The following is a 113,974-nucleotide window of genomic DNA, read 5'->3' as shown; positions in this document are numbered from 1 at the left end:
ATGGATAGTTCATTGTTCCATGGAATTTGTCAAAGAGCCATAAGCGAGCGTCGTCCATAACTTCTCCTAAAAGATATGCATCATCCGGGATATCTTTCTTAATCTCTCGCCAGACATCAGGCGGAATACCGTGAGCAACATCTAACCTCCATCCATCTGCTCCTCTCTCAAGCCAGTATTTCATCACGGTGCGTATAAACTTTCTAACCTCTGAATTTTCGTGATTTAAACGAGGCATTAACCAGACTGAGAAGAAGCTCTCATAGTTCCATTTAAATTTCCTAAGTTTTTGGTATTTTTCGACCCAAGATTTATTGGAGTGCAAAACTTTTAGAAATTTTTTTGAAACTACAGGGAAGTCAATGATGCGATAGAAGTTTCTGTACTTGCTCTCTTTCCCTTTTTCAAGAATATCTTGGAAGTAGGGATGGAAGAAGCTCGTGTGATGAAAGACACCATCGAGAATTAGCTTGATGTCTCTCTTTTTCAACTCATCAACCAGCTGCTCAAATGTCTTGTCCCCTCCAAACTTCTTGGCAACGTGGAAATAATCAATGATATCATAGCCATGATATGTCATGGACTCAAAGATTGGGGTTAAGTAAAGAGCATTAACTCCAAGTTCCTCAATGTAGTCAAGCCTCTCTATAATGCCCTCAAGATCGCCGCCGTGATGAGTGATATTTTTAAACTCTATACAATTGCGTGGGTCATTCTCTGGATTCCCATTGGCAAAGCGGTCAGGCATTATTTGATAAAAGACTCTCTCAAAAATCCAGATGGGTGGTTTAAACATCTCTTTTTGCTCGTTAAAATCTACCTTAAAATCTCCATAATCAATAATTTCATCTGCTGTATGGATCTCGAAATAGTACTCAAGTCTTTCTTTTCTGGGCAAGACTGCTTCGAAATACTCAAAGAGGTCATCTTGTGCTTTTCTTCTCATTTCATATTTTTGATCTGAAATTAAAAACACTCTTTTGACTGTTCCTTTTATGGCTCTAAATCGAATATAAGCTAAGTCTCCCAAAGAATAAGCGTAAATCAAAGATGGATAATGGTAAAATTTCTCTCCCGAGAAGATTTTAGCAACATTGACAGTCCGCTTAAATTTATATGAAAGCCTTTTATACACAGTTTTTTCATTATTTTCAAAATCTAACGTTAAGTTTCCATCAATGGAAAAGGCATAGTACCAAACTCCCTCTGGAAGCTCGATTTCTATACTCCACCTCTCGTCTTTTTCTCTCATGCGAAAGCTTCCCTCATTGAATGCATTGAAGTTCCCGAGGAGATAGGCATAGCTTCCTCTCTTGGGTATGCTGAACTCCACTTCTGCAACTTTGCCGAGATATTCATCATTTTTAAAGCCGAAAATCTTATACATATAGAACACCCTATTAGGGTTATATCACTGATGATGATTAAACTTTATTCAGTGAAAGCTTAAAAAAGTTGGGGGTTTGAAAAATGAAGGAGGAAGAAATAATTGAAAAACTTCAGAAGTTTGGTTTGACAAAGTATGAAAGCTTAGCATACATAACTCTTCTCAAACTCGGCCCAAGCAAAGCTACGGATATAACAAAGGAAAGCGGTATTCCGCACACGAGAGTTTACGATGTTTTAAGCTCTCTTCACAGAAAGGGCTTCGTTGATATAATGCACGGAACTCCCCGTTTGTACAAACCAGTGAATCCCGAGGTGATCCTTGAAAAAATCAAAGAGGATTTAATAGCAGACATTGAAGATCTTAAGAAGGCTTTTCTGGAACTTTACAAGTCTGTTCATGGAGAAGAGCTACCTGAGATTTGGACAATTCATGGCTTTGACAACACCCTTGAGAGGGCTGAGTACATAATAAGGACTGCGAAGTATGAGGTTTTAATAAACACACCCTTTGAGTTCCTCTCCCTCCTCAGAGAAGAGATCAAGAAGAGGAAAGATGTTATCTTTGTGATAATTAGTAACTTCGAGGAGGTTCCAGAGTGGCTCAAGCGGGATAATGTTATCCTGGCAAAAAGCGGTGGTGCGCCTTGGCTTATGGCGAGCTGGATCATAGGGGACATTGACTATGCACTGTTCTTTGGAGCTCTTCCAAGGGATAGGAGAAAGGAGAAGTTTTACTCCTTCTGGGCAAAGTCAGCGAAGCTTATTCAAAACTACATGCACTGGTTCTACACGATTTACCTCGACAATAGCACAATAATCAAGCCGATAAACTATGATAAGCTGAAAAAGCCGCTCCAGCTTGTGAACATTAGAACACTGATAACTCTCCTTAAACAGATAAGTCTCCCGAGAGAAATTGAGGTCATTGGAAAGCTTGTGGAAAACAAGGAAGCAATAACTGTCAGAGGAAAGCTTGCGGAGTTTGAGTACACACCATTAACAGCAAGCATAATCGTTGATGATGGAGAGAAAAAGTGGAAAGTTGGTGGACTCGGTAGCTACTTCGAGGACATTGAAGGGGAGAAGTTCATACTCTTGGACTGAGGTGCTAAAAATGAAAATCTTAATGCTTGGATTTGAGTATCTACCAGTGAAAGTCGGTGGGTTAGCTGAGGCAATAACCAGCATAGCTGAAACCTTAGCGGAGCTTGGCAATGAGGTTATCGTTTTCACACCATCACACGGCTTCAAAGAAGGAAAAGAATATACAAGCTTTAAAATAGACGTTTCGGGTCATGTTTGGGAGGTTAAGGTTTATGAGAGAAAGCAGAATGGAGTCAGAGTTTTTTCAATTAGCGACCCTCTATTAGACAATCCTGATGTTTATGGCCCTGGATGGGAGGGTATGCTAAGCAAAGCAGTTCATTTTGGAAAAGCAAGCGTTGGATTGTTGAACAAAATTATAGAAAGGGAAGGAAAGCCCGAGGTGATACATGCTCACGACTGGCACACTGTCTTTGCTGCTGGGCTTTTAAGGAAATACTTCCAAATCCCTATCGTTGCAACCATTCACCGCTTGAACAAATCCAAAGTTCCAGCGTATTACTTCCACATATCTAACTTAGGGGAATTAGCTCCTTATCCAGACATAGATCCAGAACATACCCTCTGCTACATAGCTGATCTCGTTACAACAGTTAGCAGAAGCTACCTCTGGGAGGAATGGGCATTCTTCGGAATGTTTGAGGGCAAAGTAACTCACGTCTTCAACGGCATAGCTTGCGACTTCTGGAATGAGGAGCTCTTGGAGAACAGAAATTTATCGAGAGAGGAGAGGAGGAAAAAGATACTTGAAAGCTTAGGCTTAAGCGATGGGATTGCTTTTATGTTCATAGGTAGATTTGACAGAGCACAGAAGGGAGTAGATACCCTTTTGAGGGCTATCGAAATTTTAGCGGAGAGCTATCCTCAAGAGTTCTCTAGGATGAGGTTCATCATCATTGGGAAAGGCGACCCAGAGCTTGAGAACTGGGCACATGCAGTGGAGAGCAAATATCCAAGCAACGTGAAGGTCATCACCAAGATGCTCAAAAGAGAATTTACGAGAGAGTTCTACGGTAGTGTGGATTTTGTTGTAGTGCCTTCATACTTTGAGCCTTTTGGTCTTGTGCAGATGGAGGCAATGTGCTTAGGAGCAATTCCAATTGGTTCAGCGGTTGGGGGCATTAAAGATACTATAGTGAGCTTGGATGAAGATGAAGAAAATGCCACAGGACTTTTAGTTCCTCCAAGGGATGCCTTCGCTTTAGCCCAAGCAATGCTTAGGATGGCGAAGCTTAGGGAGGAAAATCCAGAGCTGCTGAAGAAAATGAGGGCTAATGGGAAGAGGAAAGCAAAGGAAGTCTTTACATGGGAGAACGCATGTAGGAGATATCTCAGAGCTTACAAAAATGACATAGACAAGGCAATAAGCTTCATAAAATGAGGCATCAGGACCGAGGTTTGTCCTCATCACTCAGGAGCGGCCAAGCTCATCATCTGCCATAGCTTTTTATTTTCTTCCTCTTTATAATTTTGGAGGTGGTTAAATGAAATGCCCCTTCTGCAATGCAAATCCTGAAGTGCTGCTTTATGAAGATGACTTAATTAGGATCCTTATTGACTCTTATCCAGCCAATAAAGGTCATCTATTGGTTGTCCCAAAGAGGCATGTGGAAAAATGGGAGGAGCTGAGCTTTGAGGAGAAAGTTGCCTTGCTTAGAGGAATTGAACTTGCAATGGAGAAGTTGAAGCTGACTTTAAATCCAGACGGCTTTAATGTTGGTATAAATTTAGGAAAAGCCGCTGGGCAGACTGTTCCTCATCTTCACATTCATGTAATTCCGAGGTATGAAGGAGATACGAACTTTCCGAGAGGGGGTGTCAGAAAGGCTGTCCTTGACATTGAAGACGAGAACTTAGAGCTAAAAGAACGATGGATTAGGAACAGGATGAGTGAAGAGGAAACTGAAAAGCTTAGAACTGCATTTAAGAGTTGATTTTTACCTTTTTTGTCTAAAATCTCTTTGCAAATCGTCGAATGAAAAAGCTTTTAAAGAGCAGGAACAAAGGAGTATGTAGCAAATTGTGGCTGTATGCTCTTCTAGTTGGTGGTTAGCCATGATTAGTATGAGAAAGTTTGAATATTATGAAATGGAGCTTGACATTCTCAAAGAGCCGCTGGTTCTTTTTCCCACTGATGAGCAGCCTTCTGAAGACGAATATAATGACTCTCAAAAGGCAACTTATTACGTTGTATTCAAAGATGATTATGTTGAGATTTATGGATTTGGAATTGACGTGAGGATTAAGCTCACTAAAAATAACATTGCAACTCTTTATTTTCTCCTAACAAAGATGGCAGAAAAAGTGATGGAAGCTGAAGACTATAAAAAGCTTGCTGAGGAGCTTAAGGCCTATGGTGCTTTCTGATTTCTTTTTATTCCGCAATGTCTAGAACTTCGGCCTTTTGGAACTCAACTGTCTTCTCTGGCTTTATCTTTATCAGGCGGTCAATTCTTCCACCGCCGGCTATTACGATTTCTTTTTCAAGGACTTTCTTGTCAATCACCGTTCTAATTGAAACCCCAACTGGTGGAACTTCTCCGACTTTATATCCTGTAATTTTCTCAACTTCCTCTTTGCTTGCCATTCTAACTTTCCTAAAGTATTTTGCGAGCTTTTCTAAGCTAGCTTTAGACTTTCCATCAACTATGACTAAAATTGGCTCCTTTTCAGTGATGAAGACTAGGGATTTAACAACTTGCTCTGGCTTGACTCCTAGGAGCTTTGTAACCTGTTTGACGCTCCTAACTTCTTTTCCAACTTCAATTATTTCCCCTCCAAGCTCTTCAACGATTTCTTGAAGTCTTATTTCCTTTGCTGGATACTTTTCCTCATTTTTCTTCAGCTTCCTTTCAACAGCTTCATCTAAGTCAATGCCAAGCTCATGGGCCAAAAGCGTGAGGTAGATTATTATATCAGCAATTTCATCTCCAATCTCTTCTTTAATCTTTGGATTCTTAACTTTCTCAAGAATTTCTTCGTTTGTGTCCCACTGGAAATGCTCTAAAAGCTCTCCCACCTCTACAGCTATTGAAATAGTGAGGTTTTTCGGAGTGTGGTATTTCTTCCACAGTCTTTCATCTCGAAACTTAACCGCTCTTTCCTCAAGCTCTTTAAAATTCATGCTCCTTCATCTCCCTTATTGTTGCTAGGTATTTCAAAAGTTCCTCAAACTCTTCCTTTGAGAACATCTTCTTGACATCCTCCTCCGGATCAAATTTTAAGAGATAGTCTTTTATCCTATTCAGCTTATCGAGTTCATCTTGCAACTCTAAAGAGCGCTGAGTAAACTCCCAGCTTGTATGAGGGCTTTCAAAAATTCTTTGATTGCTCACAACTACTGCAACTTTGACGTTTGCTATTGCTTCTTCAACAAGCTCTAAAAGCTCTTTAACCTTCATTTTTGGCACCATTGATTAATTGCTGTGAAGATATTTAAGATGCTCGGCAACTACAATAAATGAAAAACTTTTAAACTTTAATGGAGAATTTACCATGGTGGTGTTTATGGATTTTGCCCTCTTCATGGAGAGGTATGGATATAAGCTACTTCTTGGATTGATGGCTCTCGTAATAGTAGTGGTTGTTGGAATACCAATACTCGGCTACCTATACTTCCTCCGGAGATACAGCTGGGAAATTGGGGGGCTGATGCTAATAATAGTGGTGGTTTACGCTTTCTCAGTTAGGAGAAAGGTCATGGATGCCTATGCCCAAGCACATGGAAAGTACTTCTATGATGATAAGTGGTATAAGAGGAGGTGATTTATTTTGGATTTTGCGCTTTTCATGGAGCGCTATGGATACAAAATTCTCCTTGCTCTGATGGTTCTCATGATAACAGCATTTATAGGATGGGAAGTGGTTTTTAAGGTTTCTATAATTATCAAGGGACTTGGTTTAGAAACTGGAGGTGCATTTTTAGTTATAATTGTGCTTCTGATCATTGTTTTTAGATTAGGAGAACAAGAAAGCTAAGTGAAAATATACCTTTGAAATTTAATTTGGATTCTCCTCTCTCTTTTGAATCTTTTTCATTCTGCCTGCTATCTTTCCGAAATACGGGTTTTTAACATGAAGCTCGATTAATTTTTGGTGGTGAGGATGAGGAAACTTTTGATGGGTAATGAAGCTATTGCTTATGGAGCTTTAGAGAGCGGAATTTCTTTTGCAACTGGTTATCCTGGAACCCCATCAACCGAGGTCATTGAAACGATAGCACGTCTTAATCCTGAGATTTTTGCTGAATGGGCGCCAAATGAGAAAGTAGCTTTAGAAGAAGCAGCTGGCGTTTCTTATGCTGGGCTTAGAAGTTTGGTAACTATGAAATGTGTTGGCTTAAACGTTGCCGCTGATCCTCTCATGAGCTTGGCTTATTCTGGTGTTGAAGGTGGATTGGTGATTCTTGTTGCAGATGACCCTGGGCCTCATACTTCTCAAACAGAGCAAGATGACAGATATTATGGAAAGCTCTCCCTTTTACCGGTCCTTGAGCCTTATGACCCCCAAGAAGCTCATGACTTAATCAAATATGCCTATGAGCTTAGTGAGAAATACAAAGTTCCTGTGATATTCAGAACTACGACTAGGGTAAATCACACAACTGCTGACGTTGAAGTTGGCGAGTTTGTTAAGCTTGAGAGAAAGCCGGAGTTCAAGAAGGACATACAGAGGTATGTGAGAGCCTCAATGAAAGGCAACTTGGAGAGGCATAAATGGCTGAACAAGACGCTTAGAGAAATTGAAAAAGAATTCGAAACTTTAAGCTTCAACTGGGTTGAAGGTGACGGAAGAATAGGAATTATTGCTGAAGGAGCTCCATACAACTATGTAAAAGAAGTTGTTCCAAAGATTGGTGAAAGCTTTAAAATCTTAAAGCTCTCAACCCCGCATCCTCTTCCAAGGAAACTGGTAGTTGATTTTCTTAAGAGCGTTGACATGGCGATAGTTGTTGAGGATGGGGCACCTTTCTTAGAGGAAGAGGTTAAAATTGCAGCGTATGAGGAAGGGCTTAGCGTTCCAATATATGGGAAGAGAACCGGCCATTTGCCTCTTGAAGGAGAGTTAACGCCAAGCTTGGTTAGAAACGCCCTTTTGAGACTTCTTGGAAAGGAAGCCCAAAGCTACGAGAAGCCTAAGGAAGTGGAAGAAGCAGAAAAACTAGCACCCTCAAGACCTCCAACCATGTGTCCAGGCTGCCCTCACCGCGGCTCTTATAGAGCTCTGCTCGATGCTCTTAGAGAACTTAAATTCAAAAGAGATGAGCTTCCAGTTCATGGGGATATTGGGTGCTATGCCCTCTCATTGCTACCCCCTCTTGAGGCTATTTGGACGGAATACGTCATGGGAGCAAGCATAAGCTTAGCAAACGGCCAGAGCATAGCTTTTGGCAAGAAAATTGTTGCCACAATTGGAGACTCGACATTCTTCCACAACGGAATACAGCCTCTGGTGGATGCTGTTTACAAGAATCTTGATGTTCTTGTGATGATTCTTGACAACAGAACAACGGCAATGACTGGACATCAGCCTCACCCCGGAACTGGTGGAAGTGAAACAGGGAGAAAATTCAATGAGATTGACATTGAGGCATTAGTCAAAGCTTTAGGAGTCAAATACGTCAAAACAGTTGATCCGTATGATTTGAAGGCAACGAGAGAAGCAATAAAAGAAGCGATGCAGATTAAGGGACCAGCAGTTATCATAGCTAAGAGGGAGTGCATAATTCCAGTGATAAGAAGAGGTGAGATAGAAGAACTGCCGACAGTAATTGGGGACAAATGTGTTGGCTGTAAGGCGTGCATTCTTCTGACAGGTTGTCCTGCACTGGTTTATGATCCAGAGATCAACAAAGTCAAGATTGACCCGTTAATATGTACAGGTTGTGGAATCTGCAACCAGCTTTGTCCGTTTGATGCAATTAAGTTTCCAAGTGAAATAGAGAAGAAAGAGTAAGCTTCCTTTTTATTCTTTCCACACCTCCAGCACCATGAAAGTCCTAGCTACTGGATTGGGATAAAGCTCCCACCCGATTCCTTCATTATTCGACTCTATTTCTCCATACAATCCACCTTCTCTGGGATCTAAGCTTTCACCGTAAATTCTGCTTTCATGGATTTCAACTCTCATGTACCTCGGGAGACCTATCCTTATGTTACCCTCTTTCTTTGCATGCTCAACTGCCCATTTTGCTGAATAAATTCCAGCGTAAATTTCTGCAATCCTAACAGCTACGCTGTCCTTTCCAATTGCCAAAATCTCTATCCCAGTGTCTTCCCAAAAGCGCTTTGCCAAAGGCTGCAGATCTTTGCTCAGCTCATGCCATATCGCTTTGCCTCTATCTGAGATTCTTAATGCATCTATTGTTGGATCATCAAGTTTTCTGAGTTCTATTCCACCTAAGCTTGAATCTAGGTGAATTACATCTGGTTTAACTTTCTTAGCGAGCTTTATGGCTAAAAACACTTCATCTTTAATTGCCTCTCTTCCACTTAAATCGTAGTTAAATGGATCAGCATATTTCACTATGCTCATTGTCGCTGTTTTGTATGGCTTTTCAACGAGGACAGCGGCGGTTGCTATCAGTCCTATTGGTTCATAGTTCTCATCTAGCACAGCCCCTCCAGTGTCAGCTGAAACTATCCTCATGTTTTCACCCCGTTAATTTCTCATTACCTAAGAAGGATTAGGGGGTATTATATTTAAGGGAAGTGATTGTATGGAGAAAGGTAGTGAAATTTTGGGATTTTATTTGGATATGCTTTCGGGTGGGCTTTATCTTGGTAGTGTAAAAGGTAGTATCACCGCAGTTACAGAAGAAGGAGAATTTCCCATAATTTCTCGGACCCCCCAACCTATGCTGGATGTATTCTGCAATGAAGATAGTTTAATTTTCTTCGGATTTTGGAGGCATGGGAAGGAAGCAGAGTATGGATACATAAAAATCCCACTTAATCATATAGAGGTTATAGAGGAAACTGATGAGGAGCTTGTACTTTATGTATTTTCTGAAAAAAGAACTCAAGATGTTAAGGGGTTTGTCAGAGTTAATTTGCATGCTGAACCTGCAACTAAGGAGAAAATTCTTGAAGCAATTGAATTTGGGAGAACTTAAAATGGCTAGGAAATATCTCACGATACTAGATAATTTGGAAGGTTTGGGAAATTTTCTCAAATCTTGTGTGTTTATAAATCGGGAGGTAATACAAGTGAAATGCATCCAGATAAGTGAAGTCTGCACTTATTACTTATTTTTGTTCTTCTCATACAATCAGTTCATATCTGGGAATAAATTGTGTCAAATTATGTATCATACACGGTGGTGATTATGATGGATATGTTACATTCTAATGTAGAAAGGGCACTAGGTGTGTATATTGACAACTTATGTAGCTCACTTCACATAGGTACCGCAAGGGGCACAATGTTTTTGGTTCACAAGGACAAAAGGTATCCAATTATCTCCGCTAAGACAGCTTTACCGCTCATTGATATCTTCTACAAATCTCACTCACTTGAGTTTATATCCTTCTGGAGAGACAATGGAAAGAATATGTATGGATACGCAAAGTTTGCAGTGTCGAGAATTAAAATTCTGGGGGAGAAAGGGGATTATTTAGTTCTTGCAGTGGAGCCTCATGGCCACATGATAAACGCCAATGTGTACATAATAATCATTCTGTGGACAGTCCCAGGTTTCAAGAAAACTCTATTTACACTGCTTGAAGAAGAAAAAGATTGGGAAAGTGAAGAGGAGGATGGTATCATAGATTCCTCATATTTGCGGTCCTAATTCTATTTTGTGCTATCTTATTAATTGAGTAATCGGACTCTAAATGCTCTCGTGTATCTTTACTAAATCTTCTCTAATGTTTTTTACAACAGCCTCATCAACACTTGTTATTCTGGCTTCATATGGAATGTACTTTTCTATCACCTCGTATATATCTGGGTATCTAATTTTAATCATTCCTAAAGCACCGCCTGGGGGCAATAGAATTCCTATATCCCTGTAGATTAGGTAAACGCTTATGCTGTACATAGCTTCAAGATAAGACCTAAACGCCAGTCTGTAGTTTCCCTCTTTAAAGTACTCATCTCCTGATTCGATGTATTCATTAATCCTCTTGAGCATCTCTTCTTCCATAGCTATCCCTCATTTAATGAATATGTGCCGGGAATATAATTATTATCTCAGAGAAGCCAAAAGTTAAAAAGCTTCAAGACAATAATAATTTTACTGGTGAGCTTTATGAAAGCAGAATTCCTTGTTTGGGGAGGTATTGTTATAGGAATTCTTTACCTAGCGTGGAACACGGTTTCACAGTTGTTATCCCCAATTTTCTTTGCTGCAATTCTCACGTATGCCGTTTATCCTATCCATAAACGCCTTTCAAGTAGAATCAATGTCAAGAAGTCAGCCCTTGTACTTACTGCCCTATTAATACTTATTGTAGCGGGTGTAACAATTGAACTGATTCTAATATTCAAAAGCGTTTTAATGTCGTTCTATGAGAATGTTATTGCTTTCATATCTTGGAGCCAAACCCTCGCTCTTCCTTTTGGGCTAAGCAATGTGGTCCAAAAGTTCTATGCACAGTTCACTCCCAAGTTCTCTGAATATGTACTCTCATATACATTTTCAATCCCAAGATACCTTCTCCAGCTTGTTATATTTGTTGTCATGTTCTACTACTTTCTTTTAAACTCTGATGCCATTAAGAAGCAGATTTCTCTGCTTTTACCTCAGGAAAACAAAGAATTAGCAGAAAAATTATTGAAGAGGGCGGATTTAACCCTTCAGGCTTTAATTAGGGCTTGGCTTTTCCTCAACATAGCCAAGGGTATTTTAATGACAATCGGATTCATAATATTCAGAGTTTCAGACCTTCCAACAGCAGTAATTGCAGGATTTTTAACCATACTCTTTAGTTTCGTTCCACTTTTTGAAGGCTGGATGATATGGTTAGCTGGCGCTGTATATCTCTTTAAGAGCGGAAATATGCTAACAGCAGTGCTCTTGGCAGTTTACGGCTTCATATTTGTATCTCCACTTCCAGATTTTACAATAAGACCAAAGCTCGTTGCAAAAGGGGCACAGCTCGATGAAGTCATGGTTCTCGTGGGAATGATTGGTGGTGCGTGGAGCTTTGGAGTTAAAGGCTTGATAATAGGCCCAATAGTGTTAAACTTGGTAGTGGCGCTATTAAAAGAATGGAGGAAGCTTACAGCATAACTATTTTTGCTCCTTTTTCTTCAAGCTCTTTGAGGGCTTTTTCTTCGTCTTCTGGATTTATCCCCCTAATTGCATCCTTTAGTATGTAAACATCAAATCCATGCTTTAAAGCATCTAATGCAGTTGCTTTAACACAATATTCTGTCGCAACTCCGCAGATGTAAACTTTCTTAATGCCTTTCTCCTTTAAAATTTCTGCCAAATTCGTGCCTTCGAAACCTGAATATGCTTCTTTGTCGGGTTTATCTGCTTTTGAAATTATTATCGCATCTTCTGGGAGCTTCACTACAAATTTAGCCCCTTCTGTATTCTGAACGCAGTGCTTTGGCCAAGGACCTCCTTGCTCCTTAAAGCTTATGTGATTTGGAGGATGCCAATCTCTTGTAGCAACAACCAGCGCTCCTTTCTCTTTGAATCTTCTAATGTACTCCTCAACCTTTGGAATTATTTTATCTCCGTCAGGAACTGGCAAAGCTCCGCCGGGCATGAAGTCCTTTTGCATATCTACAACTATCAAGGCCTCCACTTCTTACACCTCCAGTTTGTCTTTAAATTCTGACATGTCAATTCCCTTGTCAATTCCATAAAGATAAGCTACAATCCTTTTATCCAAACTCCCATATCTCTCGGAGAACTTCTTTATATCCTCGAGGACCTCAAATTCAGTCCAGCCTAGTTTTCGTGCAATGTACGCTACCATTTTTGTAAATAAATCCTCTTCACTCTCTTCTTTTTCAAGGATTTCCTCGTTAATTATGAGCTTTCCATCTTTTTCTTCGATAATGCCTTTCTCAAGTGCTTCTTCTATAAGCCCTTTAGCCTCTTTAACGCCCATCAGCCTTAGCTTGACAACTAGAATTCCAATTAACTCTTGCTTTGTAAATTCGTTTGAACCCTTATAGAGGATAGCATTTTTTAGCTCTTTCACACACTCCACCAGGGGAAAATTAGGTAAAAGAAGTAGAAAAGCTTTACTAAGCTCCAACTCCTCCTCCACTACCCCAGAAGAACATTTCAAACGGAAAGTCAAATATTTCGGATAATTTTCCTCCTGGATAATGTGGGAAAAATATGTATGCTGTCTTTAGTGATTTCACTTTGCTCCCCTCTACTTCATAGATATAGAGCTTCACCACTGGAATGAGAGGATATCCTTGAAGAATCACAACTTGGTTGACTCTCTTTATTATCAATCCCTCTCTCGTGGAATCCTGAAGCTTATATGCTTTTAATACTCCATAGTGGGGCATTCCGAGTTTTTGAATTCCCTCAACATCAAATCTGTATCTTTCGTTGCTTTTCATGTCCTCAACCAATGCTGAGGCTGTAAAGTGAGTTCCTGTTAATTCAAATGAGTAAGTTGAGAGATAGTAATCAGTGAGCTTGAAGGTTGAGAAAGACCACAACAAAAGGCCAATTAGGAGCCAAGGAGCCCATTTTTTAAGAAATACCTTTTTTCCGTGAGGAATATCTTCAAACTTGGGGTTCTTGATTAATGCTCCTCTGTTAATGTAAGCTCCAAGGAGTATTATTGCCCATGAGAAAATGAAGTAGCAGAGGATTATGAAAATATAAGCTCCATACTCGGGAGCATGCTGGTAATATGCCACTTTCCAACCACCTGTAATAATAAGGCTAACATTGAATATTTAAAGTTTTTCATGCATGTAAAAGTTTATATTTTCATGCATATTATGTTACACTGGTGAGCATCATGCAGAGAACCCATAATTTGACCTCTAAACGATTGGTTGGGGAGCCTATAAAAATTGAAGATGGGTATGCAGAAGTTAAGCTGAAGACTATTGATGAGATGAAAGTTGATGAATATGGATTAGTTCATGGTGGCTTTACCTTTGGATTGGCTGATTACGCTGCTATGCTTGCTGTAAATGAGCCAACAGTTGTTTTGGGAAAAGCTGAAGTAAAGTTCACAAAGCCCGTAAAAGTTGGAGATGAACTTTTAGCTAAAGCAAAAGTTGTGGAAGATTTGGGCAGAAAGAAAGTAGTTCATGTTGAGGTTTTCAACCAGAGCAACGAGAAAGTGCTGGAAGGGAAATTTTACTGCTACGTTTTGGAAAAGCATGTGCTGGAGCAAAAATAAGAAAACCCCGCCGCACGATACTGGACAATTTAAGTTTCTTTGTTTCTTTTTTAAGATCATCACACTAGTTAGCCCCTCTCATTGATCTTTCGATTAAGTACAGAACCACTATTCTTTGGAACAGCGGGATGAACGGAATTCTTACAATTAATCCTTTATTATTCCTTTCTCTTCATACACCAAAATAGACTCTTTCCCATCCTCAACAAAGATTCTCTTTACCTTGTTTCATCTTTTCAATAATATCCTCACTAACTATTGCCATTTTACTCATCTTTAATTTTGTAACTCAATTAGTTACAACAATTTTATATACATCTTTCCCTGAAACCCTACCAGGTGGTGTGAGTGGGAAATTTAGGAGAGAAGAAACATCCAGAAGGTCTGAAAGTAAAGATTGCAAGGAAATTTGTTTCTTTTATCCTCCCAGACGTTAGAAAACTCGTGCCAGAGGGAACTCCACTCATAGAACCCTCTCCAAATTCTCCCATAGGCATGAGAGTTCCAGAAGTCATCGCCGTTAGTGGAAACATTGGTTGGCATGCCCTAAAGCTCTTCGCAGTTCTCCCATACCTTCTAAAAACAGTTTTTTATGCCCGGAAATCTGTGATGAGCATAAAGAAGAATCCTCCCAATGCTAAGAAAAAGGCAGATGAAAAGTTTTTCAGGGAATTAGAATCCTATGCGAGAAAGCTTGGAATTTCCGCCATTGGCTATACAGAAGTTCCAAGAGAGTATATTTTCAGAAACAGGGTGCTTCTCTTCAAGAATGCGATTGTTCTGATAATGGACATGGATAAAGAGAAGATAAACAAAGCCCCAAGCATAGCGGCGGGCAAAGAAGTGTGGAGAACCTATGCTGAGCTCAGCAAGGCCGTTTACAAGCTGGCGGAGTTCATGAGGAAGAGGGGATACAACGCACAGCCTGACCCTCCTATCGGTGGCAGCACAAATTTTGTTTTACTGGCTCAAAAAGCTGGACTCGGCTATATCGGGAAACATGGGCTTCTAATCTCCGAGAAAAACGGTCCATCTCAAAGAATCGCGGCTATATACACAGATTTAGAGCTCCCATTTACCGATTCCAACGTGGACAAGTACTCATGGATCCCGGAGTTCTGTGAAGTCTGCAACCGTTGTGTCTTCGCATGTCCGGCTAAAGCCATATATTCGGAACCTAAAATCCTGCCAAACGGACGTAGACAGTACATAGACTATGAAAAGTGCGCGGTAGTCTTCTCCAGAACTCTTGGGTGCGGCGTCTGTATTAAGGAATGCACCTTCTTTAAGGGTGACTTTGAAAAGATAAGAACAGCTTACGAAAGGCTGTCGAGCAGATCTGCCAGAAAAACGCAGGGACAACCATAAATACGGCTTTCCTTTTTGTCGGCTGGGTGCATAAACTTTTTAACCCTAATATCGAAATTCGATATCGGTGTTCGATATGATACGACGCATTTTGCTTGGCTTCATGGGATTGCACATACTGCATCATGCAAGTAAAGAACCGATAACTGGCGTGTTCATGATTGAAGAGCTGAGAAGGCATGGCTATGAAGTTAGCCCTGGAACGATATATCCGCTTTTGCATAAGATGGAAATTTCTGGGCTTTTAAAAAGTAGATGGGAAGTTAGGAATGGAAAGAGGATTCGGCTTTATGAAATAACCCCAAAAGGCTTGGAGGTTTTGGAAGAGGGCAAGAAGAAAGTTAAAGAGCTTTGCAATGAAATCTTGGGTGATTGCGATGAATAAAGAAAAGAAAATCTTTGGAATAAGCTGGAACGTATTTCTGTTAGGTATTGTCAGCTTTCTCAATGATATGAGCAGCGAGATGATTGCACCGATTGTTCCGGCATATTTAACTGAAGTTTTGAAGATTGGGAAGCTTGCGAGTGGTTCTATAATGGGTCTCATTGAGAGCTTGAGCTCTCTCTTTAAGGTTATTTTTGGGTATATCAGTGATAAATTCAGGCAGAGGAAGGTTTTTGTAACCCTCGGCTATGCTCTCTCGACGATATCCAAAGGCGCTCTGGCATTCACTCACTCATGGTGGGATTTTTTAAGCTTAAGAATTATTGATAGGGTTGGAAAAGGTGTTAGGACAGCTCCAAGAGATGCTTTGATAGCAGAGTCAACTGAAAAGGGAAAGACGGGTAAATCCTTCGGCTTTCACAGGATGATGGACACCATGGGAGCCTTTGCTGGGCCGTTAGTTGCCATTGGACTTTTGGCTTTATTCTCTAAGTATCCAATTGACGTTGCCTACAGAAGGATTTTCCTCCTATCAGCTCTCCCTGGTGCATTGAGCATCTTAATAATAATCTTCTTTGTAAAGGACACTGGGGGAGAAGTTAAGAAGAAAATCAAAGGAATTTCAGCATTGAAGAGCAGAAATTTGGAGCTGTTTTTGCTCGTGATAGCTATTGGAGCTCTTGGAAGATACAGCTACGCTTTTACAATGTGGAAAGCTCAGGAGCTTGGCTATTCGGTTGTTCAGAGCTTGGGCTTTTATGCGCTCTTTAATGCTATCTATGCGCTATCAGCTTATCCAATAGGTGTTTACTCGGACAAAGTTAGCAAAAAAGCCGTTATTGCTGCTGGATTTGGAGTTGCAACATTGGCAGCTCTGACATTTGCTTATGCAAAAACTCTGTGGATGCTCTTAGTTGGATTTGTTCTTTACGGTGTCTATCTGGCAATTGAGGACACTATTCCAAGGGCTTACATGGCAGATTTAGCTAAGGACTTTGAGAAAGGAACTATAATTGGAGCATATCACACAGTCTTTGGAGTATTTGTCTTTCCAGCGTCAGTAATTGCAGGCTGGCTGTGGCAGAGCTATTCGCTGAAATACAGCTTTCTTTATGCAGCAGCAATGAGTGCATTGGCTATGATGTTGATGATGTTAGTTAGGGAGGAGTAATGTTTTTCTGTGTAATGTTTACTCTTCTATCTTCTTACTGAACCTACAGAAGAAGTACGGAGATGATAGAGAGCAAAAAGATGAGGGCACTAAAACTTCGCTAAGCTTTTTCGAGCTTCTCCACCATTTCCTTCGTTATTGTAAGGGGCTTGTCAACTTCATAAATATCGTTCAGCTCCCACTTAACTTCTCCCTTGTTTATTGCCTTTACATATCTCTCTGCCAGCTCCTTCGCTTCTTCAAGAGTTTCAGCCTCAACAATCCTTCTGACGTACCATTTCATAGAACCGTATCTAAGCTTGAACTCCGCCATGAACATCGTCATCACCAGATGGAAATTATGATTGGAGGTATAAAAGAGTTAAGGAGGTTAAGCATTTTTCTTCAATTTAACAACCTGCTTTGCAAACTCCTCAAGAACTTCTTTTCTCTTGCCTTCAAAGAACTTTATTGAACCAGCGTAGCTATGTCCTCCACCTTCTACTCCCGCATCTGGGAGCTTCTCCTGAAGAACCTTGATAATTTCGTTGAGGTCGAATCCATAAGCTGCCATCCCATCGCTCGCTCTAATCACCGCAAAGTCTGGACCATAAGCTAGAGTTAATATCGGCGAATCTTCACCATATTTCTCCTTGAAGTAGTCGTGAATTAAACCGCTCAGTTTTCCTGGTGATGGATACTCGAACTTTGGAGCATAAAGCTCAATATCAATTGTGTTGAACCTTATCCCGTTTGGCAAAACAATGCTCTTTACATGAGGCAGAGAAGCTTTGAGTGCTTTCTCTTGTTTTGCCTTAACCTCCGGATAGATTGCATCAATAAGCTTTCTATGCCTCTGGAGATTGCCAGTTAAGAGCAGAATCTCCTCAATTATTCCCCTTCCATCCATGAACTTCCAATAATATGCCTCATGGTCAATGACTTCGGCAATTTTCTTTAAGTCCTCCTCTTCCAGTCCTTTCGCTTCCTTTGCGATTTTCTTATACTGCTCAAATTCTGGAGCCTTGCTCCTATCTCCAGTTCCAGCTATGGCTGGGAGGTGCTTTATCTTGTCTTCTACTTTCGGGTTTATGAACCTCGCAAGCTCAGTTGCTAGCATTCCAGCTGTCAGCTCATAGTAGCCTCTCTTGACAAGATGGGGATTGACATGAACGTCAACCCACTCATCAACTGCCGCTTTGTCTTCACTTATGAAATCTCTCGGGTCGTGGTGATCAACGACAACGATTGGAACCCCATATGCCTTTAACCTCCTGTATGCTGGAATGTCTTCTGTTGTTCCGCCATTGTCAACTATCACAACTAACGGCAAAGGCTCACCGAACTTCATCGAATCCTCGACAGCAAAAATTATGTCCTTTAGGACGTCTTCAAGCTCATAGAACGGTGCTCTTGATGGTCTTCTCTTGAAGAGGTGCCACTCCGCCTCTGGGTCTGGTGAGACTTCCTTTAAGAGGGGAACTATGGCACTCTCCAAAGCCAATCCAGAGACATAACCATCTGTATCTGCGTGGTGCCTGAGCAAAATGGGCCTCCCCTCATAGATTGCTCTCCTAATCATGAAGGCCGCCTTCATTATTTTTGGTTTAAGCTTTTCAAGAACTTCGCTCTCAACCAAGAAGCCCACATCTTCCGGCTGTGCTTTTTTGTCAAGCTCCTCCTCAATTCTCTTTTTGACTTCAGCGGCCTCTGGTCCCCACAGTCTTGACATGTCGCTTATCTCTATTTGGATTTCACCAGCGTGGAATGACACTTTTCCTATTATTTCAACTATATCTCCAACGTTTATGTTCGGATAAGCTCTCACACCTGGGGCTTCAAAGGCAGCTGCCCATGTTATGCCAGTTCCATCAGTTATTGTGAAAACTGTTGGACCACCCGTGACTTGAACCTGTATTATCTTGCCCCTTATTCTCACTGTCTTCCCGGCTAATTCTTCGCTGAGCTCTTCAATTGGCGTAACAGGGAGCTCTTTCCTTACGACTACTTCCTTGTACTGTCTTAATGCTGATTCTATGAAGTCTATTTCCCTTTTCTCAGGCCTAACATCTAAAACTTGGACTAGAATTTCCATTCCAGGCTTGTATTCCTTGCCTCCAAGCAGATCCTTACGCTTGATTAAACCCACAACATGAGGATTGAGCTTAACAAAAACACCAAAGCGCTCAACTCTGTCAATAACACCCTTGTAAATCTTTCCGATTTCAACATCTTCGTAATCGCATGTCTTATCGAGTATGTAGACAACCTTATACTTTCTTTCACACTCTGGACAGACCCAAGTTGTCTCCATGCCAGGCTCCCAAGGTTCTTTTACTTTTCCGCAGATATCGCAGACTAAAACCCTCCCAGTTCCTCCGCAAGTTGGGCATGTGTCATAAACAGGCACGACGCCTTTTCCATGACACTCTGGGCATGGGATCTCGTCAACCTCCTCATCAACGCCGAAATAATCGAGATTTTTGTAGCCTTTTAAATGCTCACCGAGCTTGAAATCAGCCGGAACATAGCCCCATCCATTGCAGACCTCACACTCCTTCTCGCCTACTTTTACTTTCCCAGTTCCATGGCACTCTGGGCAATCTTTAACTGCCATCTCGCTCACCCCTTAGAATAGTCATTTAAAAAGATGTGCTGTTGCTTATAACTCTTTCTTCATATCCAGCAAAGAACATCCAGAATACAGCTATAGATGCCGCATATAGAAAGCCGGTTATGAGAAACGGGAGCACTAAAGATTTATCGAAGATAACTCCACCTAGATACTGGCCAATTCCAAAGGTTGACGTCCATGCAAAGCTCCTCAATGCTATTGAAGCTGCCCTTTCTTCCTTAGAGAAAAACCTCATCATAAAGGCATCCCATATTGGGTTGACGATATTCATAAGAATTGTCCTAACTATGTAAATGACTGAAGCTATCAGAAAGCTTGGGGCAAAGGGGAGAGCAATTATCAGAGCTGTGGCGCTTCCGTTAAAGCTCACTATCGTTTTCACACTTCCGACTTTATCAGCTAGGATTGGCATGGAGAACATTCCAACAGCCATGAGAAGCTGCTGAAGAGCGAACAGCCCGCCTATACTTTCTAAACTCGTCTCAAACTTCAAGTTGAAATAAAGGCCCATATATGGGATTGTTACTCCAGCACCTAAACCAATTAAAGCTGAAGGAATTGAAAATTTTGCTATCTTCACTAATAGCTCTCTCCTAAGCTTAAGTTTCTTTTCTTCTTTTCCGAGCACCGGGGAAACAAAGGATATTAAAGCTATTTGAATCAAAATCAAAAGAGCTGCAAAGAGCAGAGTTCTTCTATATGGGTTTGACCCATCAAGGACTTTTGGCAGTATTCCACCTAAAAGCATTCCAAAAGCTGCTCCAGCTGTTCCGAGAGCGCTGTTTAGAGTGAACAGATAGTGCCTCTTCTCTTCACTTACCTCCCCGCTAAGCAAAGCCATCAAAGAAGGCCACTCAAGTGCCATAGCTATTCCAACAATTACAGAAGATAATAACAAGGTCCAAAAGATGGGTACGAAAACTTGAATCAAGCGGGCGGTGAAGAATAGAGACAATGCAAGCAGAATTGTTCTTTTGTAGCCAAGTTTAACACTGATTTGCCCGGAAATCAATAAAAGAGTAGCTTGGACTATCGTTGAGATCGAGAATAGTGTTCCAATCTTTGTGAAATCCATTCCAAGGGATTTGAGGTAAAATGGGAAGATAAACCATACTATATTTCCACCTAGCCAGCCGAAGAACGAATAAGCTACAATCAGCTTTGCATCTCTACTGAATCCTTTGTATTTTTCAAGGCTCATGGTTGAGAGTTGGAGCATCCATTTATAAGCATGTCGAAGCGCTTAAACAATGTTAGTAAGGCAGTTAAGCTTCGTTGTATTTAGCAAAGAAGAAGTAAAATGTAAGAGTGGCAATTATGTATAAAGTCGCGGTTGTATAGAAGGGATAGCTGAGGGATATTCCAAAGAGGAATCCACCTATATAGTTCCCTATTCCACGCATGAAGGTTGAAAATGCTCTTCTGATCCCAACAGCTGTGGCTTTCTCTTCAGTTGAGAAAAATCCCAGCATGAAGGAATCATTAATTGGCCAGACGATGTTCATTAATATGCTCCTTACGATGTAGAAGAAAGCGGCTAATGTGAATATATTGATTGATGGAAAGACAGCAAATAGCAAAGCTGCAGAGCTTTGAAAGAGTGTTATTGTTTTTACTGGACCTATTCTGTCTACAAGCTTTGGAAGTGTAAAGGAGCCAAGACCCATAACTAGTTGCTGGAAGAAGAAAACACCGCTTATAGCTGCTAAAGTGACTCCAAAGCGCATATCAAAGTAGAGCTGCATGTAGGGGATTGTTATGCCTGCACCAAGACCTATTATTGCTGAGGGGACTGAGAACTTGAGGATCTTCACTATTAACTCTCTTCTCCATTGTATTTTTGGGTTCTCTACTGGGACGTCTTTGATTATTAAAAGTGCGGGGATAGTGATTAAAAACTGCAAAAATGAGAATGCTAACACTAATCTGTATGCCAATTGGGGAGTCAATCCAAAAGTATCTTCTAAGAAATTTGGCATAAAGCCAGCTAACAGAACTCCCACGGCATTGAACATTGTTCCTAGACCGAAGCTTATTGAGAATGCATGATGCCTAAGCTCGTCTCCTACTTCTTCACTAAGGAGAGCAGAGAAGTTCGGCTGTCTTATTCCCATATTTGCCCCAACGAGGAGAAATCCAAGCAGGAGGGCATAATAGTTCAGAGCTGTAACTTGAAGTATTCTACCAATAAAACCTAAAATTGCCCCGAGGAGAAGAGATTTTTTGTAACCTATTTTCAGCGAAATCTGGCCAGCGAATAAGAAGAACAGAGCACCAACAAATGTTCTTAGTGAGAAAAATATTCCCATGTCTGTCATGGAGTATCCAAGCGCTCTCAAATAGAAGGGCATTATGAAGAAAGAGAACTGGAGAAATAGCTGGCCTATAGCATTCAGTGCTATCAATATCTTAGCATCTCTATTGAATTTTTTGAGCATAATTAAACTTAGCATCTTAGCGTTTATAAATTTGTCGAAACGTAACTAATAGGAACGTAACCAATAGTTATATACACGAAGCATAAAGTTTATTAATGGAGGTAAAAAACATTACTAAGTGTTAAAATCAGACGAAACTCCGCTAATTAGGTTAAATCAGAGGGGCTTGAATAAGCCCTCTTTTTTCAAAAATTTTAAAAAGATTCACATCTTAGATGTTGCATAGCCATGAAATCTAACAAAATTTTCAGAATTGGGGCTGTTTCAGGCATTGCATTGTCAGTGCTATTTGTTATTGTGCTAACAATTGCAATCAGCTTAAACCCGTGGTTCTCCTTTTACAAGAATGCTCTGAGTGATTTAGGTTCTCTTAAAGTTCCAACAAAGTACATTTTCAATTGTGGGTTAATCCTCATGGGACTTTCTGGCATCGTTTTTTCACTAGTTGCTGTTAAATATTTTGACTCTGCTGTGATGCATATCCTTACAATTGCAATGATATTTTTGATTGCAGTTGGGGTATTCCCTGAGGAATACGGCAAAATACACTCAATTCCAGCGATTTTATTTTACCTATTATCCTTGGCAGGAATATTCTATGCTGGTATTCTGTTTAAAGAGAGAAAAGAGAAAATGCTCTCTCTATTCAGTATGGCAGGCAGCGTTGTTACGTTCATTCTTGTGATTTCAACTCTTGGAAAAGTTGGATTGGCAGTTCCAGAAATGATAGGCGCGGTTTTTATACTCTCTTGGATCGTTGCAATCAGTTATAAAATGCTAAAAGAAGTAAAGGAAGAGATTAAAGCTCATCCATGAATTCTTCAACGGCTTTTCTCGTTAGTGTGTAGTCTTTGCCTGCGAGTATTATGACTTTGTATTCTGGATTGCGTGGATTGTCGAGTATCTTGATAACGTATCCTTTACTCATTATTTCGTCTTTTATGCTCTGGATTGTGCTTGAGCCATAAACTTGCTCTAGTAGCTCCCATGCCTTGTTGCTGACCCATCCACCTACAATTATCACATGCTTGTCAGTGGGTAACTCTGTGAGCTGTGTGTCTTCGATTATGAGTTTATTTACATCGTTTGTAACTTCTGCTTTTGTTGTTGGCACCGTTACTTTCTTCTTTATTGTGTCTATTCTGATAAATTTGTAACCTTCAATTCCTGTTATCTCCCCGTTCTCGTCTTTTGCAAACACGGGCTGTATGTTGAGTCCACCAATTGGAAGCTTTAGCATTTCTCCCTCTCCAAGTGTAACTTTTGGGAAGTTGTTTTCTGGATCAACATGTAGGTAGAGAGTGAAGAGGTTGTTTTCTGGGTCAATGTCCCAAACCCACTGTCCTTCATAAATTTCTCCATCTTGGTACATTCTGATCTTTTCGTAGTACTCGTACTTGTACGTTACTTGCCTTGTTCCGCCAATTCCAATGAAGAAATCTGTTGGTGAAAACACGAAGATTTTCTTAACTCCGTTCTGCAGGAGTTCTTGGATCCTTGCTGATGGGTATGTATCGAATGGCTCAAAGTCTTCATCACCGTTTGCGTCAACATAGAGGATGTAGTACTTGTTCTTGTAAAGCGTATCGGTCTTTGGAAATCCGCTCGGGAATGTTATATCAACAAGAGTTTTTTCTTGCTCTGTGTCAATGTCCCTGAACTTAATCTTCCATCCACCTACTGTAAGTGTCTCACCTAGTGCCTTTGAACCAGAGTTCTCTTCATAGGAATAGATGTAGAGTGTGTCTTTTCCATCAACTACAGTAGAAACCATTTTGTTTGTTTCTTCTCCAAGGTTCAGTGGAGTTGTGTTTTCGTTGAATATAATCTCAATGCTCCTATCGTTGAACTGTGCTTTTTTGATAGTGTCATTGTACAACACTCTTGAAAAGTTAACAGCAATTACAATTGCATCTCCCACTGGCGTATCGCTAACGTTGATCCCTACATCTGGCATGTCGATGCTGTTTAATTTGTAACATTGGTCGTTGTCCTCAATTAGAATGCTGTGGTACTCAATTGGCACATCAACGTATGTGGAGTATGTCATTTGCCTAATCCCTTTCAGCACAAGCAATGCTCCGAGTCTTGATCCAGTTATTGCGTCTTCTCCTATATGGAGTGGTTGTCCGTTAACTATCTTTGTTGTTGGTAGAACGATCACTGCATTTGCTGAGTTCATCGTGAAGTTAAAACCTTGCACAGCCCCAGCAATAGATACTAAAAACAAAAAAGACATCATTACGCTTAGAACTTTTCTCATACTTACTCACCTTAATTTTGTTGTCCTCAAAGTTTATAACTTTGTCCCAAGATTTTTAAATGTGCGATGATGAGTGAATCCAATGCTGAACTGATGATTGACCCCAGAGTGGCTGAGCAAAATGAGTGAGGAGTTAAAGCAACTTAATGAGCGGTTTAAAAGGCTTTCAGAACAAATTGATGGGTTAGAGAAGAAATTAGAGAAAAGACCTGACAAGCTTGGATGGGATGACATAGCTCAAGAGATCATTGGTGCTTTAACCTTTGCCCTGCCTTTCCTCTTTACCGAAGAAATTTGGAATATAGCAAAGTCTCTAACCACGGAACGAGCAGTTGGAATTCTAATTCTGACCCTCTCAATTGCTTATCTCTTCATAGCAAAGGCAAGAGTTTCGAATATTGAAAGGGAAGAGCTGTTCCATATACCAAAACGCCTTTTAACAGTGGTTTTAATTTCATACCTGACCTCAGCTGGTTTGATTTACCTATACGGCATAAACAGACTTGCTGAGTTTTCTTTGGCTCAGTATATAAGCGCGACCATCATAATAAGCACTTTTGCTGTAATTGGAGCGATAGCTGTTGACATGGTGAAGTGAATGAGAATTGTGACGGGAAAGCATTATGAGAATTTTGAAGATGCAATACTTTTCCCAGAGTATGGAAAGAACAGCGAAGAGCTAAAGAAGTTTGTGGGCTCACTTGAAGGAGAAGAAACAGTGGTTACAGCGAGTTTGGAGTTAATTGACCTTATCTTAGAGCGGTTTAAGAGAACAGAAAGTGGAGAGCTCCTGTATTCTGATACAATGAAAAGCTTAACTTTGAAAGAAGCCTATGAGCTCAGAAAATACCTCGATTTTGACCTAAGAGGTGCAGCATTTGGTGAATTTTCCAAAGTCAGTGTCATCTTCTGTGAGGGAAAGACTGACTCAAAATTTTTCAAAGCAGTTTACAAAAAGCTATTCGAGTTTAAGGAAAGCAGAACAACACCAGAAAATTTGAAACTAATTGAAAAGATCTTTGAGAGGGATAACTTTGAACTTTTGAGAAAGGATGATAAGTTTCTAGCAATAATCCCAAGTGAAGGCAACGCTGGAGTCATAAGGAACTTAGGAAACTTTTTGAAAGCTATGGACGTTTTTGAGTTTAAAGTTGACAAGATAGGATTAGCCATTGATATTGATGAGAGTGCCGAGAGGGTAATGGAATCAATAATGGGTAAGCTTTCCTCATTCAAATTCACAAGAGAGGGAGGGAATTTTAGAGTTGGAGATGTTGTTATAATCCCGCTTTTAATTGGTTATCACTTTAGGCACCCATGCGTGGAATGGAAAAAACCAACTGTTGAGGATTTGATGCTTAAGCTTCTGGAAAAGCAAGGAGTGCTGAGGAAAATTGAAAGGGCAATAAACATTCTGCGCATTGATTTAAAGAGAAAGCTGAAGCCCAAAGAGGTAATTTATTTAGCCTTGGCTTCCTATGGCTTCTGGGGAAACCTTGAGGGATTCTATGAAATGTTTGTGATGCGTTCGAGGAAGGATAACCTTGAAGAAATCCTCCGTAGTGCTGGACTTTTGGATAAGCTGGCGGAGGTGATTGAATGAAGCTTGTGAGTTTTGATGTCTGGAACACCCTCTTGGATATCAACGTTATGCTGGAGGAACTGACAAAAGCCTTGGCTGAGCTGACAAAGAAAGAGTATAAAGAGGTTTTTGAAAAAATCATGGAAGCAAGAGGGAAAATCAAGGAGCTGAGGAAGAGCAAAAGAGGCAACCCAGAGAAAGCCCTTGAGGAAAGCCAGGAAATCCTTGCGAAAAAGCTTGGCTGTGATGTTGAAATCATCAAGAGGGCGGCTGCTAAAGCAACGCTCAGAGTTGATGAGAGGATTGTCATTAAAAGAGCAGTTGAAGGCTTGAAAGCAGCAAAAGAGAGAGGTTTAATCATAATCACAACGGGCAATGTCATGTTCTGGCCTTCCGCCTATACGCGTTTAATTCTTGAGAGGTTTGGATTGGCGGACTTTATTGATAAGCAGTTTTATTCTGACGAGCTCAAAGCGTACAAGCCTATGAGAGAAGTTTTTCTGAAGCCGTTAGAGTATTTTGGAGTTAAGCCGGAAGAAGCACTTCACATAGGCGACACCTATGCGGAGGACTTTGAAGGGGCTTTAAATGCTGGGTTGTGGGCAGTCTGGATTAATCCAGATGCTGAGAAGGTCGAAAGGATAGCAGAGAGTGGCTTTGTGGTGAGGAATGCTGGAGAGTTAGGGGAGGTTTTGGAGAAAATCAAGATCTAGTTAGAGAACTTATGTAAAAAAGAGTAGAAAGAATATTTCTTTCTCCCTGCCCTCACTTTCTCATATTCAACCAAGCTCCTAATCCAAGTTGCTTGGTCTTCTGATATCTTAAATCCTCCTTCCTATATCCGAAAGCTTCCAAAATCCTCAAAACTGCTGGCAGAACTTGGTGCTCGATGTAATAATCTGGGTCGTACTTGTGCTTCTTTGGGTCATATTCACTCAACAGAATTGCCCTTTCGCTGATTTTCTTGTCCCCCTTGAGGATTATATAGCTGATTATCATTCCCGGTCTCACTTTAATGCCCTTAGCTTTGAGCCTCTTTGCAACTGCCACATGAGGTCCAGTGGCTTTATACTCATCTAAACTTTTTGTTATCTGTTCGTGAATCACGAGCTTTTCAAGTGGAACTTTGTAGTTTGCCAAGTCCTCGACTACTTTCTTGACTATTTCAACGGCTTTTTCGATGCTACCGTCTTTCAGAATTGCCTCCAAGACTTTTGCTTGAGTTTCCTTTGCTATCTCGCTCCAGTCTCTTCTCACAACCTCAAGTCCCCTTGTGATTATCTTACCCTCTTCGTCTATCAGTGCATACCTCTTCTTTGTAACGAAGAACCCTCTCACGTAAAATCCTTCATACTCAAGCTCCAGCAATCCAGGGAGTTTAGAGTTGATGTATTTTAAGAATTCTTTGGCCTTCTTCTTGATAGTTTCGGCATTGGTGCCGGGTATTGTGGCATATAGACCATCTGTGTCTGCATATAGAACTTTAAATCCGAATTTTTCCTCTATTTCTTTAATCGTCATTTCTATGTATGTTCTTCCCCATGCTGTTACGCTCTCAGCGCATTCTTTTGAGTACCATCTTGCCTTTGGATAGCCCATATAGCCGTAGAAGCTGTTGTGAGCATAGAGCCAGCCAAAACCTGCTAAAAAGTTTTCATCGTTTTCAACACTTAGGTCATAAACGTATCCATCATACCTGAACTCTTCAACCTTCTCTACCCTATCTAACACTAAATCACCCTCAACGAGCCACTCTATAAGCCTTGCTTTCTCCCAATCAAGCTCTCCTTTTTCAACGAGCTCTTTGAATTTTGCAAAGCTCATGTTCTTCTGGAACCTCTTTCCAAACACTATTTCTAAAACTTCTTTTGGAATCAGGTTTGAGTAATAATTGTTTTTCTGTCTCCCAGTTCTCAGGAATGGCAAGTCTTCATTGATGTAAATTCTGTAAACTCCGCTGTCAAAACCAAGCTTTATTGATGAGATTCCAAGACTGTTGAGCAGAAACACAAGCTGATTTGCTAAGAGCTCGCTCTTTGTGGACAGCCTTAGTCTTTTGCTTGGATGAACATCTCCATCGCCGAGGAAATATGCATTCAAAAACTCCCATCTTATCTCTTCGGGTGCAAGGAAGATTGGCTCTGGTATTCTTTTATTTTCTGCACCAATTCCACACATAGCTTTGACGATTAGATATGCCACTTTCTTTGAAATCTCCACGTATTTCTCGGTCTTCTTAACTTCACTAAAGAGAACTTTGGAGACATGTTCCATGTCCTTCAGGATTTCTTCATTTTCGTTGTAGAGTCTCACAGTATAGCTGGATCCACCTGTCTGATTTCTCTGCTTCCTTGCTGAGCCTTCGCTCACGTAGTATCCCAAAAATCTGGCAAAGTCCTTGTCAAGCTTGACTATACTATTCATGCGGAAGCCGTTTAAAGTTCCAATCTTCCATTCAGCAAGCTCTTCGGGCGGAAACGCTTCAATGACATCCCTCAAATCGTTGAACTTTATGAAGTACTCTCCTTTATTGCCATTGTATTTGACATTTTGACTCAGTATTTCATAGAGCTTTTTGTAATTCTTTAACTTCTCCCAGTCAATTACCTCAAATCCTCTTGGCTTAACTCTTACGAAGCCGAGTTCTTCAAGATGGGACAGATAGCGATTGAACGTTCTAATCCTTTTTTCTTCTTCACCAAAAATCCACTTCAAGGCTCTGAGCATTCCTCTGAAGAAGTTCTTTTTGCCCCTAGTGGAAATTGTTAGGATTATGTCTTCTGTCTCTTCGGGTGGGAGTAAAGCAAAGAGACGGGGCAGAATTATGAACATCTCTCTCCCATCGAGCTTGAACCTCTTGGGAACAATGATTACGTCTCCTTCTTTAAGTTCATCTCCCGTTATCTCCTTGATTTCACTTCCTTTAACTGTGAACAGGCTGTGTCCTTGGGTTATCTTAATACTCCTTCCTGAGCTGAGCTTTATCCTATATGCCTTCCCTCTGTATCTGTGTCTTATTACCGCTTTAATCTTTGAGAGGTGGGCTTTTTTGGAACTTTTATCAAATGAGATCGTCCAGAGGTCTGAGACTTCAAGAACTTCACTTCCGTCAACTATTTTTACTTTTTCAGGATTGGCGTCTATCATCTTATCGACAAGCTCTCCAATTCCGAGGAATCTTGGGTGATTGTTTTCAAGTACAAATACCCATTCATCTGGAAGTATGCTGTTTGCTAAAAGCTTAATTGCCTTCTGTCTGTAATCGAGCATCTTCTTTTTCACTGGGTCAATTGTAGCCTTCATTTCCTTCTTTATCTTTGTTCTTGTTTCGATGAGTTCTTCAAGTATAGATGGTATGAAGCCCTTGAAGTCTTTACAAAAGCGATAACCAACAATTGGGGCAACATCGTAGTTTTTACAGCCTTCCTTTTCGAGAGTATCGGGTGAAACGTTGTGCGTAACTATGATTGAGGGGTATAGAGCTTTGAAATCCAAATACACGATGTTTCCCCATAATCCTCTTTCCGGCTCTTTAACGTAGCCACCAATATATGTTGTCTTTAATCTTCTCTGGTATTCTTCATCGCTCGGCTTATTTGGAGCGAGTTCGTTTCTCTGATAAGCAATCCTGAGTAAAAACCACTCAACCAAGTTTCCAGTTGATGAGCGAGAAACATCCCAGACACTTTGCCCTATTAACCTTGCTAACTCTGCTTCCATAGGGAAGAACTCTTTACCCAGTTCATAAGTTGCTTTGGCGTCTTCCATTGAGTATTTTGCAAGCTCTTTCATTCCTTCCTCGCTTTCCCAGATTGCAGTTATCTCTGCAGCCTCAAGTTTGCTCTTCTTCTTACCTAAAACTGCCTCATACACTGCCTCAAGGGTGTATGTTGGCAGGTTTATTGCTCTCCTTACAACGGGGAATAGATCAAAATGAATCCTTCCTTTTATCTCAACAGCGAATCTGTCACCCATTCTTTGTATTTTTGGCTCTGGATGCTCCTTATCCCTTGAAATAAAAAGCCGTAATCCTAATTTCTGGGCTCTTTTGAGAAGGTATGGTAAGTCAAAATTATCTCCGTTGTATGTTATGAGAACATCGGGGTCTTTCTCTCTGACAATTTGAATGAAGCGCTTTATCATCTCCCTCTCGCTGGAAACAACCTCAACATATGGCAGGTCAATCTTTTTCCACGTTATTACTTTTGCCTCGTTCTCATCAGCGTAGCTTATCATTATTATCTCGCCTTCTCCAAACTGGTCTCCTTCATGGTAGAATGTCTCTATATCAAAGGCAAGAAGCTTGAGCTCTTCCTCTCCTTCCATCGGGATTAAGCCCTTATCAATGAGGTAGCGCTTTGCAAAAGGAATGTCGTACTCAAAAATGTCAATTACTTTTGGGTGCTCCCTTATCTTGTCTCTGATTGCTGGGACATCTTGTGGATGTTCAAAAATCAGCTTCCACACTTCTATTGGTCTTCCCAAGAACTTTTTCTGAACTTTTTCAGCTTTCAAAACTCTGACAGTTTTATTTCCTCTCTTTGCTGTTATCTTTTTAACCTCTTCAATTGCCTCATCATTTTCAAGAAGAGCATAAATGTAAGGCTGGAAGTTCCTATCAAGCTCTATCTTGAACTCACCATTTTCCTTCTTGAAAATCCTGATTATTGGCTTTCCATCTTTCGTGATGTAGTCAGTGTCAAGGATCATAATTCCACCCTTTTAAAGATACATGCCCATTTTAGATAAAATTTTCCACCAAATTTTTAAACTCTCCATCGAAGCTAAGAGCATGGAGCTGTTTTATCGCATAACTCTTCACGAGCTCATAGCTGACATACTAACATTAATTGATGAGCGTGAACTCTCTTCAAAAAATGCCCTTGAGAGGGTTTTTAAGCGAGTTAGTGGGAAGGACAGAGAGAAAGCTCGTGGATTAGCTCATGCTTATGTATTTGAAATTGAAAAATGGAGGAAAAAAATTGACTTCATAGTGAACTCTGTTCTCAAGGGCTCAAAAATTGAGGATTTGGATCTTTATTTGGCTAATTTAATTAGAATCGGCGTTTTTGAAATGAAATTTAAAGGAGTAAGCCCAGCAATTGCCACGGATTCCGTTGTTAGGGTTGTTAAGGAGAAGTATGATTTGTCAAAGGCTAAGTTTGTGAATGCTTTGCTTAGAGAAGTGGAGAATTTTAATCTCGAAAAAGCTTTGAAAAAGTTGAAAGAGAAGGACAGAATTGAGTATTTGAGTGTTAAGTTCTCCCATCCAAGATGGTACGTTGAATATGCAATCGAGCTGCTCGGTTATGAGGATGCAGTGAGACTGATGCTGAGCAATAACAGGGCTCAGCGCTACTATGTAAGGGTGAATCCTCTCAAGACTGACATTGACAGCTTAGCTGATTATTTGGAGGAGCACGATGTTAGAGTTGCTAGAACCCCAGTTGATGACGTTCTCAAGATTTTAGAATACGAGACCCCAATTACGAGGCTTGAATGGTACAAGCAGGGTTACTTTGTCATTCAAGACTTAGCCTCAGCTTATGTTGCTCATGTTTTAAGCCCAGAAAAAGGCGAGAGAATTCTTGATTTGGCAGCGGCTCCTGGAAGTAAAACGTTCCACGTTGCTCATTTAATGGAAAATACTGGTGAGATAATAGCTGTTGATTACTCTTTGGAGAGACTCAACAAGATGCGTGAGAAGATGAAGATTCTGGGAGTTAAGAACGTTAAGCTCGTTCATGCTGATGGAATGAAGTTCAAGGATAAAGAGGAGTTTGATAGAATTATCCTTGATGCTCCGTGCTCAAGTTCGGGCACTTACAGGCAGTTCCCGGAGGTGAAGTGGCGCTTTGACGAGAAGAAGATTAAAAAGGTCATCCAAGTGCAGAAGGCGATGCTGAGGAATGCTTATCGCAACCTAAGGGTTGGTGGAGAGATGACTTACTCAACTTGCTCAATCAGAATTGATGAAAATGAAGAGAACGTTAAATATGCAATAAACAAGGTGGGTTTTGAGTTGGTCAATTATCCGTTCAGCTGGGGTGAGAGAGGCTTTTTAGATATTGGAGATAAAGTTTTTAGAGCTTGGACTCATCTGCATGACTGCAACAGCTTTTTTATTGCAAAATTGAGGAAAGAATGAATTACTCTTCAGGAACTAACGGCTTCCTTTTCACGGGACCTCTTGGATATTCTTCCTCAAATATTTCCGCCGTGAATTTGTAGACCTTTGTATCCTCATCGAGCCAGCAGTCTGGAGGCAAGCCAGCTTTCCAGCATGTCTCTGCTAAAAACTCCTCTTCATCCCATCCCCATTCAATAGGGACTTGAGGTAGCAAAAGTCCCGAGTGAATGCCCTTCTCAACTATCAGACCATCTCTTCCAACTTTAATTTTCTTTGGTCTCTCCTCTGGGGGTCCCTCAATTAACTCGGGGGGAGTTAGAATGCTCACCTCAACGGTTATGTTGTCCATCTCATCCAGCGTTACAGGTGGAAAGCGAGGATCTTCAACAGCGGCATATATAGCTGCCTTTATTGTTGCCTCGACGAGCGGATAAATTGGCAGAGGAAATCCAATACATCCTCTGAGTGCTGACCGCTTTGGAACACCATAACGATTGAGAGTAACAAAAACTCCCATCTTTTCCCAGAGTTCTTTTGGAGTATCCTCTGGTGGCTTAATAACTCTTCCCGAGCTTAAATACTCCTCAATTGCCTTCCTTGCGAGCTTAACTAAAAACTCCCCCCACTCATCTTTGATTTTGTACATCTCAACCACCACTATTGTTTAGAACGTTAAAGTATTTTAAGATGTTGCGCAAAGCTTAAAAAATTGTCGAGCTTAACTTAGTTGGGTGTCGAAAATGACAATCATAGAGTTTGTCATAGTACCACTTGGAGAGCTTAGTCTGAGCAAGTACGTTGCTGAAGTAGTAAAGCTTTTAGAGAAGAAGGGTGTAAAGTATCAACTGACACCTATGGGCACTATAATTGAAGTTCCTACAGTTTCAGAGGGTCTTAAAATAATTGAGGAAGCTCATGAGCTCATGTTCAAGCTTGGAGCAAAAAGGGTTTCAACAACAATCCGGATTGATGACAGAAGAGATAAAAAGGTTAAGATGGAAGACAAAGTGAAGTCTGTATTAGAGAAAGCCCGGGAGGGTTAAAAAATTAGGGTCTTGGTTTTGGCAATTGATAGAGACGACGATTTCGGTGTTAAAGCTGGAGTAAAGGGCCCGGTTATTGGGCGGGAAGCATGTATAGACGCTGCTCTCAAGCTCAGCTTAGCTGATCCTGAGGACAGCGATGCCAACGTTGTTTATGCTGCTGTTAAGCTCTACGATGAGCTTAAAGGGAGCGGTGAATTCGAGGACGTTGAAGTTGCTCTTATCACTGGCCACCATAATGTTGGTGTAAAGAGTGATTTAGAATTAAGCAAACAGCTTGATGAAGTTTTAAAGGTTTTTCCAGCTGATGGAGTTATTCCCGTCACAGATGGAGCCGAAGATGAGCAGATTTTCCCAATTATAACTTCAAAAGTCCCGATAATAAGTTCTCGTAGAATTGTTGTTAAGCAGAGTGAGAGCATTGAGACTACTTATTATATAATATACAAGTACTTGAAGGAAATTTTGAGCGACCCAGAGGTTGCTAAAGTTTTTCCGGGCATCCCAGGTTTGATACTCCTTCTCTATGGGGCAGCTAGGCTAATCTCGGTTAAGTACCCTCAAAGCGCTCAAATTGTTTCGGCAACAGTTACTGGGACAATTCTCTTCATAGTTGGTTCCTACTTCTTCATGAAGGGATTTAGAATACATATTTCCTTAAAAGAAACCATAACAAAAGGCTTCATTGAGTTCATATCAGTTATAGCAGGCTTGCTTATAATGATTGCTGGTGCCATAAATGCATACCTCAATCTGGAGTACATAGCAATAGAGAAGCTCGGTGGCTTGCCAGGAACTCAGCTGATTGCTGTTCTGCTTTATCTGAACATACTAAAAACTCCATTTGTCATTGGGTTAGGTGTGATGGTGTTGGGAAAGATTCTGCAAGCATATCTGAGGAAGGACTCTCACATCTGGTACTACATTACAGGTCTGCTTTTACTCCCAGCTCTCTGGATTACCATTGACTTGACGACTCTTTATGCAATGTCCACGATATCACCGTATCTGCTGCAGTTCTTCAGAAAAGTTGTGATTGCGATAGCTGATGTTATTATTGGAACCTTAATTGGTATCTATCTTAGAGAGAAAGTTAAAGGATGGGAGAAAATTGAAATTGGAAAGAGCCCTGAAGGAGTATGAAAAAAAGAAACGGAAAACTGAAGAAGAGCAAAAGAAGCTCAAAGAGGAATATACGTCTAAATTTTTGAAAAAGAGGTATGAGATCTTGAAAAATCTTGAAAAACTTGAACAGAAGGAAATTCCAAGGAAAATTGATGGAAGAATTAGGAAAGTTGTAGAGGGGGAGAGGAAGAGTTATGTTGAAACGCTGAGGAGAACGCTTGAGAGAATTGAAAGTGTTGATGAACTAGGCAGATTTCTTCCCGAGCTTTCTAAGCTGCATGTATCTCATGGGAAATATTTACTCCTAGTTTTTGAGAAAGAAATCTATGCAATAAACAAGCTCTTAAAGGAAGTTTCTGAAGATTACGCGGAGTACATTAAGAGAGCAGCTGAAATCAGCATTGAACCAATTGAAATAGATTCTATTTTGAGCAATATTGAAATCACTAAAAAGCAACTTGAAACTGAAGAAGAAGGATTAAAGTCACTGAAAGCTGAGTTAGAAAAGAAGGAGAGAGAGCTTAAATCTAAAACAGCTGAGCTGGAGAGAGAACTTGAAGAAATTGAATCTGAGATTAAAATTCTCAAATCCTCAATTGCAAAAGATGAGATTGAAATCCGTTCGAAGATTTCAAAGCTTCAGAAACCAATAAAGAGAATGCGTACGGGTGAAAAAACAGCTAATGAAATTCTAAAGGACAGTTCGTATGGAATCGAACATCCAGAAGAGTTCCTAAGCTTCTTGATTAAAATTAGAGGACGGCTAGAAGGAAAATATAAGCAAACTGCAGATTGGATTATTGAGAATTTGGAGTCTAAATCTAAGGAAATTCAGGAGAGAAAGAAAAAGTTAGAGGGACTTGAGAATAAGAGAGAGGAAATTCTTCAAGAAAAGAAAGAAATTGAGGATGAAATTGAAAGGATTAAAAAGCGCATTCTTGAGAAAGAAGCGAGAATTAAGAAGTTAAAGGAGAAGTTGCTTGAGCTTGAGAAGGAACTGAACGAATCGCTCTCAAAACTCGAGAAAATTCTAAACACAAGCATAGATAGACCATAAATTTATAATTAGGGAAGCCTAATTTTCTATTGGTGGTGAGGGATGAAGATTAGGATAGATAGATTAAGGTTTGGAACAGCTGGGATTCCGCTCTCAACACCAAAACCCTCAACTATCACTGGAATTCAGCGAGTTAGGGAGCTTGGCTTAGATGCAATGGAGCTTGAGTTTGTGAGAGGGGTAAATATCTCCCCTGAAATGGCAAAGAAGATAAAGTATGTTGCTCAGAAGCACGATGTCCTTTTAACGGCTCATGCTCCCTACTACATAAACCTCAACGCTGCAGAGAAAAGCAAGGTTGAGGCAAGCAAGAAGAGGATTATTCAGAGTGCTGAACGTTTGCATGAGGCTGGTGGCTGGAGCGTTGTGTTTCATGCTGGCTATTATCTAAAACAGCCTCCAGAGACTGTGTATGAGAAGGTTAAAAATGAAATTAAGGACATTGTCAAGCAGCTCCAAGACAAGGGAATAGAGATTTGGATAAGACCAGAACTCACTGGAAAGCCAACCCAGTTTGGTGAGCTCAGGGAGCTGATAAAGCTGAGCCAAGATGTGGAGATGGTATTGCCGGCTATAGACTTTGCACACGCACATGCAAGACACAAAGGAAAACTTAACACAACAGAAGAGTGGCGGGAAATGCTTGCTCTGATTGAACAAGAACTTGGAAGAGAGGCTTTAGACAACATGCACATCCACATAAGCGGAATTCACTATACAGAGAAGGGCGAAAAGCATCATTTGAACCTTCAGGAGAGTGACTTGAGGTGGGAGGATTTGCTTAAAGTACTAAAAGAGTTCAAAGTGAAGGGTGTTGTTATAAGTGAAAGTCCCAATATTGAGGGGGATGCAATTTTGATGAAGAAAAAATATGAGCAGATAAGAGTTTGAGGCTTCTTCTTTTATATCATACTCTCAAAAAATGAAAAAACGTGGTTACCCCTCGAGATTGATAACTTCAAAGGAATTGTTGGCCAAATCTATTATAAAAAGCTTGTTCTTTAATAGCATACCGCACCCAGTTATGATTTTTATAACTTCAGCTGCTTCAATTGTCCCTACAATTCCTGCTACTGGTCCAAACAGTGGGGATTTTTCATTTTTCTCGGCTGGAGGATTTGGGAATATTTCCCTTAAACTTTCAGTTTCTTCGGGGATTATTGTTGTAATCTGCCCATAAAAGCCACTGACAGCCGCATGAACTAAAGGAATAGAATTTTCTTCAATATAATCATCTAAGAGGTAACTAGTCTCGAAATTGTCAACACAATCCACTACTACATCTACTCCTTTCAAAACTTCGTTTATATTCTCTTTTGTTAATCTTCCGACAAATATCTCTATTTTTATCCCAGAATTGAATCTTTGAAGCTTCCATTTGGCTGAAATTACTTTAGGCACCGTATCCACGTCTTCTTCCCAGTGGAGTATCTGCCGGTCTAAATTGCTGGCATCGGGTCTATCCCCATAGCAGCTAAGTAATAAGCTACAGGAGAACCTAATCCTCCAATGCCTACTATTGCTACTTTAGAATTTTTGAGCTTCTCTAAGTTTTAGCTCCAATTACTTCGATCTCTCGCTTATATCTCTCACTATTAATCAATTTTCTCACCTTCAGAAGCAGAGACAGCATCAATCAATATCGCTAGTTTCAAAATTGAAGCACTTGATGTAATCTCTGCCAATGTTTATATTTAATCTTAATCTCATTTCAAGGAATACCAAATAAGAAGAAATTAAATTTACGTAGTCTCCCTTTACGATTAGTCTCCCTATGAAATAATGGGATGTCTTTGTATATAAGGGTTTGTAGAAATCAATCAAGCTTGAACACTAGCTTTAAAATTCTGTTTGTGAATTCTGAAAGCTCTTTTCTTTTCTCCATTGCATAGAGGACTGTTATAAGCACTGCAGCAGAGATTGCGTAGAGTATGAAGTTCACTTTTCTAATCTCCCGTACTTTTTCATGATTTCAATTAGCTTATCATGGGGGAGGGCATAGCGTATATGGTTATCTCTTCCAGTCATTGTCTTTGCTTGGAGCAGAGAGTTGATTATCGCTTCCTCCGTTGCTTCAGCAGCAGCTTTGAATAATCTGTTAAGCCTTGCATCAGGGAGCATTTTTATTTCAAACTCCTCTCTTTGATAGTGCTTTATCCTTTGAGCTGTTGAAAATGCCAGGGCTATGTCACCGCTTCCATGATAGGCATAGCCTCCAGTCCTTGCTAAACCAACCACTGCTCTCTTGGCTAATCTGTAGAGCTGTCTCGCTGTCAGCGGAGCATCTGTTGCGAGGATCATTATGATGCTCCCTTTGCTCGGCTTCCCTCTTCCCGGGTAATCTCTAAGCTCCCAGCCGACAGGAACTCCAGCAATTGTTAAATCTTCTCTCTTTCCAAAATTGTTCAAAACCAAAGCACCTACCGTGTATTTCTTGCCTTCGATCTCAACGACTCTTGAAGAAGAACCTATTCCACCCTTAAATTCAAAGGAGCTCATCCCTGTTCCTGCTCCAACTGAACCTTCCTCAAAGTCCTCGCTTGCATTTTTTATTGCCTCAAATACGTGCTCTTTTTTCACATGCTTTCCTCTGAGGTCGTTCAAATAGGAATCGTTGCACTCTAAAACGACGGGATTAACTGAACCAGTTGTAACCCCTATATCTTCATTCTGCTCAAGCATGTAATCAGTTAGAGCATCGGCAACAGTATAAACGCTTAAAGTATTTGTCAAAGCTATGGGAGTTTCAATTGTGCCGAGTTCTCTAATTTGAGTTAATCCTACGGGCTTTGCATAGCCATTCATTACAAAGACATTCGCCAAGAGCTTTTCTTTGAAGATGTTCCCCTCATGTGGCAGAATAACAGTGACTCCTGTTCTAACTGGGCCTTTTCCAGGGATGAGCTTTCCCTCTCCTTTAATTAGGGTTACATGGCCAACTTTAATGCCTTTAACATCAGCGATTGAGTTTCTTTTTCCATGCTCGTAAAATCCAATTTTAATTCCCAAGTCTGGAGCTTTCATTGTAAACACCTAATTGTATCAAGCATTGATGAATTAAAAACTCTTTCACAAAAATGGATAAATACTCCAAAGCGAACTATTTTTGGTGATTTAAATGAGTGAAAGCTGGAAGAAAAAGCTTGGTTTGGTTCACGTATACACGGGTAATGGGAAGGGAAAAACTACTGCTGCTTTAGGTTTGGCTTTGAGGATGCTTGGTAATGGTGGTAAAGTGATCATAATTCAATTCATGAAGGCTCCGAAGGTTTATGGGGAGTACTTCATGGCTGAAAAGTGTGGTTATGTGATAGAATCCTACGGTCTGCCAAAGTTTGTTCATGGAAAACCAGAGGAGGATGATATTCAGGCAGTAAAGAGAGCTCTGGAAAGGGCTAGGGAGGTTGTTAAAAGCGGTGAGTGGGATTTGGTGGTTTTGGATGAAATATGCGTTGCTCTTGGCTTTGGAATGCTTGATGTTGAGGAAGTCAAGGAGTTGATAAAAAGCAAGGCTCCAAATACTGAGCTTGTTTTAACGGGTCGCTACTGTCCAGAAGAGCTCTTTGAGCTAGCAGACTATGTGACTGAGATGAGGGAAATAAAACACCCATATCAAAAAGGAATTACAGCTAGAAAGGGTGTTGAGTATTGATTCCAACCGAAAACTTTTTAGTTACAAAAGTGCAATATACCACTGGAAAATTTTAGTTACTAATTCTTAGTAAAAGGGGGTGATGCAAATGAGCGATGTCGAGGAGAGAATAAACCAGATTATACAAGTTCTTAAGGAACAAGTTGTTCAGGACACAATCGTTCCAAGAAATATTAGAAGGGCCGCTGAGGAGGCAATTGAGCACTTGATGGATAGAAGTAAAGAGCCCGCTGTTAGGGCAGCCGATGCCATTGCAATTCTTGAGGAGATTAGTGAAGATCCAAACATGCCTCTCCACACAAGGACCATAATTTGGGAAGTTTTAGGTGCTCTAGAGCAGATTCAGTGAATTTTGTTTTTTACGCTCACCTTTTGCTCTCTCCTCTAGTCAAATACCACAGCTTTGCACTTTCTTCAACGAGCTCCGCCTTGTAGAACGCTTCCCTTAGGCTTTTTCCCACTGTAACAATTCCGTGTCTCTCCATTAAAACGGCATCATACTTTTTGATGTATTTTGCAACTTCCCTTGCGAGTTCTTCACTCCCTGCTGGCTTAAACTCTGCAATTGGGATTTTCTTGAGGTAGATTTCTGCTTCTGGGGTTATTATCGGTAGTTCTCCCTTCAAAATGGTTGAGGCAACAATGGAGTATGGGGGGTGAAGATGAGCTATTGCCCTGATATCTTCTCTTTCGCGGTAAATAAACAAGTGAAGCCTCCATTCTGATGAAGGCTTAACAGCTGAGATTTGCTTTCCATTCAAGTCAATAACTGCCACTTGCTGCTCTGTCATGGTGTCCATAACAGCCCCAGTAGCTTTTATGAAGATTTTTCCATTAAAGAGGATGCTCAGATTTCCGCCAAAAGCTGCAGTTAGCCCTCTTTCATGCGCTAAGCGTGAATACTTGACGAGGATAGATTTTATGAGCTGGCTCATTGCTTCTCCTCCTTAACTTTAATTCCAAATCCACAAGAATCGCAGTAAGCTTCATTTCTCCTCCATGCCAATCCCTCAGCACCGCATATTGGGCAGATGTCAAGTTTTCCGCTCTCCTCCCATCTTTGATATGTCCTGCTGTCAATAATCAGAAACACTCCATCTTTTTCTTCCTCAAAATGCCCAAGAACAGGATAGCTCTTTAGCTCAAAGCTCTTATCATCAATAATTACTGGCTCAAGCCCGATATTACCCTCAAATTCAAGTTCATTTGCTGGAATGATTTCAATAACATAAGCTTCAAGTTTTCTGTCATGGTAAGCTATTATCTCAAGGGCATCGCTTAACTCTCCGCTTGATGAGATTATGTCAACGATTATATGTTCTTTTGCTGGGAAAGTTAATGTTAGAACGAATTTTCCCCTGTGGAGAACTAATCCTTCATCTAAACAAATCTCCTCAAGGTTGTTCTCTATCAAGAACTTTCTCACATCATCTCCTGTGGGGAGCTTTTTGTTTTCAATTATAAACTCGCCCATCCATTTTGCTAACGGCATTGCCAGCATCAGCGGTTCATAAACTTTCATACACACCACCATTTGGAGTTTTGCTTTGGAGTTTTTAATCTCTGCGTTACCAAAAAGCACTTAAATTCTTTAGGTAAATCTAATTTAGGTGAGTTCAGTGGAGATTAGCAAAAGGGAGGAGGAATATCTCGAGGCAATGTATCTGCTTTATAAGAAAAAGGGTGTAATTAGGGTTAAGGATATTGCCAAAAAGCTTAGGGTAAGGCCTCCAAGTGTCGTTGATGCTCTTAAAAAGCTCAGTGAGAAAGGCTTGGTGGAGTATGAGAAGTATGATAGAATTTTGCTAACTGAAAAAGGAAGAGAAATTGCAGAAAAGACTTATTCTAAGCATTTGCTGCTGACAGAGTTTTTTATAAACATCCTCGGCATTCCTCCAGAGATAGCTGAAGAGGATGCCTGTCAATTCGAGCACTATGTCCACGAGATTACAGCAGAGAGAATCAGAGAATTTGCAAAGTACATTCAAGAGCAGTGTCCTTATGTAATCAAGCAGTTCATAAAGGAGCATATAGAAAAGGAAGAAAAATCAAAGGACACCTCCAAGATAGAGGAAGTAAAGGACAAACACACCAGCTAAGATGTATAGTAGTGGGTGCACTTCTTTGTATCTTCCGCTTAATGTTTTTATGATTGCATAGCTTATGAAACCCATGCCTATTCCATCTGCTATTGAGTATGTGAATGGGATTGTAACGAGAACCAGGAATGCTGGAATCGCTTCTGTTGGGTCGCTGAAGTCAACTCCTTTAATGGCGCTCAGCATGTAGTAGCCGACTATAATTAAAGCAGGCGCTGTTGCGTAGGCTGGAATAACACTTGCTATTGGTGAAATGAAGAGACCCACAACTAAGAACAGTGCTCCAGTGACTAGAGCTGTCATTCCTGTTCTTCCGCCCTCTTCTATACCCGCTGCACTTTCAATGTATGTTGTGACTGTTGATGTTCCCAAGACAGCACCAACTGTTGTTCCTATTGCATCTGTTAGCAAAACCTTCTCAGCATCTGGGACTTTTCCATCCTTTGTCAGGAAGCCAGCTTTCGCACTTAATCCAGTAATTGTGCCCAATGTATCGAAGAAGTCCACCATGAAGAATGCAAAGACAACACCAATAGCTCCAACACTTAAGAGACCTTTCAAATCCATTTGGAGGAATGTGTGGCTGAGTGTTGGCATTGCAAATAACTTATCAGGAGCCGGTGTGATTCCGAGAGCAATTCCAATTACTGTTGTTGTAAGGATTGAGATTAGCAAAGCCCCTTTGATGCCTCTTGAGATGAGGACTGCTGCCAAAAAGAGGCCGAACAAAGCTAACCAGAACTCTGGCTTTGCAACGTTCTGAGCGCCGAAAGTTATCAATGTAGCGGGACTATCAACAACAAAACCAGCCTCTTGCATTCCGATGATTGTTAGGAACAGACCAATTCCAGCACCAATTGCGTATTTCTGTGAGAGTGGAATTGCGTGTATAATAGCGCTTCTCACTTTTGTAAGGGTTAGTGCAATGAATATTAAACCCTCCACAAAAACGGCAGCCAAAGCCACTTGCCATGAGTAACCCATTCCTTTTACGACACCATATGTAAAGTAAGCATTGAGTCCCATTCCCGGAGCTAATGCAAATGGCTTCTTTGCGTATAGACCCATGAGGATAGTTGCTAGACCAGCTGAAAGGGCTGTTGCTGTGACTAATGAAGGAATTGCGTCTTTACCAATAGCATCGCTTAAGATCGCTGGGTTAACGAAGAGGATGTAGGCCATGGTCATGAAGGTTGTTATTCCAGCTAAAATCTCTGTTCTGAGGTCAGTGTTGTGGTGAGCGAAATCAAAGTACTCTTCAAACCAGTTTTTGTTCCTCTTCACTCCAATCTCTACATCTCTAACAGCGTCCATCCAAATCACCTTGAGCTATTAATTTGCATCAATTTGTTGAAAATCGGCAAAATATTTAAAGTTTTTCAACAAAAAAATGTCAAACAATGAAGCAGAGGAATAATGTGTAAATGATAGAGCAGTGATAGAAAGATATTGAGTACGGGAATCAGAGGAGAGCAAATGATTTTACTTGCACACCAACTCTTTTTGGAATATTTTCAACTCTAAAGGGTAGCTCATCTAAAAAGCGCTCAGCTATTATCTCTTTTCCTTCAATGGAAAGCCTCAATCTTATCCTTCCGGGCAATAGTTCATAGTTAACAATTTCAGCGAAATCTCCTTCAGTTATGTAAACACTCTCAGGTCTGAAGAATACCCTTACTTTTCCTTCTCTGCCAACATTGAAGCACAGCTTTCCGAGACAAGCTTTTCCGTTTTCAGCTTCAAGCTCAAGAATATTTGACAATCCTAAAAACTTTGCAACGAACTCTGTTTTTGGATTATAATAGAGTTCCAGTGGCTTTCCCACTTGTTCAATTCTTCCATCGTTCATCACTGCGATTCTGTCGCTTATTGCCATCGCTTCTTCTTGATCATGAGTAACGTAAATCGTTGTTATGCTCAGCTCCTTTTGAATGCGCTTTATTTCCCCTCTTAAGCGCTCCCTAATCTTTGCATCGAGATTGCTCAATGGTTCATCTAAAAGCAGAACTTCTGGCTCAATTACCAAAGCTCTCGCAAGTGCGACTCTCTGCTGTTGTCCTCCGCTGAGTTGCTCTGGATAGCGGTTCTCAAATCCTTCCAAGCCGACCAACTTTAGGGCCCAGCGGACTTTTTTCTCTATCTCTTCTCTTGGGAGCTTTCTGAGCTCTAAACCAAAAGCAATGTTCTTAAAAACAGTCATGTGTGGGAAGAGTGCATAGTCTTGGAAAACTATCCCGATATTCCTCTCATATGGTGGAATTTCATTCATGACTTTGCTGTTAAATAGAACTTCGCCTCTGTCTGGCTTTTCAAAACCGGCTATTATTCTAAGAGTCGTTGTCTTTCCACATCCAGAAGGACCGAGAAGCGTCAGAAATTCTCCTTCCTTAGCTTTTAAGCCTTTTATTTCAAGCCTGAAATCTCCAAGTATCTTGAGGATTTCTCTAAGCTCAACGCTCACCATATCTCCTCACCAATCCTCTCAATTATCATAAAGCTCACTGCTGAGACAATCATCAAAATGACAGATAGAGCAGATGCACTTCCCCACTGTCTTGCACTCAAGAATCTATAGACTGCTATAGTTATTGTCGTGTATTCAGGTTGATAAAGCATGTATGTTGCTCCCAGCTCCGCTATGCTGATTGCAAAAGCAAAAATTGCACCGACAATAATTCCTCCCAAAGCCAAAGGCAACTCAACTTTAAGAAAAGCTTGCCACTCTTTTGCTCCTAAGCTCAATGCTGCTTCTTTTAGATTTGGCTTTATCTTTTTCAGCACGGCCGAGATTGCTCTTAAAACGAAAGGATAAGCTATGATTGTGTGGGCAAAAACAATGATGTACCAAGTGCCAAGAAGCTCAAGCGGGGGCTTGTGGAAGGTTCTTATGTAACCCAAACCAAGAGTTATGGCCGAAGAGCCGAGGGGTAGCATTACCAGAGCCTCAAAGACATTTTTGCCTTTAAACTGCCATCTATGTAAGGCATAGGCTATGATTAAAGCGATTGTTGTCGAGAGCAAAACAGCTGAAAACCCGAAAAGGAGCGAGTTTTTGATTGCAATTAGAGTGTTAGCTCCAAAGATTGGGTTGTATTTTGCACTGAATACTCTCCTATACCACTCAAGGCTGAATTTGCCTTGGAAAATTAGGGAGTCATAAAGGACTGCTAGGAGGGGTGAGATTATGAAGATGAATACAACCAGGGAGTAAATTCCAATTAATAAACCTTTTAAGCTCGCCAGTTCTCTTAACGTCAGCTTTTGAGGTTTTCTAAAAATTCGCTGCTCCTCAGCTTTCGCATACATGTCGAGGCTTTTAATGTAGATGTACATGAATGCAAAGCTTAGGGTGATTTGAATTATAGCCAAGGCAGAGCCGACTTTGAAATCCAGCAGAGTCATGATTGAGGTAAAGATGTCGACTTCAATTGTGGCGTACTTGTAACCTCCTAAAATCAGTGGAATAGAGAAACTCAGGAAGCAGAAGATAAAGGTAAGCATTGAGGATGCGAAGATTCCGGGCAAAAGCATTGGCAAAGTAACTTTTCTAAAAAGCGTGAATCTCTTAGCTCCAAGGCTCATTGCGACTTCTTCATAATGGGGATTTATGCGTTGCCAAAGGGAGGAGACCATTCGGACTACGACGGGAAAGTTGTAGAAGGCATGAGCTATTAAAATGGCTTTCCAAGAGTAGAGGATTTCCAAATCCCTTCCAATGAGCTGTGTAAAGAAGCCCTGCTTTCCAAAGAGTAGGATAAAACCAAGAGCGACCATTATGCTTGGCATCACGAAGGGAACAGTGAGAATTGCCTTTACAAAACTCTTTCCTGGAAAGTCATATTTTGCAAAGATGTAAGCTCCAGGCAGACCCAAAGCTAAAGTGAGCAAAGTTGAGGCTAAAGCTTGTTCAATGGTAAAAAGGATTATTCTTCGGTGATAGCTGTTTGAGAGAACAGCTTTGAGGTATTTGAGTGTGAATCCATTGTCCCAGAGCCCTTCATGGATTATGCTGATGAGGGGGAGGTAGAAAAAGAGGATTAGGAATGTTATCGGGATTATCAGGATGAGCTTTGTTCTCATGCTCAAAAATTGGTTTTGCTCTTTTATAAACTTTGATTAGCACAAAGCGTTTAACCTACAAAGCCCAAAATTTTTCGGTGGTGTTATGTTCGAAAAAGGTTACGTTGATGAAAATTATGTTAGGGTTTCAAAGGATGAGCTTTTCTCGTTTGTCGTGAAGGTTCTCACGAAGCTTGGAGTACCTAAAGAAGATGCAGAAATAGTTGCTGACAATTTAATCATGGCTGATTTGAGGGGAATTGAGAGTCATGGCGTTCAGAGGCTCAAGCGCTACGTTGATGGAATTCTCAGCGGAGGAATAAATCTGAAGCCAAACATTAGAATTGTCAGAGAAGGAGTTTCTTATGCGTTGATTGATGGGGATGAGGGATTAGGACAAGTTGTTGGCTATAAGGCAATGAAGCTGGCAATTGAAAAGGCCAAAAAGAGTGGCATTGGAGTTGTGGCAGTGAGGAATAGTAATCATTATGGTATTGCTGGATATTATGCTTTGATGGCTGCTGAGGAGGGGATGATTGGGATTAGCATGACAAATTCCCGCCCATTAGTCGCTCCGACTGGTGGGATTGAGAGATTTTTGGGAACGAATCCAATTGCTTTAGCCGCTCCAACCAAGGATAAACCGTTTTTGCTTGATATGGCTACTAGTGTTGTCCCAATTGGGAAGCTTGAGGTTTACCGCAGAAAGGGAAAGCCGATTCCAGAAGGCTGGGCGATTGATAGCGAAGGTAATATAACCACAGATGTGGAGAAGGTTTTCAATGGTGGTGCTTTACTGCCTTTGGGGGGCTTTGGGGAGCTTTTTGGTGGGCATAAGGGTTATGGGCTTAGCGTAATGGTTGACATTTTGGCCGGAATTCTAAGCGGTGGAACTTGGAGCAAGCACGTGAAGAACACGAGTGAAAAGCACAGTGAGGTTGACCACTTCTTCATGGCGATTAACATTGAAGCTTTTGTTCCTCTTGAGGAGTTTAGGGAGAAGATGAGCAAGATGATTGAAGAACTGAAAAGTTCGAGGAAGCATAAGGATTTTGACAGGATTTGGATTCATGGCGAAAAAGGCTTTCTCACGATGGAGACCCGCTTAAAGATTGGCATCCCAATTTACAAGAAAGTTCTGGAAGAGCTGAATCAGATAGCTGAAATGGTCGGAGTAGAAAAATTAAAGGTAAAAGGATAATCAGAGCAAGGCTACCAAATATGGAGCCGCAACTAGAACCATGAATAAAACACCTATTGAAACACCGTTCCTTGCAAAGGTTGCTGAAATTAATCCCACAAGTATTGAACCAAAGATTCCAGCAATTCCGGCCTCCATGTATGATAGAACTAAGACTATTGCCAAAAATGTGCTATATAAAGCCTCAGCTGGTATCTTTTTGAATACAAAGCGAGTTAGTGGCTTTGAATACTTTATCAAGATTACATAAGTTAACAGTGCTGCCAATAGTGTAACATAGGCTATTACCAGCATTATTGTGGGGGTTGAGTACCTTTGTAGGAGCACATCCCTTGGACTTAGTCCATTGAAGGCATCGAGCTTTGCAAAGAATGGTGCCGCTGGACCAGCGGACATTGGTCCAGTTGGGACTCCAATTGCTATTAGTGGAATGAGTGTTCCTCCTATGTAAGTGGCGTTCTTTATTGCATCTCTAACTGCATATGCCCTTAAAGAGCCTTTAAGCTCGTCTTTTTCTGCCTCTTTTATGAGGTCTCCAAAGAGGATTGTTAATCCAACTGGACTCATGAAGGCTGAGAGGATGCTGCTTATTCCAGCGAAAATTGAAGATAATGTAACTTCAAGCTTGTCCAAATGATGGAGTGGATTTAGGGTTATTTTGCCGGTTTTTACAAGCTTTATTCTTGCATAGTTATCGCGCTTTAAGTGGTGATTGTGTGGAGAAATTAATGTGAGAAGCTCATAGAGTATTGGACCAATTGTGATTGCTAAAAATATGCTTATGAAGACTGGCTTTCCATAAACTGCTCTAATTCCTTGAACAAGCATTGCAAATGGAAATATTGCAAGTAATGCTAAGATTTTTGCTTTTGACATTACGGCAAGCACAATTATTCCAGCAACTATTATATAAACCCATCCTGGCCAGTTTAAGGGTCCCATTTGTGTTTTAAGCAAATCTCCCAACGGTGTTAAGTAGAATGATAGGGGTAGAGCAATTACTATAGCAACGACTGTTCCAATCACGCTTGCTGTTATACCTTTTCTCAAGATTATCTCAGAATAACCGTATTTCCTTGCAACTAATGCATCTGGAACTTGTGGGACTGCCATAACTCCACCTGGAATTGCCGCTAAGGCTGTAGGAACGGCATCTGCAGCTTTAAATGCAACTATCGTCCCCATGAACCAAGCTAAAACCAATAATGGATCAAAACCTGCCGCAAGAAGAGCCAAAGTTATTGGTGCTATGGTTGCGGTTTCGTCAGTTCCGGGGATCATGCCAATTATGATGTACATGAGAACTGAGAGAACTGTTAAGAATGTGGCTTGGAGCAGTAAGATGCCAATATCCATTTTACTCCTCCTCCACTATCCGTTTTGGTTCAATTATTGCGCTGGAGATTATGAAACCCACAAAAGCTCCCAAGGCGCTTAAAGTTACTCTCAAAGCCTTCAAGAGGTCTTCCTTGCCGAGTGCTTTTACTATGGTTGGAGCGGCAAAGTACATAAGAAATGTCGCTATGGTAGTTATTAGAAATGCCTTAAGGAAATCCTTTGAGGCTATAACTTCCCCAAAAATTTCATAGAGCTGATCATTTGGCATAGCACCACCCTAAAGAAATAGTCTATTTTGTATTTAATCTTTACGTTGATTGGAACTAAATGTATAGACAATTGCCGATATAATAGTACATTTTGTAAAGTCAGTTCTGCCAATTTATGGATAGACCTGGGAATTGTATAGGAAATATTAAAGACCTAAAGGATGCACTGTTACATGTGGAGGGATTAGTATGACCGATAATGAGCAAAGAAGAAAGCTTAAAGAAAAAGCCTTGGCTTTTCACAAAAATAACTTTCCGGGAAATGGCAAAATTGAGGTAATTCCAAAGGTCTCTCTCAAAGATAGACACGACTTAAGCTTAGCCTATACACCTGGAGTTGCTGAGCCGTGCAAGGAGATATCCAGAAATCCAGACGATGTTTACGAGTATACAAGCAAAGGTAACCTTGTGGCAATTGTAAGTGATGGGAGTAGGATTTTGGGCTTGGGAAACATTGGGCCTCTTGCGGGCTTGCCAGTAATGGAAGGAAAAGCACTACTCTTCAAACACTTTGGCGGTGTTGATGCGTTTCCAATAATGGTTAATGAACAAGACCCAAACAAGTTCATCGAGATCGTCAAGGCAATAGCACCAACCTTTGGCGGCATAAACCTTGAGGATATAGCCTCACCAAAGTGCTTTTATATCCTCGAACGCTTAAGGCAAGAATTAGACATTCCTGTTTTTCATGACGACCAGCAAGGAACAGCTGCTGTTGTCTTGGCTGGGATTTTGAATGCCCTAAAAGTAGTCGGGAAAAAGCTTGATGAAATTACAATAGCCTTATTTGGCGCTGGCGCTGCTGGCTTTGCAACTTTAAGAATCCTAACAAAAGCCGGAGTAAAGCCGGGGAATGTTAGAGTAGTAGAACTCGTTAATGGCAAGCCAACCGTTTTAACAAGTGATATGGATTTAGAAAAACTGTTCCCCTATAGGGGCTGGCTTTTGAGCAAAACGAATGCTGAGGGAATTACTGGGGGTCCAGAGGAAGCTGTAAAAGGTGCTGATGTTCTGATTTCCTTCACGAAGCCCGGCCCAGGAGTCATAAAGCCCGAATGGATTGCAAAAATGAACGATGATGCCATTGTATTCCCATTGGCTAATCCAGTTCCTGAAATACTCCCTGATGAGGCTAAAAAAGCCGGAGCTAAAATAGTTGCAACTGGTAGGAGCGATTATCCAAACCAGATTAACAACGTTCTTGGCTTTCCAGGGATTTTTAGAGGAGCTTTGGATGTTAGGGCAAAGACGATAACTGATACAATGATAATTGAGGCAGCTAAGGCAATAGCAAGCATTGTAGAAGAACCGAGTGAGGATTACATAATCCCCTCTCCTCTGAATTCAGAAGTTTATCCAAAGGAAGCTAGAGCTGTGGCAGAGCAGGCTATGAAAGAAGGAGTTGCAAGGAGGAAAGTTAGCGGGGAATGGGTAGAGGAACATACAAGAAAGCTTAGAGAGTTTTATGAGAATATCATTGCTCCGATAAATGAGGAAAGAAAGAAGTGGAAATATTAATAATTGTCGAAAATTTCATGAACATTTGCAGAAAAATTTAAATATTCTTTTTCTTCTAACTTTTCTTCATGGAGTCAGAGAAGATATATCAAATAGGGTTTAAATCAAAGGTTTTCGATAAAATTGAAGATAGAATTAGCAAACGTGAATTAGTTAGAAAGCTTTGGCATATTTCTCCTGGCATTTTAGGAGCGCCGATAATACTTTTCACGCCAAAATATGTTACTCTCTTTGTTGTTTGGTTCTGGGCAGTGATTTACACGCTTCAGCACCTTAAGCTGAGAAGAGGATGGAAGATCAAAGTTCCAGTCGCTGAAATCTCTTATAGACAGATGGCGAGAGAAGATGAGCTCAAGGGGAATCACTACATGGGGAGCTTTCTCTTTTGGGTGACTATGGGAATGATATGCACGGTTTTCCCAAAGCTTATAGCTTTAGCAGCTCTTTGGGTTTCCACGTTTGGTGACTGCTTCAACGCTATTGTTGGGCAGGCAATTGGTGGAGTTAGAATCCCATGGAACAAGAATAAAACAGTAATCGGCAGCTTAACGATGCTTGTTGTGTCGATCTTTGCATTGATAGCTGCTCACAAGGCGCTTGGGATTTCCTATGAGCTTGGACATTTAACATTCGTTGCTTCAGTTGCTGCGTTCATGGAGAGTTTACCCATTTACTCCGCTTGGGACGAGTTCACGGTTCCAATGAGCACTGCTGTCTTGCTGTGGCTGTTCTATGGTGGTGAATTGCTGAGTGTGGTGTGGTGATAGGTTTCGTTCACCTTAAACATTCTTTGAATATAATGAATAGTGGATTTGGAAATTAATTCCAAGAGTTGGTACATAATGGCTAGTTGTTTGATTCTGTATATCTGATGTAGCATCATATTTTAGTAGAATTGTAAAACAGTGTGTCATTTAACTAAGAGAAGAGGCAAAAATTGGGGGTGCGTTATGTTACAATTTGGCTTAAACTCAATGTAAAAAAAGCGTAAATTGAATGCATAGAAATATTTTACTTGTTTACCGATAAGTATTTAAGTTTTACATATGTATAAGTTATGAAGAACCCCTGTGGGGGTGCTATCTGTGTCCAAAAGAAGGCAACTCTTTGTATATCTGTTAATTGGGATTTTAGCGACTGCAATAGTTTCTGGATGTATCTCCCAAAAAGAGACAACAACACCTACCACAACTCAAGCCCAAAAAGAAGTTCTTGAAATTTACCACTGGTGGACTGCTGGTGGTGAAAAAGAGGCTTTTGATGCTATTGCTAAGAAATTCCAAGAGAAGTATCCCAACATTGAGATAAAAGCAAATCCTGTGAGTGGTGGAGCTGGAGTTAATATGAAAATGATTCTCCAGTCTTTAATGCTCGCTGGAAAGCCTCCTGACACATTCCAGGTTCACGCGGGTTATGAGATGGCGAGATACATTAAAGCTGACCAGCTTTCTCCAATTGATGACATCTGGACAGATGACATGAAGAAGAACTATCCAGATGTGATTGAGCAGATGGTAATCTTCAACAACCACTATTATGCTGTTCCTATCAACGTTCACAGGGCAAATGTCATCTGGTACAACAAAAAGATATTTGAGAAGTATGGAATTGACCCTGCAAGCATAAAGACCATTGACGATCTCTTTGCTGTTGCCGAGAAACTCAAAGAGAACGGTGTCACACCATTTGCACTCGGTGACAGAAACAAGTGGCCAGCGACTCAGGTCTTTGAAGTCATGCTTGTTGCTGTGGGAGGAATTGATTACTATCAGAAGTTCATAAACGGCGAGATAAGTGATAACGATCCAACCCTCAAGAAGGTTCTTGAGTATTTTGTAAAGTATGTTGAGTATTCAAATCCAGACCATGCAGCAAAAACATGGGATGAAGCATGTGCAATGGTTTACAAGGGAGAAGCTGCCATGACTCTCATGGGTGATTGGGCAAACGGTTACTTCAAAGCAAAGGGCTGGAAGCCAAACGTTGACTATGGTGCAATTCCAATACCAGCTGGAGTTTATGACCTTGTTATAGACACATTTGTTCTGCCAGCAAAAGCTGCTCATCCTGATGCTGCTAAGAAGTGGCTTAGCTTTATAGGAACTGTTGAAGCTCAGAACACGTTCAACCCAATAAAGGGATCAATACCACCAAGGATGGATGCTCCTGCCGATCCATATGATCCAATTCAGAAGTCCTTCATGGAGGAGCTTAAGTCACCAAGTACAAAGATGATCCCAAGTATCGCTCACGGAAGTGCAGTCCCAGAGGCATTTGCAGCTGATCTTAATGATATAATCTCCGAACTTGCAACAAGCAAAGATGTGAACAAAGCAATGACAGAAATCATTAATGCTATGAAGAAAGATCTAATTCCAAACAAGATAAAAGAGTGGAAGCTCAGTTGATCGGGGGGAGAATAATGCGAAAATCCCCCGATCTTCCTTACATTCTTTTATTTTTGGGACCTGCACTAATTCTTGTTGGAATTTTTGTGTATGTCGCTGTTTTGTGGAATATCTACATCTCTCTCACAGATTGGAGGGGACTACTTCCCTCTTATCGCTTCGTTGGTCTTCTCCAATACAAACAACTCTTTCACGATCCAGTTTTTTGGACTTCTCTGAAAAATAACATCCTACTATTGCTTCTCTTTGTGCCGGGTTCAATTTTAATGGGTCTTCTCCTTGCGATCATGCTGGATAGAAAGATTAAATTTGAGGGAGGGTTTAGGACAATTTATACCCTTCCATTTGCTCTGTCATTTGTAGTTACTGCAACTCTATGGGCATGGATGTATGACCCATCTAGTGGCGTGTTGAACACTCTTTTTGAAAAGCTACATTTGGAATTTTTGGAAAGCAGATGGATAACGGACCCTAACATTGCTATGTACTGCATAATAATAGCCTTGATCTGGCAGTTCTCGGGTTATACAATGATAATTTATTTGGCAGGAATAAGATCTATTCCGATAGATCACTATGAGGCCGCTGTAATAGATGGTGCAAGTACATGGCAGGTTTACAGATATGTTGTGATTCCTCAGCTAGTTAAGCCAACGCTTAGTGCTTTCGTAGTCCTCATGGTGTTCTCATTAAAAGCGTTCGACTTCATCTGGGTTCTCACTCGTGGAGGGCCTGGAACCTCGACATTTATCTTGGCTATTCAGATGTATAAAGAGACCTTTGCAAAGACGAACTTTGCATATGGGGCTGCAATAGCAACAATTCTCCTCTTAATGGCCCTCGCTGTTGTGTTGCCCTATTTGTACTGGAGTTACAGGGGTGAAAAAGAATGAAGGTAAAGATAACACCATTGAGGATTCTTATGTACATAATCCTAATCTTCCTTGCTTTTGGGTATCTTCTTCCAATTTGGAGTGCTATAACAACCTCAACAAAAACAGGGGAACAAGTTGCTTTAACCACTCCAATACAGCTTATTCTTCCTCCATATTTTGGAGCATATAAAATTGCCTTTGAAAATCTCAAGAGGCCTATTATAAACAGTTTAATCTTTACTACCCTTGCAACTATTTTTTCAACTGTGCTTGGATCTTTGGCTGGCTTTACATTAGCAAAGCTTATGAGGGGCAGCGTTTCAAAGAAGTTGTTGATTCTAATAACGTTTGGTGTGTTCTTACCATATCAGTCAATCTTAATACCATTAGTAAGGTTAATTTCGAGCCTTGGCCTCTACAATACAATTCCAGGCCTTGTTCTAACTCACACCGCATATGGAATCCCAATAACCACTTTGCTCTTCACAAACTATTACTATGAGATCCCAGATGAGCTCGTTGAGGCTGCAAAAGTTGATGGAGCAAGTGCTGCTGGAATTTACACAAAGATTATTCTACCTCTCTCAATGCCAGCATTTGTTGTTACTGCTATCTATCAGTTCACAAGCATTTGGAATGATTATCTCTTCGGAGTTGTACTTACAAGAGGAGAAGAAGCAATGCCAGCGACTGTTATGCTTGCAAACCTCAAGGGAAGCTTTGTTGCAAACTGGAACGTTCAAATGGCTGGAGCTTTGATAGTAGCTCTTCCAACGCTGATCATTATGATAGCTTTAGGTAAATACCTCATAAGGGGATACACGAGCGGTGCAATTAAGGGATGAGCTTCTTTAAATTCTAATTTTTGATTCTTTATATCTTTCGCTTTTCCTTTGACTATTATAGTCAGAAACTTAGTAAAATCTTCGACAAATAAAACAAAATTTGCTTGCTATGAATGGATGCGATGCTGTAATAATATAAATACAAGTTTTGACAACTTTATCTTGTCTTTTCTTTAAATCAGATTTATGGGGAGGTGATGCTATGAGTGGGGAAGCTTCTGAGTTGGGGGCTTTGTTAAAGATGATTGAGGATTTTGGTGGTAGTGCTTCTTGGCCAGTGCTTGTGAATAACTGCAGCAAGTATGGGATTCCTCTTCTCGATTTAAAGCCCTTGCTAGAGATTGCCAAAGAAAGAGGGCTCATAAAAGAAGAGGCGGGAATTTGTACTCTGGTTAAGGCTGTGAAGCACTGATTTTAAAATATATGGGGTGACTGGGATTATAATATTCTAGCAGGATTTTTTCGGAGAAGATATAAAAATATTGTATCGAGAAATCGAAGAAACTCTGCAGGGAGAAAGATGCATAACAGGAATATAAGATCCTCTTCGGAATCAAGATACTGAGAGGCTTAGAGGTGCCGTTTTATGATTCATTAAAGGAGTAAATTAGGTAAAATTAATTAAGATATCTCAGAATTTGATCTTAAACTCTTTGTACCATGCTTTTGGACTTCCTACCGCAGTATTTACTTCGTAACTTTCCACTACTCGGGAGCTCCTTAGAAATTTTTCAATATGGTACTTTAAACTCTCTAGGTTTCCTTCAAAGAACCTTAATAGAACATCATATTTTCCACCTATGTAAAGTGTTACCTCATATATTCTGGGATTTTTAATTGCGTTGCTTATGAATTCATTGACTTCTTCGATTTTTGTGCCCTGCTTGAACTTTACGAGTACATCGGCATAGCTAGCATTAGCAGCCTTTAGCAGGAGGAGAGCTATAATCTGAAGTATTCCTTCGTCTTGGAGCCTCTTTCTTCTCCGTCTTACAGTTGTGACTGAAACTCCAAGTTTTCTTGCAATTTCGCTGTCGCTCATCTTTCCGTTTTCCCTGAGAAGCATGTATATCCTTATGTCTGTTTCATCAAGTTTTCCTTTAAATATCTTTTTTAGTAGCTCGATTTCCCCAACTTTCCACCCTTCATTCATGTCTTAATCCCCCTTACACTTTTCACCACAGCAATGCTTAGAGCAGACATTCTTATTTCAGCTAATTTTCCCTAAAATGAAAGATTCAAGGGAGAGCAAATCTGTGCCTACTAGACTTCACCTTCTTTCTTTTCTTCTTTCAAAATCTTCTCGATGTCGAAGCCTTCTTCGTATTTCTTTAGTTTTCTTTCGAAGAATTCCATGAAGAGTTTGTATCTCTTTGCTCTGTGTCTTGGTGAGCCTCTTATGCTGTGCCCGTGCGCGCCTCTCTTGAAGATTGCGATGTAGGCCTCTTTTCCTAAGTCCTTGAGCACGTGGTAGAACATAACGCTCTGGTCAAGCGGACAGCGGTAGTCCTCGAGGCTGTGGATGATTAGTATTGGAGCCTTAACGTTTTGTGCATGAAAGAGTGGGCTGAGCTTTCTGTAGTTCTCGTTTTCGAGTGGGTTCTCTCCAATCACTTCCTTGTCGAACCATAAGCCTATATCTGAGAAGGCATAGCTTGTCAACCAGTAGCTTATGCCGTTCTCGCTAATTCCAGCTTTGAACAAGTCACTCTGTGTAAGTGCCCAGTTCGTCATAAAGCCTCCATAGCTTATTCCCGTTATCCCAACTCTTTCGCGATCGGCTTGGGGTTCAAGTTTAAAGAATTCCTCAATTCCATTCATTATATCCTGAAAGTCCTCTAATCCTGTCCTTTCGAGAACTCTCAAGGCAAAATCTTCATCGTAACCATTGCTTCCTCTTGGGTTGACAAAAACTATGTAGTAGCCTTTGTCAGCCATTAACTGCATTTCGTATTTGAAGTAATAGCCGTACATCCCCTTTGGACCGCCGTGAACGAAGACTATGACTGGAGCTTTTTCACCTTCTTTAATGTCAGGCTTGATGTACCATCCATCAAGCTCCAAATCAAGGGACTTAAAGCGGAAGTGCTTTATTGGTCTCGTTTTGAGCTTCGCTAAAATTGGGCCATTGTAATCAGTTATTTGTTTGAGCTTTCCATCCCAGAGGAACACTTCACTTGGTCTTGTGTCCGTTTCTTTCAGAATGGCTACTTTTCCATCGTCGCTTACATCAAATCCCATGACCCAAGCGTTTTCATCAACTATTGGGATTAGTTTGTCATTTTTAAGCTTGTAGAGGTTCACTCTTCCCTCTTTTGCCATTGTGAAGTATAAGTTTCCTTTAGCATCGAGCTTTCCATTCCAGTTGTTATAAATGAAGCGCTCTGTTAGCGGTTTGACTTCCTTGCCATCCCAAAGGTAGATGTAATCATGCTCACTGAGCTTTTCTTTCTTCGGCTTTCCAAGAAGAAGGAGGAATTCTCCGTTGGAATCAACTGCCCTAAACGAGACGTTTTCAAATATTTTTTCACTTTTGCCATCTTCGTAGATAAATATATCAAAGAGCTTGTAGGGGTTTTCCTCTTTAGGCACATTGTAAACAACTTTATCTCCATGCCAAACTGCAACATTGAAGTAGGGCAAGGCGAATGACTCTATTGTAATTGTATCAATTATCTCCTCGCTTTCAGTGTCAATGAGCTGGAGCATCGTTTTCTCGCCATCTAGAAAACCTTTCATATCAAACCAGACGGGAGTTTTGTCTTCAAAATATAGGTGCTCATCTCCACGTCTCTTGAAGCCGGTTATAAGGATTCTTCTACTGTCAGGCCCCCACTGAACATCCATTATACTCTCGTATTCTCCGATTTTCTTTCCGCTCATGCTTCTGAGGTCATAAAGCCAGAGTTCGGTTATCTTTTTTTCTTCATTTAGTCTTGCAATAGTCATTTTGTTCCCATCGGGAGAGAAACGGGGCATTGTGGCGTTTTCTATAAACTTTCTTTCCCCATTTTTGAGGCCTTCAATTATGATTGTGCTATCATATTTGTCTGTTTTTAAGTTTGCCTTCGTCATAACATATGCTACTTGCTTTCCATCTCTTGAAATCCTTACATCTCCTAAATAGGCAAACTTTGCAAAGGTTTTTTCATCCCATTCACTCATTTCTGAATACCTCCTTTCCTTTTCCAAAAACAATCTCAATTCTTGAGGTGGGGTTTATAGGATGGCCAGATGATACGACAATATCTGCATCCTTCCCCGGCTCTAGGCTTCCAACAAACTTATCAATTCCCAAGGCTTTTGCAGGGTTTATTGTTATCAATTTTAACGCTTCATCAAGCGATAAACCGTTCCTAGCAACTGCAGCTGCTAAGAGGCGTAGATGTTTCTCCGGAAGCACGGGATGATCTGTCATTATGGAAACATTGACCCCCTTTTTGAATAAGAGCACTGGAGCCTCATCACTCACATATCTGAAGAAAGATGCTATCCTAGCTATCATTGGGGGTCCATAAATTACTGGAACGTTCTCCTTGCTGAGCATGTCTACAACGAGTTGACTTCCAAAAGCATGGTCAATAGTTGCATTGAGGTTAAATTCTTTTATTATTCTTAAAACTGCGTATATTTCATCAGGAGATGTTGAAAGATGGATTTTTACCTGTATTTCTCTCTTTAGTGCTTTTGCCAGTAGATTTAACATTTCTTTTTCCTCGGTGTCTATATTTTCCTCTTTTATTTTTCCTTCCATAAAGTCTTGTGCACGCTTGAACCATATCCTCATAAATGCTACAGTCCCCATTCTCGTTGTTGGATAAGGGAGCTTGCTTTTGTATTCTCTGGGTCTCTTTGGTCCAAGAGCCATCTTCAAGAAAGCTTCTGGATTTATAACTTTTTCAAAGCCGTCTCCGTAGGTTTTTGCTATAAGACCAACTCCTCCCATGACATTCGCACTTCCAGGCCCAGTTGCAACAGTTGTAACTCCGCCGGCTATGGCATCGTTAAATGCTTCATCATATGGGTCAAACCCATCAATTGCTCTTAAATGGGGGGCGATAGGACTATAGAAATCATTTGCCTCTTGAAATTCCCACTCAAGACCATCAGGAATCATGCCAATGTGGCTGTGAGCATCTACAAAGCCAGGAGATATATATTTGCCTGATACATCGATCACTTCAGTGTCTTCTGGAATCTTAACTTTGCTTCTTTTGCCAACTGTTAAGATTTTTCCTGAGTGTTCATCAAAAAGAACAACTCCATCTTTGATAGGTGGGTGGGAAACTGGTAAAACAGTCCCGCCAACTAGGGCTTTCATAGTTTATCACCTCTCATAGACGATTTCTCCATCAATGATGGTATAGACAACTTTAGTAGTTGGATCAAGGGGATCCCCGTCAAAGAGCACTATATCGGCGTCTTTCCCTTCTTCAAGGCTCCCGACAAATTTGTCGATTCCAAGTATTTTTGCTGCGTTTATTGTGATGCTCTTTAGGGCTTCTTCATATGGCAATCCATCACCAACGCATGCAGCTGCTATTAGGGTTAGGTACTGAATTGGAATTGCTGGGTGATCTGTTGTAAGAGCGAAAAGAACACCAGAGCTGTAGAGCATAGCTGGCAGCTTTGAGGAGAGTTCTCTCAGCTCTGCTCCTCTCTTTGGAAATATCACTGGCCCAAGTATTACGGGAATGTTCTTATCTTTCAAAAACTCTGAAACCTTATATGCTTCCGTGCCATGCTCTATGATTATTTTCTGAACTCCAAAACTTTCCAAGAGTTTTATTATGGAGAGTATATCCCTAGAAACATGCACATGAATCCTTGCCATTGTTTCGTTTTTTATAAGCTTCTCTAATGCCTCAAGCTTTGGATCGTATTGTTTATCTTCTTTCTTTTCCGCGTATTCTTTCGCTTTTTGGAGTATTGTTCTTATCGATGCCAATATTCCCATTCTAGTCATTGGGGGCATCTTGAGTTCTTCTAGGAACTTCCTAACATGTCCTCCCACGGCTATCTTTATTCCTGCCTCCTCAGAAATTATCTTGCCATTTGTTTTGAGAATAGCCGATTGACCCGGCATTATGGTAGTCTTCTCATAGCTTGCCCAAGAAAGTGGGCTTCCTGGCTCTATTGAAACTGTGGTAATGCCTCCCATAATGGCGTCTCTGAAACCAGGATCGAAAGGATCTAGCCCGTCAACAACTTTAAGATGGGGGGTTATTGGATCTGACTTTTCAACTCCATGATCCCCGTACTCCCACTCTAGGGGATAAATTCCAAGGTGGGTGTGAGGATCTATCAAGCCGGGCAGTGCAATAAGCCCTTCTCCATCAATTACTATTTTCCCCTTTACGGCAATGGATCTAGAAGTTATCTTCTTTATCTTGTTATCCTTTACAATGATGTTTGCCTTTTCTATAAGCCCTTTCTTTCCCATAGTGTAGGCTTTCACATTCTTTATAATAAGGTCTCCCATATTAGCACCTCCTAATAGAGCCAGCATGCAACATAGTGGTCTTTTTTAACTTCTACAAGCGGGGGTTCCTCTTTTTTGCATCTTTCAAATGCATATGGGCATCTTGGAGCAAATCTACAATAACCTGTTTCTATAACGGGTCTTGGTTCTCCTTTAACCTTGGGTTCTCTCAAAGGTGCATCTGGATCAAGAGGGAGATTTGCATCAAGCAATGCCTTTGTGTAAGGATGGAGGGGATTTTTGAGTACCTCTTTGCTCTTTCCAATCTCGACAATCTTGCCGAGATACATGACTGCTATTCTGTCGGCTATATAGTATGCAGAAGGCAAATCGTGAGTTATGAAAAGCCAACTTGTCTTAAGCTCATCTTTGAGCTTCTTTATCAAATTGAGTATTCCGGAGCGAAGAGAAGCATCGAGCATTGAGGTTGGTTCATCTGCTATTATAAACTCAGGCTCTAGTGCAATTGCCCTGGCTATTGAAGCCCTCTGGAGCTGTCCTCCGCTCAGTTCATGGGGATATCTCATCAAAAAGTCTTCGGGGGGTGTTAGACCAACATCTTCAAAGTAGCCCATTGCTAAAGTAAGGGCTTCTTTCTTGTTTAGTGCAAGCTTATGAGTATACATTGGCTCCGCAATGTTGTCAAACAACGTCAATCTTGGATCAAAAGAGGTGTACGGGTTCTGAAAAACCATTTGAACATTCTTCCTATACTGCTTCAGAGCACTTCCCTTAAGCTTGTAGATGTTATTTCCTTTAAAGAGTACAACTCCTGATGTTGGTTCTAAAAGTCTGACCAACAGTTTTCCTAAAGTTGATTTTCCACAACCGGATTCCCCAACAAGTCCTAAAATCTCATTTTTCTTTATTGTAAGGTTGACATCATCTACAGCTCTAATAGAGACTTTCTTCCCTAAAATTGAGCTGGTTATTGGAAACAGCTTTGTGAGTCCTTTTGCTTCGATCAATACATCATTAGCACTCATTGAGTTTCCACCTCCTTAACAAAAGACTCTGCATAGTGACATGCAGAAAGGTGTCCTTCCTCAACTTCTCTAATCTTTGGATCCTCTTCTCTACAGATGTCTGTTGCATAGGGACATCTCGGGTGGAATACACAGCCAGAAGGAGGATTACGCAAATCTGGGGGAGATCCTGGTATTTCATAGAGCTTCTCTTTTCCTATGTCTGGATATGACTTTAAGAGTAGGTATGTATATGGATGATTAGAGTGCTTGAAGACCCTCTTTGTCTTTCCATATTCCAGAACTTTCCCTGCATAAAGCACCAATACATCTGTGCTAAGTGCAGCGACTACAGAAACATCGTGGGTTATTAAAAGTAGGGTTATTCCCAAATCTTCTTGGATTTGCTTTAATCTGTTTAAAATCTGATACTGAGTGACGACATCTAGTCCGGTTGTTGGCTCGTCTGCAATCACAACTTCGGGATCTGCTAAAAGTGCCATTCCTATAGCAACTCTTTGCCTCTGACCTCCACTTAGTTCATGAGGATATTTCTTAAGAACACTCTCATCAATATTTGCTATCTTCAGCTTTTCTTTTATTATATCGAGAAGATCTTCTCTTGTTTTGTTTGGGAAACACTTTCTTGCAACATCTAACAGCTGGTCTTGGATTCTGTGAACTGGGCTGAATGCGTTCATGGAATTTTGGAATATCATCGAGATTCTCTTCCATCTGAAGTCTCTTCTGAACTTTTCTTCATCTATTGCCAAAATATTTTCTTCATTAAAAATTATCTCACCACTTTTTATTTCTGCATTTTCTGGGAGTGTTCTGAGTATAGTATGTCCTAGTGTTGATTTCCCACTTCCGGATTCTCCGATTATACCAACGATTGAACCTTTTTTTATATCAAAGGAAACATCAGAGAGAGCGTGCACCGTTCCGTATCTTGTTCTATACTTGACGGTTAGGTTTTTAACACTCAGTATGTTGCTCATTTAACTCACCCCAATTGCCCTTCTAAGTTTTGGATTAAGTAGTGTTAGAAGACCATCTCCAAGCAAGTTCAATGCCAGCACGGTTAGGACGAGAAATATTCCTGGAAATATTGGAACCCACCAATAACTTGTTATGTAAATCTGTCCTTCATATATCATTTTGCCCCAGCTTACCACATTAGGATCCCCAAGCCCAATGAAGCTTAATCCTGCTTCTGTAATTATTGCTCCTGCCATTTGGAGAAATGTATTCGCTATTATTGGCTGAATTCCATTTGGAATTATGTGCCTTAGAACTATCTTCAAGTCACTAACACCTGACACTTTGAGTGCCTGGATGAATTCTCTTTCCTTTAATGACAAAGCTTGAGCTCTCATTAGTCTTGCATTTGAGGGCCAAGTTAACAATCCAAGGACTACCATTATGTTGATTAGACTGCTCCCGAAGATTGAGACAACTAAAAGCGCTAAGAAAAATCCTGGGATTACTAGGAATATCTCAGTTATTCTGCTCAGCACATCATCAATTGTTCCTCCATAGTATCCGGCAATTCCTCCAACGAGAACTCCTATAATGGCAGAGAGTCCGGCTGCGACTAAACCCACTGCTAGAGACGTTCTTGTTCCCCATAGGACTCTGCTAAAGATGTCTCTTCCTAGATTATCAGTTCCCATTGGGTGAGCTTTTGAAGGTGGCAGGAATGGTTGGAACTCGGTAGAATGGGGATCAGGTATGGGTAGAAGGGGAGCTATTAACGCTATAGTTACAAGTACCGTAAGTAGGATCAGGCCTATCAAACCTGTTTTTGTGTATTTGATCTCAGAAATAGCTCCAACAATTCTATTGGCCATTTTTACCACCTCAATATCTTATTCTAGGATCTAACACTGCATATAGTAAATCCGTTATGAATATTGCAACTGCAACGCTTATTGCGATCACTAAGTAGATGCCCATTATTAGAGGATAGTCTCTTGCAAATGCTGCATCAAGTAACAATCTTCCCATTCCAGGCCATCCAAAAACGATTTCAACTAACGCGGCTCCTGAGAAAGCATAACCTAATCTCAGGCCTAATATTGTTACTGGGGGTAAAATGGCGTTTCTAAATATATATTTGTTGAAAATGTACTTCTTTGAAAAGCCTACTGCATCGAAAGTCTTTACGTAGTCTTCTGTTGACTGTTCTATTATTGCCCCTCTTGTGATTCTGAAGTAGGCTGGGATTTGGATTAGCATGAGTGTTGTTACTGGAAGTATCATGTGTTTTAAAATGTCGAGTATTTTATCCCAATAGCTGGAATAAACCGCTCTAATATTTGTCATTCCGGCTATTGGAAGGACTCCCAATTTAACTCCAAATATTAGGATTAAAAGCAAGCCAAGCCAGAAGGAGGGCATTGAATAGAATACTAGGGTAAGGATTGAAAACGCCACGTCAATTTTGCCTCCGGGCTTTCTTGCCGCTATCCTTGCCAACCATATACCGATTAAAAAGGCAATTATTATACTCGGAACTGTGAGTAACAGTGTTTTTCCAAGCCTTTCCATTATAAGTTTTGAAACTGGTTCTAAATATCTATAGGAATATCCCAGATCGCCATGTAAAAGGTTGTTCATATATATAAAAAACCGCACATGTATAGGCTTATCAAGTCCCCAACGAGCCTCTATTGCTTTGATGTACTCTTCTGTGCTGTACTCTCCTGCCATGAGTTGAGCAGGGTTTCCTGGAGCAGCATTAATTATTACGAAGTTTAGGAACAGAACAAAGAATATTACAAGAATCAATTGGGCACTTCTTCTTAAAATGTATGCCTTCATTGAACCCATATTTTCACCTCCCCAAGAGTAAAGCCGAAAAAGAAAAAACTAAGAAGAAGTTTCATAATTTGCGTTTCCGCCTAAAGAGTACGGGTATCAAGGCTAGACCCACCAAAGTTGCTGGACCACAAGTCTTCTTCTCTTCTGTGGTTGTCTGTGTTTCCTGGGTAGCTGTTGATGCCTTGGAGGTTTCTGAGGTGGCTGTTGGAGATGTGGTCTCTGCGATTGGCTTTCCTTTTTCCCACCAGACCATTGCATAGACTCCAGCTCCAACTTTGCCAACAGCTTCGTCTTCCCAAGGCATTCCATGGAACTCGTTTCTCCAAACTGAAATTGCAACAAGATCAACGAGTGGCAGATATGGAAGATCTTTTGCAAGGATTTCCTGAGCCTTCCAGTAGAGTTCTTTACGCTTTTCTTTGTCTGTTGTCTTTGCAGCTTCCTCAAGAATCTTATCGAATTCAGTGTTGTTGTAACCAGCGAAGTTTATGTATGCTGTAGATTTGAACCTTATTTCCATGTTTGCTGGATCTGGACCTTGGAATCCGTCCACGAGAGCTAGATCAAAGTCCCTATCCTTTACGACTTTCTGCTCCCATGTTGCTATTTCATAGCTTTCGAGCTTAACCTTCAGACCAACTTTCTGAAGTTGCTCTTTGATAAGAGTACATATAGCATTGGTGTCGCTTCCCGTAAAGTAAAGCAATCTAAGCTCTAATGGCTTTCCGTCGGGAGTTTCTCTAAATCCATCTCCATTAATGTCTTTGAATCCTGCCTCATCTAACAGCTGCTTTGCTTTTTCAGGATTGTACTCTGGTAGCTTTGCATTTGGATTGAATGCCCACTTAATTGCAGGAACATATGTTCCTTCTGCAGGATATCCGAGACCATTCTCAGCCTTTTCAACTATCTCCTCTTTGTTTATTGCATATGCTATAGCCTGTCTAACCCTGACATCTTGTAGATATGGGCGCTTTAAGTTGAAACCTAAGTACCATCTGCTTGGGACTGGTCTTATGGATACAGATACTCCCGGTGTTGACTTGAGTCTTGGAATCTCAGTTAGTGGTGGTCTTTGTCCTAATACATCGCCTTCTCCAGCTAAGAATGCCTGCAATGCAGCAGATGAGTCGGGTATTATTTTATAGATAATCTTGTCAATTCCGGGTCTCCCTTTGAAATAGTTCTCATTTGCAACTAATGTTATGTGATCACCCTTTACCCACTCGACAAACTTAAATGGTCCACTTCCAATTGGCTTGTTCAGGTAGGGGTTGCTTGGGTCAAGCCAATCATCGTACTTCTCATAAATATGTTTGGGTAGTATAAATGTCCCGTACCATGCTATGAATGACAAAAATGGTGCGAATGGTTCTTTCAAGTAAAAGCGCACTGTGTGATTGTCAACAACTTCAATTTTCTCTATGTTATCAGCGTGAATTATGCCATAAGCTATGCCCTTATACTTCTTTATTGCCTCAAAAGTCCATTTTACATCTTCAGCTGTTACAGGGACACCATCATGCCATGTTGCATTGGGGTTAAGATAGAAAGTGTAAACTTTTCCATCATCGCTGACCTCCCATTTATAAGCAAGATCGGGAATGACGTTGTAATCCCTATCTAGTGTTACAAGCTTACTGAAAATTTGATTAGCTATACCATACCCCGCATCGTCTACTTGAGCATCAGGATTAAAGCTCTTTGGGTCACCCCAGTAGAGAACTACTAGTGTGCCTCCAATCTTTTCAACTCCTGGAAATACTGGAGCTTTTGAACTTTCAGCGCTCCCTAGCTGACTAAACAAAAGAATAAAAATACTTATTGCTACCACTATTTTCACTATTTTCCTTTCCATCCGGAGTGGCCTCCATCGGGTTGTCAAAATAACGTGCATTAATGTATATATTTAAGCATTATGGAGCAAGATTTAACATAAACATTTGTGAAATTTTGATCCTGTTATATGTTAAATTTTAACATACAAAGTAGAATAACTTTGTTAAGTTTAAAACTTGACAACCGATCAAGCCTATTCTAAAGGACCGGAGAAAGGTTAGTTGACTAAATATATGCTTACATATAGTTATCATAAGTTATCAAAGACTATATGCAACGAAATACGCAAAAAGAGGAAATTTATTTGAAAAACGTTAAATTTTGATTCTTGTATTTCTTTACCTATGTGTTAAATTTTGTCCTCAAAAGACATCACGACATCTTTACCGTTAACTTTCATGTAGAGTTTTCCTATAATTCTCCACTCAATTTTGTCCATTTCCATAGCTCCCCAAACAGCTTTTAGCGTTCCATACTTCATTTTGATCTGAATTGAAACATATTTTGCGGCGTTCGGTGGTATCGTTATTTGTTTAATAACCCTACCGTTTTCCACTGCAACATTGTCACTCCCGTAAATGTTGTAGTCAATTTTCATAACTGTTATTGTAACTTTGTTTGGATTGTATATACTTAGGGTTATGTTGAGTGAAGAGCTTGCAAGCCCTTCAACTGATACTTTTAAATCAGTTACCTTCACCTCTGGAGGAACAAAACTTGAGTCTTCTAGCATGATGAAACCTAGTATTAGAGAAGAAATTAAAAGGACAACGAGGCCAAGCACTCGCATCTTCTTGACCTCAACTAAATTGGCTCTTTGATGTCTTCTTTCCCCTCTTTCATAAATTTAAGCGTTGTCTTGATCGCTATTTCAATTGCCTTGATTTCCAAATCCAGGCACATACTTGGTGTGTTTTTGCCAAGGAGGAAGAATTTATTAACAACTTGATCCGGAGTGTATGGGACGTGAATGAAACCTGCTTTTTTAGGATAACCATGAAGCTTTGAATAGTGGAGCGTTTTGAACATAACGTAATTGCACAAATAAGTTCCAGCACTGTAAGAAATCACTGCTGGAACACCGTTATCTTTAAGCTCCTTTACTATCGCTCTAACTGGGAGCGTGGCAAAGTATGCTATTGGGGCATCTTTTTCTATAGGCTCATCAATTGGCTGATATCCATCATTGTCTGGAATTCTAGCGTCCAAAATGTTTAAGGCAACTCGTTCGACGGCTATGTTGCTGTAAGTTGGTGCCAGCCCCAAATTTATCACGACATCTGGTTTTAGCTCATTAAGGATTTGCTCTAATTTTGGTCCAGCACGCTTAACAGAGACCGGTAAAACTTTCCCAATTATTTGTGCTCCATCTATAGTCCTTCCGTTAAGGGTTTTAGCTATCATTTCTGTTGGATTTTTATCATCTCCACCAAACGGTTCAAAACCCGTGATTAAGACTTTCATCTCGCCCCCTCCAAGTATTCGTAAGCTAACAGGGCATAAATTGCAGAACCTTTCCAAAGGACGCTCTCATCAACGTTAAACTTCGGATGATGGTGAGGATAAATTATTCCTTTCTCCTCATTTCTAATTCCTAGGAGAACAAATAATCCTGGGGTCTTTTGAGTGTAGAAGGCAAAGTCTTCAGCTCCCAAAGTAGGTCTTGGCTCAACTATTTCCCCGAGAGGTTTCAATGCTCTCCTCGCAAAATCTGCCAAGCCTTTATCATTTATTGTTGGTGGGATGTACTCCATTGTGAGTTCAAACTCTCCCTCACATCTCATTGATTTTGCATAACCTTCGGTTATCTGCCTCATTCTTTCAATTATAAAATCTCTAACCTCTTCATTAAATGCTCGTATAGTTCCCCAAAGTTCTGCAGTCTCTGGAATGACATTAAAAGTTGTTCCTGCTACAATTTTTGTAACGCTTATAACTGCAGGATCTAGTGGGTTTATCTCTCTCGAGATGATTTTTTGATAAGCATTTGCAATATCAATTGCTACAACGATTGGATCAATTGACATATGTGGTACTGCACCATGACCGCCTTTTCCTCTTATTGTAGCTTTAAACGCATCTGCAGATGCCAGTAGAGGACCTTCTCTAATTCCGATTGTTCCTGAAGGTAACTCAGCCCATACGTGAATACCAAAAATAGCCTCTACATCATCTAAGTGTCCTTCTTCAACAATTTTTTTAGCTCCCAATCCCCCTTCTTCCCCTGGTTGGAAGATTAGTTTTACTGTACCATTTAATTTGTCCTTTATTTCAGCCAATATCTTTGCTGCACCTAAGAGCATTGCTGTGTGAGCGTCGTGACCACAAGCATGCATTTTGCCTGGAACTCTTGATTTATAGGGGACATCATTCTCCTCTTGAACAGGCAAAGCATCCATATCAGCCCTCAAAGCTACGGTTTTGCCCTCTTCTTTACCTCTCAAAATTCCTATAACGCCAGTTTTCGCCGTTCTCATAACCTCATAACCAAGTTCCTCTAGCTCTTTGGAAACGATGGATGAAGTTCTTTCCTCCTCGTACTTAAGTTCTGGGTACATGTGAAAGTCCCTTCTCATTTCTACAATATATGATTCTAACTCCTTAGCTTTTTTAATTACAAACTCTTCTACTTTCATACTTATCACCCCATATCGAATAAAAAAGGAATAAAAGGGCATTAAGCAAATGCGACCTTAAATTTTTCAAAGTTTTCATCAGGTTTCGTTGCATATGCTACTATTACTGTCACAATGAAGTTTACAAGCAGACCCCATAGTCCAAAGTGAATTCCCAATGGATTGCTCTTTACAATGAATTTAAGATACGTTATAGTCAGTAATCCTGCAATCATTCCTGCTCCGGCTGCATATTTATTCATTCTCTTCCAGAAGAGTCCAAGGACAGCCCCTGGGAACATTTGAGTTATACCTGAATAAGCTAGTAGCAATAGAGCAACTAATCTTCCTGGGGCATAGAGAGCCAAGAGCATTGCAGCAAGTCCAAAGAGTATAACTGACACTCTACTAACTAGTACCAATTCCTTATCTGATGCTTCTGGCTTGATTATCGTATACAGATTCTTGGATAATAATCCTGCAAGTGTTAGTATAATCGCACTTGCCGTTGATGCTGCGGCTGCAAAACCAGCAGCTCCAACAATTCCTAAAACCCAGGAAGGATATGAAATTTCCACTGCTTTTAAAACAGCTTCATCAGGGGTAGCTAACGTCAATCCCAGTGCAGCAACTGTAAATCCTGCTAATATAACAGGGATCATGAAGATTGAATATAATGGTAGTAACACATAGTTCTTTTTGAGCGTTTTCAAGTCTTTTGCGCTGTATATTGAAGGATACATTTGGGGATACATGAAGAATCCTAGACCGCTTAAAATTAGAGTTGAAACATACCATGCAGTGCCTAATGGGGGATGTAGTACTAAATGATCGGGTTTTGTTTGAGCTAAAGTATTAAAGAGATTTCCAATTCCTCCAAATTGCTTAAATGGAATTGCAAATAATACAGCCCATGCCACTATAAACATTAACAATGCCTGGAGGAAATTCGTCCAAGCTATACCCCTAAGACCACTGGTATAAACGTAAATTAACATTATTACCATTCCAACAATAATTCCGGTCTTTATTGAGATCGTATTTAATGAACCTACGTGTATTATGTATCCCAAACCTTGAAGTTGCAATTGGAGGTAGGGAACGTTAAAAATTATTCCAATCAATGCTACTAGAATTGCCAGTAATTTGCTGTCATACCTTGCTTGGAAGTAATCGGCTTGCGTGACACATCCAAAGGCTTTACCAGCCTTCCAAACATATTTTGCGTAGAAATAACCGAAGGCATATGCTAGAGCTCCATAACCTATTGCGTACATTATTGGCATTCCGTAGGAATATGCCCAGCCTCCGGTTCCTAAGAATGCATATGCACTGTAAATTTCTCCCGCCATTAGGACATAAAGGAATATTAAGCCTAAGCTTCTTCCTGAAACTAAATATCCTTCTAAGCTGAATTTTCTCTTTATTCCTGCTAAAACGCCAACCACTAGGCTTAGGAATACCCAAGAGAGTATTATTGCAACAGGAACTGTTGCGCTACTCAAGGAGGCCACCTCCTAACTCGAGCTTGTAGGCTCCATAAAGGGAGAGTGTTGTCAAGATTAGCCAAAGTGTATTCCAAAACATCAATGGTGGCATACCTAGTAGCAAGGGTTTTGGCTTGTTGAGGAACGGTGAAATCACTACATATGCTATCCATGGCAAAAGCCCCAAAAGTAGGGCGTATTTTTGAGCTTGGACTTTTTCCATTGTGGCACCTCCACATATGTTATGCAGTAAAGTGTATACTAATGTACTGATTTATACTTTTTTGTTCAAAATTTTCAAGACATGAATGTTAAGATTAACTATTTTTTGGATAGTAGTAATTGATGTAATATAGAAACGTGAATTAACTTTTGTTATTAGTAAAGCTCTAAGAATATTAGATTAAAGGTTCATTAAAAAATAAGTCAGATGTAGAGTTGTATTGTTGCAAACATCAGTCTAAACTCTTTTATATTTTGTAGGCAATAAAAATACTTGGTGATTTTATGGTTGTTGAAGATGAGGTTTTTAATGACCTACAAACAAACGGCATTATTGGGCCGCATTCCAAAATGCTTGGGCCAGTAGCTGATGGAGGAAAAATAATCTTTATTACTGCCCCAGGATGCTGGGGACCAATGATAACGCCAACCATTAAAGGAGGGCATGAGGTTAACGTCCCAGTTGCAGTAGAAGGTGCAAAGGTTGGGGATGGCATTGTTATAAAAATAAAAAGCATAAAGGTTTTGTCAAAGGCAGCCTCTTCTGGTGTTGACACGACGAGAGAAGGGAGCTTTGTGGGAGATCCATACGTTGCAAAGAAATGTCCCTCTTGTAACGAGCCTTGGCCAGAATTTGAAGTTGAGGGAATTGGGGAAGATGCCATAAGATGTAAGCACTGTGGCTCTCCTGCATCACCATTCAAAATGGTGAACGGCTATACAATGGTCTTCGATCATGGATTAGGAATTGGGGTTACTGTTGACAAAAAGACTGCCGAGGAAATAGCTAAAAATGCTTGGGAATGGCATGCTCTGCCTAAAAATTCAAAACAAGTTCCAATTCTCATCTTTGCAAAAGCAGATATTGTTGGAGTACCTTCAAGAATTCGCCCATTTTTAGGCCAATTAGGAACAGTACCCGCAATGGATATTCCAGATTCTCATAATGCTGGTGACTTTGGATATTTCTTAATAGATGCACCCCATCCATATGCAATTACAAAAGAAGACTATGAGACCAAATTGACTGATGGACACCTAGATGTTGATTCAGTTAGAGAAGGTGCCATAGTAATAGCTCCAGTGAAAGTTGACGGAGGAGGAGTTTACGCTGGAGATGCTCACGCAATGCAAGGGGATGGAGAAGTCGCTGGACATACAACCGACGTAACTGCAGAGAGCGTTATAGAGATATCAGTTATAAAGAACATGAACCTTGACGGTCCAATACTCTTTCCACCGGAAGAAGACCTGCCACCGCTAGCTAGGCCATGGAGAAAGGACGAATGGGATAATGTTCAAAAGCTCGCAAAGAGGTTTGGCATTGAAGTTGAACCAGTTGCTCCAGTACAGATAATTGGATCGGGCCCAAATATAAACGATGCTGCAATGAATGGCTTTAAGAGGGCTGCAAAGCTCTTTGGTATGAGCGTTGAAGAAGTTAGGAACAGAGTCACCATAAGTGGGGCAGTTGAAATTGGAAGATTACCAGGGATAGTTCAAGTTTCTATGCAGGTGCCACTACGAATACTAGAGAAACTCGGCATTGATGAACTCGTTGTTAAGCACTATGACTTACCATTCTGACTGACACTTTTTCTTTTTAACTTAGATGAGCTAGTCTTTCTCTGCTTTGAAGGCAGGGATTCCTTATATAGTCTTAGGCAATATGAGGATATTTTTTATCCTACTACTCTGTTTTGCTTAAGGCTTGGCTTGTCTTCTCAGCGCTTCTCGTTGTAACTATAACGTTCAGCTTGGGATGAGTTCACAGTGCCGACAAGTGTTGCACTTTTGCTGTGGTTGTTCTATGGTGGCGGATTATTGGGTGTGATGTAGTGATGGATTTTTGGCTATCTGAAGTTATTTCATATCTGATACTTGACATATTTTGGAATGTCGTAAGTGATAAATACAAGTTTTGACAACTTTATCTTGTCTTTTCTTTAAATCAGACTTATGGGGAGGTGAGACTATGAGTAGAGAAGCTTCTGAGTTGAGAGTGCTGTTGAAAATGATTAGGGACTTTGGTGGTAGTGCTTCTTGGCCTGTTTTGGTGAACAACTGCAGCAAGTATGGGATCCAATTTCTTGACTTGAAGTCCTTACTGGAGATTGCCAAAGAAAGAGGCCTCATCAAAGAAGAGGCGGGAATTTATACATTGGTTAGAACTGTGGGGCATTGATATTAGTTGCCCCAAGTATCCATTTTTGGCTTTGTAGTGATGTCAATGTATCTCAATTGTTAGGAGAAGCTTTGGAAAGTTTGTATTTTAGAAAAGCTCAATTTCTGGGGCCGGGGCCGGGATTTGAACCCGGGCTAGGGGATCCACAGTCCCCTGTGCTAACCAGGCTACACCACCCCGGCCATTCCCAACTTAGCTTTTTGGGATATCTTTATAAAGTTTTCGCCAAAATACATCAAAGAACAAATCTCAGAGCATTTAATCCAGTTTAGTCCAGAATTTATGGAGTTTTAAATCAGCTGAGCTGTGAGGGGTGAAATTGGAATGAAAGCCAAGAGAGAAGCCCTCCGAAGTTTGTTCACGGCAATAAACGAGAAGAAAGTTGATGAAGACATCATCGACCTTCTCATGCTCATCAACTCAATCAAAGGTGTTTACACTACAAGCTCATGCTCCGGCAGAATTGGAATCATAGAGGAGCCAAACTTGGGGGCCAAACCACTAAGCAGGTGGCTCATAAAGGAGCACAGACCAATAACATTTGAAGAGGCAAAAGAGAGTCTAAAGAAAGCTCAAAGGGGCTTCATCTTTCTAAAATCCCAACCACCGATATTTCACATAGTTGCAGAGACCTTTGAGATAGCTAAAAAGCTCCATGAACTTGGCTTAGCCTCTGGATTTAAGTATACAACATTCAAAGCTGTAAAGGGTAGAATTCTCATCGAGATAAATGGAACCGAGTATCTAACAGCGCCTTTAGGAAAAGACGGCAAAATTTTGGTTAATGACGAATACTTAAGATTTGCCATTGATTTAGGGAATACAATGCTCATAAGAGCAAAATCTCGCCTCCCAAGGCTTAAAGAGAACTTTGAAAAGCTGAAAGATGAACTTGGCGAGGATGAGCTGTTTTATGAGGTTAAAGATATGCTGTTGAAAAAAAGATGCATAAAATGAAAATGGGAAACCTAAAGCAGTCAACTACTTTTGATCAAACTTTCTTAAAGTTTGTTTCACTCCTCTCTAAATGCACCATACTTCTTTGGGTCATAGAACGGTGGACTAACAGTTATCGCTTTCTTCTTTTGTCCTCTGATCTCTATCTCAATCTCGACTCCGGGGGTGGCATATTCTGGTTTGACGAATGCAATTCCAATTCCTATGCCCAAGAGCGGAGACATTGTACCACTCGTGACTTCTCCAATAAGCTCACCGTCTTTGTAAACCTTATAGCTAGCTCTTGGAATTCCCTTGTCGATCATCTTGAAGTGCACCATCTTGCTCGGCAGTCCTCTCTCTTTCTGCTTGAGTAAAGCCTCTTTTCCTATGAACTCCTTGTCCCAGAAGATTGCAAATTCAAGGTTAGCTTGCAAAGGTGTTACCTCATCAATGTCTGTGCTTAAAAGTTGTAGCTCTTTTGTCTCGTTGCCGTATAAAGTATAGCCAGCCTCTAATCTAAGTGTATCTCTTGCTCCAAGGCCAGCTGGCTTTATTCCGTACTTCTTGCCGACTTCAAGGATTTTCTCCCAAACATAGAGAGCCTTTTCTGGTTTTCCTCTCTTCTCCGGATCTGGGTGATAGGGGTTAGCATCTTCAAAGTAAACCTCAAATCCGTTCTCACCAGTGTAACCGCTCCTTGAGAGGAGCATCTTGATTCCATCAAGCTCAACCTCTTTAGCTTGGAACCACCAGAGCTCGTTTATATCAATTCCAAAGAGCTCTAAAGCGACATCCCTTGCTTTTGGCCCTTGAATTGAGAACATTGCCATGTCGTAGGTTTTGTTCTCTATCTCCAAGTCCAGCTCGGTGTACTGCTCAATTGCCCTCTTAATGCTCATGAACCATGCATAGAGCTTTTCAAAGGCATCGCTGTCACAGACCATCATGTATGTATCGTTGCCCATATTAAAGACCAAAGTCTCATCCTTAACAGCACCTCTCTCATTTAAAACGAGCGTGTAAGTTCCGCTTATCGCTGGAGGCTTTGCTATGTCGTTTGTTGTAACGTACTGCAAAAACTTCAGGGCATCTTTACCACGGAAGAATATCTCGCCCATGTGAGAGACGTCAAAAATTCCAACACCATTTCTAACAGCCAAGTGCTCCTCCTTTATGCTTGAATACCAGATTGGCATCTCCCAACCAGCAAACTCCTCAACCTTCTTTGCATGCTCCTTATGCCAGTCAAAAAGATGAACCCTCTTCATGATATCACCCAAATTGAATTGTTTCGATGATAATATAATCCTTTTCATTCAATGTACCTCAAAGCCTCAACTGGGCTCAAGTCTGATGCCTTCTTTGCTGGATACAGACTTGAAAGTATTCCAATTAGGATTGTTATTACAAAAGCTATTGCAATGACATTCATGTCGATTATTGGATCAGGTAACAACTGACCTCTCTGCCTAAATATGAATACCACCATCTTTGCAGCTCCAATCCCAAAGAAAAAGCCCAAAATGCCACCAATGCTTGTCAATATTATTCCCTCAATGAAAATCATTTTTAGGATAAAGCTCTTCTTTGCTCCAATTGCTCTATAAGTTCCGATCTCTCTTGTCCTCTCCATTACTGAAGTTAAAAGCGTGTTCATAACTCCAAGAGCTCCTACAAAGAGAGCAATGCTGCCAATTCCAATCAAAAGATTGTGCATCATTTTTTGAATCATAAGAACCATTTGAACGCTCTGCCTTGCCGTGATGACTGTAACCCCGGGGACTTCTTTTTCAATTTCTTTCTTGACTTCATCAATGAATGCAACGTCATCAACCCATACATCCACTATGCTGACTTTTCCTTCTTCATGGAACATTTCTTGAAGTGTATCTAACGGAACAACTACCATCATATCCAAGAAACCCGCTAAGAAAGACTGTCCACTCTCTTCCAGATTCCCAATAACCTTAAACTCATAAGTATTTCCTTGGTCATCGTAGATTATTATTCTCTGTCCAGGTGTGATGTCCCAGTTAACAGGCTCTCCATTAAAAGTTGCGAACTTCCCATGAGCTAACAAATACCCAAGAATAGCTTTGTATCTGTCGTTTTTCCTCAAAAATACTCCTCTCTCTAAGTGAAGCCCACGAAGAGCGAAAAACTTCTCTGCCCTCTTTGGGTCAACGCCCATAATTGTGAGCTCCAGAATCCAGCCATCGTATTGAATTGTTGTAAATTTTATCAAAGCGGGATTTACAGCTTCAACATGATCAATCTTCTCTATCTTTTTTACAATATCCTCACTCATTGTACTCGTTGCTGCTCTAATTATGGAAACGCTTACTCCAGGCATCACCATGAGAACATTGCTTGTGCTCTCAAGCTCCTGCTCTATTGCCATTCGGGAACCTTGAGTTATGGAAACTAAAGCAGTGACTGAGCCAACGGCTATTATAATCCCTAACATTGTGAAAAGTGTTCTAAGCTTCCTCCTTGTTAAGTTTCTAATGGCAATTTTAACTAGCTCACTCCACACCTTTTCTCCTCCATAGAAGGATTATTATGAGTAACAATAGAATTCCTCCGCCGATATAGTACTCGTAGTGTCTCTCCTTGGTATAGGTGATGGTTTCAGGAATTCTAATAACTAAATCTTTCTCGAAAGTCTTTTCCTGCCCTTTTTCATCTTTATAATAGACCTTGGCATGAATAACGTATTCTCCCTTTGGAATAGTCTTGTTTAAAATTTGGAAGTTTACACTGTCGTAGTCTAATCCAGCAATGCTTCCCACATATCTCTGTCCAATTGGAAATAGCTCAAGTTGCTCTGAAGTGACATCAAGGGTTACTCCTCTTGCAACATCCTTACCTTCATTAACGACATAAACTTCAAAGTTGTACCTTCCACTGCTCTCCCAGATGTTCCCTATATAGAGATCGAGGAGAGGATAAGCACTCACTTCAACTCCAAACATGCTCTCCTCCTTGTAGACAACGCCGTTTTCATCTTCATAGGTAATTGTGACATAGAGGGGATAAATGCCTCTTTGGACTTGCTTTATCTTGAAGTATAACTCACCTTCGGCTGTTGTATTGATTTCAGAAAAGTATAGAAGACTCTGTTTGCTTATTGGGAATATATCAACTTCTTGTTGAATCGTTCCTTCACCAGAGGGGAAGTATGGATAGGTTGTCTGCTTTTCCTCTTCTGGCTTTTCACTCGTAACTTTAACTTTAACATGCTTAGCTATGGTATTCCCAATATTCTTGAGCCTTATCCTGACTGTAAAGTTTGAATCAGGTTGGACAACAGGTGGGATTATCTTAAACTCCTCGATAATAACTTTTGGCCTTATCTTGTCTTCAACCGGAATTCCCACTTGAACTTCCTTGCTTTTCTTTGCACCATCTTCGTCTTGGTATTCAATCTTAATGTAGAGTGGATAGACGTCTTCTTTGAGGTTCTTTGAAGAAATTAATGTGAAAACAATAGTCTTCTCATCTCCCGGAGCTAAAACTTCAAGATACTTAATTGGACTTTCCCTGTAGGCAGCAAAGGGCAAAGAAGATTCAAATTGAGGTAGGGTTATTGTTGGCAGAATTGTTTGAACTTGCTCTTCCCTTATTTGTTCTTTGGAATACAAATAGACGCTTATAAAGCGGGCGTTTTTGTTTCCTACATTTCTTAACGTTATAGTTAGCTTAAACGGCGAGCCTATCTCAACTTCTCCAAAATCAACTTTTTCAATAGCTATTTCTGCTCCTCTGATAATTGCGTACTGAGCGTATTTCGGAGCCTTGATCTTTAACCTTACTGTCTTGTTTGTGATGTTCTCAACATAGATGGAGAGCTCGTTCCAGTAGTAATAGCCTGTTCCAAAATAACGGTAATCAACTTCTCCTTTCTTCTCATATCTCGCCAAAAAGGTTTCATTTTTTATTTCAAGGATTATGAACTTTATAGGTCCGTATCTAAAGATTGACCTCTCATAGGCATCCCCATAAAACACATCAACAGCTTTTGAATAAATTCTGATTAGTGCCCTAGGATTGTCTTCAAGGGTTATAACAACGAGCTTAATTTTTACATCTTTGTATTGATACTCCTCGCCTCTAGCTAAGGCAAATTCCTTTTCCTCGAACATCACGTTGTCTCTAATCCTAAAGAGTGCTCTCTCGCCAGGAGCATTAGGGTTTAGAATGTTTTCCAGCACGAGGGTGTAGTTTCCAAAAGTTAAAACGTCTCCAATTCCCAAATAACCGGAAAAGGTCAGCAAATACTCCTCTTCTTGATGCTGAGCTTTGATTATGCTTGGCACAGTTAACATGAATATTAACAGCATGGCAATCTTTTTCATAACTTTTCCACCTTGCTAATCTTACCATCTCTTATTTGAAGAATTCTCTCTGCCTCTTTTGCGATTTCAATATCATGAGTCACTATTACAAACGTTGTTCCTTTCTCTTGATTTATTTTCTTCATCAAGGCTATTATTTCTTTCGATGTCTGGGTATCGAGGTTTCCAGTTGGCTCATCTGCTAAAACTATACTTGGATTATTAGCTAGGGCTCTTGCAATTGCAACTCTTTGTTGTTGTCCTCCACTCATTTCATTTGGTTTGTGGTGCATGAATTTTTCAAGCCCCAGTGACTTTAGCAGTTCCTTTGCTCTTTTGATTCTTTTCTTCTTTGGAACTCCTGCTAGGAGCATTGGTAGCTCAACGTTTTCTAATGCCGTTAAAATTGGAATTAGGTTGTAGTATTGGAAAACAAAGCCAATTTTTCTCAATCTAATTTCGGAAAGCTGGTTATCGTTGAGATTGCTGACATCAATTCCATCGATATATATCTTTCCGCTTGTGGGTCTGTCTAAGAGGCCAAGCATATTAAGAAGTGTCGTCTTTCCGCTCCCACTAGGTCCAATTATTGCAACGAATTCCCCCTCATGAATCTTTAAACTAACTCCTCTAAGAGCTGGAACTACTATTTTTCTGCCAATGTAATAGTTCTTGACAAGATTGACGGTCTCTAAAACAACTCTTCGCTCCATTGCAAAGAATAGTACGTGTAGATGTTTATATTCCCTTCGATAGCTAGGCAACACCTAAATACTTCAATTGCATAAGATATCATTGGTGAATCCAATGTTTGAGAAGATACTTTTTCCGACAGATTTTTCTGAAGTGTCCTTACATGCTCTAAGGAACTGCGTCCCAAAATTCTTTAAGCTCGGAGTTAAAAAGCTCTATCTTGTGCATGTAGTTGATATTACTGCAACGGATATTGAAGCTCTTGAGCTTATGAAGATTGACGCGGAGCAGTTGGACAACTTAGCAAATGAGCTTAGAGAGAGGGGAGTAGAAGTTGAACCAATTGTAAAGCTTGGAATTCCTTCGTTGGAAATAGCTGAGATTGCCAAAGAAAAGGATGTTGATTTGATTATAAGCCCTTCAAAGGGAGAGAACATTTTGAGGCAGATGTTTTTAGGAAGCACAGCTTCAAACCTTGTAAGAGCCGCTAAAAAGCCCGTTCTCCTCATCAGATACGAATGGGATGAAGAGGAAGAGAAAATAAAATGCTTACATGACTGTGAGAAAATCTTTGACAAGCCGTTGGTAGCTCTAGACTTTTCATCGTGCTCAATAAGGATAATGGAAACTGTCAAGAAGTTTGAAGAGCTTGCTAGGAAAGGAGTTCTTCTTCATGTTGTAGATTATGGCAAAGCTGAGGAGCTTGAGGACAACATAGCAAAAGCCAGGCAGAACCTTGAGAAATATACAAAAATCGTGAAGTTTCCGGTTGAAATAGAGGTATTGGCCGGCGTTGCTTCTCAAGGAATAATAGGGGTCTCAATAACAAAAAATGCAACGCTTATTGTAATGGGCAAAAAGGGCAGGGGTATTATTAAAGAGTTATTGCTTGGGAGCACAGCAGAAAGGGTTATCAGGGACTCAAAGCTGCCTGTGCTTTTGGTGCCGTGTGAATAGCCTCAGACTGGAACGGCTTCGTCATCAATCGGCAGCTACCCTGTTGCCATCATCGGCTGTAATGATTAGTCTTGTTTAGCTTTTAACTCTTTTTATAGTATTGAATTTCCATATGCATCAACAGCAACAAGAAGCGGAAATTTCTCAACCTCTAATACCCAAACAGCCTCAGGAATGCCAAGCTCGTCAAGCCAGTAGACATCTACAACCCTTTTAATGCTCTTAGCTGCTAAAGACCCAGCTCCACCCGTGAAGGCAAAATACACAGCCTTATGTTCTCTAAAGGGCTCGGCATTCATGCCCCCCTTTCCAATTATCCCCTTAACTCCCAGAGCCAAAATTTCATTGAGATAACGGTTCATTCTTGCACTTGTTGTAGGGCCAGCGGAGACTATTTTGAATTTTCCATTTTTTCTCACAACGGGACCGCAGTGATAGATGACTGCACCTTCCAAATCAAAGGGCAGCTCTCCGTTTTTTGCAAGCTCAATGATTCTTTTGTGTGCCAAATCCCTTGCCGTGTATATGATTCCGGAAAGATGTATAATATCCCCAATTTTGAGTTTTAAGACATCTTCATAGCTTAAAGGGGTTTTTAGATCCATAACACCACCATGATAAGTTCTAACTCTCTCCTTAAAGTCTTTTTGGACTTGACAAATTTTCTCAAACCCTCCTGTAAGTATGGGTTTGGGCAAATTATAAACTAGGTGAGGCTATGAATGCCAAATTGTTGGGTCGGGAATGACTTTATGATGCCGTTTTGGAGAAACTTGAAAGGTGTTTGATGTCTCAAAAATTACTGCCAAATTTTAACCCTTCCCTCTTTATCAATTTCTATGAAGGCTTTTCTGTGAGCCCAGCACTGAACTATCAATCCAACGGGCAGAGATGCTGGATGTCTGTGAGCGTATTCTATCTTAACGTCCAAAGCTGTTGTTCTACCTCCCATGCCCATTGGGCCGATCCCAAGAGAATTCACCTCATCAAGAATCTCCCTTTCAAGTCGTGCGATAATTTCATTTTCGTGCCTTATTCCAAGTGGTCTCAAAAGCGATTTTTTGGCTAGCTTTAAAGCCAAATCAGCGCTTCCTCCAATTCCAATGCCTAAAACAATGGGAGGACATGGCTTTCCTTCGCATTCCCTAACTCTCTCCACGACAAACCTCTTAACACCTTCAAAGCCTTCACTTGGGTTGAGCATTGCCAAAGCCGAGCAGTTCTCACTCCCACCGCCTTTTGGAAGAACAGCAATTTTAATCTCATCTCCGTTAACAAGCTCCCAGTGAATTATCGGAATAAATCTGCCAGTATTATCTCCGGAATTTTTATTTGTGAGAATATCGACAGCATTGGGCCTTAGAGGAATTTCTTGTGTAGCCCTTCTTGTTGCTTCCACTAAAATTTCTCTAATTTCGCCAAGATACGGATTTTTAATCCCAGCTTCAACGAAAAAAGTTATCGTTCCAGTATCTTGGCAGATTGGAATTTTCCCGGATTTGCTGATCTCAATCGCTTTAAGAATGTTCTCGAGATTAAATTTAGCAATTTTGCTTTCTTCTCTTTCATACGCTTTTTCTATTGCATTAACAATATCTTTGGGAAGATTTGTCACAGCTAGCTGAATTGCTTCAATGACTGCTTTAATAAGGTTTTCATCCAACACTCAACACCCATATTGACTCATAAGTTGAGAGTTATAAATTTCTTGAAAGACAAAGAAAAGGAAATCAAACTAAGGCTTTCAGAAAGCTCACATATATTTCTTTAACTCTCTTCACTGAGCTTATGCTGACCCATTCATCAGCAGAGTGCCAGTTGCCTCCGATTGGGCCGAAAACTAATGTCGGCTTCCCTAGATAAGTGCCAAAGTAATTGAAGTCTCCCACGCTCTTTCCATAAGTTATTTCCACTTCTCTGCCTGTTTTCTCTTTGAATACTCGCCTAAAGGCTTTTACGACTCTGAGGTTCTCTTTAACATAGTAGGGGAGCATTTCTGGAGTAGGCCTCTTGAATTTTTCAATTTTTAGCTGGGCTTTTATATCAAGTTTTTGAGCAAGCTTTTCAAGGGTTCCCTTAACAAATTCCCAGTCCTCTCCAACTACCGTATGCCTGTCAACTATTGCCTTTGCATATTCGGGAATGCTCAGCCCATCTGCTTTTCCTTCAATTTCAAGTGTGCAGAAGCTCCCTTCTCCCAATTTTCGGTGCTTCTTCAGCCTTGCTCTCTCTAAATTTGCTAGAAGCTTTGAAAGCTCTTCTATTGCATTGATGCCTTGCTCAGGCCTCGCAGCGTGAGCTTTCTTACCAAAGGCTTCAATTTGAATAACGAACCTACCTCTTGCTCCGAGCATGAGCTTCTCGTTTGTAGGTTCTCCAACTAAAACGAAATCCGCCTTGCTAAGTTTCTTACTCTTTATCAGCTCCCAAGCGCCTCGAGAATAACCCTCCTCATCGACAACAGCAGTGAATATCACATTTGGTCTCTCCCTTTTTGAAAGCTTGGCAACTTCAACAAAGGCACTCATTAATGCTGCCAAGCCGCCTTTCATATCAGCACTTCCGAGACCGTAAAATCTATCCCCCTCAATTTGCCCCCACGGATTTTTTGTCCATCCATTTGTTAATCCAACTGTATCCATATGACCGTTAAGTACAACCGTATTTTTTACACCTTTTAGATACGCTATAACATTGTTCCCAAAGCCCTCAACATTTTGAATTTCGACCTTGGCATAAGGCTCGAGAAACGAAGCTATGAATTCAGAAATCCTTTTCTCTTCACCGAAATGTGATGGAATAGAAACAAGTTTTTTCAACAATTCAACCTCCACAAATATCACCATGTATTATTACGTTACTAAGTTTATTAATGTTTGGTACAATATTGAAATGAAGCTTTAGTACTCGGAATCTAGAATTAATCTTTTTAAGAAAGTACAAGTAGTTTATAGTTATGGTGGTTTGAATGAAACGAATTGGCATTGTGTTGGCGCTTCTGTTATTAACCCCAATAAACTTTGTAAATGGTGCTGAGATTCTCGTAAAACTGCCTATAACAGAAGGTGAATATTATAATATCCCATTTGGAGCTGGATACATAAACATAACAGCTACAAAATTTTATCTAAGTGAAGTTTGGGGATGGTATGCTCCTGTTGTAGTAAAATATCCTGGTGAACCACCGATCTATATAAATGTCAGCGAACTTGGTTACTATGATAAAAGTCATGGAATTATGTATTTGCTCAGCAATGTTACTGACCTCTCCAATTGCACATACGTAAAGATAGGAAAAGATGAAAAATACATGGGGATTGAAGTCATAGGAATGGATTTGACAATGGGTAGAGTAAGATTTTTTGCTCCCAATGGAAAGGTTATTAGTCTAGGGATTGGAGAGGCCTATGAGGTGTTTGAGCCAGAGCACATGAAAATTACCCTTAAGGATTTCGTCAAAGTTAACTCGGAAACCAAAGCACTTTTCGAGATTGAGGAGTTCAACATAACAGCGGACTTTGTGGTTTTAAAAGTGGAATCACTAAGAAAGATGGATGTCGTTTTCATCGTAGGTTCCAAAGCTGCCTCATTGGATTTTGAAGTTGCTGAGGATGGTGCATCAACCTTGAAAAGCTTTTACAATCTTTTCCCAACATTGACAATAAATGTGGATGTTATGAAAGATGTAGAAATTAAAAATACCAGCAACAAGATTGTGCTCAGTGTTGGGGGACCAGCAGTTAACAATTACACTAAAGAGATTAACGAAAAACTGCTTGTATCATTCGAAAAAGAAGACGGCAAATGGAGACTCAAGAGTGGGGACAAGACTTGGGATGGAGATTATGGCATAATTGGAATTCTACCTAGATGGGAAAACGGAACTCTTGTCAAGATTGATATAGTTATAGCTGGCATAACGAGGAAAACAACAAAATCGGCTTATGAACATTTTAAGGAAGAAGTTATGAATGCTCTCTTTGATGGAAAGGCTGAAACTCCCGTAGGAATAATGTTAAAAAGATTGCTGAGTGGAGACTATGGAGCTGTGACAACATCTATAGCTGTTGTAGTTAATTTAAACGGAGAAGTAGTTGATGTAATTATTGGTGGACCGGGCGGGATTTGAACCCGCGGCCTCTGCCTTGCGAGGGCAGCGCTCTCCCAGGCTGAGCTACCGGCCCACACCCATTGATGAGAAACAAAGCTGGCTATTTAAATATTTCGCATAAAAAAGAGATATGAATATAAATAAGAAAATATCACTCCTTTTTCTGTTTAAGGATCTCTATAACTTTCTCCACCACCTGGACGCCAGCTCTCTCTTGAGCTTCCCAGGTGCTTGCTCCAATGTGTGGCGTTAAGACAACATTGTCGAGCTTTGTGAGGGGATGGTCTTTTGGCAATGGTTCCTCCTCAAAGACATCCAATCCAGCCCCATAAATCCAGCCTTCCTTAAGTGCCTTAATCAATGCTTCTGTATCCACTATCGGTCCTCTCGCCGCATTGACTAGAATTGCATTCTTCTTCATTAGCTTAAGCTTCTCCTCGTTAATGAGGTGGTACGTGCTGTCTAAGAGCGGAACGTGAATTGTTATAACATCACTCTCCCTCAAAAGCTCATCAAGCTCAACGAACTTTCCACCGACTTCTCTTGCTCTTTCCTCATTTTTGATGACATCATAGAGAAGAATTCTCATTCCAAAGCCTTTTGCTATTTTTGCAACGTTGTAGCCTATTCTTCCAAATCCGATGATTCCAATTGTCTTACCTTCAAGCTCAATTCCCATGCACTGCTTCTTCGCCCAAACACCTTCTCTCATCTTTCTGTCGGCAAAGGCAACTTTTCTTGCAACTGCTAGAATCAAAGCCCAAGTTAATTCAGCAACGCTTCTGCTTGAAGCTGCTGGTGAATTAACGACTTCAATACCTTTTTCCTTTGCAGCCTCTAAGTCAATGTTGTCTAACCCAACACCAGCTCTTCCAATTACCTTGAGCTTCTCTGCGGCCTCAATGACTTTTCTCGTAACTTTTGGCTTGCTTCTGACGATTATAGCATCAACGTCCTTTGCAAGCTCAATGAGCTTCTCTTCATCTGGATACTCTTCATAAATAACCTCAAATCCCTCGCTCTTCAAAAGCTCAATAGCCTTTGGATGTAATGGGGCAGCGACTAAAACTTTCACTTTAACCCCTCCTCTTTATTGCCATTAACATAACTTGGTCTGAGGCATCTTCAGCTCTATCTGCTATATCTCCGATTTTAGTTATGACCTGATTCCAAATTAGCTTTGCATAAGTTGTTACCTTTTCACTTTCAAATATATTTTTAAGTATGTCATATTCAAGCTTGTCTGCTTCTTCTTCTTGTTCCTCTGTTCTCTTTGCATACTCGAGAGCCTCATTAACATCTTCGTTCAACAGTTCTGTTGCTCTCTTTACGTATTCGTAGGTCTTGAGGGATTTATCAACGAGCTGCATTATTTCCTCTTTGAGCTCTTTTGGAATCCTTGGCTTTGCCAAAATAAGCACATGAGCTGCACTCTCAGCAGCATCGGCTGTATTGTCTATGAGTTCTGAAAGCCTAACATAGTCCCCCCTATTTGCAGGTAAAAAGGCTCCTTGGTAAAGCATTGTTTCGATTTCCCTTCTGAGGTGGTCTGCTTCTCTTTCATATTGCTCAACTTCTCTCATCAGCTCTTCTGCTTTCTCAAAATCTCCCTCAAGATAAACTTTCATCATTTCCTTGAATTTTTCCAACGTGAGCTGTACCATCTCTAAGTGCTTGTTTATTGTCTCAAACACATTGCTTTCTTTTCCTCCAAATATTGGCATTTTCATCCCCCATATTAATATTTTGTAAGCTACTTTATTTACTTTGCGTCAGATGTTCCTTCGCTTTTATTAAACTCCACAGTAAGCTGTTCATGGGTGCTGAAAGTCCAATGTTCTCGGCATATTCAACTATCTTGCCGTTTATGTAATCAATCTCTGTTTTTTTGCCCTTCTTCAAATCTTGAAGCATGGAATTGTAGTTGTCTCTGGTTCTCTCAAGCGTGTCGATGAGAACTTCAAGGGGGTGCTCTTCAAACTCAATCCCCCACTGCATTGCAACTCTGCAGCCTTCCTTTACAATCTCCATCAAAATTGCCTGTAGATATTCATTTTCAAGTAAGAATCCGTTTTTAACTTCGAGCAAAGCTCCAACGGGATTAATAGCTGAATTTACTAGCGCTTTAACCCACTTCCAGCCTATTATGTTTTCACTCACTTGAGTCTTAATGCCAGCATCGTTAAATACTTCAGCAACCTTTTCAGCAAATTCACTCTTCCCCTTAGGATAGACCCCAATTTTTGTTATTCCCTTACCAGTCCACCTAACAACTCCCCATTCCTCGAGCATTGCTCCGTTTGTCGTTATTCCACCAAGGACGTTTCTTGTATATTTTAATGCCAAATCTTCGTTGCCAAGTCCATTTTGTATGCTCAAAATCCAAGTTTTCTTTCCAATGCAGTGTTTGACACAGCTCAGAGCATGGGCTGTTGAATACGATTTCGTTGCTAGTATTATCAAATCAGGCTCATTCTCGGGAGCATAAGTTACGGCTTTTGGATGAACTGTAAACTCTTCAATGCCGACAATTTTGAGTCCTTTTTCATTTATTGCTCTCACGTGTTCTTCTCGTCCTATGAGTGTTACTTCATTCCCAGCTCTCGCTAATAAAGCGCCAAAAAGGGAGCCAATTGAACCAGCTCCAAGTATGCAGATCTTCATTTTCTCACCTCAAAAGCTTTCTTAAGGGAATTAAGGAATATGCAATCAGAACAACTGAAGCTGCCCAAAAACTTTGCCAGCTTATTTGTGGGTTGTAGTTGAGTGCGTATAGAGCGTATGCGGCTGAGCAATAAAACGTTACTAGGAGAGGAACTCCGCCGCTTGATATTACCCTGTTCTTGAGAAACATCAGTAAAGCGCCAACAGCTCCCAGTAGAAAAATCTCCAGCTTTACTTCATCAGGCCAGACAAAATTCCATGCTTCTGTCAGCATACCTATGGAAATTATTCCCACAGCAGCGTTCATAATCCTCTCATTCAAGCTAACTTGCTGCTTATCTTTTGGAAAACCAACTACGAGTGCAAGTATAGAAAGCATGAGTCCGATAAGGGGAATTAGAGATATTGTAACATCAGCTCTTTGGAATATTGCCAAGACAAAAGCTGAGAAAATTGCAATGCTACCAAAAAACCTTGCTTTCCTCTTGAGGAATGATAGAGATAGGAGAACTAAAGTAATAATCGGTGCCTCCATCATGAGCAAAGTATTCCCTTCTACACTTCTCCCCAAAACTATTGCCTCATTTGTTAGAATTACCATCACAATGTCAAGCACTGTATAAAGCGAGATTATAAAAGCTGAAAGGTAAATGAATAATGCAAGCTTCTCTCTTTCCATTCTCCCACCGCAAGCATTTTTAATCCCTTACCTTAAATCCTTTCCGATAAAAATGAAAGTCGCAGTGATTTTAGTGGAGCCGGAGTATCAGATGAACATTGGTTTCGTTGCGAGAGTAATGAAGAATTTTGGTGTTAGAGAGCTTATTTTAGTTAATCCCCCAGAACTTACTGGTGAGGCATACAAATTTGCAATGCATGCCAAGGATGTCTTAGAAAATGCGAAAATAGTCAAAACGCTAGATGAAGCGCTGAAAATGGTTAATGTGGCTGTAGGGACAACTGGGGTAAGTGGGAAAGTCTATCTTCCAGAGAGAACTCCGATAAGTCCTGAAGAATTCGCGAAGAGAGTTTTTCTTTACAGTGGTAAAATTGGGATTTTCTTTGGCAGAGAGAGTAAAGGCTTAAGCAATGAAGAATTGGAAAAAATGGACTTTACAGTAACTATACCAACAAGTGAGGAGTATCCAATAATGAACCTAAGCCATGCTGTTGCTGTTGTTCTCTATGAGATTTACAAGCAGAAGATTAAAGCAGAAACTCCCACAGAAGAAAACAGACATTTAAGAAAAGCTACTAGGGAAGAAAAAGACATTTTAGTTAGATACTGGAGGGAGCTTTTGGAAACTCTAAACTACCCAAAAGACCCAATAAGGCGGAAATACTTTACTATAATGTTCCGCCGTGTCATTGGTAGATCGTTCATATATGCAAGGGAAATTTATTCCCTATACGGTCCTTTAAGGCTGGCAATCGAAAAGATCAAGAGGTGTGAAAATGATAAGCATTGAAAAGTTTGAAATCCTTGGAAGGGAAATTTGGATTGCTGCAGTGTTTGAGGAGAAAATGGAGGGGATAACTTTTTCTCTTGATGGGTATGAATATCTCATGGAGCGAATAAACTTATTAAAAGCCCTTCTCGAGCACAGAAAGGTTTCGGTAGATTTAGCTGAAGAAAAAACAGAATATCCAAGAATTGTCTATAATGTGTTGATTGGTGAAATTGAAAACGAAGATGCTTTGGAATTTCTGAGCTTTAGAGGTGTCACTCCTTTTGAAAGGAAAGTTTATGAAATTTTAACAAAAAAAGTTAAAAGAGGAAGCGTTATAACCTATGGAGAGCTTGCCAGAATGTTATTAACATCTCCAAGGGCTATAGGCAACGCAATGCAGAGAAATCCATATCCGATAATAGTTCCTTGTCATAGGGTTGTTTTAAAATCAGGATTAGGAAACTACACACCAAAAAAGGAGTACAAGCAGTTTTTGCTTGAGCTAGAGGGGGTGAAAGGATGGACAAGTTGAAACTTTATATCATAGGATTTTTGGCCCTAATAATTGCAATAGCTGGGGGGATAATCTACAAATGGGGCTTTTGGATGCTCGTTAGGGTTGTTCTCAGCTTGGGATTTTTGGGGCTAACCTTAATGCTCGGATTCTTCCTTGTGCTGACTCTCTATGCAGAGAGCTGGAAGTATGCGGTCTATCTGCTGGTGCCAACAGCTTTGAGTGCCTATGCAACCTATCTGAGCATAACTTGGCAGAAGCTTAAGATTGTTGGAGGAATAATAGTTCTGTTCATTTTAGGATTAGCTTTTGGAATATGGTACATCAGCGAGCCAGACTTAGGTTTAATTGACCGCTTCAAGAGCCCAGAGAAGCTGGAAAGGGAAGGCAACTACAAAGCAGCTGCAAGAAAGTACGAAAAGAAAGGAAACTATCTGAAGGCTGCTGAAATGTATGAAAAGCTCGGTTGGATGGAGAGCGCAGCATGGGCATACGAGAAAGCTGAGAAATACGAGAAAGCTGCTGAAATTTATGAGCAGCTCTATGAGAAGGAGAAGGATACATATTATCTCAAAGAAGCTCACGAGTACTGGAAAAAAGCTGGAAACATGGAAAGAGCTGCAAAGGCTTTGGAGCGTTACGCTGAGGAGGAGCCTTGGTTCTGGGAGGATGTTGCAAAGCTCTATGAGGAATTAGGTAATGAGGAGAAAGCAAAGGAAGCATGGCAGAAAGCTTTGGAGTACTATATGAAGGAAGCTCAGGAAGAGGGCGTATTCTGGGAGGACGTTGGAAACATAGCGAGGAAGCTCGGCAATGAAGAGCTTACTAAAGAGGCTTATCGGAAGTTCCTCGAGTACTGCTTGAAAGAGGCGGAAGAAGATCCAATGTGGTGGAAGCATGTGGCTGAGGCTTACGAATACCTTGGAGAGAAGGAAAAAGCCCAAGAAGCAAGGCAGAAATATGAGGAGTATAGGAAGAAAATAATGCAAACCAATGAGGAGACTTGGACAGGGCCAAAGGAAGAGAAGAAAGAGTGAGCTTTTCCTATTTTCTTTTGGAGGAGGTGGTATTTTGCCAGAGGACAAGGAAAAGCCTAAGCTCAACATATTTAAGCTTTCGAAGATGCCAATAAAGCTTGCAATGGAAAGGAACTTTCTCAGACTTTCTCCAGACGACAAAATCGAAAAGCTCATCAAAGAGCTTGAGCATGAAACCTGCGCCGTTGTTACGGATGATAAGGGAAGACTCCTTGGGTTCATTTCGATTGATGAAATAATCAACTTAACGCTTCCACCTTCTGATTATGTCCTTATTGGTATGGATGCAATTAAAGAGGCACACTTTGACTGGGACAGACCAGTGAAGGAGATTATGAACACCCGCCCGATAACCCTAAGTCCTAACGACAGCCTTGGCTATGCCCTTGAGATGATGCTTGAAACTGGGGTTAGACAATTTCCCGTTGTGGATAAAGAGAAGGTTGTGGTTGGTACATTTTCTGCCCAAAGCGTCATAAGGCTCCTCAGGGTTTTCGCCCGGTGATCCCGATGGAGCTTGAGCTCATACTCTATTTAGCGCTCATGCTGATGATTGCTGAGACCTTTGGATGGATATTCGCAAGGATAGAGCAGCCCGTTGTTTTAGGCCAGATAATCGGTGGAATACTTCTTGGGATGCTCTTTCCGCCAACTGCCGAAGTGAGAGACATCTCAATGCTGGGCGTGCTTTTCCTCCTCTTCATGGTAGGTCTTGAGAGCAGCGTTGATGAACTTAAGGAAGCTGGTAAGGCTGGATTTTTAACGGCTGTTGTAGGTGTTGTGATTGCTTTCCTAATTGGCTTTGCTGTTGTATATCCATTTAAGGGCTTTAAGCAGGCTCTCCTCTACGGTGCATTGACAACTCCAACGAGCGTCAGCTTAACGGTTAGGGTTCTCATGGAGCTTGATGCCCTGAAGACGGTGGAAGGCAACACAATAATAACTGCTGCAATAGTCGACGACATCCTTGGAATTATAATTCTCAGCGTTGTCATTTCAATCTTAGTTCAGGGAGGGGTAAATTCCGTCGGCATAGGGCTTATATTGCTCAAAGTTATGGCTTTTCTTTTGGCATCCATCTACATAGCCCCGCCAGCAATTGACTGGCTCCTCAGGAAGGTCGTTCGCCTCGGCTTTGCTGATTCAACTATAACCCTCTCGATGGCAGTTCTCTTTGCATTTGCTTATCTCGCTGAGCACATGAACCTCGCATCGATCCTTGGGGCATATCTATTTGGCTTGGCTTTAAGTGAAACTGAATTTAGGAAGCCAATATTTGAGCATACGAGGATTGTGGCGCACTCAATGTTCATCCCGCTGTTTTTCGTCGATGTTGGTATGAGCATTCCGCTCAAAAGCATATCAAATGTCGGAATCTTTGCTCTTGTCTTTACAGTTGGGGCGATAGTTAGCAAGATAATTGGCTGTGGTCTTGGAGCGTTCATTGCTGGGCTTGAGCTAAGGCAGTCGCTCAGAGTAGGCATTGGGATGGTTCCAAGAATGGGAGTCGAGCTTGCAATGCTTGCCATAGCCATGAACGCTGGCATAGTTGGGGAAGATGCTTATGTTGTTATAGTGCTCATGATATTCCTCAGCACTCTCGTCACTCCACCTCTCCTTAAGATGTCCTTCAGTAGGAGGGGAGAGAATAATGTAGGCTAACGAGGAAACTTGGACAAGTTCAAAGGAAGAGAAAGAGAGGGAAGGGGTAAGTTTTTATCTTTTCTTATCCTAGTTTTTCACGCTAACTATAAATACCCCAAACTTCTGAGCTTTTGTAGGTGGTGTAAATGTTTCCAATGAAAGGCATGAGTCCAAAGCAGATGAAAAAAATGATGAAGCAGCTCGGCATAACGATGGAAGAGCTTGAAGGGGTTAAAGAGGTCATAATACGCTTTGAAAACAAGGAAATCGTGATTAAGGAGCCAGTTGTTACAGCAATTGTTGCAATGGGAGAGAAGAGCTACCAGATAGTTGGCAAGGAAGAAGTTAGAGAAATTCTGAACATCCCAGAGGAGGACATTAAGCTTGTCATGGAGCAGACTGGTGTAGATTATGAGACTGCTAAAAAAGCATTAGAAGAAACAAAAGGGGATTTGGCAGAGGCGATCCTCAAACTTCAAGGAGCTTAGCTCTTTCTTTGCTTATCCTTGGACTTTTTGTTTCTGTCTCATCTTTAGAATGTCGTCTATGACATCTATAAGTGATGCTATTATCTCATCGTATCTTCCTCCCTCATCTCCATATATCGACTTTAACTTTTCCATCAATGTTTTGAGAGTTTCGTTGTCCAATTTTGGGAGATGCTCAGCCTGCTGAGCCATGAATCCCAAAACCGTTGGACGCACATCATGTCTGTCCAGGAGATCTGCCATCAGAAGTATGCTACCCTTCAGTATTTTTGGATTGACAATTTTGTCATTAATTTCCTTAAGGAGCAAAAGAGCACTCTCGATGTCTTTGTTATTATTTGATTTTAGGAGAACGTCTAGGAGAGAGAGTATGTAGTGGGATGTTCCAGGATACTGAGCATATATCTCGGCGAGTGTTTTTGCTGCTGTGTCTCTTACCCATCTATTTTTGCTTTTCAGGAAATCTCCTAAAATTGGAAGGATTGAATAAGCTTTAGTTGGCCCTATATATGGAACGATTCTTGAAATAATCCAAAGAGCATCAATTCTTCTTGCATAATTATCAGAGCTAAGTAGTTCAATAATTTTTTCGAGAACTTCGGGATTGTGTCTTGACATTTCAGCGACTATTTCTTGCTTTCCACTATCAAGGAGGATTTCTATATCGCTGATAGTGTACTGATCTACTTCAAGTTGTTTTTTATATGAAATAACTTCATTTCTCTCTTCATCTATCTGAGCTACTTTAAGTATTCTCTCTTTAACTAATTCAGCCTTCTCCTTGAGTTTTTCATCCCTGAGAAGGGGTTGAATCTTTTTCAGAGTTAAACTCAGAGTTTGCTTGGATACCATGTCTCTTCTTGTGATAAGCCTCTCAAGAGCATTGAGAGCTCTCTCCCTTATGTAACTGTCAGGCTCATCAAGAACTTCTGCCATTCCCCTTACGATTCTGTCTACGATTTTCTTGTTGTTTGTTTTGTAAGCCATCTCTGTCAGCGCTGTAATAGCGGCACTTTGGGTCTCTCTTTTTTGCCCAGATTTTATTAGGGAGAACAGCCAACTGATAATTTTTGATGCAATCACTGCTATCTTAGCTCCTATGCTTCCTAACCCCTCAGCCGCATATTCACTTAAAATGGGCATTCCCGATTTTACAATTCTCATCAAAGCGTTTGTAGCCTTTTCATAGCTCTCGTGGTCAAGTTCAATCTTATCCAGGATTAGGTTTAACGTCTCAATAGCTTCAAGAGAAACTCTCTCATCACTGTCATTTGTCAGCTTGATAATCTTATCGAGTGCTAGCTTCACCTTTTCATGGTCAATAGTATTGTTCTTTATCATGTCCTCTATGACATACAGGGCGTTCTTCCTTACGATTGGATCATGATCCTCCAAAAGTTCCATCAGAATTTTAAATCCCTCATCATATTGTGAAGCTAGCTCGATGACATCATGGAACTTCCATCCTTTGAGGTCTTCTCTCATGCCTTTCTTACTGATTACAATATCTGTCTTCGAGATTACCAAGAATATGAGGCGTATCATGGGGGGTACACCTCAAATTTGCATCATGTATTATAAATTCCCACAATACTTAAAAGATTTTTTTGATAACTTCCTCAATAGGCAAAAATCAAATTTTCAATTTTTATTTAGTGTATATTGTTATCATTTTGGAATAGATTCTGTATTCTAGAAGCTTCGTAATTTGAGGAATTATCCAATTTGGTATTATCTCTTCCAAAAGAATATAAACCCCTACATGTTAGCTTAATCCGATGAAAGTAATTGGTGTTATTAGGCATTCGCCCAGAAAAAGGGTAAATAAAGCGGAGTTTGAAGAGCTTCTGCGTAGTGCTGGCTATGAAGTTCTTGCAATAGTTGAGCAGGTTAGAGAGGAACATCCAAAATACAACATTGGTCCAGGAAAGCTTCAAGAGATTAAAGAGCTTATTAAGGAGCTTAAACCAGATAAGATAATTTTTGCAAACCAGCTTACGCCGTCTCAAGCTTTTAACATCGCAAAGGAGCTTAGAATTGACGTCATGGACAAGTGGCAGCTTGTTCTTGAGATTTTTGAAAAGAGAGCCCACTCTAAAGAGGCAAAGCTTCAAGTTGAGCTTGCTAATTTGAGATATGAACTACCCCTCGTTAGAGAAGCAATTAGAAGGGTCAAAATGGGTGAGCAGCCAGGTTTTAAAGGTATGGGTGAGTATCAGATTCACCAGTATCTGAAGCACATCCGCTATAGAATGGGCAAAATAAGGAAGGAGCTCGAGAGAGTTAGAGAAGATAGAGAGGTTAAGAGGAAAAGGAGAGAGGAAGTGGGATTTATTCTAATCGCTTTGGCTGGCTATACCAATGCTGGAAAATCAACACTTTTGAATGCTTTAGCGAGAGAAGAAATCCCAGCCAAAGATCAGATGTTCACAACCCTTGACACTACAACGAGGAGGTTTAAAGTCAATCAAAAGAGGGTTTTAGTAACTGATACAGTTGGGTTTATAGATGATTTGCCCCCTTTTATTGTTGAAGCTTTCCACTCAACCCTTGAGGAGATAACCAGAGCGGATATAATTCTTCTTGTTTTGGACGTTAGCGAACCTTGGAGAGAAATTAAGCGAAAGTTTTTGGCTTCTCTCAAAATTCTGAGAGAGCTTAGGGCTTTAGACAAGCCTATAATTGTTGTCTTGAATAAGCAGGACTTGACGACAAAAGTTGACATTGAAGATAAAAAGAAAGCAATTAAAGAGCTTGCGGATAAAAGAGGGATCGTTATCTTTGACGTTGTTAGCATATCAGCAAAGCTGAATCAGCTGGAAGAGCTTTACAATGCCCTTGAAAGAGCAATACTTACTTTGCCAAAATATAAACCCTTTGAGATCGTTGTTAAGGAGAAGGATAAAGTTCCCCAAGTAGTTGCCCTGATAAACTCAATTGGGGAAGTTCTCAATATTGAATATGGAGAATTTACAAAGATTTTAGCTTACATTCAGGTGGGAATGATTAAAAGCCTAACAAAGCTGGGAGTTGAGATAAGGTATTCGCCAGTAAGTAAAAGAAAGTAAAGTAGAGAGCTAAATCAACCCAAACACAGAGAACAGCTTGAAAATTCCAAGCGCAATTATTATAGCTGTTGTCGGCGTTGCAACCCACCCGAAGACAATGTCCTTTATCGTTGATTTATCCACTCCTTCCCCCGTTATTAAGCCGACTCCTACAACTCCACCAACAATTGCTTGACTTGAGCTGACTGGCAAGCCTAAGATGTTGGCCAAACTTACGGCAATAGCTGAGCCAAACTGGGCAGCGAAAGCTGAAGCTGGTCCTAATGCTGTTATCTTTTTTCCAACAGTGTACATCACAGCATAGCTGAATGTTAGAGAGCCCAGAGCTAAGCTTATTGCGCCAAAAATACCCGGCAACCTTTGGCTCCAAAAATCCAGCTCCAACTAGTGGTCCAGTAGCATTTGCAACCTCATTTGCCCCAAAGTTGAAGGCCATGTAAGAACCGCCCAAAACAGCCAGCCATTTATACAAAAGCTCAATACGTCCAATGCTTTTCATCTGATTTATAAGGTATCCATAAAACTTATACAAAACCATTGCAAGTATACCAGCGATAATTGGTGAAACTACCCATGCTGCAACGATTTTGGAGAGTGTGAACCACCTTATAGGAGCATGGATGGCTAAGCCAACTCCCACAACACCTCCAACAATTGCTTGGGTTGTTGAGACGGGAAGTCCTTTAATAGTTGCAATAGTCACCCAAACACCAGCAGCTAAAAGAGCTATGACAGCCATCTCAATCGTTAAATATCCTTCGGGGACAATTCCTTTTCCTACTGTTTTCATGACTTTGTAGCCTTTAAGATAAGCTCCCAAAAGAACGAACACCGCAATTGTGAATGTTGCCTGTCTGAAGCTTAAAACTCCAGCTCCAACTGCTGTTCCCATTGCGTTGGCTGAATCATTTGCACCTATATTCCATGCAATGTAAAATCCAACTGCTAACGCTGCGATTACCAGCCCGTCCATGTTGTCACCTCCGCCTCTCTGAATCTATAGAGTATATAGTCTATATAGTAGTGGAGGGCATTTAAAAATATTGTTCTTTGATGGATAAATGGCAAATAACTACTTAGTGGAGTTTATCTTTTTGCATGTTCTTTACAAATGTAAACTATCACTTTAATGATGTTTGATGTTCTTTTATAGACACCAACCACAAACCGTGTTCATTCTTACCCAAAGACACCTGGTGAAAGCTTCTTCTTTCTATACCGAAAACTAAATAAATGCATTTCTCTAAATCTAATACCGAAAAACTTTAGGGGGCAAAGATGATGATAGAAGTTCGTTTTCATGGTAGAGGTGGACAAGGTGCAGTTACTGCTGCAAACATTTTAGCTGAGGCGGCTTTCTTAGAGGGCAAGTACGTGCAGGCATTCCCATTCTTTGGTGTTGAGAGAAGAGGAGCGCCAGTTACAGCATTCACTAGAATTGATGACAAGCCAATTAGAATTAAGACCCAAATTTACGAGCCAGACATAGTCGTTGTTCTAGATCCATCACTTCTCGATACGGTTGATGTTACTGCTGGTCTCAAAGAAGGGGGAGTTGTCATAGTTAACACAGAGAAGAGCAAGGAAGAAGTTTTGGAAAAACTCAAGAAGAGGCCAGCAAAGCTGGCTCTAGTTGACGCAACAACCATAGCTCTTGAAGTTCTTGGGTTGCCAATTACAAACACTTCCATACTTGGAGCAGTCGCAAAGGCAACAGGAATTGTCAGCATCGACAAAGTTGAAGAAGCTATTAAGGACACCTTCTCCGGTGAGCTTGGAGAAAAGAATGCAAAGGCTGCAAGGGAAGCTTTTGAGAAGACTGTCGTTTATGAACTCTGATTTCTTTCCTTTAAAATCCTTTAGGGGTGGATGATTTGAACACTTTATTTGGGGAGAAGAAGGCAAAAGCGGAGAAGTTAGTATTTAAATCTGTTGATGAGTATCCCGAGGCTCCAATAAGCCTTGGAACCACTTTAATAAACTTCACAGGTGACTGGAGGACTTTCATTCCAGTAGTCGATGAGAGCAAGTGTGTCAAATGTTACATCTGTTGGAAGTTCTGTCCAGAGCCATCAATCTACATCAAAGAAGATGGCTACGTTGCAATAGACTACGACTATTGTAAGGGTTGTGGCATTTGTGCGAATGAGTGCCCAACTAAGGCAATTACAATGGTAAGGGAAGAGAAGTGAGGTGATAATTATGCCGAAGAAGGTTGTGAGTGGAAACTACGCAGCCGCTTACGCTGCAAAGCATGCGAGAGTTGAGGTTGTTGCTGCTTATCCAATTACTCCGCAAACATCAATCATCGAGAAGATTGCTGAATTCATAGCTAACGGTGAGGCTGACATACAATACGTACCTGTTGAGAGCGAGCACTCAGCTATGGCTGCTTGTATAGGTGCCGCTGCTGCTGGTGCGAGAGCTTTCACTGCCACATCAGCTCAAGGTCTAGCTTTAATGCACGAGATGCTCCACTGGGCAAGCGGAGCTAGATTGCCAATAGTCATGGTTAACGTCAACAGAGCAATGGCTCCACCGTGGAGCGTTTGGGACGACCAAACTGACAGCTTAGCTCAAAGAGATACTGGCTGGATGCAGTTCTATGCTGAGAACAACCAAGAAGTTTACGACGGAGTTCTGATGGCATTTAAAGTCGCTGAGCACAAGAAAGTAAACCTCCCAGTTATGGTTATTGAGAGTGCTTTCATATTGAGCCACACCTATGACATTGTAGACATGCCTCCGCAAGAGGAAATTGATGAGTTCTTGCCACCAAGGGAGCCATTGTACACATTGTTGGACTTTGACAATCCAATTGCCGTCGGTGCTTTGGCGACTCCAGCTGATTACTATGAGTTCAGATACAAGATTGAGAAGGCAATGGAAGAGGCAAGAAAAGTCATCAAAGAGGTTGGCAAAGAGTTTGGAGAGAGATTTGGTAGAGACTACTCTCAAATGATTGAGCTCTACAAGACAGATGACGCAGAGTTTGTCTTTATGGGAATGGGTTCACTCATGGGAACAGTCAAAGAAGCAGTTGACCTGCTCAGAAAAGAGGGATACAAGGTTGGTGCAGCTAAAGTGAGATGGTTCAGACCCTTCCCGAAGGAGGAGCTTTATGAATTGGCTAAGAACGTTGAAGGAATTGCAGTCCTTGATAGAAACTTCTCCTTTGGACAGGAAGGGATACTCTTCAACGAGGCTAAGGGTGTCTTATACAACACTGATGCTCACCCAATAATGAAGAACTACATCGTTGGACTTGGCGGCAGAGACTTCACGGTCAGTGACATCAAGGTAATAGCAAAGAACATGAAAGAGATAATCGAGAAGGGCAAGCTCGATAGAGAGATTGAGTGGTATCATCTCAAGAGGTGAGAAGAATGGAGATTCCAGAGAATGTTAAGAAGAGATTGAGCATACCTTTTGAGGAGAATTTCTTTGCTGGACACACTGCATGCCAAGGTTGTGGTGCTGCTCTTGGACTGAGATACGTCCTCAAGGCTTATGGAAAGAAGACTATCCTTGCAATTCCAGCTTGCTGTTCAACAATCATAGCTGGACCTTGGCCATACTCAGCTATTAACGCTAACCTCTTCCACACAGCTTTCGAGACTACAGGTGCTGTTATAAGCGGGATTGAAGCTGCTTTAAAGGCTAAGGGATACAAGGTCAAGGGCGAAGATGGAATAATGGTCGTAGGCTGGGCTGGAGATGGTGGAACTGCTGACATTGGACTGCAGGCATTGAGCGGATTCCTTGAGAGAGGGCACGATGCATTATACATCATGTATGACAATGAGGCTTACATGAATACTGGTATTCAGAGGTCATCATCAACACCATACGGAGCATGGACTACAAACACACCTGGAGGAAAGAGGCACTTTGTTGAGAAGAGACACAAGAAGAAGGTTATTGACATCGTTATCGCTCACAAGATACCTTATGCAGCAACGGCAAGCATTGCATTCCCAGAGGACTTCATAAGGAAGCTCAAGAAAGCCCAGAAGATACCAGGGCCGAGCTTCATCCAGCTCTTTGCACCATGTCCAACGGGCTGGAGAAGCCCAACAGATAAGAGCATCGAGATTGCTAGATTAGCTGTTCAGACAGCATACTTCCCGCTCTTCGAATACGAGAATGGCAAGTACAAGATAAACATGCCAAATCCAAAGAAGGAGCCAAAGCCAATTGAAGAGTTCCTTAAGCTCCAGGGAAGATTCAAGTACATGACGAAGGAGGACATTGAAATACTTCAAGAATGGGTGCTTAGAGAATGGGAAGAGCTTAAGAAGAAAGCCGAGATCTTCGGCTGATTTCCCTTTCCTTTGTTTGATAAATATTGAAAAAATTTAAAGTCTCAAAATGAAAACTCACTTGGGGTGATATATATGGCTGAAAGTCCGTTTAAGGCCGATATTGAAAGAGCCCAGAAGGAGCTGACTGAAAAAATGACACCAGGAGCAATTGCATACATTCCTGGAAGCAGCGTAATCAACAAGACTGGTTCTTGGAGAGTCTTCAAGCCTGAGTTTAACAAGGACAAGTGTGTAAGATGCTTCTTGTGCTACACTTACTGTCCAGAGCCAGCTATCTACTTAGATGAAGAGAACTACCCAGTTTTTGACTACGACTATTGTAAGGGTTGTGGCATTTGTGCAAATGAGTGTCCAACTAAGGCAATTACAATGGTTAGAGAAGTTAAGTGAGGTGATTTAGATGCCCATGAAGAAGGTTATGAAAGGTAATGAGGCAGCTGCTTGGGCTGCAAAGTTGGCTAAGCCAAAAGTCATTGCTGCGTTCCCAATTACACCATCAACTCTCGTTCCAGAGAAGATTAGTGAGTTTGTTGCCAACGGTGAATTGGATGCTGAGTTCATTAAAGTTGAGAGCGAGCACTCTGCAATTTCAGCATGTGTTGGTGCTGCAGCAGCTGGTGTTAGAACATTCACAGCAACAGCTTCACAAGGTTTAGCTTTGATGCACGAGATCCTCTTCATTGCAGCTGGTATGAGGTTGCCAATCGTTATGGCTATTGGTAACAGAGCACTCTCAGCTCCAATCAACATCTGGAATGACTGGCAGGACACAATTAGTGAGAGAGACACTGGCTGGATTCAATTCTACGCTGAGAACAACCAAGAGGCTTTAGACTTAATCTTGATCGCATTCAAGGTCGCTGAGGATGAGAGGGTCCTCCTTCCAGCAATGACTGGATTCGATGCATTCATTCTAACCCACACAGTTGAGCCTGTCGAAATCCCAGACCAGGAGCTTGTTGACGAATTCTTGGGTGAATACAAGCCAAAGCACGCTTACCTCGATCCAAAGAGACCAATTACTCAGGGAACACTCGGATTCCCAGCTCACTACATGGAGGCCAGATACACAGTGTGGGAAGCAATGGAGAACGCGAGAGAAGTCATTAAGGAAGCCTTTGAGGAGTTTGAGAAGAAGTTTGGAAGAAAGTACCAGATGGTTGAGGAGTACAAGACCGATGACGCTGAGGTTATCATGATAACAATGGGTTCACTCGCTGGAACTCTCAAGGAGTTCGTTGACAAGAAGAGAGAAGAGGGAGTTAAGGTCGGTGCTGCAAAGATTACAGTCTACAGACCATTCCCAATTGAGGAGATTAGAGCTTTGGCTAAGAAGGCAAAGGTCTTGGCAATCCTTGAGAAGGATGTCAGCTTCGGCTCAGGTGGAGCAGTCTTTGCTGATGTTGCAAGATCACTCATCAACGAGAAAGAGAAGCCAATAATCCTTGACTTCATAATCGGTCTTGGTGGAAGAGACGTCACATTCGAGCAGCTTGAGGAAGCATTAAGCATTGCAGAGAAGGCCATGAAAGAGGGTGTTGAGGAGGATGTTTATTGGATTGGCTTAAGGAAGGAGATTTTGTGAGGTGATTAAAATGGCTGTAAGAAAACCCCCTATCACAACTCGCGAGTACCGGGCACCTGGTCACGCTGCATGTGCTGGATGTGGATGTGCAATAATCATGCGCTTAGCTACTAAAGCATTTAGCGAAGCTATGGAAGAGAAGTACGGCGATCCAAATGCTTTTGCAATAGCTCACGCAACTGGATGTATGGAAGTTGTCTCCGCAGTCTTCCCATACACAGCTTGGAAGGCTCCATGGGTTCATGTGGCATTCGAAAACGCTGCCGCTGTTGCAAGTGGAATTGAAGCAGCATGGAAGAAGCTCGGTTACAAGGGCAAGATCTTAGCATTTGCTGGAGATGGTGGTACAGCTGATATAGGATTACAAGCACTCTCTGGAATGCTCGAGAGAAGACACAACGTTGTTTACATCATGTATGACAATGAGGCTTACATGAATACTGGTATTCAGAGGTCATCATCAACACCATACGGAGCATGGACAACAACCTCACCACCTGGAAAGTACTCAATAGGTGAGGACAAGCCGAAGAAGTGGGTCGCTCTAATAGCGGCAGCACACATGATTCCATACGTCGCAACAGCAAGCATTGCAGACCCATACGACCTCTATAGAAAAGTTAAGAAGGCAGCATTGGTTGATGGTCCGGCATTCCTCCAGATACATGGTCCATGTGTCCCAGGATGGCGTATTCCACCAGAGAAGACAGTTGAAGTTGCAAAATTAGCAATTGAGACAGGTGTCTGGCCACTCTTTGAAATCGAGAATGGAGACATAAGAAACATCAAGTTCCAGAGATTCCCCAAGGATGGAAAGTTCAAGAAGCCAATTGAAGAGTATCTCAAGCTCCAGGGAAGATTCAAGCACTTATTCAAGAGACCAGAGGCAATACAAGAACTCAAGGAGCAGATTAAAGCAATGTGGAGAGTTCTTGGAAAAGAAGTTGAGCTTCCTTGATTCTTTTCTTCTTAAGTTTTTATTCCTTATGATGTTGTTATTTTCCCTGGCACTCTGAACTCTAGGTTTTTTGATTACACATTTTTGTCCAACAGTGCATTTATTTATGACAAAGCTTATAAGTTGTTAGGATAATCTAATTTCAGCAATTGAAGAGGTGATGAAGATGACAATAAAAACTCCTCCCTCATTTAATGTGCCTGGGTTGGGTGTTGACCCGTTAACCCAGAGGATTAAGGAGAAGGAAAAGAAGTGGAAGTACAAGATAGCTGTTCTCAGTGGTAAAGGTGGTGTTGGTAAATCAACGGTAGCTGTTAATTTGGCAGCAGCTTTAGCTAAGCTTGGTTATTCTGTAGGTGTTTTAGATGCTGACGTTCATGGCCCAAACATAGCTAAAATGCTCGGCGTTGAGAAGGCTGAAATCTTGGCTGAAAAAGTGGATGACCACTTCGAAATGATTCCACCAACAGCTGATTTTATGGGTCAAGTGACACCAATTAAAGTCATGAGCATGGGCATGATGGTTCCGGAAGATCAGCCAATCATTTGGAGGGGTCCACTTGTTACAAAAGCACTCAAGCAGCTTTTGGGTGATGTGAAGTGGGGTGAGCTTGACTTTATGATAATTGACTTTCCACCAGGAACTGGGGACCAAATCCTAACAGTAGTTCAGACTATTCAGCTTGATGCTGCTATCGTTGTTACAACACCTCAAGAGGTTGCTCTGCTAGATACGGGGAAGGCTGTAAACATGATGAAGCAGATGGAAGTGCCATACATTGCTGTTGTTGAGAACATGAGCTATCTCCTTTGCCCCCACTGTGGAAACAAGATTGACCTCTTTGGTGAAGGCGGTGGGGAAAAGCTTGCCAAAAAAGAAGGCGTTGAATTTCTTGGAAAAATACCGATTGACTTAAAGGCAAGGGAAGCAAGTGATTTGGGAATTCCAATCGTTCTATATGAAGATACTCCAGCTGCCAAGGCATTTATGGAGATTACTCAAAAACTCGTGAAGAAGCTTGAAGAGATGAAAAAAGAGGAGTAAAGCTTAAATTTTCTTCCCCTTTATGTTTTAATAGCATGCGCGGCTGAGGTCGGGAGAGCCCGAAACAGTGATGCCGCGCTGGACCGGGCTACATAACTTTTTTAATAATGATGATACTAAGGGTAGGACGGTGGTGGTTATTCAAAGTCAAGTGGGCAACCAGCTTTTTCAAACTGCATTTAAATGGATTCAGCTTCATTCGGATACTGCACGAATTATCGTTTTAGCTGTATTGCTGATTGCATTTCTCCTTCTAGTTTACAACCTCTTCAAAGAAAGTTCTGAAGCCTTTGTTCTCTATCTCTTAGTGATTTCTATGACGATTCTCTGGTTTTTTAATTCAAATGAGTTTGTGATAAAGCCGGTTTTTTGGGATTCTTTCTCTTTTGAATTGGTGTACCTTACTCTTTTACTCCTTCTGTCGTGCTTCATCTTTTATCTCGCTCCAAAGCTTTCTCGTGAACTCGGCTTTCTAATTTACGGCTTAGCTTTTGCTTCTCCGACGTTTAGAGAAGCTGTAAAAACCTTTGACAAGAACTTCTTTGTGCTTTTCTTCTTTGTTGCAACATTGGCTTTAATCATGAACCTTTCCTATACTCCAAAAACTTTCAGGGCAGTTTTAGATACATTTTTGCTTTCTATTTTCACAGTGATTAGCATTGAGTTAAACTTTTATGCTTCTGCAATACCGCTGGCGTTTATAATCGCTTTCCCAAAGAGGAACAAGAGAAACTATGTCTACATAGGATTGACTCTAATAGGAATAGTAGTCCTCTCAGAGATTTTTGGAACAAGCATATCTACAAAACTATTCGACAAAAGTTGCCTCTATGTACTGACAAGATTTATAAAAGAAAGCTTTATCCAGCTTGTCCTCATATTGTACTTGTTTGCTACAAACTTCAAGGTAGCAATTAGAATGAGAGGGCAGGTTTTGTTTCTGTTGATCTTAACACTTATGTATCTTCCGCTTTTAACGGTTCATCCAATGCTTTTTGCTCCCCTTATTGTTGTGAGCTCTGCCCTCTCAATTAGGCTAACTCAAAAGCTTTATATCATTGCTCAAACTTAATTGCCCCAATTACCGCAGACTTTATGTATGGTCCGATTTCCTTTATTATTCCCGGAGCTTGTGTTCCTTTTTTTAGAACCAAGAGGGTTTCCATGAGGCCAAGTTCTTCCAGTCTTTTGACGTCCCTTGAATGTCCGGTTTTTATCAGTGCTTCTTCAACTTTTTCACTTATTGTTCCTACAATGAAAAGCTTGTCATATCCATCGCTTATCCAGGACTTAATTCTCTTCAGCTGTTTTTCTGTAAAGTGTGCTTCGACTTCCCTCGCTCCAAATTCAACTCTCTCAATTCTAACCTCAACGGGCAGATAGTCAATCCATCCAAATTCTCTAATCATCTGCCTCGCAGGCTTTTCCCCAAATTCCCTCTTCAAGTAGTAGAGCGGAATTAGGGCATCTTTTGGTGTTGGAGAGAATATCCCTATATCAACGTAAACCCCATAGCCAACCTTACCTAAGTCAATGAACCTTCCCTTATAGATTTGTCCCTCTTTTACATTGCTGAGCTTGTAAGGAACTTCTCCAAACTCTTCCCTTATTAAGTTGGCAGATATTTCTTCATCTTCCCCTTCAAGCCTAATCTTGACCCACTGCTTCTGGGTAATTGCTATCTTCCATTCAACTTCCAAATCTCCAATTAACGACTTCAATTTTCGGTTGAGCTTTTCAAAACCGCTCCTGTCTCCATAAATCTTCTCTAAAATCACCAGTTCTTTCATCTTCACCATCCCCGAAGTTCATAAATCAATTAAACACAAAAGAGCTCACTTCTTAATTCCTAATTCCTTTTCAAGCTGTGCAATTCGCTTTTTGAGCTCCTCTACAATTTTTGTGTTGTCATACTGCTGGAGCATTTTGCCGCAAATTGGGCATTGAAACTCATATTCTAAAGCTTCATCAAAAGTCAGCTTTGGATGCCCAGGGGTTCCACACTGATAGTAAATTTCACTCGTTTCTTCTTCAAGCATCTGCTTGAGCTTTTTGAGTTCTTGCATTTTCCTAGATCTTATTATTTCTGGCAATCTCTTGGTCTCTAGGTGCCAGTAATAGTAGTACCAGCCGGTCTCTTTGTCCCTTGTCCTTCTGAACTCTGCAAGCTGATGATCATAAAGGGCGTAGAGGATTTTGCGAACGGTATTTACCCTTATACCCGTCATCTCAGCGAGTTCTTCATCAGTAGCCTCACCTTTTTTTTCGAGAGCCTTAATTACTTCAACAGCTTCTTCTCCTCCAATGTCCATTGCAAGTTCTATGAGCTCCTTGTTCTTTCGTCTTGGCATGAAAAAGACCTCCCTATCATCCAATTTTAGCAAAATTTAGCGTTGGCGAAGGTCTCTCAGTACTTTACTATGTCAACCATGATATATATATGTTTTTGTTAGAATCAGATTAATGATGTACATCAATGGACATTAAAATTGAGATTAAAGAAGTTAGTCGGTAAAGTACTCATCAACAAGCTCTTTTGCTGAAGGCTTGTAAAGCTCCAAAATCTCGATGTCCTCAATAACGTTGCCTTCCCTAAGTTTGAGCTTCACTTTACCTCCATAAACTTGCAAATCTAGTAGACCATAAACTGCATCTTCTGCCTCCAATGGGCTTTTAAACTTCATAATATACTCGCCGCTCTCATCGATGAGCTTGACCCAGTACTCATTTTTCCTCTTGAAAGGTCTTGTTATCTTCGGCTTAAACTTCTCAACTATGATTTCCAATGAAGCCACCTCCGGAATGCTGAGAATTTTTGGTCATTCTAAATCTTTTAGCCTCTTGATTTTTAAGTATTTCTTCTTATGAACTCCTTTTAAAAGTTGTGAGCACTAACTTTATATCGTTTGAGCAGAGTTATAAGATTAAGGTGAGTAAAATGTATGCAATTGAGGTCAGTGAACTCAGAAAAAGCTATCCCAAGAAAATTCCATTGCCCTTTAGAAAAGTTGAATGGATTGAAGCTGTTAAGGGGATTAGCTTTAAAGTCAAAAGAGGGGAACTCTTTGGACTTTTAGGGCCCAATGGAGCTGGAAAAACAACTACAATTAAAATGCTTACAACTCTGCTGGAGCCAAGTGGAGGGACAGCAAAAATTCTCGGATATGATATTAGAAAAGATGCGAGAGAGATTAGGAAAAGGATTAATTTGGTTGCTGAAGGAGAGAGAACTCTTTACTGGCGCTTATCAGCATATGAGAACTTGAAATATTTTGCAAGGATTTACTATGTCCCCAAGAGCGAGGAGAATGAGCGAATTGAAAGTCTTTTGAAGCTCGTTGGGTTGTGGGAGAGGAAAGATGATTTGGTAATGAACTACTCTCGAGGAATGAAACAAAGGCTAGCTATAGCAAAAGCTCTAATAAATGACCCTGAAGTTCTCTTTCTTGACGAGCCTACTTTGGGACTTGATGTTCAAAGTGCAATCTTTGTGCGAGAATTCATAAGAAAGCTTGTTGACGAGCAGAAAAAGACTGTTCTCTTGACAACCCACTACATGGCGGAGGCTGAAGAGCTCTGTGATAGAATTGCAATAATTGATCATGGAAAAATAATTGCTCTCGACACTCCAGAAGGCTTGAAAAAGCTTGTAAGAGGAGAGGATGTTGTTGAAATAAAGGTCAAAGAGTTTTCAGCTCAAAAGCTGAAGGATCTTCCTTGGAAGCTTGCTGTCATAAAGGAAGATGTCGAGAGAGGAATAACAATGCTTAGAGGTCAAATTAATGAAGAGGATTTGCCAAAAGTTGTTGAGCTTTTAGTAAAGAGCGGTGCGAGAATTTTAAGCGTTGAGCAGAAGGAGCCAACTCTTGAGGATGTTTTCATAAAACTTACAGGCAGAGCGCTGAGGGATTGAAAATGCCTCTCGGGGCTATAATCGAAAAAGAGCTTAGAATGTTCTTCCGCTATCCGTTGAGGGTTTTTAGCGCGGTTTTAATTGGTATTGTCTTTCTCCTCCAGTTTGTGTTCTTTGGGCAGGCAGTTCTTGGGGGGAGGTATTCTCAGCTTTTAGCATCTTCAACTGGAATTGGAGACTACCCAACTTATGCACTTGTAGGATACGTTTTGTGGTGGTTGTCTGTCTCTCCAATGGAGGCTTACGTTTGGGGAATTAGGAGAGAACTCCAGAGAGGAACTTTTGAAACCAACATAGCAGCTCCAATAAGAATTACTGAGCTTCTACTTGGCTTAGCTTTGAGCTGGCTCCTCATGGATTCGGTTTTGATGATGATAGTCTTTGCATTTGGAGTTTTAATTTTTGACATTTCTTTAACATTCTCTATTCTGCTGAAGTCTCTGCCAATCTTACTGCTGTCTTTCCTAGCTTTCTTAGGCTTCGGCTTCATTTTCGCTGGGTTGGTCATGATGCTTAAGCACATAGGACCTTTTGCCCAAATCTTTGAATTTGCGATGCTCTTCTTCTCTGGAGTCTTCTTCCCACTCAATGTAATGCCTAAAGCAATAATAGAATTCTCAAAGGTTCTTCCTTTGACTCATTCAATAACTGCCATTAGAGGCATTTTTATTGGAAAGACCTATGCTGAAATTGCTCCATCAATAACTTGGCTTCTCCTTCTAGTTCTTGTTTACTGGCTGGTTGGCTATGCTCTCTTTAGGTGGGCCGAGAGAATAACGAGGGTGATGGGTTATGGCGGTTACTGAAGAGCTGAGAGCGCTCTATGGAGTGGCAGCGAAGAGCTGGCGAATCTTTTTGAGCTACAAGCTTTGGATGATCAGCGATATAATGCTCGGCTTCTTCTTCGTGGGACAGGCTTTGCTCATAGGAATTGGCTTAACAGGACAGAGAAACTCACCTGCTCTGCAGCAGATGACGGGCTATTCTGACTATTTGACCTTTGCAGTGCTTGGCTTCATGGTTCTTGGCTTTGGCCTAACTTTCATGGGCGGCTTTGTGTGGAGCATTGTTGATGAACTCTACGCTGGAACTCTTGAATACTCTTTTGCGGCTCCAATGAGGAGGATAACGTTCTTTCTGGGTAACGTTTTAGTCAGAATTTTTCTGTCGTTCGTTTATATGGCAGTCTACATTCCGCTCTTTGTTATCGTGTTTGGCGTTCACATAGATTTGGTTGGTTTTCTTAAGGGCCTACCAGTCCTTCTCCTTGGGACTGTAGGAATGATTGGCCTTGGAATGACTGCTGCGGGAATTGTGCTTTACTTAAAAGACCCTGGGCCGTTCATAAACATCTTAGAAATGCTCGTTTTTGCCTTGAGTGGAGCAATGTATCCAGTAAAAATCCTTCCAAAGCCTCTACAGCTCCTAGCCCAAGCAATGCCGTATGCTCCAACGAGTGAAGCAGTAAGGAAGGTTGTTGCTTTTGGATATTTAAACTCAATTAATGAAATAACATATCTCGTCTTTATCTCAACACTATATGCTCTGCTTGGCTATCTCGCGTATAAATGGAGTGAAAAGCAGGCAAAAATAGTTGGGTTAAAGAGCTATTAGAAAGGCAGGTTGAGTTCTAGTTCTTCCGCTTTCTTCTTTATCTCTTCAAGAGGAACCACGGCACTCCTTGCACCAACTTTCTGGACAGTGAGATAAGCCAGAAGCATTCCGAGCTTTGCGGCATCTCTCAAACTCCAGCCTTTGAGGACTCCGTAAATGAGTCCAGCATCGAAGGAATCCCCTGCACCTGTAGAATCAACGACTTCTGCACTAAGCCCTCTGATCTCAAATACTTCCCCGTTTTCATCTCTTACTAAAGCACCGCCGCCATTCAGCGTTATAATTACGTTTTTTGCTTTAACCTCCGTAATCTTCTCCAAGCTTCCAAATTTCCTCTTAAATTCGTCCTCATTCATGAGCAGATATGTTATCTTCCCTTCAATTTCATCTGGGATTTTTGCTTCTCCAATGTCAAGTGAGATCGTAATTCCATGCTCATAGGCAAAGTTCACTGCATCAATGATGAGCTTTTTTGGATTTGATGAAAGATGGATGTGTCTTGTCTTAGCTAAATATTCAAAATCAAGCTCTCTGTATGCGTTGGCTCCTAAATACTTCACGATTCTCTTGTCTTCGCCTTTTATTATTGCCACGGCAACACCTGAGGGGACATCAACGATTTTTATGCCTTTTACATCAACACCAATCTTTTTGAAGAAGTTTATATGAGCCTCTCCAATTTCGTCTTTTCCTACAGCTCCTATGAATCCCACTTTAAGACCCATATTAGCTAGCCATGTTGCTGTATTTCCTGCTGCTCCTCCGAGCCCAAAGTAGGCATCTCTTGCTGGTATCTTTTCGTGGAATTCTGGAAAGCGGTCAACGAGCATTATTATGTCGTAGTTGAGGTTGCCTATTGCAACCACGTCAAACATTGCTATCCCTCCAGTTAGTTTTATTTCATAGATTCTGCATTGAAAGGCTTTAAGGTTTTCTCTAATTTTTATCAAGAACTCAAAAATGAGAATTTAGTTCTTATTGGGGTTAAAGAAAGCATAAATCAGTTCGTCAATCCCATCCTTCTTTCAATTCTCTTAGAGTCTTATTGAAACGGCATGGAAAAAGGGAGTGGCAACTTTAGCGGGTGCGGCTTTCAATTCTCTTAGAGTCTTATTGAAACCATCCCAGCATCAAAGATTTTGGAGGTGATGGGTTGACTTTCAATTCTCTTAGAGTCTTATTGAAACTGGGGCTGTTGCATCAAGAGTCAAGCTTGAGAACAACGCTTTCAATTCTCTTAGAGTCTTATTGAAACGATTCTTGCGCTCCGGGACGAGAGGGATCCTGATGATCTTTCAATTCTCTTAGAGTCTTATTGAAACCATCAGACTTTCTCAAGCAAGAGCAAGGCTGAAGCTTCTTTCAATTCTCTTAGAGTCTTATTGAAACATAGAACCGTTTGAGAATCCTGCAAACCTTGTTATAGCCTTTCAATTCTCTTAGAGTCTTATTGAAACTGGGTGCCAAGTACTTCTTGATGAATTCCTTAATCTCCTTTCAATTCTCTTAGAGTCTTATTGAAACGGCTTCTTTTACAAAGGTTTCTGGATCGAGGTAGCAACCTTTCAATTCTCTTAGAGTCTTATTGAAACAGCATACCCAGCCCAATAAGGGTCGCCATCCAACATCTTTCAATTCTCTTAGAGTCTTATTGAAACATTCTCAAGCTCCTTAATGCGTTCCTCGTATTTCTTGCTTTCAATTCTCTTAGAGTCTTATTGAAACCCGGGGAGTCCAAAGGGTATTGTCCTATATTGTCCTATCTTTCAATTCTCTTAGAGTCTTATTGAAACTACAATTCACAGCACTTGTCGAGTATCAACAGAAGTGCTTTCAATTCTCTTAGAGTCTTATTGAAACTCAAGAGGGAAGCCAAAGTCCAGAGATTCGTCAACAGTCTTTCAATTCTCTTAGAGTCTTATTGAAACCTTCCTGCCCTTGTACTCGATGAAATAAAAAATGTACTTTCAATTCTCTTAGAGTCTTATTGAAACTGGGCGCAATTTTGCTCTATTTCTCCAATAAGACTGTAAACACACTAAAATTATAAAAGCCTTTCGTCAGAGGGTTAGTAACAAAGCCAAAGTAAGCCTCAGATTCAGACGCTATTATTGCTTTTTCATGGCAAATCCATTCCACAACTCGCTCTAATTTACCAGTGTACAAAAATGTTCAAGAGACTTCCAACGCCCAACTAGACCTCTAATTTTAAAAATCTGGTCTTAAACTCTTCTAAACTCGAAATGGTCAACTTTCCATTAGGGAGACATGCCAAAGAACCTCTCGAAAACCTCAAATCCAAATGTATGCATTTAAAACGTTACAATTCCAAGGAAAATTTATAACACAAAGTAATTTCCTAACAAAACATTACTAAAAACTTCCAAAGAACTCACAAGCCGTCATTCTAAAATTAACGATTTTTTGCAGCTGAAAATTGCAGAAAAAGCAAAACAAATAAGAACTGAAAAACCTTCGACAAAATTAAGAAAGAAAGCTCAGAAGAATGGGTTCCTGAACTTCTTTCCAGGATAATATGCTATACCTTCAAGCTCTTCCTCAATTCTGATGAGCTGGTTGTACTTTGCGTTTCTGTCGCTCCTTGCTGGAGCACCTGTCTTAATCTGCCCAGCGTTTATTGCTACCGCTAAGTCTGCAATTGTTGCGTCTTCAGTTTCTCCAGAGCGGTGTGAAACAACAACTCCGTAACCAGCTCTGAAAGCTAAGTAAGCTGCATCGATTGCTTCACTTAAGGTTCCGATCTGGTTGACTTTTAAGAGTAGAGCATTTGCTGCACCCATTTCAATGCCCTTCTTTAGCCTCTTCACGTTTGTAACAAAGATGTCGTCGCCAACAATCTGTATCTTCTTTCCGAGCTCTTTTGTTACCATTGCAAAGCCCTCAAAGTCTTCCTCGTGCATTGGGTCCTCAATTGAGACTATTGGATAAGTGCTGACTAATTCTTTGTAAAGGTCAATGAGCTCTTCCCTTGTGTATTCTTTGCCTCCAACAATGTATTTGTCCTTTTCAGCGTTGTAGAACTCACTTGATGCAGCATCTAATGCAAATGCGATTTCATCTCCAACTTTGTATCCAGTTTCTTCAATTGCCTTGACGAGAGCTTCCAGTGGCTCTGTAACTTCCTTCATTGGTGGCGCAAATCCGCCTTCATCACCTACGTTAACCGCTAACTTTCCGTATTTCTCCATCAGAATCTTTTTGAGTGTGTGATATGTTTCACTGACCATCTGAATGGCTTCTTTAAAGCTCTTAGCGCCAACAGGCATGATCATGAACTCCTGGAAGTCAAGGTCATTTCCGGCATGAACTCCACCATTGATGACATTGCTCATTGGAACTGGCAACACATAAGCGTTAGTTCCACCGATGTATTGGTAAAGCGGCAAGCCTAAAGTGTTTGCAGCTGCCTTAGCAACTGCCAATGAGACTCCCAAAATAGCGTTTGCTCCAAGGTTTGACTTATTCTCAGTTCCGTCAAGCTCAATCATGAGCATATCAATATCTCTCTGTAATGTTACATCCATTCCAATGAGTTCTGGAGCAATAATCTTGTTGATGTTCTCAACAGCTCTCCTAACTCCTTTTCCGTGGAATCTCTTTCCACCATCTCTAAGCTCCAAGGCCTCATGAGTTCCTGTTGATGCTCCGCTTGGCACAGCAGCCCTTCCCATGGCAACTGGGGTGTAGACATCTACCTCTACTGTTGGGTTTCCTCTTGAGTCCAAGATTTCCCTTGCTACAATTGCAGTAATTTCAAATGGGTTCTCCATCTTAATCACCTCGAGTGATGTTGATTTTTAGAGCTTAAAACTTTTGCACTTCAAATTGGTTTGAAGCTATGAGCAAAGATAAATACCTTGGGAGCATTAACTAGAACTAGGTGGGAATTATGAAAAGACATGCTATAATTTTCATTTTAATCTTAGCAGTACTTCCTTTCGCTCAGGCATGCTTTAGCCCAACTGATAACTTGGCTGTAGAGGTTTATTTCAACAAGCCTGGAATTGTATACAATCTTGAGCCGCTTAAAAATGCGGAAAATGTCTCAATTGAAGATGGAAGACTAATTTATCGCTCCCATTATGACGAAAGAGTGGCTGTTATGCTATGGGATGATAAGGGATTGCATCTAAGAATTGAGATTCCCGTAAAAAGCTGGAATTCAACTTATTTAAGAGCTAACCTCTCAGCGCTAATCTTGGTAACTGACGACATGCTCAAAAAAGCTGGAGGGCTTGGGTGGAATGTTACTTACTCAGAATCTAGGGACGTCTATTATTTCACAAAGGGCAACTATCTCGTGCAGCTTGAGATGCAGAGGGGGAATGAATGTTCCTCTGATTCAGACTGTGCCATAGGAGGATGCTCTGGAGAGATATGCACAACCAGAGAAAACGCAGGTAAAGTGGTTTCAATCTGTGTTTACAAGGACTGGTATGAGTGTTTGAAGCTTACAAGCTGCGGCTGTGTGAATGGAATCTGCTCTTGGAAGCCGAATTCAGCTGTACTCAATTGTTTAAAGGAGCATGGAGTTGACCCATCAAAGATTTTGAGAAGCGGAAAAGCTGATGTTAGAATTTTCGTTTACAACAGAGAGGAGCTGACAGAAAAAGATAGGGAACCGCTTAATGCCCTATTTGATGCTCTGGGCATCAAATGTGCTTTTGAAAACGTGAAGTTTGAGAGAAAAGTTGCTAACATGCCTGAAGGAGTTGTTGATCCCTACACATTTAACTTTAAAGAAGCGCTGAGAGTTGAAATTAAATGGCTCAAAGATACTGGAATATTGAATATAAGTGATGAAGACATTGAAGAGATTGTGAAAGTTGCAAAGAGGGGCTATGCTGGCTACAACTCCCACATCGGCTGGTATGAAACCAAGGATGGAAGATATGCGTGGATTCCCTACTTTGAGAGCAAAGATGCCAAGCTTTTAAAGTGCACTGCTGAGCCGTTAGCTTATAAATTGCCGAAGGGAACAGTGAAGATAGCATCATCCCCTACAACAACTTCGGAGTATTCGCCATTGTCACCAACCACTTCCTCCAGAACAATCTGCGGCCCTGCATTCTTAGGCTTAGTTTCTATTTTGCCTTTAATCTGGAGAAAAATGCGTTGATTTGATTCTTTTTTTCACTTCAATTCATTTTGAAGCTTTAACAACCCTTAAATGTAATCATGAGTAATATTTTCGGTGAGAGCTATGCATAAAAGAAATATTGGGGTAGTTCTTTTGGTTGTGGTGATAATAGTCGCTGGGTTTGTTGTCTCAAAGGTTTTTCAGAGCGGAGCTTCTTTTAGAGTTGGGAGTGAGCCGAAGTACCAACCCTCGGTTTATGAAGAGAAAGGTTGGGACATTGAGGCTGAAAGGATTACATACACTCAAACGATGGCATACGCTCCGACTTATACAAAGCCAACTGCCACCCAAACTTCGGTAGGAACTACTGGATATGAAAAGCCACAGGAAATAATCCAAAGGCTGAAAAAGGACTATTATGTTGTTATCCAAGACGAGAGTCCAGAGAAAGTTGCTGGTGAAATAAAAGCTGAGGTATATTCTTTGGGGGGATATGTAATTTCTGAAAATCTTGACAAGAGTGAAGAAAGGGTTGTTTATTACATTGAGTTTAGGATTCCAAACACGGTAGAAAATGAAAATAAAGTTGGGACACTTCTGGAGAAATACAACGTCAAAAGCCTCCGCTTGGATACTCAAGATGTAACAAGCAAATACAACCAAATTCTTGCTGAAATTGAAAGTCTAGAGGCTGAGAAAAATAAGCTCCTCGAATTCTACAACCTTTCAAAGGACATTGATGATTTGATGAGGATTGAATCCAGAATAAGCAGCATAAACTCCCGCTTAAACTATTTGTATCTCCAGAAGGATTACTATGAGAAAGTCACGGATTATATAACCTATCACGTCACAATAGAGAGCAAAGAAAAGCCTGTGTTCGAGATTGATTTAGGCTTCAGAAAAACAATATATCAAGCTGTGGCAATACTGCTCATGGTAATTGAGGGCATTCTTGCCCTGCTGATAATAATATCTCCATTTGCAGTGCTTTATTTGATTGGCAGGAATATTTATAGGCGCTTTAAAAAGCCTGAGCCGCAAGAGTAGCTTTGTGTTCTTTTCTAATTTTCAAAATGCTCAGTACTTGAAGGAGCCCAGCATAGTAAACTCCTTAATCTGGGAATTACTTATGTGATATCATGGAGTGGAAAGAGCAGCTGAGAAATGAGGGCTTTCTGGAGGCTGGCCAGTTTAGAATAGAGCTTTGAGGGCATTGAAGAAGCTGAGGGGTGTTGAATAAATTTGTTTAAATTTCGCTATAGGTCTCCAATTTTTAATTAAAAACTGCTCATATCTGAAGGAAAAGTCCTAAATATACGAAGGAACTACTTAATTTGGTGATGCTTATGGATATTGCTAAGTACATTGATCACACCAATTTGAAGCCTTATGCAACAAAGGAAGATATAATCAAGCTGTGCGAGGAAGCTAAGAAATACGACTTTTATGCTGTCTGCGTTAATCCCTACCGCGTAAAACTTGCAAAGGAGCAATTGAAGGGCACAGACATAAAGGTCGCATCGGTTATAGGCTTTCCGCTAGGTGCAACGCCTACAGAGGTTAAGGTCTTTGAAGCAAAAAAAGCGCTTGAAGATGGTGCTGATGAGCTTGATATGGTCATAAACATTGGGGCATTGAAAGATAAGGATTATGACTACGTCAAGAGGGATATAGAAGAAGTTGTCAAAGTTGCTCACGAGAAAGGAGCAATAGTTAAGGTAATCATTGAAACCTGCTATCTGTCAGATGAAGAGAAGAAGATAGCATGTAAGCTAGCAATGGAGGCTGGAGCTGATTTTGTAAAGACTTCAACGGGCTTTGGAACCGGAGGGGCTACAGTGGAAGATGTTAGGCTGATGAGAAGGGTTGTTGGGGATAAGCTTGGGGTTAAAGCTGCCGGAGGAATAAGGACTTACGAGCAGGCTTTAGAAATGATTAAGGCAGGGGCAAACAGAATCGGTACCTCAAGTGGGGTAAAGATCGTGGAGGGTGCCAAAAAGTGAAGGAAGAGCTCTATGATCTCCTAAAAGCTGCTATCGAAGAGCTCAAAGAGGAAGGCCTAAATCCGGATATAATACTCGCTGGACCAGAATTTCTTAAGTATGCGGCAGATATACTTCAGAACTGCGGACTTGCTGTTTATGAGATAAAGGAGCTTAACTCTGATGCCGTGATTGCAGACTCCCAATACTTGGGACAGCTTAAGAGGGCCTCAAGAAGAATATCAATAGAGCTTCTCTTCAAAGAAAAGGAAGTATGGGAGGAGATACAGAGAGTTTAGGTTTGTATGAGACTTACTATGTCTGAGTACCTTTTCTTTATTATATACCCCAATCCTCCTCCGACTATTATTCCGCTGACTGCTTGAAGAGTATTTCCTGGGACTTCAACTATAGCACTCGGATAGCCATAGAAGAACACCTCAACAAGGAAGTATCCAAAGACCATGATGAATCCACCGACTATTGTTCCTATGAGTATCCCTGTGAAGTCTTCTCTCTTGTAAGCTATATATCCGACGGCTAATCCTTCAAGACCTTTGATTATCAATGTAAAAGGTGCCCAGTGGGCATAGCCAGTGATTGCATCTGCCAAAGCTGAACCAAAACCTCCAGCGAATGCTCCAACCAGCGG

At 40.8% G+C, this 113,974-nt stretch carries 117 protein-coding genes, 2 tRNA genes, 2 pseudogenes and 1 CRISPR repeat array (2 of these 122 cut by a window edge); of the genes and pseudogenes, 61 read left to right on the top strand and 60 right to left on the bottom strand.

What is annotated here, in order from left to right; all coding sequences use genetic code 11:
* Positions 1-1,387, bottom strand: the 5' portion of a protein-coding gene (locus E3E24_RS00925) for a glycoside hydrolase family 13 protein (protein WP_167915504.1). The gene continues 581 nt to the left of window position 1, outside the view; only the first 1,387 of its 1,968 coding nucleotides appear in the window; the start codon lies at positions 1,385-1,387; the stop codon falls past the left edge of the window.
* Positions 1,388-1,470: 83 nt separating this feature from the next.
* On the opposite strand from E3E24_RS00925, the gene trmBL1 reads away from it, so the two are divergent.
* The 4 genes from trmBL1 to E3E24_RS00905 all read left to right on the top strand — a co-directional run bounded on the left by trmBL1 (position 1,471) and on the right by E3E24_RS00905 (position 4,860).
* On the top strand, positions 1,471-2,493 hold the full coding sequence (gene trmBL1 / locus E3E24_RS00920) for an HTH-type sugar sensing transcriptional regulator TrmBL1 (RefSeq protein ID WP_167915503.1): 1,023 nt from the start codon (positions 1,471-1,473) through the stop codon (positions 2,491-2,493).
* A 10-nt stretch (positions 2,494-2,503) separates the two neighbouring features.
* Positions 2,504-3,874: a glycogen synthase gene (locus tag E3E24_RS00915; RefSeq protein WP_167886226.1), complete on the top strand. Its 1,371-nt coding sequence runs from the start codon at positions 2,504-2,506 to the stop codon at positions 3,872-3,874.
* Positions 3,875-3,977: 103 nt separating this feature from the next.
* Positions 3,978-4,427 carry an HIT family protein gene (locus E3E24_RS00910; RefSeq protein WP_042681967.1) on the top strand — a complete coding sequence of 150 codons (450 nt, stop codon included), beginning with the start codon at positions 3,978-3,980 and terminating at the stop codon, positions 4,425-4,427.
* 121 nt (positions 4,428-4,548) lie between these two features.
* A complete protein-coding gene (locus E3E24_RS00905; RefSeq protein ID WP_167886225.1) occupies positions 4,549-4,860 on the top strand; it encodes a hypothetical protein in 312 nt (103 codons plus the stop codon).
* Between the two features lie 7 nt (positions 4,861-4,867).
* Here the strand turns inward: E3E24_RS00905 and E3E24_RS00900 are convergent, their stop codons facing one another.
* Positions 4,868-5,617: a YbaK/EbsC family protein gene (locus E3E24_RS00900; protein WP_167886224.1), complete on the bottom strand. Its 750-nt coding sequence runs from the start codon at positions 5,615-5,617 to the stop codon at positions 4,868-4,870.
* The gene (locus E3E24_RS00895) at positions 5,607-5,894 is read right to left on the bottom strand and encodes a hypothetical protein (protein ID WP_167886223.1); all 288 of its coding nucleotides are present in this window, start codon (positions 5,892-5,894) and stop codon (positions 5,607-5,609) included. Before E3E24_RS00895 ends, E3E24_RS00900 begins: the two co-directional genes overlap by 11 nt.
* A gap of 106 nt (positions 5,895-6,000) precedes the next feature.
* Between E3E24_RS00895 and E3E24_RS00890 the strand changes: the two genes are divergently transcribed.
* The 3 genes from E3E24_RS00890 to iorA all read left to right on the top strand — a co-directional run bounded on the left by E3E24_RS00890 (position 6,001) and on the right by iorA (position 8,448).
* Positions 6,001-6,258 carry a hypothetical protein gene (locus E3E24_RS00890; RefSeq protein WP_167886489.1) on the top strand — a complete coding sequence of 86 codons (258 nt, stop codon included), beginning with the start codon at positions 6,001-6,003 and terminating at the stop codon, positions 6,256-6,258.
* A 6-nt stretch (positions 6,259-6,264) separates the two neighbouring features.
* The gene (locus tag E3E24_RS00885) at positions 6,265-6,471 is read left to right on the top strand and encodes a hypothetical protein (RefSeq protein WP_167886076.1); all 207 of its coding nucleotides are present in this window, start codon (positions 6,265-6,267) and stop codon (positions 6,469-6,471) included.
* A 126-nt stretch (positions 6,472-6,597) separates the two neighbouring features.
* On the top strand, positions 6,598-8,448 hold the full coding sequence (gene iorA, locus E3E24_RS00880) for an indolepyruvate ferredoxin oxidoreductase subunit alpha (protein WP_167886488.1): 1,851 nt from the start codon (positions 6,598-6,600) through the stop codon (positions 8,446-8,448).
* Positions 8,449-8,457: 9 nt separating this feature from the next.
* On the opposite strand, the gene E3E24_RS00875 is transcribed toward iorA, so the two are convergent.
* Positions 8,458-9,141 (bottom strand): DUF4152 family protein, encoded by a 684-nt coding sequence (locus E3E24_RS00875; RefSeq protein ID WP_167886222.1) that lies wholly within the window; start codon positions 9,139-9,141, stop codon positions 8,458-8,460.
* A gap of 70 nt (positions 9,142-9,211) precedes the next feature.
* Between E3E24_RS00875 and E3E24_RS00870 the strand changes: the two genes are divergently transcribed.
* Positions 9,212-9,607, top strand: a complete 396-nt coding sequence (locus E3E24_RS00870; RefSeq protein WP_167886221.1) for a hypothetical protein — start codon at positions 9,212-9,214, stop codon at positions 9,605-9,607.
* A gap of 216 nt (positions 9,608-9,823) precedes the next feature.
* Positions 9,824-10,285, top strand: a complete 462-nt coding sequence (locus E3E24_RS00865; RefSeq protein ID WP_167886220.1) for a hypothetical protein — start codon at positions 9,824-9,826, stop codon at positions 10,283-10,285.
* 39 nt (positions 10,286-10,324) lie between these two features.
* On the opposite strand, the gene E3E24_RS00860 is transcribed toward E3E24_RS00865, so the two are convergent.
* A complete protein-coding gene (locus E3E24_RS00860) occupies positions 10,325-10,639 on the bottom strand; it encodes a hypothetical protein (protein WP_167886219.1) in 315 nt (104 codons plus the stop codon).
* A 105-nt stretch (positions 10,640-10,744) separates the two neighbouring features.
* Between E3E24_RS00860 and E3E24_RS00855 the strand changes: the two genes are divergently transcribed.
* A complete protein-coding gene (locus tag E3E24_RS00855; RefSeq protein WP_167886487.1) occupies positions 10,745-11,728 on the top strand; it encodes an AI-2E family transporter in 984 nt (327 codons plus the stop codon).
* Here E3E24_RS00855 and E3E24_RS00850 read toward each other — a convergent pair.
* The 3 genes from E3E24_RS00850 to E3E24_RS00840 are packed head-to-tail and all read right to left on the bottom strand — an operon-like array spanning position 11,718 to position 13,338.
* Positions 11,718-12,254: a nicotinamidase gene (locus E3E24_RS00850; protein ID WP_167886218.1), complete on the bottom strand. Its 537-nt coding sequence runs from the start codon at positions 12,252-12,254 to the stop codon at positions 11,718-11,720. The genes E3E24_RS00855 and E3E24_RS00850 overlap by 11 nt on opposite strands.
* Positions 12,255-12,257: 3 nt before the next feature.
* Entirely contained in the window at positions 12,258-12,656 is a 399-nt protein-coding gene (locus E3E24_RS00845) for a DUF2240 family protein (RefSeq protein WP_167886217.1), read from the bottom strand.
* A gap of 46 nt (positions 12,657-12,702) precedes the next feature.
* On the bottom strand, positions 12,703-13,338 hold the full coding sequence (locus E3E24_RS00840) for a hypothetical protein (RefSeq protein WP_167886216.1): 636 nt from the start codon (positions 13,336-13,338) through the stop codon (positions 12,703-12,705).
* A 101-nt stretch (positions 13,339-13,439) separates the two neighbouring features.
* On the opposite strand from E3E24_RS00840, the gene E3E24_RS00835 reads away from it, so the two are divergent.
* The 4 genes from E3E24_RS00835 to E3E24_RS00820 all read left to right on the top strand — a co-directional run bounded on the left by E3E24_RS00835 (position 13,440) and on the right by E3E24_RS00820 (position 16,756).
* Positions 13,440-13,832 (top strand): PaaI family thioesterase, encoded by a 393-nt coding sequence (locus E3E24_RS00835; protein ID WP_167886486.1) that lies wholly within the window; start codon positions 13,440-13,442, stop codon positions 13,830-13,832.
* Positions 13,833-14,180: 348 nt separating this feature from the next.
* Complete coding sequence (locus E3E24_RS00830; RefSeq protein ID WP_346766020.1) at positions 14,181-15,200, top strand: 4Fe-4S dicluster domain-containing protein; 1,020 nt, start codon at positions 14,181-14,183, stop codon at positions 15,198-15,200.
* A 76-nt stretch (positions 15,201-15,276) separates the two neighbouring features.
* On the top strand, positions 15,277-15,585 hold the full coding sequence (locus E3E24_RS00825) for a PadR family transcriptional regulator (protein WP_167886484.1): 309 nt from the start codon (positions 15,277-15,279) through the stop codon (positions 15,583-15,585).
* A complete protein-coding gene (locus E3E24_RS00820) occupies positions 15,578-16,756 on the top strand; it encodes an MFS transporter (RefSeq protein WP_167886215.1) in 1,179 nt (392 codons plus the stop codon). Before E3E24_RS00825 ends, E3E24_RS00820 begins: the two co-directional genes overlap by 8 nt.
* Before the next feature lie 100 nt (positions 16,757-16,856).
* Here E3E24_RS00820 and E3E24_RS00815 read toward each other — a convergent pair whose 3' ends face one another.
* The 4 genes from E3E24_RS00815 to E3E24_RS00800 form a co-directional block, all read right to left on the bottom strand.
* A complete protein-coding gene (locus E3E24_RS00815; protein WP_167886483.1) occupies positions 16,857-17,075 on the bottom strand; it encodes a M20 family metallopeptidase in 219 nt (72 codons plus the stop codon).
* A 51-nt stretch (positions 17,076-17,126) separates the two neighbouring features.
* Positions 17,127-19,352 (bottom strand): DHH family phosphoesterase, encoded by a 2,226-nt coding sequence (locus E3E24_RS00810; protein ID WP_167886214.1) that lies wholly within the window; start codon positions 19,350-19,352, stop codon positions 17,127-17,129.
* Between the two features lie 25 nt (positions 19,353-19,377).
* Complete coding sequence (locus E3E24_RS00805) at positions 19,378-20,571, bottom strand: MFS transporter (RefSeq protein WP_167886213.1); 1,194 nt, start codon at positions 20,569-20,571, stop codon at positions 19,378-19,380.
* Between the two features lie 64 nt (positions 20,572-20,635).
* Positions 20,636-21,808 carry an MFS transporter gene (locus tag E3E24_RS00800; RefSeq protein ID WP_167886212.1) on the bottom strand — a complete coding sequence of 391 codons (1,173 nt, stop codon included), beginning with the start codon at positions 21,806-21,808 and terminating at the stop codon, positions 20,636-20,638.
* A 228-nt stretch (positions 21,809-22,036) separates the two neighbouring features.
* Here E3E24_RS00800 and E3E24_RS00795 point away from each other — a divergent pair, with 228 nt between their 5' ends.
* Positions 22,037-22,624: a DUF998 domain-containing protein gene (locus tag E3E24_RS00795; RefSeq protein ID WP_167915502.1), complete on the top strand. Its 588-nt coding sequence runs from the start codon at positions 22,037-22,039 to the stop codon at positions 22,622-22,624.
* On the opposite strand, the gene E3E24_RS00790 is transcribed toward E3E24_RS00795, so the two are convergent.
* Entirely contained in the window at positions 22,608-24,071 is a 1,464-nt protein-coding gene (locus tag E3E24_RS00790; protein WP_167886210.1) for an S-layer protein, read from the bottom strand. The genes E3E24_RS00795 and E3E24_RS00790 overlap by 17 nt on opposite strands.
* 121 nt (positions 24,072-24,192) lie before the next feature.
* Here E3E24_RS00790 and E3E24_RS00785 point away from each other — a divergent pair, with 121 nt between their 5' ends.
* The 3 genes from E3E24_RS00785 to E3E24_RS00775 are packed head-to-tail and all read left to right on the top strand — an operon-like array spanning position 24,193 to position 26,366.
* Positions 24,193-24,669 carry a DUF2391 family protein gene (locus E3E24_RS00785; protein WP_167886209.1) on the top strand — a complete coding sequence of 159 codons (477 nt, stop codon included), beginning with the start codon at positions 24,193-24,195 and terminating at the stop codon, positions 24,667-24,669.
* Positions 24,670-25,674 carry a DUF3226 domain-containing protein gene (locus E3E24_RS00780; RefSeq protein WP_167886208.1) on the top strand — a complete coding sequence of 335 codons (1,005 nt, stop codon included), beginning with the start codon at positions 24,670-24,672 and terminating at the stop codon, positions 25,672-25,674.
* On the top strand, positions 25,671-26,366 hold the full coding sequence (locus E3E24_RS00775; protein WP_167886207.1) for an HAD family hydrolase: 696 nt from the start codon (positions 25,671-25,673) through the stop codon (positions 26,364-26,366). Before E3E24_RS00780 ends, E3E24_RS00775 begins: the two co-directional genes overlap by 4 nt.
* A gap of 52 nt (positions 26,367-26,418) precedes the next feature.
* On the opposite strand, the gene E3E24_RS00770 is transcribed toward E3E24_RS00775, so the two are convergent.
* Positions 26,419-30,363, bottom strand: coding sequence for a DNA polymerase domain-containing protein (locus E3E24_RS00770; protein ID WP_167915501.1), 3,945 nt, complete (start codon positions 30,361-30,363; stop codon positions 26,419-26,421).
* An 82-nt stretch (positions 30,364-30,445) separates the two neighbouring features.
* Between E3E24_RS00770 and E3E24_RS00765 the strand changes: the two genes are divergently transcribed.
* Positions 30,446-31,801, top strand: coding sequence for an RsmB/NOP family class I SAM-dependent RNA methyltransferase (locus tag E3E24_RS00765; protein WP_167915500.1), 1,356 nt, complete (start codon positions 30,446-30,448; stop codon positions 31,799-31,801).
* A 1-nt stretch (position 31,802) separates the two neighbouring features.
* On the opposite strand, the gene E3E24_RS00760 is transcribed toward E3E24_RS00765, so the two are convergent.
* Positions 31,803-32,429 (bottom strand): TIGR00296 family protein, encoded by a 627-nt coding sequence (locus E3E24_RS00760; protein ID WP_167886482.1) that lies wholly within the window; start codon positions 32,427-32,429, stop codon positions 31,803-31,805.
* 94 nt (positions 32,430-32,523) lie between these two features.
* On the opposite strand from E3E24_RS00760, the gene E3E24_RS00755 reads away from it, so the two are divergent.
* From E3E24_RS00755 to E3E24_RS00740, 4 genes are read left to right on the top strand one after another with little or no spacing between them, the layout of a single operon-like run.
* Complete coding sequence (locus E3E24_RS00755) at positions 32,524-32,826, top strand: MTH1187 family thiamine-binding protein (RefSeq protein ID WP_167886204.1); 303 nt, start codon at positions 32,524-32,526, stop codon at positions 32,824-32,826.
* 18 nt (positions 32,827-32,844) lie between these two features.
* Complete coding sequence (locus E3E24_RS00750; RefSeq protein ID WP_206204972.1) at positions 32,845-33,969, top strand: DUF373 family protein; 1,125 nt, start codon at positions 32,845-32,847, stop codon at positions 33,967-33,969.
* Entirely contained in the window at positions 33,938-35,008 is a 1,071-nt protein-coding gene (locus E3E24_RS00745; RefSeq protein WP_167886203.1) for a hypothetical protein, read from the top strand. Before E3E24_RS00750 ends, E3E24_RS00745 begins: the two co-directional genes overlap by 32 nt.
* Positions 35,009-35,050: 42 nt before the next feature.
* Positions 35,051-35,899: a deoxyribonuclease IV gene (locus tag E3E24_RS00740; RefSeq protein ID WP_167886202.1), complete on the top strand. Its 849-nt coding sequence runs from the start codon at positions 35,051-35,053 to the stop codon at positions 35,897-35,899.
* Between the two features lie 45 nt (positions 35,900-35,944).
* Here the strand turns inward: E3E24_RS00740 and E3E24_RS00735 are convergent.
* The 3 genes and pseudogenes from E3E24_RS00735 to E3E24_RS00730 all read right to left on the bottom strand — a co-directional run bounded on the left by E3E24_RS00735 (position 35,945) and on the right by E3E24_RS00730 (position 38,032).
* Positions 35,945-36,641, bottom strand: a pseudogene (locus tag E3E24_RS00735) (ThiF family adenylyltransferase).
* A gap of 183 nt (positions 36,642-36,824) precedes the next feature.
* Positions 36,825-36,950: a hypothetical protein gene (locus E3E24_RS12945; RefSeq protein ID WP_255454040.1), complete on the bottom strand. Its 126-nt coding sequence runs from the start codon at positions 36,948-36,950 to the stop codon at positions 36,825-36,827.
* Positions 36,947-38,032 carry a P1 family peptidase gene (locus tag E3E24_RS00730; protein ID WP_167886201.1) on the bottom strand — a complete coding sequence of 362 codons (1,086 nt, stop codon included), beginning with the start codon at positions 38,030-38,032 and terminating at the stop codon, positions 36,947-36,949. The genes E3E24_RS12945 and E3E24_RS00730 overlap by 4 nt, the downstream gene beginning before the upstream one ends.
* A 94-nt stretch (positions 38,033-38,126) precedes the next feature.
* On the opposite strand from E3E24_RS00730, the gene cobO reads away from it, so the two are divergent.
* Both cobO and E3E24_RS00720 read left to right on the top strand, forming a co-directional pair.
* Positions 38,127-38,660, top strand: coding sequence for a cob(I)yrinic acid a,c-diamide adenosyltransferase (gene cobO, locus E3E24_RS00725; protein ID WP_167886200.1), 534 nt, complete (start codon positions 38,127-38,129; stop codon positions 38,658-38,660).
* A gap of 88 nt (positions 38,661-38,748) precedes the next feature.
* Entirely contained in the window at positions 38,749-39,009 is a 261-nt protein-coding gene (locus tag E3E24_RS00720; RefSeq protein WP_013467885.1) for a UPF0147 family protein, read from the top strand.
* A 16-nt stretch (positions 39,010-39,025) separates the two neighbouring features.
* On the opposite strand, the gene E3E24_RS00715 is transcribed toward E3E24_RS00720, so the two are convergent.
* Together E3E24_RS00715 and E3E24_RS00710 are read right to left on the bottom strand one after the other, a co-directional pair.
* Positions 39,026-39,595, bottom strand: coding sequence for an aldolase (locus E3E24_RS00715; RefSeq protein ID WP_167886199.1), 570 nt, complete (start codon positions 39,593-39,595; stop codon positions 39,026-39,028).
* Complete coding sequence (locus tag E3E24_RS00710) at positions 39,592-40,182, bottom strand: hypothetical protein (protein ID WP_167886198.1); 591 nt, start codon at positions 40,180-40,182, stop codon at positions 39,592-39,594. Before E3E24_RS00710 ends, E3E24_RS00715 begins: the two co-directional genes overlap by 4 nt.
* A 97-nt stretch (positions 40,183-40,279) precedes the next feature.
* Here E3E24_RS00710 and E3E24_RS00705 point away from each other — a divergent pair, with 97 nt between their 5' ends.
* Positions 40,280-40,759: a metal-dependent transcriptional regulator gene (locus tag E3E24_RS00705; RefSeq protein ID WP_167886197.1), complete on the top strand. Its 480-nt coding sequence runs from the start codon at positions 40,280-40,282 to the stop codon at positions 40,757-40,759.
* On the opposite strand, the gene E3E24_RS00700 is transcribed toward E3E24_RS00705, so the two are convergent.
* The 3 genes from E3E24_RS00700 to E3E24_RS00690 form a co-directional block, all read right to left on the bottom strand.
* Positions 40,709-42,073, bottom strand: coding sequence for an NCS2 family permease (locus E3E24_RS00700; RefSeq protein WP_167886196.1), 1,365 nt, complete (start codon positions 42,071-42,073; stop codon positions 40,709-40,711). The genes E3E24_RS00705 and E3E24_RS00700 overlap by 51 nt on opposite strands.
* A 148-nt stretch (positions 42,074-42,221) precedes the next feature.
* On the bottom strand, positions 42,222-43,223 hold the full coding sequence (locus E3E24_RS00695) for an ABC transporter ATP-binding protein (protein WP_167886195.1): 1,002 nt from the start codon (positions 43,221-43,223) through the stop codon (positions 42,222-42,224).
* Complete coding sequence (locus E3E24_RS00690; RefSeq protein ID WP_167886194.1) at positions 43,217-44,839, bottom strand: iron ABC transporter permease; 1,623 nt, start codon at positions 44,837-44,839, stop codon at positions 43,217-43,219. The genes E3E24_RS00695 and E3E24_RS00690 overlap by 7 nt, the downstream gene beginning before the upstream one ends.
* Positions 44,840-44,924: 85 nt before the next feature.
* On the opposite strand from E3E24_RS00690, the gene E3E24_RS00685 reads away from it, so the two are divergent.
* Positions 44,925-46,019: an Ldh family oxidoreductase gene (locus tag E3E24_RS00685; protein ID WP_167886193.1), complete on the top strand. Its 1,095-nt coding sequence runs from the start codon at positions 44,925-44,927 to the stop codon at positions 46,017-46,019.
* Here E3E24_RS00685 and E3E24_RS00680 read toward each other — a convergent pair whose 3' ends face one another.
* Positions 46,020-47,375, bottom strand: coding sequence for a tripartite tricarboxylate transporter permease (locus E3E24_RS00680; protein WP_167886192.1), 1,356 nt, complete (start codon positions 47,373-47,375; stop codon positions 46,020-46,022).
* Position 47,376: 1 nt separating this feature from the next.
* Positions 47,377-47,625, bottom strand: coding sequence for a hypothetical protein (locus E3E24_RS00675; protein WP_167886191.1), 249 nt, complete (start codon positions 47,623-47,625; stop codon positions 47,377-47,379).
* 190 nt (positions 47,626-47,815) lie between these two features.
* Between E3E24_RS00675 and E3E24_RS00670 the strand changes: the two genes are divergently transcribed.
* From E3E24_RS00670 to E3E24_RS00645, 6 genes are all read left to right on the top strand, one after another.
* A complete protein-coding gene (locus tag E3E24_RS00670) occupies positions 47,816-49,144 on the top strand; it encodes an NADP-dependent malic enzyme (protein ID WP_167886190.1) in 1,329 nt (442 codons plus the stop codon).
* 68 nt (positions 49,145-49,212) lie between these two features.
* Positions 49,213-49,908 (top strand): diacylglycerol/polyprenol kinase family protein, encoded by a 696-nt coding sequence (locus tag E3E24_RS00665; RefSeq protein ID WP_167886189.1) that lies wholly within the window; start codon positions 49,213-49,215, stop codon positions 49,906-49,908.
* Between the two features lie 321 nt (positions 49,909-50,229).
* Positions 50,230-51,552, top strand: coding sequence for an ABC transporter substrate-binding protein (locus E3E24_RS00660; protein WP_167886188.1), 1,323 nt, complete (start codon positions 50,230-50,232; stop codon positions 51,550-51,552).
* Between the two features lie 14 nt (positions 51,553-51,566).
* The gene (locus tag E3E24_RS00655) at positions 51,567-52,445 is read left to right on the top strand and encodes a carbohydrate ABC transporter permease (RefSeq protein WP_167886187.1); all 879 of its coding nucleotides are present in this window, start codon (positions 51,567-51,569) and stop codon (positions 52,443-52,445) included.
* On the top strand, positions 52,442-53,272 hold the full coding sequence (locus E3E24_RS00650; RefSeq protein ID WP_167886186.1) for a carbohydrate ABC transporter permease: 831 nt from the start codon (positions 52,442-52,444) through the stop codon (positions 53,270-53,272). Before E3E24_RS00655 ends, E3E24_RS00650 begins: the two co-directional genes overlap by 4 nt.
* Positions 53,273-53,474: 202 nt before the next feature.
* Complete coding sequence (locus E3E24_RS00645) at positions 53,475-53,684, top strand: hypothetical protein (protein ID WP_167886185.1); 210 nt, start codon at positions 53,475-53,477, stop codon at positions 53,682-53,684.
* A 219-nt stretch (positions 53,685-53,903) separates the two neighbouring features.
* On the opposite strand, the gene E3E24_RS00640 is transcribed toward E3E24_RS00645, so the two are convergent.
* The 14 genes from E3E24_RS00640 to E3E24_RS00575 form a co-directional block, all read right to left on the bottom strand.
* Positions 53,904-54,425: an Lrp/AsnC family transcriptional regulator gene (locus E3E24_RS00640; protein ID WP_167886184.1), complete on the bottom strand. Its 522-nt coding sequence runs from the start codon at positions 54,423-54,425 to the stop codon at positions 53,904-53,906.
* Positions 54,426-54,535: 110 nt separating this feature from the next.
* Complete coding sequence (locus E3E24_RS00635) at positions 54,536-56,437, bottom strand: S9 family peptidase (RefSeq protein ID WP_167915499.1); 1,902 nt, start codon at positions 56,435-56,437, stop codon at positions 54,536-54,538.
* Complete coding sequence (locus E3E24_RS00630) at positions 56,430-57,593, bottom strand: amidohydrolase (protein ID WP_167886182.1); 1,164 nt, start codon at positions 57,591-57,593, stop codon at positions 56,430-56,432. Before E3E24_RS00630 ends, E3E24_RS00635 begins: the two co-directional genes overlap by 8 nt.
* Positions 57,594-57,599: 6 nt before the next feature.
* On the bottom strand, positions 57,600-58,754 hold the full coding sequence (locus E3E24_RS00625; protein ID WP_167886181.1) for an amidohydrolase: 1,155 nt from the start codon (positions 58,752-58,754) through the stop codon (positions 57,600-57,602).
* A gap of 11 nt (positions 58,755-58,765) precedes the next feature.
* A complete protein-coding gene (locus E3E24_RS00620) occupies positions 58,766-59,740 on the bottom strand; it encodes an ABC transporter ATP-binding protein (protein ID WP_167886180.1) in 975 nt (324 codons plus the stop codon).
* The gene (locus tag E3E24_RS00615) at positions 59,737-60,720 is read right to left on the bottom strand and encodes an ABC transporter ATP-binding protein (RefSeq protein ID WP_167886179.1); all 984 of its coding nucleotides are present in this window, start codon (positions 60,718-60,720) and stop codon (positions 59,737-59,739) included. Before E3E24_RS00615 ends, E3E24_RS00620 begins: the two co-directional genes overlap by 4 nt.
* A complete protein-coding gene (locus tag E3E24_RS00610) occupies positions 60,721-61,572 on the bottom strand; it encodes an ABC transporter permease (protein ID WP_167886178.1) in 852 nt (283 codons plus the stop codon).
* A 10-nt stretch (positions 61,573-61,582) separates the two neighbouring features.
* Complete coding sequence (locus E3E24_RS00605) at positions 61,583-62,554, bottom strand: ABC transporter permease (protein WP_167886177.1); 972 nt, start codon at positions 62,552-62,554, stop codon at positions 61,583-61,585.
* A gap of 52 nt (positions 62,555-62,606) precedes the next feature.
* A complete protein-coding gene (locus E3E24_RS00600; protein ID WP_167886176.1) occupies positions 62,607-64,403 on the bottom strand; it encodes an ABC transporter substrate-binding protein in 1,797 nt (598 codons plus the stop codon).
* Positions 64,404-64,733: 330 nt separating this feature from the next.
* Positions 64,734-65,174 carry an LEA type 2 family protein gene (locus tag E3E24_RS00595; protein WP_167886175.1) on the bottom strand — a complete coding sequence of 147 codons (441 nt, stop codon included), beginning with the start codon at positions 65,172-65,174 and terminating at the stop codon, positions 64,734-64,736.
* Positions 65,175-65,188: 14 nt separating this feature from the next.
* Complete coding sequence (locus E3E24_RS00590) at positions 65,189-65,848, bottom strand: pyroglutamyl-peptidase I (protein ID WP_167886174.1); 660 nt, start codon at positions 65,846-65,848, stop codon at positions 65,189-65,191.
* Positions 65,845-67,020, bottom strand: coding sequence for a carboxypeptidase CpsA (gene cpsA, locus E3E24_RS00585; protein WP_167886173.1), 1,176 nt, complete (start codon positions 67,018-67,020; stop codon positions 65,845-65,847). Before cpsA ends, E3E24_RS00590 begins: the two co-directional genes overlap by 4 nt.
* 41 nt (positions 67,021-67,061) lie before the next feature.
* Positions 67,062-68,513 carry a sodium:solute symporter gene (locus tag E3E24_RS00580; RefSeq protein ID WP_370520427.1) on the bottom strand — a complete coding sequence of 484 codons (1,452 nt, stop codon included), beginning with the start codon at positions 68,511-68,513 and terminating at the stop codon, positions 67,062-67,064.
* A complete protein-coding gene (locus E3E24_RS00575; protein ID WP_167915498.1) occupies positions 68,497-68,709 on the bottom strand; it encodes a DUF3311 domain-containing protein in 213 nt (70 codons plus the stop codon). Before E3E24_RS00575 ends, E3E24_RS00580 begins: the two co-directional genes overlap by 17 nt.
* Before the next feature lie 284 nt (positions 68,710-68,993).
* On the opposite strand from E3E24_RS00575, the gene E3E24_RS00570 reads away from it, so the two are divergent.
* The gene (locus E3E24_RS00570; protein ID WP_167915497.1) at positions 68,994-70,295 is read left to right on the top strand and encodes an acetamidase/formamidase family protein; all 1,302 of its coding nucleotides are present in this window, start codon (positions 68,994-68,996) and stop codon (positions 70,293-70,295) included.
* A gap of 388 nt (positions 70,296-70,683) precedes the next feature.
* A complete protein-coding gene (locus tag E3E24_RS00565) occupies positions 70,684-70,893 on the top strand; it encodes a hypothetical protein (protein ID WP_167886169.1) in 210 nt (69 codons plus the stop codon).
* A gap of 105 nt (positions 70,894-70,998) precedes the next feature.
* Here the strand turns inward: E3E24_RS00565 and E3E24_RS00560 are convergent.
* Positions 70,999-71,075: transfer RNA gene (locus E3E24_RS00560), tRNA-His, on the bottom strand.
* 142 nt (positions 71,076-71,217) lie between these two features.
* On the opposite strand from E3E24_RS00560, the gene E3E24_RS00555 reads away from it, so the two are divergent.
* A complete protein-coding gene (locus tag E3E24_RS00555) occupies positions 71,218-71,850 on the top strand; it encodes a hypothetical protein (protein ID WP_167886168.1) in 633 nt (210 codons plus the stop codon).
* 56 nt (positions 71,851-71,906) lie between these two features.
* On the opposite strand, the gene gcvT is transcribed toward E3E24_RS00555, so the two are convergent.
* From gcvT to E3E24_RS00535, 4 genes are read right to left on the bottom strand one after another with little or no spacing between them, the layout of a single operon-like run.
* Complete coding sequence (gene gcvT / locus E3E24_RS00550) at positions 71,907-73,103, bottom strand: glycine cleavage system aminomethyltransferase GcvT (protein WP_167886480.1); 1,197 nt, start codon at positions 73,101-73,103, stop codon at positions 71,907-71,909.
* Between the two features lie 41 nt (positions 73,104-73,144).
* A complete protein-coding gene (locus tag E3E24_RS00545) occupies positions 73,145-74,368 on the bottom strand; it encodes an ABC transporter permease (RefSeq protein WP_167886167.1) in 1,224 nt (407 codons plus the stop codon).
* On the bottom strand, positions 74,358-76,190 hold the full coding sequence (locus E3E24_RS00540) for a COG1361 S-layer family protein (RefSeq protein WP_167886166.1): 1,833 nt from the start codon (positions 76,188-76,190) through the stop codon (positions 74,358-74,360). Before E3E24_RS00540 ends, E3E24_RS00545 begins: the two co-directional genes overlap by 11 nt.
* A complete protein-coding gene (locus E3E24_RS00535; protein WP_167886165.1) occupies positions 76,187-76,882 on the bottom strand; it encodes an ABC transporter ATP-binding protein in 696 nt (231 codons plus the stop codon). The genes E3E24_RS00540 and E3E24_RS00535 overlap by 4 nt, the downstream gene beginning before the upstream one ends.
* Positions 76,883-76,976: 94 nt before the next feature.
* On the opposite strand from E3E24_RS00535, the gene E3E24_RS00530 reads away from it, so the two are divergent.
* A complete protein-coding gene (locus E3E24_RS00530) occupies positions 76,977-77,819 on the top strand; it encodes a universal stress protein (RefSeq protein WP_167886164.1) in 843 nt (280 codons plus the stop codon).
* Between the two features lie 92 nt (positions 77,820-77,911).
* Here the strand turns inward: E3E24_RS00530 and E3E24_RS00525 are convergent, their stop codons facing one another.
* The 3 genes from E3E24_RS00525 to E3E24_RS00515 form a co-directional block, all read right to left on the bottom strand.
* Positions 77,912-78,424, bottom strand: coding sequence for a FumA C-terminus/TtdB family hydratase beta subunit (locus E3E24_RS00525; RefSeq protein ID WP_167886163.1), 513 nt, complete (start codon positions 78,422-78,424; stop codon positions 77,912-77,914).
* A 194-nt stretch (positions 78,425-78,618) separates the two neighbouring features.
* Positions 78,619-79,482, bottom strand: coding sequence for a fumarate hydratase (locus E3E24_RS00520; RefSeq protein WP_167886162.1), 864 nt, complete (start codon positions 79,480-79,482; stop codon positions 78,619-78,621).
* 67 nt (positions 79,483-79,549) lie between these two features.
* Positions 79,550-80,653, bottom strand: a complete 1,104-nt coding sequence (locus tag E3E24_RS00515; protein ID WP_167886161.1) for a M20 family metallopeptidase — start codon at positions 80,651-80,653, stop codon at positions 79,550-79,552.
* 134 nt (positions 80,654-80,787) lie between these two features.
* Here E3E24_RS00515 and E3E24_RS00510 point away from each other — a divergent pair, with 134 nt between their 5' ends.
* Positions 80,788-81,948 carry a hypothetical protein gene (locus E3E24_RS00510; RefSeq protein ID WP_167886160.1) on the top strand — a complete coding sequence of 387 codons (1,161 nt, stop codon included), beginning with the start codon at positions 80,788-80,790 and terminating at the stop codon, positions 81,946-81,948.
* On the opposite strand, the gene E3E24_RS00505 is transcribed toward E3E24_RS00510, so the two are convergent.
* The 5 genes from E3E24_RS00505 to E3E24_RS00485 form a co-directional block, all read right to left on the bottom strand.
* Positions 81,927-82,003, bottom strand: a tRNA-Ala gene (locus tag E3E24_RS00505). The two genes, E3E24_RS00510 and E3E24_RS00505, sit on opposite strands and share 22 nt — an antisense overlap.
* 78 nt (positions 82,004-82,081) lie before the next feature.
* Positions 82,082-83,005, bottom strand: coding sequence for a hydroxyacid dehydrogenase (locus E3E24_RS00500; RefSeq protein WP_167886159.1), 924 nt, complete (start codon positions 83,003-83,005; stop codon positions 82,082-82,084).
* 1 nt (position 83,006) lies between these two features.
* A complete protein-coding gene (locus tag E3E24_RS00495; RefSeq protein ID WP_167886479.1) occupies positions 83,007-83,654 on the bottom strand; it encodes a TIGR00153 family protein in 648 nt (215 codons plus the stop codon).
* Positions 83,655-83,688: 34 nt separating this feature from the next.
* Positions 83,689-84,594, bottom strand: a complete 906-nt coding sequence (locus E3E24_RS00490) for a 2-dehydropantoate 2-reductase (protein ID WP_167886158.1) — start codon at positions 84,592-84,594, stop codon at positions 83,689-83,691.
* 4 nt (positions 84,595-84,598) lie between these two features.
* Positions 84,599-85,273, bottom strand: a complete 675-nt coding sequence (locus E3E24_RS00485) for a hypothetical protein (RefSeq protein WP_167915496.1) — start codon at positions 85,271-85,273, stop codon at positions 84,599-84,601.
* 52 nt (positions 85,274-85,325) lie between these two features.
* Between E3E24_RS00485 and E3E24_RS00480 the strand changes: the two genes are divergently transcribed.
* The 6 genes from E3E24_RS00480 (at position 85,326) to E3E24_RS00455 (ending at position 89,728) form a co-directional block, all read left to right on the top strand.
* On the top strand, positions 85,326-86,063 hold the full coding sequence (locus tag E3E24_RS00480) for an RNA methyltransferase (RefSeq protein ID WP_167915495.1): 738 nt from the start codon (positions 85,326-85,328) through the stop codon (positions 86,061-86,063).
* A complete protein-coding gene (otg, locus tag E3E24_RS00475; RefSeq protein WP_167886155.1) occupies positions 86,050-86,577 on the top strand; it encodes a methylated-DNA--protein-cysteine methyltransferase in 528 nt (175 codons plus the stop codon). Before E3E24_RS00480 ends, otg begins: the two co-directional genes overlap by 14 nt.
* Complete coding sequence (locus tag E3E24_RS00470) at positions 86,565-87,596, top strand: lipopolysaccharide assembly protein LapB (protein ID WP_167915494.1); 1,032 nt, start codon at positions 86,565-86,567, stop codon at positions 87,594-87,596. Before otg ends, E3E24_RS00470 begins: the two co-directional genes overlap by 13 nt.
* 34 nt (positions 87,597-87,630) lie before the next feature.
* Positions 87,631-88,101: a CBS domain-containing protein gene (locus E3E24_RS00465; RefSeq protein WP_240912167.1), complete on the top strand. Its 471-nt coding sequence runs from the start codon at positions 87,631-87,633 to the stop codon at positions 88,099-88,101.
* A gap of 5 nt (positions 88,102-88,106) precedes the next feature.
* The gene (locus E3E24_RS00460) at positions 88,107-89,258 is read left to right on the top strand and encodes a cation:proton antiporter (protein ID WP_167886152.1); all 1,152 of its coding nucleotides are present in this window, start codon (positions 88,107-88,109) and stop codon (positions 89,256-89,258) included.
* Positions 89,259-89,395: 137 nt separating this feature from the next.
* Complete coding sequence (locus E3E24_RS00455; RefSeq protein WP_206204986.1) at positions 89,396-89,728, top strand: nascent polypeptide-associated complex protein; 333 nt, start codon at positions 89,396-89,398, stop codon at positions 89,726-89,728.
* Positions 89,729-89,740: 12 nt separating this feature from the next.
* On the opposite strand, the gene E3E24_RS00450 is transcribed toward E3E24_RS00455, so the two are convergent.
* Complete coding sequence (locus E3E24_RS00450; protein ID WP_167886150.1) at positions 89,741-91,273, bottom strand: hypothetical protein; 1,533 nt, start codon at positions 91,271-91,273, stop codon at positions 89,741-89,743.
* 233 nt (positions 91,274-91,506) lie between these two features.
* Here E3E24_RS00450 and hflX point away from each other — a divergent pair, with 233 nt between their 5' ends.
* Positions 91,507-92,796: a GTPase HflX gene (hflX, locus tag E3E24_RS00445; protein WP_167886149.1), complete on the top strand. Its 1,290-nt coding sequence runs from the start codon at positions 91,507-91,509 to the stop codon at positions 92,794-92,796.
* A 9-nt stretch (positions 92,797-92,805) separates the two neighbouring features.
* Here hflX and E3E24_RS00440 read toward each other — a convergent pair.
* Positions 92,806-93,769, bottom strand: a pseudogene (locus E3E24_RS00440) (anion permease).
* 308 nt (positions 93,770-94,077) lie between these two features.
* Between E3E24_RS00440 and E3E24_RS00435 the strand changes: the two are divergent.
* The 9 genes from E3E24_RS00435 (at position 94,078) to E3E24_RS00395 (ending at position 101,781) form a co-directional block, all read left to right on the top strand.
* Positions 94,078-94,635 (top strand): pyruvate/ketoisovalerate ferredoxin oxidoreductase subunit gamma, encoded by a 558-nt coding sequence (locus tag E3E24_RS00435; RefSeq protein WP_167886478.1) that lies wholly within the window; start codon positions 94,078-94,080, stop codon positions 94,633-94,635.
* Between the two features lie 35 nt (positions 94,636-94,670).
* Positions 94,671-94,988: a 3-methyl-2-oxobutanoate dehydrogenase subunit delta gene (locus E3E24_RS00430; RefSeq protein WP_167886148.1), complete on the top strand. Its 318-nt coding sequence runs from the start codon at positions 94,671-94,673 to the stop codon at positions 94,986-94,988.
* 10 nt (positions 94,989-94,998) lie between these two features.
* On the top strand, positions 94,999-96,177 hold the full coding sequence (gene porA / locus E3E24_RS00425; RefSeq protein WP_167886147.1) for a pyruvate ferredoxin oxidoreductase: 1,179 nt from the start codon (positions 94,999-95,001) through the stop codon (positions 96,175-96,177).
* Between the two features lie 5 nt (positions 96,178-96,182).
* Positions 96,183-97,118: a 3-methyl-2-oxobutanoate dehydrogenase subunit beta gene (locus E3E24_RS00420; protein WP_167886146.1), complete on the top strand. Its 936-nt coding sequence runs from the start codon at positions 96,183-96,185 to the stop codon at positions 97,116-97,118.
* Between the two features lie 75 nt (positions 97,119-97,193).
* On the top strand, positions 97,194-97,511 hold the full coding sequence (gene porD, locus E3E24_RS00415) for a pyruvate synthase subunit PorD (RefSeq protein ID WP_042681794.1): 318 nt from the start codon (positions 97,194-97,196) through the stop codon (positions 97,509-97,511).
* A gap of 10 nt (positions 97,512-97,521) precedes the next feature.
* Positions 97,522-98,706 (top strand): pyruvate synthase subunit PorA, encoded by a 1,185-nt coding sequence (gene porA / locus E3E24_RS00410; protein ID WP_167886145.1) that lies wholly within the window; start codon positions 97,522-97,524, stop codon positions 98,704-98,706.
* 10 nt (positions 98,707-98,716) lie between these two features.
* Positions 98,717-99,664 (top strand): pyruvate synthase subunit PorB, encoded by a 948-nt coding sequence (porB, locus tag E3E24_RS00405; protein WP_167886144.1) that lies wholly within the window; start codon positions 98,717-98,719, stop codon positions 99,662-99,664.
* Positions 99,665-99,830: 166 nt separating this feature from the next.
* Entirely contained in the window at positions 99,831-100,709 is an 879-nt protein-coding gene (locus tag E3E24_RS00400) for an Mrp/NBP35 family ATP-binding protein (RefSeq protein WP_167886477.1), read from the top strand.
* A gap of 130 nt (positions 100,710-100,839) precedes the next feature.
* Positions 100,840-101,781: a hypothetical protein gene (locus E3E24_RS00395; RefSeq protein ID WP_167886143.1), complete on the top strand. Its 942-nt coding sequence runs from the start codon at positions 100,840-100,842 to the stop codon at positions 101,779-101,781.
* On the opposite strand, the gene E3E24_RS00390 is transcribed toward E3E24_RS00395, so the two are convergent.
* The 3 genes from E3E24_RS00390 to E3E24_RS00380 form a co-directional block, all read right to left on the bottom strand.
* Positions 101,765-102,499 (bottom strand): DUF2110 family protein, encoded by a 735-nt coding sequence (locus E3E24_RS00390; RefSeq protein ID WP_167886476.1) that lies wholly within the window; start codon positions 102,497-102,499, stop codon positions 101,765-101,767. The genes E3E24_RS00395 and E3E24_RS00390 overlap by 17 nt on opposite strands.
* A gap of 45 nt (positions 102,500-102,544) precedes the next feature.
* A complete protein-coding gene (gene tfe / locus E3E24_RS00385) occupies positions 102,545-103,084 on the bottom strand; it encodes a transcription factor E (protein ID WP_255454039.1) in 540 nt (179 codons plus the stop codon).
* A 129-nt stretch (positions 103,085-103,213) separates the two neighbouring features.
* Positions 103,214-103,495 carry a hypothetical protein gene (locus E3E24_RS00380; protein ID WP_167886141.1) on the bottom strand — a complete coding sequence of 94 codons (282 nt, stop codon included), beginning with the start codon at positions 103,493-103,495 and terminating at the stop codon, positions 103,214-103,216.
* A gap of 152 nt (positions 103,496-103,647) precedes the next feature.
* Between E3E24_RS00380 and E3E24_RS00375 the strand changes: the two genes are divergently transcribed.
* Genes E3E24_RS00375 through E3E24_RS00365 form a run of 3 tightly spaced genes read left to right on the top strand, consistent with a single transcriptional unit; the run spans position 103,648 to position 106,236 of the window.
* Positions 103,648-104,622: an ABC transporter ATP-binding protein gene (locus E3E24_RS00375; protein WP_167886140.1), complete on the top strand. Its 975-nt coding sequence runs from the start codon at positions 103,648-103,650 to the stop codon at positions 104,620-104,622.
* A 2-nt stretch (positions 104,623-104,624) separates the two neighbouring features.
* Positions 104,625-105,428, top strand: coding sequence for an ABC transporter permease (locus E3E24_RS00370; protein ID WP_167886139.1), 804 nt, complete (start codon positions 104,625-104,627; stop codon positions 105,426-105,428).
* Entirely contained in the window at positions 105,415-106,236 is an 822-nt protein-coding gene (locus tag E3E24_RS00365; protein WP_167886138.1) for an ABC transporter permease, read from the top strand. Before E3E24_RS00370 ends, E3E24_RS00365 begins: the two co-directional genes overlap by 14 nt.
* On the opposite strand, the gene E3E24_RS00360 is transcribed toward E3E24_RS00365, so the two are convergent.
* Both E3E24_RS00360 and eno read right to left on the bottom strand, forming a co-directional pair.
* Positions 106,233-107,111, bottom strand: coding sequence for an ADP-dependent ribose-1-phosphate kinase (locus E3E24_RS00360; protein ID WP_167886137.1), 879 nt, complete (start codon positions 107,109-107,111; stop codon positions 106,233-106,235). The genes E3E24_RS00365 and E3E24_RS00360 overlap by 4 nt on opposite strands.
* A 147-nt stretch (positions 107,112-107,258) precedes the next feature.
* Positions 107,259-108,230: a CRISPR direct-repeat array (repeat unit 30 nt; unit sequence CTTTCAATTCTCTTAGAGTCTTATTGAAAC).
* A 504-nt stretch (positions 108,231-108,734) separates the two neighbouring features.
* On the bottom strand, positions 108,735-110,027 hold the full coding sequence (gene eno / locus E3E24_RS00355; RefSeq protein WP_167886475.1) for a phosphopyruvate hydratase: 1,293 nt from the start codon (positions 110,025-110,027) through the stop codon (positions 108,735-108,737).
* A 119-nt stretch (positions 110,028-110,146) separates the two neighbouring features.
* Here eno and E3E24_RS00350 point away from each other — a divergent pair, with 119 nt between their 5' ends.
* The 4 genes from E3E24_RS00350 (at position 110,147) to E3E24_RS00335 (ending at position 113,621) form a co-directional block, all read left to right on the top strand.
* Positions 110,147-111,376 carry a CGP-CTERM-anchored Cys-rich protein gene (locus E3E24_RS00350; protein WP_167886136.1) on the top strand — a complete coding sequence of 410 codons (1,230 nt, stop codon included), beginning with the start codon at positions 110,147-110,149 and terminating at the stop codon, positions 111,374-111,376.
* Positions 111,377-111,460: 84 nt separating this feature from the next.
* Positions 111,461-112,387, top strand: coding sequence for a DUF4349 domain-containing protein (locus E3E24_RS00345; protein ID WP_206205293.1), 927 nt, complete (start codon positions 111,461-111,463; stop codon positions 112,385-112,387).
* A gap of 299 nt (positions 112,388-112,686) precedes the next feature.
* Entirely contained in the window at positions 112,687-113,343 is a 657-nt protein-coding gene (deoC, locus tag E3E24_RS00340) for a deoxyribose-phosphate aldolase (protein WP_167886474.1), read from the top strand.
* Positions 113,340-113,621, top strand: a complete 282-nt coding sequence (locus E3E24_RS00335; protein ID WP_167886134.1) for a family 4B encapsulin nanocompartment shell protein — start codon at positions 113,340-113,342, stop codon at positions 113,619-113,621. Before deoC ends, E3E24_RS00335 begins: the two co-directional genes overlap by 4 nt.
* Here E3E24_RS00335 and E3E24_RS00330 read toward each other — a convergent pair.
* Positions 113,618-113,974, bottom strand: the 3' portion of a protein-coding gene (locus E3E24_RS00330) for an ECF transporter S component (RefSeq protein ID WP_167886133.1). It continues 246 nt past the right edge of the window; 357 of the gene's 603 nt are visible here — the last part of the coding sequence; its start codon lies off the right edge, out of view; the stop codon is at positions 113,618-113,620. The two genes, E3E24_RS00335 and E3E24_RS00330, sit on opposite strands and share 4 nt — an antisense overlap.

The organism is Thermococcus sp. LS2, assembly GCF_012027375.1.
Taxonomy (GTDB): domain Archaea; phylum Methanobacteriota_B; class Thermococci; order Thermococcales; family Thermococcaceae; genus Thermococcus_B.
The sequence above is the reverse complement of the archived record's forward strand: the minus strand, read 5'-3'. Positions and strand labels throughout refer to the sequence as shown.

Coding starts and splice junctions, on each gene's coding strand:
- trmBL1 (WP_167915503.1), top strand. CDS start 1,471: ATGAAGGAGGAAGAAATAATTGAAAAACTTCAGAAGTTTGGTTTGACA.
- E3E24_RS00915 (WP_167886226.1), top strand. CDS start 2,504: ATGAAAATCTTAATGCTTGGATTTGAGTATCTACCAGTGAAAGTCGGT.
- E3E24_RS00910 (WP_042681967.1), top strand. CDS start 3,978: ATGAAATGCCCCTTCTGCAATGCAAATCCTGAAGTGCTGCTTTATGAA.
- E3E24_RS00905 (WP_167886225.1), top strand. CDS start 4,549: ATGATTAGTATGAGAAAGTTTGAATATTATGAAATGGAGCTTGACATT.
- E3E24_RS00900 (WP_167886224.1), bottom strand. CDS start 5,617: ATGAATTTTAAAGAGCTTGAGGAAAGAGCGGTTAAGTTTCGAGATGAA.
- E3E24_RS00895 (WP_167886223.1), bottom strand. CDS start 5,894: ATGAAGGTTAAAGAGCTTTTAGAGCTTGTTGAAGAAGCAATAGCAAAC.
- E3E24_RS00890 (WP_167886489.1), top strand. CDS start 6,001: ATGGATTTTGCCCTCTTCATGGAGAGGTATGGATATAAGCTACTTCTT.
- iorA (WP_167886488.1), top strand. CDS start 6,598: ATGAGGAAACTTTTGATGGGTAATGAAGCTATTGCTTATGGAGCTTTA.
- E3E24_RS00875 (WP_167886222.1), bottom strand. CDS start 9,141: ATGAGGATAGTTTCAGCTGACACTGGAGGGGCTGTGCTAGATGAGAAC.
- E3E24_RS00870 (WP_167886221.1), top strand. CDS start 9,212: ATGGAGAAAGGTAGTGAAATTTTGGGATTTTATTTGGATATGCTTTCG.
- E3E24_RS00865 (WP_167886220.1), top strand. CDS start 9,824: ATGGATATGTTACATTCTAATGTAGAAAGGGCACTAGGTGTGTATATT.
- E3E24_RS00860 (WP_167886219.1), bottom strand. CDS start 10,639: ATGGAAGAAGAGATGCTCAAGAGGATTAATGAATACATCGAATCAGGA.
- E3E24_RS00855 (WP_167886487.1), top strand. CDS start 10,745: ATGAAAGCAGAATTCCTTGTTTGGGGAGGTATTGTTATAGGAATTCTT.
- E3E24_RS00825 (WP_167886484.1), top strand. CDS start 15,277: ATGATACGACGCATTTTGCTTGGCTTCATGGGATTGCACATACTGCAT.
- E3E24_RS00820 (WP_167886215.1), top strand. CDS start 15,578: ATGAATAAAGAAAAGAAAATCTTTGGAATAAGCTGGAACGTATTTCTG.
- E3E24_RS00815 (WP_167886483.1), bottom strand. CDS start 17,075: ATGTTCATGGCGGAGTTCAAGCTTAGATACGGTTCTATGAAATGGTAC.
- E3E24_RS00810 (WP_167886214.1), bottom strand. CDS start 19,352: ATGGCAGTTAAAGATTGCCCAGAGTGCCATGGAACTGGGAAAGTAAAA.
- E3E24_RS00805 (WP_167886213.1), bottom strand. CDS start 20,571: ATGAGCCTTGAAAAATACAAAGGATTCAGTAGAGATGCAAAGCTGATT.
- E3E24_RS00800 (WP_167886212.1), bottom strand. CDS start 21,808: ATGCTCAAAAAATTCAATAGAGATGCTAAGATATTGATAGCACTGAAT.
- E3E24_RS00795 (WP_167915502.1), top strand. CDS start 22,037: ATGAAATCTAACAAAATTTTCAGAATTGGGGCTGTTTCAGGCATTGCA.
- E3E24_RS00790 (WP_167886210.1), bottom strand. CDS start 24,071: ATGAGAAAAGTTCTAAGCGTAATGATGTCTTTTTTGTTTTTAGTATCT.
- E3E24_RS00785 (WP_167886209.1), top strand. CDS start 24,193: ATGAGTGAGGAGTTAAAGCAACTTAATGAGCGGTTTAAAAGGCTTTCA.
- E3E24_RS00780 (WP_167886208.1), top strand. CDS start 24,670: ATGAGAATTGTGACGGGAAAGCATTATGAGAATTTTGAAGATGCAATA.
- E3E24_RS00775 (WP_167886207.1), top strand. CDS start 25,671: ATGAAGCTTGTGAGTTTTGATGTCTGGAACACCCTCTTGGATATCAAC.
- E3E24_RS00770 (WP_167915501.1), bottom strand. CDS start 30,363: ATGATCCTTGACACTGACTACATCACGAAAGATGGAAAGCCAATAATC.
- E3E24_RS00765 (WP_167915500.1), top strand. CDS start 30,446: ATGGAGCTGTTTTATCGCATAACTCTTCACGAGCTCATAGCTGACATA.
- E3E24_RS00760 (WP_167886482.1), bottom strand. CDS start 32,429: ATGTACAAAATCAAAGATGAGTGGGGGGAGTTTTTAGTTAAGCTCGCA.
- E3E24_RS00755 (WP_167886204.1), top strand. CDS start 32,524: ATGACAATCATAGAGTTTGTCATAGTACCACTTGGAGAGCTTAGTCTG.
- E3E24_RS00740 (WP_167886202.1), top strand. CDS start 35,051: ATGAAGATTAGGATAGATAGATTAAGGTTTGGAACAGCTGGGATTCCG.
- E3E24_RS00730 (WP_167886201.1), bottom strand. CDS start 38,032: ATGAAAGCTCCAGACTTGGGAATTAAAATTGGATTTTACGAGCATGGA.
- cobO (WP_167886200.1), top strand. CDS start 38,127: ATGAGTGAAAGCTGGAAGAAAAAGCTTGGTTTGGTTCACGTATACACG.
- E3E24_RS00720 (WP_013467885.1), top strand. CDS start 38,749: ATGAGCGATGTCGAGGAGAGAATAAACCAGATTATACAAGTTCTTAAG.
- E3E24_RS00715 (WP_167886199.1), bottom strand. CDS start 39,595: ATGAGCCAGCTCATAAAATCTATCCTCGTCAAGTATTCACGCTTAGCG.
- E3E24_RS00710 (WP_167886198.1), bottom strand. CDS start 40,182: ATGAAAGTTTATGAACCGCTGATGCTGGCAATGCCGTTAGCAAAATGG.
- E3E24_RS00700 (WP_167886196.1), bottom strand. CDS start 42,073: ATGGACGCTGTTAGAGATGTAGAGATTGGAGTGAAGAGGAACAAAAAC.
- E3E24_RS00695 (WP_167886195.1), bottom strand. CDS start 43,223: ATGGTGAGCGTTGAGCTTAGAGAAATCCTCAAGATACTTGGAGATTTC.
- E3E24_RS00690 (WP_167886194.1), bottom strand. CDS start 44,839: ATGAGAACAAAGCTCATCCTGATAATCCCGATAACATTCCTAATCCTC.
- E3E24_RS00685 (WP_167886193.1), top strand. CDS start 44,925: ATGTTCGAAAAAGGTTACGTTGATGAAAATTATGTTAGGGTTTCAAAG.
- E3E24_RS00680 (WP_167886192.1), bottom strand. CDS start 47,375: ATGGATATTGGCATCTTACTGCTCCAAGCCACATTCTTAACAGTTCTC.
- E3E24_RS00675 (WP_167886191.1), bottom strand. CDS start 47,625: ATGCCAAATGATCAGCTCTATGAAATTTTTGGGGAAGTTATAGCCTCA.
- E3E24_RS00670 (WP_167886190.1), top strand. CDS start 47,816: ATGACCGATAATGAGCAAAGAAGAAAGCTTAAAGAAAAAGCCTTGGCT.
- E3E24_RS00665 (WP_167886189.1), top strand. CDS start 49,213: ATGGAGTCAGAGAAGATATATCAAATAGGGTTTAAATCAAAGGTTTTC.
- E3E24_RS00655 (WP_167886187.1), top strand. CDS start 51,567: ATGCGAAAATCCCCCGATCTTCCTTACATTCTTTTATTTTTGGGACCT.
- E3E24_RS00650 (WP_167886186.1), top strand. CDS start 52,442: ATGAAGGTAAAGATAACACCATTGAGGATTCTTATGTACATAATCCTA.
- E3E24_RS00645 (WP_167886185.1), top strand. CDS start 53,475: ATGAGTGGGGAAGCTTCTGAGTTGGGGGCTTTGTTAAAGATGATTGAG.
- E3E24_RS00640 (WP_167886184.1), bottom strand. CDS start 54,425: ATGAATGAAGGGTGGAAAGTTGGGGAAATCGAGCTACTAAAAAAGATA.
- E3E24_RS00635 (WP_167915499.1), bottom strand. CDS start 56,437: ATGAGTGAATGGGATGAAAAAACCTTTGCAAAGTTTGCCTATTTAGGA.
- E3E24_RS00630 (WP_167886182.1), bottom strand. CDS start 57,593: ATGAAAGCCCTAGTTGGCGGGACTGTTTTACCAGTTTCCCACCCACCT.
- E3E24_RS00625 (WP_167886181.1), bottom strand. CDS start 58,754: ATGGGAGACCTTATTATAAAGAATGTGAAAGCCTACACTATGGGAAAG.
- E3E24_RS00620 (WP_167886180.1), bottom strand. CDS start 59,740: ATGAGTGCTAATGATGTATTGATCGAAGCAAAAGGACTCACAAAGCTG.
- E3E24_RS00615 (WP_167886179.1), bottom strand. CDS start 60,720: ATGAGCAACATACTGAGTGTTAAAAACCTAACCGTCAAGTATAGAACA.
- E3E24_RS00610 (WP_167886178.1), bottom strand. CDS start 61,572: ATGGCCAATAGAATTGTTGGAGCTATTTCTGAGATCAAATACACAAAA.
- E3E24_RS00605 (WP_167886177.1), bottom strand. CDS start 62,554: ATGGGTTCAATGAAGGCATACATTTTAAGAAGAAGTGCCCAATTGATT.
- E3E24_RS00600 (WP_167886176.1), bottom strand. CDS start 64,403: ATGGAAAGGAAAATAGTGAAAATAGTGGTAGCAATAAGTATTTTTATT.
- E3E24_RS00595 (WP_167886175.1), bottom strand. CDS start 65,174: ATGCGAGTGCTTGGCCTCGTTGTCCTTTTAATTTCTTCTCTAATACTA.
- E3E24_RS00590 (WP_167886174.1), bottom strand. CDS start 65,848: ATGAAAGTCTTAATCACGGGTTTTGAACCGTTTGGTGGAGATGATAAA.
- cpsA (WP_167886173.1), bottom strand. CDS start 67,020: ATGAAAGTAGAAGAGTTTGTAATTAAAAAAGCTAAGGAGTTAGAATCA.
- E3E24_RS00575 (WP_167915498.1), bottom strand. CDS start 68,709: ATGGAAAAAGTCCAAGCTCAAAAATACGCCCTACTTTTGGGGCTTTTG.
- E3E24_RS00570 (WP_167915497.1), top strand. CDS start 68,994: ATGGTTGTTGAAGATGAGGTTTTTAATGACCTACAAACAAACGGCATT.
- E3E24_RS00565 (WP_167886169.1), top strand. CDS start 70,684: ATGAGTAGAGAAGCTTCTGAGTTGAGAGTGCTGTTGAAAATGATTAGG.
- E3E24_RS00555 (WP_167886168.1), top strand. CDS start 71,218: ATGAAAGCCAAGAGAGAAGCCCTCCGAAGTTTGTTCACGGCAATAAAC.
- E3E24_RS00540 (WP_167886166.1), bottom strand. CDS start 76,190: ATGAAAAAGATTGCCATGCTGTTAATATTCATGTTAACTGTGCCAAGC.
- E3E24_RS00535 (WP_167886165.1), bottom strand. CDS start 76,882: ATGGAGCGAAGAGTTGTTTTAGAGACCGTCAATCTTGTCAAGAACTAT.
- E3E24_RS00530 (WP_167886164.1), top strand. CDS start 76,977: ATGTTTGAGAAGATACTTTTTCCGACAGATTTTTCTGAAGTGTCCTTA.
- E3E24_RS00525 (WP_167886163.1), bottom strand. CDS start 78,424: ATGGATCTAAAAACCCCTTTAAGCTATGAAGATGTCTTAAAACTCAAA.
- E3E24_RS00510 (WP_167886160.1), top strand. CDS start 80,788: ATGAAACGAATTGGCATTGTGTTGGCGCTTCTGTTATTAACCCCAATA.
- E3E24_RS00495 (WP_167886479.1), bottom strand. CDS start 83,654: ATGCCAATATTTGGAGGAAAAGAAAGCAATGTGTTTGAGACAATAAAC.
- E3E24_RS00490 (WP_167886158.1), bottom strand. CDS start 84,594: ATGAAGATCTGCATACTTGGAGCTGGTTCAATTGGCTCCCTTTTTGGC.
- E3E24_RS00485 (WP_167915496.1), bottom strand. CDS start 85,273: ATGGAAAGAGAGAAGCTTGCATTATTCATTTACCTTTCAGCTTTTATA.
- E3E24_RS00480 (WP_167915495.1), top strand. CDS start 85,326: ATGAAAGTCGCAGTGATTTTAGTGGAGCCGGAGTATCAGATGAACATT.
- otg (WP_167886155.1), top strand. CDS start 86,050: ATGATAAGCATTGAAAAGTTTGAAATCCTTGGAAGGGAAATTTGGATT.
- E3E24_RS00470 (WP_167915494.1), top strand. CDS start 86,565: ATGGACAAGTTGAAACTTTATATCATAGGATTTTTGGCCCTAATAATT.
- E3E24_RS00460 (WP_167886152.1), top strand. CDS start 88,107: ATGGAGCTTGAGCTCATACTCTATTTAGCGCTCATGCTGATGATTGCT.
- E3E24_RS00455 (WP_206204986.1), top strand. CDS start 89,396: ATGAAAGGCATGAGTCCAAAGCAGATGAAAAAAATGATGAAGCAGCTC.
- E3E24_RS00450 (WP_167886150.1), bottom strand. CDS start 91,273: ATGATACGCCTCATATTCTTGGTAATCTCGAAGACAGATATTGTAATC.
- hflX (WP_167886149.1), top strand. CDS start 91,507: ATGAAAGTAATTGGTGTTATTAGGCATTCGCCCAGAAAAAGGGTAAAT.
- E3E24_RS00435 (WP_167886478.1), top strand. CDS start 94,078: ATGATAGAAGTTCGTTTTCATGGTAGAGGTGGACAAGGTGCAGTTACT.
- porA (WP_167886147.1), top strand. CDS start 94,999: ATGCCGAAGAAGGTTGTGAGTGGAAACTACGCAGCCGCTTACGCTGCA.
- E3E24_RS00420 (WP_167886146.1), top strand. CDS start 96,183: ATGGAGATTCCAGAGAATGTTAAGAAGAGATTGAGCATACCTTTTGAG.
- porD (WP_042681794.1), top strand. CDS start 97,194: ATGGCTGAAAGTCCGTTTAAGGCCGATATTGAAAGAGCCCAGAAGGAG.
- porA (WP_167886145.1), top strand. CDS start 97,522: ATGCCCATGAAGAAGGTTATGAAAGGTAATGAGGCAGCTGCTTGGGCT.
- porB (WP_167886144.1), top strand. CDS start 98,717: ATGGCTGTAAGAAAACCCCCTATCACAACTCGCGAGTACCGGGCACCT.
- E3E24_RS00400 (WP_167886477.1), top strand. CDS start 99,831: ATGACAATAAAAACTCCTCCCTCATTTAATGTGCCTGGGTTGGGTGTT.
- E3E24_RS00390 (WP_167886476.1), bottom strand. CDS start 102,499: ATGAAAGAACTGGTGATTTTAGAGAAGATTTATGGAGACAGGAGCGGT.
- E3E24_RS00375 (WP_167886140.1), top strand. CDS start 103,648: ATGTATGCAATTGAGGTCAGTGAACTCAGAAAAAGCTATCCCAAGAAA.
- E3E24_RS00370 (WP_167886139.1), top strand. CDS start 104,625: ATGCCTCTCGGGGCTATAATCGAAAAAGAGCTTAGAATGTTCTTCCGC.
- E3E24_RS00365 (WP_167886138.1), top strand. CDS start 105,415: ATGGCGGTTACTGAAGAGCTGAGAGCGCTCTATGGAGTGGCAGCGAAG.
- E3E24_RS00360 (WP_167886137.1), bottom strand. CDS start 107,111: ATGTTTGACGTGGTTGCAATAGGCAACCTCAACTACGACATAATAATG.
- eno (WP_167886475.1), bottom strand. CDS start 110,027: ATGGAGAACCCATTTGAAATTACTGCAATTGTAGCAAGGGAAATCTTG.
- E3E24_RS00350 (WP_167886136.1), top strand. CDS start 110,147: ATGAAAAGACATGCTATAATTTTCATTTTAATCTTAGCAGTACTTCCT.
- E3E24_RS00345 (WP_206205293.1), top strand. CDS start 111,461: ATGCATAAAAGAAATATTGGGGTAGTTCTTTTGGTTGTGGTGATAATA.
- deoC (WP_167886474.1), top strand. CDS start 112,687: ATGGATATTGCTAAGTACATTGATCACACCAATTTGAAGCCTTATGCA.